Annotated in this window: 86 protein-coding genes and 1 pseudogene; 45 read left to right on the top strand and 42 right to left on the bottom strand. The window is 64.8% G+C overall.

All coding sequences use genetic code 11. The features are described from left to right. Window positions 1–409: 409 nt before the first annotated feature. The 3 genes from CAG31_RS23660 (at window position 410) to CAG31_RS23650 (ending at window position 3607) form a co-directional block, all read left to right on the top strand. On the top strand, window positions 410–1273 hold the full coding sequence (locus CAG31_RS23660; RefSeq protein ID WP_085585775.1) for a LysR family transcriptional regulator: 864 nt from the start codon (window positions 410–412) through the stop codon (window positions 1271–1273). Window positions 1274–1388: 115 nt separating this feature from the next. Beyond that, the gene (locus tag CAG31_RS23655) at window positions 1389–2534 is read left to right on the top strand and encodes an SRPBCC family protein (RefSeq protein WP_085585773.1); all 1146 of its coding nucleotides are present in this window, start codon (window positions 1389–1391) and stop codon (window positions 2532–2534) included. Beyond that, window positions 2531–3607 (top strand): SMP-30/gluconolactonase/LRE family protein, encoded by a 1077-nt coding sequence (locus CAG31_RS23650; protein WP_085585770.1) that lies wholly within the window; start codon window positions 2531–2533, stop codon window positions 3605–3607. Before CAG31_RS23655 ends, CAG31_RS23650 begins: the two co-directional genes overlap by 4 nt. Before the next feature lie 219 nt (window positions 3608–3826). On the opposite strand, the gene CAG31_RS28505 is transcribed toward CAG31_RS23650, so the two are convergent. Together CAG31_RS28505 and CAG31_RS23640 are read right to left on the bottom strand one after the other, a co-directional pair. After that, window positions 3827–4000, bottom strand: coding sequence for a hypothetical protein (locus CAG31_RS28505; RefSeq protein ID WP_170930010.1), 174 nt, complete (start codon window positions 3998–4000; stop codon window positions 3827–3829). Between the two features lie 108 nt (window positions 4001–4108). Beyond that, entirely contained in the window at window positions 4109–4351 is a 243-nt protein-coding gene (locus CAG31_RS23640; protein ID WP_085585766.1) for a DUF465 domain-containing protein, read from the bottom strand. A gap of 201 nt (window positions 4352–4552) precedes the next feature. Between CAG31_RS23640 and CAG31_RS23635 the strand changes: the two genes are divergently transcribed. Then, window positions 4553–5074, top strand: a complete 522-nt coding sequence (locus CAG31_RS23635) for a DUF4142 domain-containing protein (protein WP_085585764.1) — start codon at window positions 4553–4555, stop codon at window positions 5072–5074. A 15-nt stretch (window positions 5075–5089) separates the two neighbouring features. Here the strand turns inward: CAG31_RS23635 and CAG31_RS23630 are convergent, their stop codons facing one another. Then, window positions 5090–7201 (bottom strand): PAS domain-containing sensor histidine kinase, encoded by a 2112-nt coding sequence (locus CAG31_RS23630; RefSeq protein ID WP_085585762.1) that lies wholly within the window; start codon window positions 7199–7201, stop codon window positions 5090–5092. 131 nt (window positions 7202–7332) lie between these two features. Beyond that, window positions 7333–8022, bottom strand: a complete 690-nt coding sequence (locus CAG31_RS23625) for a GntR family transcriptional regulator (protein WP_085585760.1) — start codon at window positions 8020–8022, stop codon at window positions 7333–7335. A gap of 151 nt (window positions 8023–8173) precedes the next feature. On the opposite strand from CAG31_RS23625, the gene CAG31_RS23620 reads away from it, so the two are divergent. The 7 genes from CAG31_RS23620 (at window position 8174) to CAG31_RS23590 (ending at window position 15579) form a co-directional block, all read left to right on the top strand. Then, a complete protein-coding gene (locus CAG31_RS23620) occupies window positions 8174–9259 on the top strand; it encodes an ABC transporter ATP-binding protein (RefSeq protein ID WP_085585758.1) in 1086 nt (361 codons plus the stop codon). Between the two features lies 1 nt (window position 9260). Then, window positions 9261–10178: an ABC transporter permease gene (locus tag CAG31_RS23615; RefSeq protein WP_085585756.1), complete on the top strand. Its 918-nt coding sequence runs from the start codon at window positions 9261–9263 to the stop codon at window positions 10176–10178. Continuing rightward, on the top strand, window positions 10175–10963 hold the full coding sequence (locus CAG31_RS23610; RefSeq protein ID WP_085585754.1) for an ABC transporter permease: 789 nt from the start codon (window positions 10175–10177) through the stop codon (window positions 10961–10963). Before CAG31_RS23615 ends, CAG31_RS23610 begins: the two co-directional genes overlap by 4 nt. A gap of 20 nt (window positions 10964–10983) precedes the next feature. After that, window positions 10984–12036, top strand: a complete 1053-nt coding sequence (locus tag CAG31_RS23605; RefSeq protein WP_085585752.1) for an extracellular solute-binding protein — start codon at window positions 10984–10986, stop codon at window positions 12034–12036. Between the two features lie 188 nt (window positions 12037–12224). After that, on the top strand, window positions 12225–13421 hold the full coding sequence (locus CAG31_RS23600) for an amidohydrolase family protein (RefSeq protein WP_085585750.1): 1197 nt from the start codon (window positions 12225–12227) through the stop codon (window positions 13419–13421). Next, window positions 13418–14905, top strand: coding sequence for an amidohydrolase family protein (locus tag CAG31_RS23595; RefSeq protein WP_085585748.1), 1488 nt, complete (start codon window positions 13418–13420; stop codon window positions 14903–14905). Before CAG31_RS23600 ends, CAG31_RS23595 begins: the two co-directional genes overlap by 4 nt. A gap of 11 nt (window positions 14906–14916) precedes the next feature. Then, on the top strand, window positions 14917–15579 hold the full coding sequence (locus tag CAG31_RS23590; protein WP_085585746.1) for a flavin reductase family protein: 663 nt from the start codon (window positions 14917–14919) through the stop codon (window positions 15577–15579). A gap of 1016 nt (window positions 15580–16595) precedes the next feature. Here the strand turns inward: CAG31_RS23590 and CAG31_RS23585 are convergent. The 4 genes from CAG31_RS23585 to lexA are packed head-to-tail and all read right to left on the bottom strand — an operon-like array spanning window position 16596 to window position 22327. Next, window positions 16596–19673: an error-prone DNA polymerase gene (locus CAG31_RS23585; protein WP_085585744.1), complete on the bottom strand. Its 3078-nt coding sequence runs from the start codon at window positions 19671–19673 to the stop codon at window positions 16596–16598. Further along, window positions 19670–21085, bottom strand: coding sequence for a DNA polymerase Y family protein (locus tag CAG31_RS23580; protein WP_085585742.1), 1416 nt, complete (start codon window positions 21083–21085; stop codon window positions 19670–19672). Before CAG31_RS23580 ends, CAG31_RS23585 begins: the two co-directional genes overlap by 4 nt. A gap of 7 nt (window positions 21086–21092) precedes the next feature. Next, window positions 21093–21710 (bottom strand): translesion DNA synthesis-associated protein ImuA, encoded by a 618-nt coding sequence (gene imuA, locus CAG31_RS23575; protein WP_085585740.1) that lies wholly within the window; start codon window positions 21708–21710, stop codon window positions 21093–21095. Beyond that, window positions 21710–22327 (bottom strand): transcriptional repressor LexA, encoded by a 618-nt coding sequence (gene lexA, locus CAG31_RS23570; RefSeq protein WP_085585738.1) that lies wholly within the window; start codon window positions 22325–22327, stop codon window positions 21710–21712. Before lexA ends, imuA begins: the two co-directional genes overlap by 1 nt. 383 nt (window positions 22328–22710) lie before the next feature. On the opposite strand from lexA, the gene CAG31_RS23565 reads away from it, so the two are divergent. Then, on the top strand, window positions 22711–24369 hold the full coding sequence (locus CAG31_RS23565; RefSeq protein ID WP_085585736.1) for a phosphoethanolamine transferase: 1659 nt from the start codon (window positions 22711–22713) through the stop codon (window positions 24367–24369). Window positions 24370–24523: 154 nt separating this feature from the next. Here the strand turns inward: CAG31_RS23565 and CAG31_RS23560 are convergent, their stop codons facing one another. The 8 genes from CAG31_RS23560 to CAG31_RS23525 all read right to left on the bottom strand — a co-directional run bounded on the left by CAG31_RS23560 (window position 24524) and on the right by CAG31_RS23525 (window position 31982). Continuing rightward, window positions 24524–24802 (bottom strand): DUF971 domain-containing protein, encoded by a 279-nt coding sequence (locus CAG31_RS23560; RefSeq protein ID WP_085585734.1) that lies wholly within the window; start codon window positions 24800–24802, stop codon window positions 24524–24526. After that, on the bottom strand, window positions 24799–25761 hold the full coding sequence (locus CAG31_RS23555; RefSeq protein WP_085585732.1) for a HEAT repeat domain-containing protein: 963 nt from the start codon (window positions 25759–25761) through the stop codon (window positions 24799–24801). The genes CAG31_RS23560 and CAG31_RS23555 overlap by 4 nt, the downstream gene beginning before the upstream one ends. 228 nt (window positions 25762–25989) lie before the next feature. Then, on the bottom strand, window positions 25990–26235 hold the full coding sequence (locus tag CAG31_RS23550) for a ferredoxin family protein (protein ID WP_085585730.1): 246 nt from the start codon (window positions 26233–26235) through the stop codon (window positions 25990–25992). A 25-nt stretch (window positions 26236–26260) separates the two neighbouring features. Continuing rightward, a complete protein-coding gene (locus CAG31_RS23545; protein WP_085585728.1) occupies window positions 26261–28000 on the bottom strand; it encodes a fumarate reductase/succinate dehydrogenase flavoprotein subunit in 1740 nt (579 codons plus the stop codon). After that, window positions 27997–28749 carry a GntR family transcriptional regulator gene (locus CAG31_RS23540; RefSeq protein WP_085585726.1) on the bottom strand — a complete coding sequence of 251 codons (753 nt, stop codon included), beginning with the start codon at window positions 28747–28749 and terminating at the stop codon, window positions 27997–27999. Before CAG31_RS23540 ends, CAG31_RS23545 begins: the two co-directional genes overlap by 4 nt. A 257-nt stretch (window positions 28750–29006) precedes the next feature. Beyond that, entirely contained in the window at window positions 29007–29975 is a 969-nt protein-coding gene (locus tag CAG31_RS23535; RefSeq protein WP_085585724.1) for a Gfo/Idh/MocA family protein, read from the bottom strand. Between the two features lie 9 nt (window positions 29976–29984). Continuing rightward, complete coding sequence (locus CAG31_RS23530; protein WP_085585722.1) at window positions 29985–30872, bottom strand: Dyp-type peroxidase; 888 nt, start codon at window positions 30870–30872, stop codon at window positions 29985–29987. 69 nt (window positions 30873–30941) lie between these two features. Further along, complete coding sequence (locus tag CAG31_RS23525) at window positions 30942–31982, bottom strand: AraC family transcriptional regulator (protein WP_085585720.1); 1041 nt, start codon at window positions 31980–31982, stop codon at window positions 30942–30944. Window positions 31983–32192: 210 nt separating this feature from the next. Here CAG31_RS23525 and CAG31_RS23520 point away from each other — a divergent pair, with 210 nt between their 5' ends. The 6 genes from CAG31_RS23520 to CAG31_RS23495 all read left to right on the top strand — a co-directional run bounded on the left by CAG31_RS23520 (window position 32193) and on the right by CAG31_RS23495 (window position 38449). Further along, on the top strand, window positions 32193–33140 hold the full coding sequence (locus CAG31_RS23520; RefSeq protein WP_085585718.1) for a transporter: 948 nt from the start codon (window positions 32193–32195) through the stop codon (window positions 33138–33140). A gap of 198 nt (window positions 33141–33338) precedes the next feature. Beyond that, window positions 33339–34199, top strand: coding sequence for a putative selenate ABC transporter substrate-binding protein (locus CAG31_RS23515; RefSeq protein WP_085585716.1), 861 nt, complete (start codon window positions 33339–33341; stop codon window positions 34197–34199). Next, the gene (locus CAG31_RS23510; RefSeq protein WP_085585714.1) at window positions 34196–34993 is read left to right on the top strand and encodes a phosphonate ABC transporter ATP-binding protein; all 798 of its coding nucleotides are present in this window, start codon (window positions 34196–34198) and stop codon (window positions 34991–34993) included. The genes CAG31_RS23515 and CAG31_RS23510 overlap by 4 nt, the downstream gene beginning before the upstream one ends. Next, window positions 34987–35814: an ABC transporter permease gene (locus tag CAG31_RS23505; protein ID WP_085585712.1), complete on the top strand. Its 828-nt coding sequence runs from the start codon at window positions 34987–34989 to the stop codon at window positions 35812–35814. The genes CAG31_RS23510 and CAG31_RS23505 overlap by 7 nt, the downstream gene beginning before the upstream one ends. Further along, on the top strand, window positions 35811–36578 hold the full coding sequence (phnE, locus tag CAG31_RS23500) for a phosphonate ABC transporter, permease protein PhnE (RefSeq protein ID WP_085585710.1): 768 nt from the start codon (window positions 35811–35813) through the stop codon (window positions 36576–36578). The genes CAG31_RS23505 and phnE overlap by 4 nt, the downstream gene beginning before the upstream one ends. A 203-nt stretch (window positions 36579–36781) precedes the next feature. Then, window positions 36782–38449: an MFS transporter gene (locus tag CAG31_RS23495; RefSeq protein ID WP_085585708.1), complete on the top strand. Its 1668-nt coding sequence runs from the start codon at window positions 36782–36784 to the stop codon at window positions 38447–38449. A 45-nt stretch (window positions 38450–38494) separates the two neighbouring features. Here CAG31_RS23495 and CAG31_RS23490 read toward each other — a convergent pair whose 3' ends face one another. From CAG31_RS23490 to CAG31_RS23470, 5 genes are all read right to left on the bottom strand, one after another. Next, the gene (locus CAG31_RS23490; protein ID WP_085585706.1) at window positions 38495–38722 is read right to left on the bottom strand and encodes a hypothetical protein; all 228 of its coding nucleotides are present in this window, start codon (window positions 38720–38722) and stop codon (window positions 38495–38497) included. Continuing rightward, on the bottom strand, window positions 38719–39648 hold the full coding sequence (locus CAG31_RS23485) for a catalase family peroxidase (protein WP_256575571.1): 930 nt from the start codon (window positions 39646–39648) through the stop codon (window positions 38719–38721). Before CAG31_RS23485 ends, CAG31_RS23490 begins: the two co-directional genes overlap by 4 nt. Before the next feature lie 110 nt (window positions 39649–39758). Then, complete coding sequence (locus tag CAG31_RS23480; RefSeq protein WP_085585702.1) at window positions 39759–41216, bottom strand: aldehyde dehydrogenase family protein; 1458 nt, start codon at window positions 41214–41216, stop codon at window positions 39759–39761. Between the two features lie 70 nt (window positions 41217–41286). After that, window positions 41287–42915 (bottom strand): GMC family oxidoreductase, encoded by a 1629-nt coding sequence (locus tag CAG31_RS23475; protein ID WP_085585700.1) that lies wholly within the window; start codon window positions 42913–42915, stop codon window positions 41287–41289. Between the two features lie 116 nt (window positions 42916–43031). Next, window positions 43032–43961 (bottom strand): LysR family transcriptional regulator, encoded by a 930-nt coding sequence (locus tag CAG31_RS23470; RefSeq protein ID WP_085585698.1) that lies wholly within the window; start codon window positions 43959–43961, stop codon window positions 43032–43034. A gap of 127 nt (window positions 43962–44088) precedes the next feature. On the opposite strand from CAG31_RS23470, the gene CAG31_RS23465 reads away from it, so the two are divergent. From CAG31_RS23465 to CAG31_RS23440, 6 genes are all read left to right on the top strand, one after another. Then, complete coding sequence (locus tag CAG31_RS23465) at window positions 44089–45033, top strand: LysR substrate-binding domain-containing protein (protein WP_085585696.1); 945 nt, start codon at window positions 44089–44091, stop codon at window positions 45031–45033. A gap of 664 nt (window positions 45034–45697) precedes the next feature. Next, window positions 45698–45886 (top strand): DUF1843 domain-containing protein, encoded by a 189-nt coding sequence (locus CAG31_RS23460; RefSeq protein WP_085585694.1) that lies wholly within the window; start codon window positions 45698–45700, stop codon window positions 45884–45886. Between the two features lie 34 nt (window positions 45887–45920). Then, complete coding sequence (locus CAG31_RS23455) at window positions 45921–46553, top strand: DUF1842 domain-containing protein (RefSeq protein ID WP_085585692.1); 633 nt, start codon at window positions 45921–45923, stop codon at window positions 46551–46553. A 40-nt stretch (window positions 46554–46593) separates the two neighbouring features. Next, entirely contained in the window at window positions 46594–47175 is a 582-nt protein-coding gene (locus CAG31_RS23450; RefSeq protein ID WP_085585690.1) for a DUF1842 domain-containing protein, read from the top strand. Between the two features lie 90 nt (window positions 47176–47265). After that, a complete protein-coding gene (locus CAG31_RS23445) occupies window positions 47266–48729 on the top strand; it encodes a GDL motif peptide-associated radical SAM/SPASM maturase (protein ID WP_085585688.1) in 1464 nt (487 codons plus the stop codon). A gap of 120 nt (window positions 48730–48849) precedes the next feature. Then, entirely contained in the window at window positions 48850–49242 is a 393-nt protein-coding gene (locus CAG31_RS23440; RefSeq protein WP_371856127.1) for a helix-turn-helix transcriptional regulator, read from the top strand. A 135-nt stretch (window positions 49243–49377) separates the two neighbouring features. On the opposite strand, the pseudogene CAG31_RS23435 reads toward CAG31_RS23440, so the two are convergent. The 4 genes and pseudogenes from CAG31_RS23435 to CAG31_RS23420 form a co-directional block, all read right to left on the bottom strand. Beyond that, window positions 49378–49692, bottom strand: a pseudogene (locus CAG31_RS23435) (tyrosine-protein phosphatase); the annotation flags it as partial. A 128-nt stretch (window positions 49693–49820) separates the two neighbouring features. Next, window positions 49821–50210 carry a DUF1801 domain-containing protein gene (locus CAG31_RS23430; protein WP_085585686.1) on the bottom strand — a complete coding sequence of 130 codons (390 nt, stop codon included), beginning with the start codon at window positions 50208–50210 and terminating at the stop codon, window positions 49821–49823. Between the two features lie 143 nt (window positions 50211–50353). Beyond that, the gene (locus CAG31_RS23425) at window positions 50354–50695 is read right to left on the bottom strand and encodes a hypothetical protein (RefSeq protein WP_085585684.1); all 342 of its coding nucleotides are present in this window, start codon (window positions 50693–50695) and stop codon (window positions 50354–50356) included. Between the two features lie 91 nt (window positions 50696–50786). Further along, complete coding sequence (locus CAG31_RS23420) at window positions 50787–51431, bottom strand: ATPase (protein WP_085585682.1); 645 nt, start codon at window positions 51429–51431, stop codon at window positions 50787–50789. A 168-nt stretch (window positions 51432–51599) separates the two neighbouring features. On the opposite strand from CAG31_RS23420, the gene CAG31_RS23415 reads away from it, so the two are divergent. After that, the gene (locus CAG31_RS23415) at window positions 51600–51839 is read left to right on the top strand and encodes a hypothetical protein (protein ID WP_085585680.1); all 240 of its coding nucleotides are present in this window, start codon (window positions 51600–51602) and stop codon (window positions 51837–51839) included. Here the strand turns inward: CAG31_RS23415 and mug are convergent. Both mug and CAG31_RS23405 read right to left on the bottom strand, forming a co-directional pair. Further along, on the bottom strand, window positions 51827–52339 hold the full coding sequence (mug, locus tag CAG31_RS23410; RefSeq protein WP_085585678.1) for a G/U mismatch-specific DNA glycosylase: 513 nt from the start codon (window positions 52337–52339) through the stop codon (window positions 51827–51829). The two genes, CAG31_RS23415 and mug, sit on opposite strands and share 13 nt — an antisense overlap. 8 nt (window positions 52340–52347) lie before the next feature. Beyond that, window positions 52348–52971, bottom strand: coding sequence for a TetR/AcrR family transcriptional regulator (locus CAG31_RS23405; RefSeq protein WP_085585676.1), 624 nt, complete (start codon window positions 52969–52971; stop codon window positions 52348–52350). Window positions 52972–53226: 255 nt separating this feature from the next. Between CAG31_RS23405 and CAG31_RS23400 the strand changes: the two genes are divergently transcribed. From CAG31_RS23400 to CAG31_RS23380, 5 genes are all read left to right on the top strand, one after another. Continuing rightward, on the top strand, window positions 53227–54363 hold the full coding sequence (locus CAG31_RS23400; RefSeq protein WP_085585674.1) for an HlyD family secretion protein: 1137 nt from the start codon (window positions 53227–53229) through the stop codon (window positions 54361–54363). Beyond that, a complete protein-coding gene (locus CAG31_RS23395) occupies window positions 54363–55841 on the top strand; it encodes a DHA2 family efflux MFS transporter permease subunit (RefSeq protein ID WP_085585671.1) in 1479 nt (492 codons plus the stop codon). Before CAG31_RS23400 ends, CAG31_RS23395 begins: the two co-directional genes overlap by 1 nt. Before the next feature lie 19 nt (window positions 55842–55860). After that, entirely contained in the window at window positions 55861–57306 is a 1446-nt protein-coding gene (locus CAG31_RS23390; protein ID WP_085585669.1) for an efflux transporter outer membrane subunit, read from the top strand. Between the two features lie 22 nt (window positions 57307–57328). After that, window positions 57329–58285, top strand: coding sequence for an aldo/keto reductase (locus CAG31_RS23385; protein ID WP_085585667.1), 957 nt, complete (start codon window positions 57329–57331; stop codon window positions 58283–58285). Window positions 58286–58376: 91 nt separating this feature from the next. Then, window positions 58377–59312, top strand: coding sequence for a LysR family transcriptional regulator (locus CAG31_RS23380; protein WP_085585664.1), 936 nt, complete (start codon window positions 58377–58379; stop codon window positions 59310–59312). A 45-nt stretch (window positions 59313–59357) separates the two neighbouring features. Here CAG31_RS23380 and CAG31_RS23375 read toward each other — a convergent pair whose 3' ends face one another. Further along, entirely contained in the window at window positions 59358–59618 is a 261-nt protein-coding gene (locus tag CAG31_RS23375) for a DUF2790 domain-containing protein (protein WP_085585781.1), read from the bottom strand. A 250-nt stretch (window positions 59619–59868) separates the two neighbouring features. On the opposite strand from CAG31_RS23375, the gene CAG31_RS23370 reads away from it, so the two are divergent. Then, window positions 59869–60126 (top strand): hypothetical protein, encoded by a 258-nt coding sequence (locus CAG31_RS23370; protein WP_085585662.1) that lies wholly within the window; start codon window positions 59869–59871, stop codon window positions 60124–60126. 139 nt (window positions 60127–60265) lie between these two features. On the opposite strand, the gene CAG31_RS23365 is transcribed toward CAG31_RS23370, so the two are convergent. From CAG31_RS23365 to CAG31_RS23350, 4 genes are all read right to left on the bottom strand, one after another. Then, a complete protein-coding gene (locus CAG31_RS23365; RefSeq protein WP_085585660.1) occupies window positions 60266–60727 on the bottom strand; it encodes a hypothetical protein in 462 nt (153 codons plus the stop codon). Between the two features lie 123 nt (window positions 60728–60850). Continuing rightward, window positions 60851–61276 carry a hypothetical protein gene (locus CAG31_RS23360; protein ID WP_085585658.1) on the bottom strand — a complete coding sequence of 142 codons (426 nt, stop codon included), beginning with the start codon at window positions 61274–61276 and terminating at the stop codon, window positions 60851–60853. A gap of 129 nt (window positions 61277–61405) precedes the next feature. After that, on the bottom strand, window positions 61406–62074 hold the full coding sequence (locus CAG31_RS23355) for a DUF3313 domain-containing protein (RefSeq protein ID WP_085585656.1): 669 nt from the start codon (window positions 62072–62074) through the stop codon (window positions 61406–61408). A gap of 22 nt (window positions 62075–62096) precedes the next feature. Further along, entirely contained in the window at window positions 62097–62408 is a 312-nt protein-coding gene (locus tag CAG31_RS23350) for a hypothetical protein (protein ID WP_085585654.1), read from the bottom strand. 168 nt (window positions 62409–62576) lie between these two features. On the opposite strand from CAG31_RS23350, the gene CAG31_RS23345 reads away from it, so the two are divergent. Continuing rightward, on the top strand, window positions 62577–63287 hold the full coding sequence (locus CAG31_RS23345; RefSeq protein WP_085585779.1) for a response regulator: 711 nt from the start codon (window positions 62577–62579) through the stop codon (window positions 63285–63287). Next, the gene (locus tag CAG31_RS23340; RefSeq protein WP_085585652.1) at window positions 63284–64633 is read left to right on the top strand and encodes an ATP-binding protein; all 1350 of its coding nucleotides are present in this window, start codon (window positions 63284–63286) and stop codon (window positions 64631–64633) included. The genes CAG31_RS23345 and CAG31_RS23340 overlap by 4 nt, the downstream gene beginning before the upstream one ends. A gap of 31 nt (window positions 64634–64664) precedes the next feature. On the opposite strand, the gene msrA is transcribed toward CAG31_RS23340, so the two are convergent. After that, the gene (gene msrA / locus CAG31_RS23335; protein WP_085585650.1) at window positions 64665–65171 is read right to left on the bottom strand and encodes a peptide-methionine (S)-S-oxide reductase MsrA; all 507 of its coding nucleotides are present in this window, start codon (window positions 65169–65171) and stop codon (window positions 64665–64667) included. Window positions 65172–65392: 221 nt separating this feature from the next. Here msrA and CAG31_RS23330 point away from each other — a divergent pair, with 221 nt between their 5' ends. The 3 genes from CAG31_RS23330 to CAG31_RS23320 all read left to right on the top strand — a co-directional run bounded on the left by CAG31_RS23330 (window position 65393) and on the right by CAG31_RS23320 (window position 70332). Beyond that, the gene (locus CAG31_RS23330; RefSeq protein WP_085585648.1) at window positions 65393–65908 is read left to right on the top strand and encodes a hypothetical protein; all 516 of its coding nucleotides are present in this window, start codon (window positions 65393–65395) and stop codon (window positions 65906–65908) included. Window positions 65909–66314: 406 nt separating this feature from the next. Then, the gene (locus CAG31_RS23325; RefSeq protein ID WP_085585646.1) at window positions 66315–66674 is read left to right on the top strand and encodes a DUF6124 family protein; all 360 of its coding nucleotides are present in this window, start codon (window positions 66315–66317) and stop codon (window positions 66672–66674) included. A 595-nt stretch (window positions 66675–67269) separates the two neighbouring features. Then, window positions 67270–70332 (top strand): metallophosphoesterase, encoded by a 3063-nt coding sequence (locus tag CAG31_RS23320; RefSeq protein ID WP_176243884.1) that lies wholly within the window; start codon window positions 67270–67272, stop codon window positions 70330–70332. Window positions 70333–70441: 109 nt separating this feature from the next. Here the strand turns inward: CAG31_RS23320 and CAG31_RS28285 are convergent, their stop codons facing one another. Beyond that, window positions 70442–71260: a hypothetical protein gene (locus CAG31_RS28285; RefSeq protein WP_139831379.1), complete on the bottom strand. Its 819-nt coding sequence runs from the start codon at window positions 71258–71260 to the stop codon at window positions 70442–70444. Between the two features lie 271 nt (window positions 71261–71531). Then, entirely contained in the window at window positions 71532–73814 is a 2283-nt protein-coding gene (locus CAG31_RS23315; protein WP_085585642.1) for a P-loop NTPase fold protein, read from the bottom strand. Between the two features lie 421 nt (window positions 73815–74235). Here CAG31_RS23315 and CAG31_RS23310 point away from each other — a divergent pair, with 421 nt between their 5' ends. The 5 genes from CAG31_RS23310 (at window position 74236) to arsH (ending at window position 77035) form a co-directional block, all read left to right on the top strand. Beyond that, window positions 74236–74703: a metallophosphoesterase family protein gene (locus CAG31_RS23310; RefSeq protein WP_085585640.1), complete on the top strand. Its 468-nt coding sequence runs from the start codon at window positions 74236–74238 to the stop codon at window positions 74701–74703. A 43-nt stretch (window positions 74704–74746) separates the two neighbouring features. Beyond that, on the top strand, window positions 74747–75367 hold the full coding sequence (locus CAG31_RS23305) for a LysE family translocator (protein ID WP_085585638.1): 621 nt from the start codon (window positions 74747–74749) through the stop codon (window positions 75365–75367). A gap of 135 nt (window positions 75368–75502) precedes the next feature. Beyond that, window positions 75503–75850, top strand: a complete 348-nt coding sequence (locus CAG31_RS23300) for a metalloregulator ArsR/SmtB family transcription factor (protein ID WP_085585636.1) — start codon at window positions 75503–75505, stop codon at window positions 75848–75850. 9 nt (window positions 75851–75859) lie between these two features. Further along, entirely contained in the window at window positions 75860–76330 is a 471-nt protein-coding gene (locus tag CAG31_RS23295; protein WP_085585634.1) for an arsenate reductase ArsC, read from the top strand. Between the two features lie 12 nt (window positions 76331–76342). Beyond that, window positions 76343–77035 (top strand): arsenical resistance protein ArsH, encoded by a 693-nt coding sequence (gene arsH / locus CAG31_RS23290; RefSeq protein WP_085585632.1) that lies wholly within the window; start codon window positions 76343–76345, stop codon window positions 77033–77035. Window positions 77036–77093: 58 nt separating this feature from the next. Here the strand turns inward: arsH and CAG31_RS23285 are convergent, their stop codons facing one another. The 5 genes from CAG31_RS23285 to CAG31_RS23265 all read right to left on the bottom strand — a co-directional run bounded on the left by CAG31_RS23285 (window position 77094) and on the right by CAG31_RS23265 (window position 83556). Further along, the gene (locus CAG31_RS23285) at window positions 77094–77444 is read right to left on the bottom strand and encodes a copper-binding protein (RefSeq protein WP_085585630.1); all 351 of its coding nucleotides are present in this window, start codon (window positions 77442–77444) and stop codon (window positions 77094–77096) included. Further along, window positions 77441–80599, bottom strand: a complete 3159-nt coding sequence (locus CAG31_RS23280) for an efflux RND transporter permease subunit (RefSeq protein WP_085585628.1) — start codon at window positions 80597–80599, stop codon at window positions 77441–77443. Before CAG31_RS23280 ends, CAG31_RS23285 begins: the two co-directional genes overlap by 4 nt. After that, on the bottom strand, window positions 80596–81855 hold the full coding sequence (locus tag CAG31_RS23275; protein ID WP_085585626.1) for an efflux RND transporter periplasmic adaptor subunit: 1260 nt from the start codon (window positions 81853–81855) through the stop codon (window positions 80596–80598). The genes CAG31_RS23280 and CAG31_RS23275 overlap by 4 nt, the downstream gene beginning before the upstream one ends. Continuing rightward, window positions 81852–83108 carry a TolC family protein gene (locus CAG31_RS23270; RefSeq protein ID WP_085585624.1) on the bottom strand — a complete coding sequence of 419 codons (1257 nt, stop codon included), beginning with the start codon at window positions 83106–83108 and terminating at the stop codon, window positions 81852–81854. Before CAG31_RS23270 ends, CAG31_RS23275 begins: the two co-directional genes overlap by 4 nt. Before the next feature lie 100 nt (window positions 83109–83208). Then, the gene (locus tag CAG31_RS23265) at window positions 83209–83556 is read right to left on the bottom strand and encodes a hypothetical protein (protein WP_085585622.1); all 348 of its coding nucleotides are present in this window, start codon (window positions 83554–83556) and stop codon (window positions 83209–83211) included. A gap of 189 nt (window positions 83557–83745) precedes the next feature. Between CAG31_RS23265 and CAG31_RS23260 the strand changes: the two genes are divergently transcribed. The 4 genes from CAG31_RS23260 (at window position 83746) to CAG31_RS23245 (ending at window position 88946) form a co-directional block, all read left to right on the top strand. Next, the gene (locus tag CAG31_RS23260) at window positions 83746–86130 is read left to right on the top strand and encodes a DUF3772 domain-containing protein (protein ID WP_085585620.1); all 2385 of its coding nucleotides are present in this window, start codon (window positions 83746–83748) and stop codon (window positions 86128–86130) included. Window positions 86131–86533: 403 nt separating this feature from the next. Then, window positions 86534–87592, top strand: a complete 1059-nt coding sequence (locus CAG31_RS23255) for an alpha/beta fold hydrolase (protein WP_085585618.1) — start codon at window positions 86534–86536, stop codon at window positions 87590–87592. A 119-nt stretch (window positions 87593–87711) separates the two neighbouring features. Next, the gene (locus CAG31_RS23250) at window positions 87712–88305 is read left to right on the top strand and encodes a paraquat-inducible protein A (RefSeq protein WP_085585616.1); all 594 of its coding nucleotides are present in this window, start codon (window positions 87712–87714) and stop codon (window positions 88303–88305) included. Then, on the top strand, window positions 88302–88946 hold the full coding sequence (locus tag CAG31_RS23245; RefSeq protein ID WP_085585614.1) for a paraquat-inducible protein A: 645 nt from the start codon (window positions 88302–88304) through the stop codon (window positions 88944–88946). Before CAG31_RS23250 ends, CAG31_RS23245 begins: the two co-directional genes overlap by 4 nt. A gap of 10 nt (window positions 88947–88956) precedes the next feature. Here CAG31_RS23245 and CAG31_RS23240 read toward each other — a convergent pair whose 3' ends face one another. Together CAG31_RS23240 and CAG31_RS23235 are read right to left on the bottom strand one after the other, a co-directional pair. Beyond that, window positions 88957–90447: an aldehyde dehydrogenase gene (locus tag CAG31_RS23240; RefSeq protein WP_085585612.1), complete on the bottom strand. Its 1491-nt coding sequence runs from the start codon at window positions 90445–90447 to the stop codon at window positions 88957–88959. Window position 90448: 1 nt separating this feature from the next. Continuing rightward, window positions 90449–91351, bottom strand: a complete 903-nt coding sequence (locus tag CAG31_RS23235) for a dihydrodipicolinate synthase family protein (RefSeq protein ID WP_085585610.1) — start codon at window positions 91349–91351, stop codon at window positions 90449–90451. Between the last annotated feature and the right edge of the window lie 11 nt (window positions 91352–91362).

The following is a 91362-nucleotide window of genomic DNA, read 5'->3' as shown; positions in this document are numbered from 1 at the left end:
CAAACTGGCCCGGATCGTATTCGCCCTGCTCAAAGGACAAAGCGAATATGAACCGAAAGCAGGCTGAGGGCTTTGCCTCAACCATAGAATCTCCCACAGGGGATCCCGGCTGGACGCAGGATCCCTGCACACCACAAAACCTGTGGGAGCTAGCTTGCTAGCGATGAGGCCAGCACAGCCGGCATCTGTGGTGATTGACCCACCGCCATCGCCAGCAAGCTGGCTCCCACAGGTACTGCGGCTGCCCGCCGGACCGGCGAACACCCAAGAACCCTGTGGGAGCTTGCCTGCAAGCGATGAGGCCAGCACAGACAACATCCCTGTTGCCTGACCCACCGCCATCGCCAGCAAGCTGGCTCCCTCAGGCACCGCGGCTTATCATGCCGGCACCTCAGACGCCGGCCCGCCCATGGACATCGACCTCGCCCGTACCTTCCTGGAAATCGTCCGCCACGGCAGTCTCGCCGCGGCGGCGGAGAAACTGTTCGTCACGCAGACGGCCATCACCGCCCGCGTGCAGAAGCTCGAAAGCCAGTTGGGCAGCACCCTGTTCGTGCGCAATCGGGCCGGGGCGCGCCTGACGCCCAACGGCGAGGCGTTCGTGGTGTACGCCAACCAGCTGGTGCAGACCTGGGAAGCCGCCCGCCGCGACCTGCCGCTGCCCGAAGGCTACGACAACGTGCTGCACATCGGCGGCGAGGTCAGCCTGTGCAACCCGCTGATGCTCAGCTGGGCCGCCGAACTGCGCGAGCACATCCCCAGCCATGCCCTGCGCATGGAGATCCGCGACGGCGAAAACCTGCTGCGCCAGCTCGAACTCGGCGTGCTCGACGCCGCGCTCGTCTACCAGCCGGAATACTGGCCGGGCCTGCAGGTCGAGCAGGTGCTGGAGGAAAAACTCATCCTGGTGCACACCCCCGACCGCCCCGCCCCTTACGTCTACATCGACTGGGGCCCGGACTTCCGCCGCCAGCACGACGCCGCCCTGCCGGAAAAGGCCAAGGCCGCCCTGAGCTTCAACCTCGGCCCGCTGGCCTTGCAGTACATCCTGGAGAACGGCGGCAGCGGCTATTTCCGCACGCGGGTGGTGCGCACCTACCTGGAAAGCGGCGCCCTGGAGGCTGTGACCAAAGCCCCGGAATTCGGCTATCCGACCTACCTCGTCTACTCCCGCGACCGCGACTCGGCCACCTTGCAGCACGCCTTCGACCTGCTGCGCGCCGTGATCAAGGCCGACGACGACTGGTCGCAGCGCTGGAACCCGTTGAGCTGAAGCCCACGGCGCTGCGTACCGGAACCTGTCACTTGTGACCTCGCCCCCGAGCCTGCGCAGGCCGAGGGATCAGCTAATCTGCCGGATACAACAACAATATCCGCAGGTGACCGCAGTGAGGCAAACCACCGAAGCATTCCGCAGCCGCTACCGGGCGGCGATCCATCCGCTGTACAACCCGTGGCTGCACGGCGCCTTCGTGCTGCTGTTCGGCGTGCTGGCCATCGGCGCGTTCTGGAGCGGCGTGCGGCAGGTGCAGCCCCTGGAGTGGCTGACGGTGCCGCTGACCCTGCTGTTCTTCAACTTCGGCGTGTACGTGGTGCACCGGCACCTGGGGCACCACAAGAAAAGCTTCGCGAAAATGTTCTACGCCCGCCACGCCGGCGACCACCACAGTTTCTTCACCCCCGGCCACATGACCTGGGACAGCGCCCGGGACTGGCGGGTGATCCTGTTTCCCGCCTGGCTGATCGTGGTGCACACGCTGCTCGTGGCCCTGCCGCTGTGGTGGCTGTTCGCGCAGCTCAACGCCAACGTGGCCGGGCTGTTCGGCGGCTGCATGGTGCTGGGCTACCTGACCTACGAGGTGTTCCACGCCTGCGAACACCTGCCGCCGCGCCACCCGTTGGCCCGCCTGCCGTGGATCCGCCAGATGCACCGCCTGCATGAACTGCATCACCGCCGCGAACGCATGCAGGAGCGCAACTTCAACATCGTCCTGCCCCTGATGGATTACCTGTTCGGCACCCTGTACTGGGAGCCGGAACCCGCCCACACGAACGAACCGAGGACGCCCATGACCCGCCAGCAGCACGGGATCGACATCGACGGCGAGCCCTACGCCGTGCTCGCCTACGCCGCAGACGTCAGCCTTTGGCCGCAGTGGCACCCCTCGTCGCTGAAGATTCACGGCCCCGCCGGTCCCTTGCATGCCGGTGCACGGTTCGAGGAGGACATCCGCGCCGGCGGGCGCGACGGCCATCTGGTCTGGGAAGTGGACGAGTACCTGCCGGGGCGGCGCTGGTGCGCACGGGCGCGGGGCGACCACGGCCTGTCGTTGTCGCTGGTTTATGAGTGTGCTGATCTCGGGGGGCGCACGCGGTTCGTGCGCACATTGGACTATCGGTTCGACGGACTGGGCATGCGCCTGGCCAACCTTCTGCTGCTCAAGCGGCGCATCGAGCGCGAGTCTGCCGCCTCGATGCTGGCCCTGCGCGACCGGGCCGCTCAGCACGTGTCCCGCGCAGGAGCCGACGCGTGAAACTGCGCCATCTGATCGTGCTGCTGATCGTCATCGTGCTGGCGTTTCTGCTGCTGATGCCGACCCGCGTCGAACCGGTGGCCTGGACACCGCCGCCGGCACCGTCCATGACCGAAGGGCCCTACGCCGACAACCAGCGCCTGCGCGGCTTGCGCCAGGTCGGCCCGAGCGGCATCGAAGGGCCGGAGGCGCTGCTGCTTGAGGACGACAAGCTGATCACCGGCCTGCACGACGGCCGCGTGATCCGCACCAGCCTCGACGGCCACCAGCGCAAGGTGCTCACCGACACCGGCGGCCGTCCCTTGGGGCTGGCGCGGCATCCCAACGGCCTGCTGGTGATTGCCGATGCGGACAAGGGCCTGCTGTCCCTCGACGCCCAGGGCCGGCTGGTGGCGTTGACCACCGAAGCCAACGGCTTGCCCTTCGGCTTCACCGACGACGTGGCCATCGACAAATCCGGGCACTACGCCTACTTCAGCGATGCCTCCAGCCGCTGGGGCTACGGCCACGACGGCGAGGCGATCATCGAGCACGGCGGCGACGGGCGTCTGCTGCGCTACGACTTCCAGACCGGCAAGACCAGCGTCCTGCTGGATCGGCTGGAATTCGCCAACGGCGTCACCCTGGGGCCGGACGACGCCTATGTGCTGGTCAACGAAACCGGCGCCTACCGCATCAGCCGCTATTGGCTGACCGGCCCCAACGCCGGCACCCACGACCTGTTCATCGACAACCTGCCGGGGTTGCCGGACAACCTCGCCTTCAACGGCCGCGACCGCTTCTGGGTGGCGCTGTACGCGCCGCGCAATCCGCTGCTGGACCGCACCGCCGAACATCCGTTCGTGCGCAAGGTGATTGTCCGGGCGCTCACCGTGCTGCCCAAGCCCCTGGAAAAACGCGCGTTCGTGCTGGGGCTGGACCTGGACGGCAAGGTCATCGCCAATCTGCAGGACGCCAGCGCCGGCAACTACTCGCCGATCACCACGGCGCGGGAGTACGGGGATTGGCTGTATTTCGGTTCGCTGAAGGCTTCGCACATGACGCGGATGCCGTTGGGGGCGGCCCTCAAGTAAGCCTCCAGAGGCGTGCCGGGTTCACCGGCCTCATCGCTGGCAAGCCAGCTCCCACAGGGATCCCGGGTGTTTGCAGAATCTAAGCACACCACAAAAACTGTGGGAGCTGGCTTGCCAGCGATGGCGTTGGGTCTGCTACCACAGGTTTTGTGGTGTACCTGGATCCTGCAAACACCCGAAATCCCCTGTGGGAGCCAGCCTGCTGGCGATGGCGGCCGGTCAGGCACCGGGCGTCTGAGGCTTGTCCGGCTCGGTCTCATCCGCCGCCGGCTCCCGTTTCGGATGCCGGTAGGTGTGCGCCGGGCTGTTGGGTTCAGGGTGGGTCGGCACGGGGTCGTAGGTTCCCTGCTCTTCGCTGGGGAACTTGTCTTGGGAGGGGGTGGGACGGTTCATGGGGCACCTCGCCGGGAGCCGCTGCATGCGGGCTCTGAACATTCGAGGTGCCGGGCGGGTTCAACGTTCCGGCCGATCCGCCGCCGATGGTCGGCGGATCGGCCCGGCTCAGGCCTGTCGCTGCAGTTCCTGGACAATCTTGTCCTTGATCTGCAAGCGCTTTTCCTTGAGCTTCTTCAAGGCGTCATCGCTGGGGGCATCCGAGGTGGCGTTCTCAGCCTTGACCACGACGTCGTCCATGTCCTGATACTGGTTGGCCAATGAATCCAGATGCGGCCTTTGGGTGCGCAATTTCTGGAACGCATCCTTCGTAATCTTCAAATCCTCAAGCAGGTCATGCTTAACCGGCATGGAACACCTCCGTCAATTGATCGCGGCCAACGCGCCCTATGCGTTCGCCAGCTATCAGGATGGCCTCGGTTGCGGGTTCTGTCGACTGCCGGCCAGGCGGCAAACGACCGTTCGTCGCCCTGGCGCCAACCGGACCAAACCTTTGCCGGCCCATCTCCCTCCACTGGATAACGCTCACAACCAATGCGTGGAGAATGACCAATGGACGGATTCAACCTGCGTCACCTGACCCTGGCCGTCGCCCTGTGCACCGGCATGGGCAGCGCCTTCGCCGCCACCTCCAACACCTTCGTCGACAACGCCGCCGCCGGCGGCATCGCTGAGATCGAAGCGAGCCGCCTGGCCCTGGAGAAAAGCGCCTCGGCCGACATCAAGGCCTTCGCGACGATGATGATCACCGACCACGGCAACGCCAACGACGAACTGGCCACCATCGCCAAGGCCAACGGCATCGAAGTGCCCGACGACACCACCCTGGTCAAGCAGGCCAAGGAAAAGATCCTCGAACTGCGCGACGAATCCTTCGATGCGGCCTACGCCAACAATCAGGTGAAGGCCCACGAAGAAGCCATCGAGCTGTTCAAGAAAGAAGCCAATACCGTGACCGACGACAAGGTCAAGGGCGGCCCCGAGCTCAAGGCCTTTGCCCAGAAAATGTTGCCAGCGTTGGAGCAGCACTTGAAACACGCCAAGGAGCTGCAGGCCAAACACCCGAGCAAGTGACGTACGCCCCGGGCCTCAGGCGCTGAGCACCGTGCGGATCATCCGCAGCAGCGCCTGGGGGCTGTAGGGCTTGCCGAGCAGGTGGGTGTCGGGGCTGAGCTGGTGGTTGCGCGAGATGATGTCGCGGGTGTAGCCGGAGGTGAACAGCACTGCCACCGGCGGCGACTGCACCTTGGCCCAGGCGGCCAGCTCGGCGCTCTTGATCAGGCCGGGCATGACCACGTCGGTGAAGATCAGCTGCACCGAGGCGCCGTCGAGCAGCAACTGCATCGCCGCGTCGCCGTTGCCGGCGGTCAGCACCCGGTAGCCTTCCTCGCGCAGCAGCTCCACGGTGGAGCCGCGCACCGCGTCATTGTCCTCGACCACCAACAGGGTCTCGTGGCCGCCCTGCTGCTGGCGGCCGGCGCCCGGCGATTCGTCCCGCAGCGGCTGCAGGCTGCGCGGGAAAAACAATTGCACCCGCGTGCCCTCGCCCACTCGGCTGTCGATCTCCACATGGCCGCCGCTCTGCTTGACGAACCCGAACACCATGCTCAGCCCGAGCCCGGTGCCCTGGCCGTCGGCCTTGGTGGTGAAGAAAGGCTCGAACACCTGCTCCAGCAGGTTCGCAGCGATCCCGACGCCGCTGTCGCCCACCGACATCCGCACGAAATCCCCCGGCAGGATGCCCTTGCCGGCGCAGAACGACTGATCCAGGGTGAGGTTGTCCGCGCTGAGGGTGATCGTGCCCTCGCCCTTCATGGCGTCCCGGGCGTTGATCGCCAGGTTGAGCACGGCGTTTTCCAGTTGGTTGCGGTCGACGTTGATCCGCCAGGGCTTGTGCGGCAAGTGCACGTCGATCCGGATGGTCTCGCCCAGGGCCCGCTGCAGCAGTTCGCCGAGGCCGTCGAAGATGTCCGCCAGGTTGCACACCGCTGGCGTCAGCGGCTGGCGCCGGGCGAAGGCCAGCAATTGCGACGACAGCTTGGCGCCGCGGTCCACCGCCGCCAGCGAAGCGTTGACCCGACGCTGCACGTTGGGGTTGTCACGCTCGTGCCGGGCCAGCAGGTTGAGGTTGCCGGCGATCACTTGCAGCAGGTTGTTGAAGTCGTGGGCCACGCCGCCGGTCAGCCCGCCGATGGCCTCCAGCTTCTGCGACTGGCGCAACTGCTCCTCGGCCGCCAGCCGCGCCTCGACTTCGGCGGCCACCCGCTGCTCGAGGTTGCGGGTGAACTTGAGCAAGGATTCTTCGGCGGTCTTGCGCTCATGGATATCGATCAGCACGCCGGGGAAGCGGAACGCCTCGCCCCGTTCGTTGAATTCGCAGGCGCCGCTGGCCAACACCCACAGGAAGCTGCCGTCGGCGCGCAGCACCCGGTACTCGGCGTTGTAGGGTTCGCCGGTGAGCACTGCCTGCTCGACGCACTCGGCGACCCAGACGCGGTCGTCGGGATGGATGTGGGCTTCGGCGATGTGCTGCGGCAGGTTGGTCAGGTCCTGGCCCGACGGATAGGAGAAGGTGCGGGCGAAACGCTCGTCGGCCGACAGCACGTCGTTCTTCACGTCCCACACGAAGGAGCCCAGCAGCGCCCCGGCGTTGAGCGCCAGGCGCACCCGTTCGTTGTCGGCGCGGTAGGCGTCCTCGGCGGCCTGGCGCAGGCGCTCGGACAGCACCAGTTCGGTGGTCTCGACCACCATCGCCATCACCCCCGCCGGGGCGCCCCGGTCGTCGGCCACCGGGCTGTAGTAGAGGTCGAGCCAGACGTCTTCGGGCACGCCGTCGCGCAACAGCACCAGATCCTTGTTGCGGTATTCCAGGGTGCCGCCGGCCAGGCAGGTGTCGACCACGTGGCGGTTGAAGTCGGCGACTTCCGGCCAGCCCAGTTCCACGGGCGTACCCAGCAGGTACGGGTGGCGTCCGCCGGCGAACCGCGAATAGGCATCGTTGTAGATCATGTAGCCGTCACGGCCCCAGAGCATGACCATCGGCAACGGCGAGGCGAGCATCAGCCGCACCGTGCTGCACAGGCTGGCCGGCCAGGTCTCGAGGGAGCCCAGACCGGTTCGGCCCCAGTCAAAGGCACGGATGCGCCCGGCCATTTCACCTTTCCAGCCATCGCATCCATGGTTGTCGGATAGAAACTGCATCGCCCGATTCAACACTCTGTGGTGAGTCCGATCAATCGCAACGCCCGGTGACGCCACGCCCCTGTGTTTCGAACCTCCCGCGCCGCAAATGGTTGCATAAGAGGTATAGCCGATTTCCCCCGCCCCGGCCTTCAGACTTCGATCAAGTGCTTGAGCGGGTGATAGCCGGTCTTGATCCGGGCCGCCACGTCGAGGATGGCCTTCTGGATGCCGTTGAGGTGCATGCAGGTCAGTTCGACGGCGGCGCTCTGGTTGCCGGCCTCGATGTACTCGATCAGCCGCAGGTGCTCGTCGTCGCGGCAGGCTTCGTGGCTGTCGTCGTCCAGGGCGGCGGCGTACAGCGAAGCGCGGGAGATCAGTTTCTGGAACCAGTCCAGCAGCACCGGGTTGTTCAGGCTGCGGGCCAACTTGATGTGGAACTCGCCGAGCAGGTGGATCAACCGCTCGTGGTCGCCGGCCTGATGGGCTTCGTCCTCCAGCAGCAGGTGGTCGCGCAGGTCCTGCATCGCCGCCGTGTCCTTGCGCCGGCACAGCTCGGTGACGATGCCGATCTCCACCAGCCGCCGGGTTTCGAACAGGGAACGGATCTCTTCGTCGCTGGGCAGCGACACCGACGCACCTTTATTGGGCTCGGTGGTGACCAGGCCGTCGGCCTCCAGTTGCTTGAGCGCCGCACGAACCGACGTGCGGCTGACATTGAACAGTTCCGCCAGCGACGCCTCGCCCAGCTTCATGCCGGGGCGCAGCGAGCGCTTGCTGATCGCCTCGTAAACCCCTTGGTAGACGCGGTCGACCAAGGTTTCCGGTTTTTTCTCGGTCATTGCAAAGCTCCTTCAGTGCCGGCAACGGTCCGTCGGCGCTGCTTGCCAAAAAGCGCAGCCGCGGAAAAAGGGGGTTGCACAGCCAGATTAATCCGGGTATTTCTAAATTGCATTCAGATATTGCATACAATAATTAGAGGATTGCACCATTATGGGTCAACCAATAGCAATTGAAGTGCGCAACGTCTCCAAGCGGTACTCCGAAGACCCCGGCCTGGCGCCGGCTCTCGACAATGTGTCGGTGAACATCGCCGACAACGAATTCTTCACCCTCCTGGGCCCGTCCGGCTGCGGCAAGACCACCCTGCTGCGCACCATCGCCGGGTTCGAGCACGTCAGCGAAGGCCAGATCCGCCTGGCGGGCGAGCCGGTCAACGACTTGCCGCCGTTCAAGCGCCGGGTCAACACGGTGTTCCAGAGCTACGCGCTGTTTCCGCACATGAGTGTTGCGCAGAATATCGCCTTCGGCCTCGAGATGCAGGGCCTTGAGCGCAAGCTGATCCCCGACCGCGTCGAAGAGATGCTCGCGCTGGTGCAGATGCAGCACCTGGCCGGGCGCAAGCCGGCGCAGCTGTCCGGCGGCCAGCAGCAGCGCGTGGCCCTGGCCCGGGCCCTGGCGCCCAAGCCGAAAGTCCTGCTGCTGGACGAGCCGCTGTCGGCGCTGGACCTGAAGCTGCGCAAGGAAATGCAGGTCGAGCTCAAGCGCGTGCAGCAGGAAGCCGGCATCACCTTCATCTTCGTCACCCACGACCAGGAAGAGGCCCTGACCCTGTCCGACCGCATCGCGGTGATGTCGGCCGGCAAGATCCTGCAGATCGGCACGCCCACTGAGATCTACGAACGCCCGCAGCACCGTTTCGTCGCCCAGTTCATCGGCGACATCAACTTCCTCCCCGGCCGGCTCAAGCGCGGCGAGCGCAATGAGAACCTGTTCGTGCCCGACGGCATGCCGGTGGAGATTCCCTGCCCGCCCCAGGGCGTCGACGGCGCCAGCGTGCAGTTGGCGTTCCGCCCGGAGCGCTCGCGGCTGGTCGCACCCCACGAGCCCCATCACCTGGGCGGGGTGATCGAGGCGGTGCTGTACGTCGGCACCGCCACGCTGTACCAGTGCCGGCTGAACAACGACATCAAGGTCATGCTGCGCGAGAACAACGAAGGCCTGCACCAGGGCCGCGGCGTCGGCGAGCGCGTGGCGGTGCACCTGCCGCCCCAGGCCTGCCTGCTGATGGAGGCCTGAGATGAGCGTCACCGGCACGTCCCCGACCCTCAACCGCGCGCTGCTGCTCAGCCCGGTGGTGTTGACCCTGCTTGCCCTGATCGCCATTCCGCTGGGGATCATGGGCTACATCAGCCTGTTGCCGCGCAACCTCTACGGCGGCGTCGACTGGCAGGCCGACTGGCAACTGCAAAGCTACGTGCAGCTGTTTTTCCAGGAAGGCTTCGACGGCGGTCTCGAACTGAACTGGGTGTACGCCCAGGCCCTGCTGCGCTCAGTGTTCCAGGCCGGCGGCACCACGGTGCTGTGCTTCCTGTTCGGCTTTCCGGTGGCGCTGTGGATGTCGAGCCTGACCCCGCGCCGGCGCAACCTGATGGTGTTGCTCATCACCATTCCGTTCTGGACCAACCTGCTGATCCGCAACTACGCCTGGCTGATCATCCTGCGCGAGCAGGGCTGGGTCGCCCAGAGCCTCAACGCGCTGTTGCCCCAGGCCGGCGGCATCACCCTGCTCTACAACGACTTCGCGGTCAGCGTCGGGCTGGTCTACAGCTTCCTGCCGTTCATGATCCTGCCGATCTACTCGACCCTGGAGAAACTCGATTGGCGCCTGGTGGAGGCCGCCTACGACCTGGGCGCCAACCGCTGGCACGCGCTGCGCCGGATCATCCTGCCGCTGTCGATGCCCGGCGTGATCGCCGGCGCACTGCTGGTGTTCGTGCCGAGCCTGGGGGCGTTCATCACCCCGGCGATCCTGGGCGGCGGCAAGACGCTGATGATCGGCAACCTGATCCAGCAGCAGTTCGGCACCGCACGCAACTGGCCCCTGGGCAGTTCGCTGTCGTTCCTGCTGCTGGGGATCCTGTTGCTGTCGCTGGTGCTGTACGCCCTCTACAGCCGCAACGCGGCCAAGAACCTCCACCGGGGAGCCCGCCCATGATCGCCCTGCACCTGAAGAAACTGCCCGCCACCCGGGAGATCAGCCTGCTGATCCTGGCCTACCTGTATCTGCCGATCCTGGTGCTGATCGTCTACAGCTTCAACGCCAACCGTTCGGCGACGGTGTGGACCGAGTTCTCGTTCGCCTGGTACGGGCGGATCCTGGCCAACCCGTCGATCCAGACGGCGGCGCTGAACTCGGTGATCGTCGCGGCCATCGCCACGGTATGCGCCACGGCCATCGCGCTGCTGGCGGCGCTGGCCACCTGCCGGCCGTTCTACGGGCAGAAGATGGTCGAGGGCGGGATCAACCTGCCGCTGATCCTGCCGGAGATCGTCACTGCCGTGGCGACCTTGCTGCTGTTCATGTCGCTGGGGATCAAGCTCGGCCTGCTGACGGTGATCGTGGCGCACATCGGCTTCTGCATCCCGTTCGCCTACCTGCCGATCCGCGCGCGCCTCAACGATCTGGACCGGAGCCTGCTGGAGGCGGCCAATGACCTGTACGCCAACCCGTGGCAGGTGTTCCGCCGCGTGACCCTGCCGCTGCTGTGGCCGGCGGTGCTGTCCGGCGCCGTGCTGGCGTTCGTGGTCAGCCTCGACGATTTCATCATGACCTTCTTCGTCGCAGGCCCCGGTTCCACCACGCTGCCGGTGTACATCTTCTCGGCGATCAAGGCCGGCGTGACCCCGGAGATCAACGCGATCTCGACCCTGATGCTGGTGATTTCCATCGTGCTGGTGGTGCTGGCCTTCTGGCTGGGCCAGCGCGGCAAACAACAATGAAGAAAACCTGGAGCGCTCTCATGAAAACCAAAGGCATGCGTCTGGCGGTATCCGGTCTGGCCCTGAGTTGTCTCACCGCGTTCGGCGCCCACGCCGCCGAGCCCAAGGAGCTGTTCTTCTACAACTGGACCGACTACTACCCGGTGGATCTGCTGGCCAAGTTCGAGAAAGAGACCGGCATCAAGGTCACCATGGACGGCTACGACAGCAACGAGACCCTGCTGGCCAAACTGCAGGCCGGCGGCGCGGCGTACGACGTGATCGTGCCGTCGCAGTCGATCATGCAGACGCTGATCCAGCAGAACCTGCTGCTGGAGATCGACGCGCCGGGCCTGAGCAACTTCCAGTACGTCAAAGGGCCGTTCCGTGACCCGAGCTTCGACCCCGGCCGCAAATACTCGGCGCCGTACCTGTGGGGCACCACCGGGTTCTCCTACGACAGCGCGCGGGTGCCGGGCGGCAAGCTGGACGACTCGTGGAAGGAGTTCTTCGAACCGCGCAAGGAACTGCAAGGCCAGCTCGCCGCCCTCGACACCTCCAGCAGCGTGATCAACGCCGCCAGCCATTACCTGAACGTCGACGAGTGCACGGAAAACCCGCAGGACGCCAAACGCATCCTGGAGCTGCTGCAGAAGCAGAAGCCGTTCCTGAAGATGTACAGCTCCGACAACACCGTCGACCGCATGGCCTCCGGCGAAGTGATCATGATGCAGAACTGGAACGGCTCCACCGCCCGCGCCACCTTGCAGAAGAGCACCATCCGCTACGTGTACCCCCGCGAAGGCCTGGCGATGTTCCAGGACAACTTCGCCGTGCCCAGGAGCGCGCCGCACCCGGGCAACGCGAAGATCTTCATCGACTGGATGATGAAACCGGAAAACGCCGCCGCCGTGTCCAACGCCATCGCCTACGCCAACGGCATCCAGAGCGATCAGTTGCTCGACGCGAAATGGAAGGTCATGGACGCCATCAACATGCCCGACGAATACGCCTCGCGCCTGCGTCCGGAAAAGGAATGCAGCAACAAGGCGCGGGAGCTGCAGGACCGCATTTGGTCCAAGCTCAAGGGCTGAAGACCGCATCGCGGCCATCGCGGGCAGGCTCGCTCCCACAGGAGCCTGGGTTTGCGCACATTCCCCTGTGGGAGCCGGCTTGCTGGCGATGGCGTCAGTCCAGGCACCACAGGCCTGGAGCTGCGGTGCGACGACTCGACTTGCGAGCGATGAGGCCCGCCCCGACAACATCGAAATAGAGGTATGAAATGTCCCACCCCCGCTGGCTCAGAAACGTACGCCCCTACGGCGCCCCCGCCGAAGACCTGCTGATCGAGGACGGCCGCTTCACCCAGCGCCGCGCCGCGTCCCCGGCGCCCCTGGCCGCCACCGACATCGACGGCAAGCACCGCCTGCTGACCGCCAGCCTGGTGGAAAGCCACGTCCACCTGGACAAGACCCTCTACGGCCAGCCCTGGCGCCCGAACAGCGCAGGCCCGACCCTCAAGGACTACATCGCCAACGAACGCCGGGTGCTGCGCGAGGTTCGCGCGCCGATCGCCGTACGCGCCGGGGCCCTGCTGGAGAACTGCATCGCCCGCGGTTCGCTGACGATGCGCTGCCACGTCGACATCGACCCGGAATTCGGCCTGCGCCATGTCGAAGCCATGCTGCAACTGCGCGAACGCTACAACGACCTGATCGACCTGCAACTGGTGGTGTTCCCGCAGACCGGCCTGACCAGCCGCCCCGGCACCGCCGACCTGATGCGCGAAGCCATGGCCCTGGGCGTGGAGAACGTCGGCGGCCTCGACCCCTGCGGCATCGACAACGACCCCATCGCGCAACTGGACTTCGTGTTTTCGTTGGCCGCCGAATTCGGGCGCGGCGTCGACATTCACCTGCACGACAAGGGCGAGCTGGGCCTGTGGCAGATCGCCCGGATCGCCGACTTCACCGAACGCTTCGGCCTGCAGGGCGGTGTGATGATCAGCCACGCCTATTGCCTGGGCATGCTGCCGTGGAGCCAGGTCCGGCCGGTGGCCGAACGGCTGGCGGCGCTGGGGATTTCGCTGATGAGCTCGGCGCCGGCCGATTGCCCGGTGCCGCCGTTCCTGGCCCTGCGTGAGGTCGGGGTCAACGTGTGCCTGGGCTCGGACGGCATCCGCGACGCGTGGTCGCCGATGGGCAACGGCGACATGCTGGAACGGGCGATGCTGCTGGCGTTCCGGTTCGACCTGAACAAGGACGAGGAACTGGCCGCGGCGTTCGACGCAGCCACGGTCAACGGGGCCCGCGCCTTGGGCGTCGAGGGGCATGGCTTCGGCATCGGCCGGGCGGCCGACTTTCTGCTGATGCCGGTGGAGACCCTCGGCGAGGCGGTGGTGGCGCGGCCGGTGCGGCAAGTCTATCGGGGCGGCGAACTGATCGCCGACGGCGGCCGCCTGCTGGGCAGCCGCTTGTGAAGCGCTCGGGCCTGAAGGCCGCTTGCGTGGTCGGCTTCGACGGCACGCGGCATGTGCTGTGGCGCGACGGCGAGGTGGTGTTCGAAGGCTCTTGCATCGTGTTCGTCGGGCGCGGTTATCCGGGGCCGGTGGACAGCTGGACCGATTACGGCAATGCCCTGATCGGTCCCGGTTTCATCGACCTCGACGCCCTCGGCGACCTCGACTCCACGGTGCTGACCCTCGACAACGGCGACGAGCGCGCCATGGGCCGCATGTGGTCGGCGGACTACCTGGCGGCCGGTCCGCGGGAGTCGTTCAGCGCCGACGAAGAGGTCTTCAAGTACCGCTACGCCTTCACCCAACTGATCCGCAACGGCATCACCACGGCGATGCCGATCACCTCGATGTACTACCGCGAATGGGCGGAGCGCTACGACGAGTTTGCGGCGGTCGCCGATGTCGCCGCCGAGCTGGGCCTGCGCACCTACCTGGGCCCCTGCTACATGAGCGGCATGAGTTACTGGCGCGCCGACGGCACCCTCGCCCATCACTGGGACGAAGGCCGGGGCCTGGCTGGGCTCGATGACGCCGAGCGGTTCTTCAAGGATTTCGACGGCGCCCATGACGGGCTGATCCGCGGCGCCCTGCTGCCCGATCGCATCCAGACCTGCACCCCGGCACTGCTGCAACGCACCGCCGCACTGAGCCGCGAACTGAACGCGCCGGTGCGCCTGCACTGCTGTCAGGCGCCCGGGGAAGTGGCGATGGTCGAGCGCTTGCACGGCACCTCGCCGCTGGGCTGGCTGCAACGGCTCGACCTGCTGACCCCGCGCAGCCTGCTGCCCCACGGCATCTACACCCGTGGCGACGACGACCTGCAACGGCTGATCGACGGCGGCGCGAGCCTGGTGCATTGCCCGCTGGTGTTCGTCCGGGACGGCGAAGCGCTGGACTCGTTCGGGCGCCACCGGGCCCGAGGCGTCAACTTCGCCCTCGGCACCGACACCTGGCCGGCGGACTTGCTGTCGAACATGCGCCACGGCCTGAACATCGCCCGGCTGATGGAGGGCGGCCCCTCGCTGACCTGCGGCCTGGACCTGTACAACGCCGCCACCCTCGGCGGCGCCCAGGCGCTGGGCCGCGACGACCTCGGCCGGCTCGCGCCGGGCGCCAAGGCCGACATCACCGTGTTCAGCCTGCGCGGGATGCACCTGGGGCCACTGTTCGACCCGCTGAAGAACCTGCTGCTGGCCGGACGCGGCGACGACTGCATCGCCAGCTACATCGACGGCCGCTGCGTGATGCGCGACGGCCAGGTCATTGGCGTGGACTACCCGTCCCTGCAGCGCCAGGCCCAGCGCCAATACGAAAAACTGATGCGCAGCCACAGCGACCGGGCCTTCGGCCGACCGGACTGGAAAACCCTGTTCCGCCCGGCCATCCCGTTCGCCGACGACTACAGCGCCGACGCGCCCTTGAGCGCCATCGATCCCCTTCCTTAGAGATTTCTGCCATGCACAGCTTCGATTTCAGCCGACTCAGCCCGCGGGAAAAGTACAAGATCCTCATCGGCAGCGTGGTGCCCCGGCCGATTGCGCTGGTCACCACCGTGGACGGCGAAGGCCGGGTCAACGCCGCGCCGTTCAGCTTCTTCAATGCGCTGTCGGCGGACCCGCCGATCCTGGCCCTGGGCGTCGAGAACTATCAGGACCAGAGCCCCAAGGACACCACCCGCAACATCCAGCTGAATCAGGAGTTCACCGTGAACATCGTCAGCGATGCCCTGGTGGAGGCCATGAACGTCTGCGCCGTGCCCTTCGCGCCGGGCTTCGACGAACTGACCGCCGCCGGCCTGACCGCCATCGCCGGCACCACGGTCAAATGCCCGCGCATCGGCGAGGCGCCGGTGGCGCTGGAATGCCGGCGGATGATGGCGCTGTCCATCGGTCACTCCCGGGAAATCATCCTGGGCGAAGTGTTGATGGCCCATGTGCGCGACGAACTGATCGACCCCAAGACCCTGTACATCGACCAACTGGGCCTGGACGCCATCGGCCGCATGGGCGGCCACGGCTACGCCCGCACCCGCGACTACTTCGACCTGCCGACCCGCTCGCTGCAGGCCTGGACCGAAGCGCCGGGCGGCGGCGAACGGCTTTGGCCTTCGGCCGAATGACCGCCGCCGTGCCTTGTGGGAACGGGCTTGTCAGCTCCCACAAGGTTGGTGGTGTACATGGACTGATCCTTTGTGGGAGCCAGCCTGCTGGCGATAGCGATGGGTCAGGCAACAGAGATGTCGGCTGTGCCGGCCTCATCGCTGGCAAGCCAGCTCCCACAGGTTTTGTGGTGTGCCTGGATCTTGCAGACACCCGAGATCCCTTGTGGGAGCCAGCCTGCTGGCGATGGCGATGGGTCAGGCAACAGGGATGTCGGCTGTGCCGGCCTCATCGCTTGCAGGCAAGCTCCTACAGGTTTTGGGGTGAACATGAATCCTGCGGACACCCGAGATCCCTTGTGGGAGCCAGCCTGCTGGCGATGGCGGTGGGTCAGGCAACAGGGATGTCGGCTGTGCCGGCCTCATCGCTTGCAGGCAAGCTCCTACAGGTTTTGGGGTGAACATGAATCCTGCGGACACCGGTGATACCTGTGGGAGCCGGCTTGCCGGCGATGGCGGTGAGTCAGGCAACAGAGATGCTAGGAGTGCCGGCCTCATCGCTTGCAGGCAAGCTCCTACAGGTTTTGGGGTGAACATGAATCCTGCGGACACCGGTGATACCTGTGGGAGCCGGCTTGCCGGCGATGGCTGTGAGTCAGGCAACAGAGATGCTAGGAGTGCCGGCCTCATCGCTTGCAGGCAAGCTCCTACAGGTTTTGGGGTGAACATGAATCCTGCGGACACCGGTGATACCTGTGGGAGCCGGCTTGCCGGCGATGGCGGTGAGTCAGGCAACAGAGATGCTAGGAGTGCCGGCCTCATCGCTTGCAGGCAAGCTCCTACAGGTTTTGGGGTGAACATGAATCCTGCGGACACCGGTGATACCTGTGGGAGCCGGCTTGCCGGCGATGGCGGTGGGTCAGGCAACAGAGATGTCGGCAGGGCCGGCCCCATCGCTTGCAGGCAAGCTCCTACAGGTTTTGGGGTGAACCTGAATGTTGCGGGCACCGCAGCTCCCACAGTTTTTGGGGTGGGGGTCAGTGGAAGTCGCGGCTCTGCACGCGGATGCCGTTGAGCAGCGGGCTCAGGTCGCTCAGCCGTCCGGCGATCAGGTGCCGCACTTCACCTTCGCGCTCCCAGCGGCCATCGACCTTGAGCAGTTGCGAGCCCACCAGCACCCGGCGCTGGCGGTCGGCCAGGTCGCGCCAGACCACCACGTTGACGTTGCCGAACTCGTCCTCGAGGGTGACGAAGGTCACGCCGCTGGCGGTGCCCGGCCGTTGGCGTCCGGTCACCAGCCCGGCGATGCTGACCGGCCGGCCGTGCTCGACCTCCTGCAACTCCCGCGAACTGCGGCACCGCCGCGCCCTCAGCTCATCGCGCAGCAACGCCAGCGGATGCGGCCCCAAGGTGGTGCCGAGGGTGGCGTAATCGGCGTGCAGGTCTTCGCCGACGCTGGGCTTGGGCAGCACGACTTCCGGTTCATCCTGCCCTGGCAACCCGGCGAACAGCCCAAGCTGCGCCTGCACCCCGGCCACTTCCCAGCGCGCCCGGTGGCGGTGGCCCGCCAGCCCGCGCAACGCCCCGCAGTCCGCCAGCAACGCCAGGGCCCGGCTGTCGAGCCCTGCCCGTCCGCCCAGGTCGGTGAGGTCGGCGAAGGCGCCCCGCTCCCGCGCCGCCTCGATGCGCCGGGCGTCCTCTTCGCGAAAGCCCTTGACCAGGCGCAACCCCATGCGGATCGCCGGCTGCCCGCCGGCCATGGGTTCCAGGCCGCAATCCCAGTCGCTGGCGCGCACGTCCACCGGGCGGATCTGCAAATGATGCCGTCGGGCGTCCTGGAGGATCTGGTCCGGGCTGTAGAACCCCATCGGCCAACTGTTGATCAGCGCACAGGCGAACGCCGCCGGCTCGTGGCACTTGAGCCAGCAACTGGCATAGGTGAGCAAGGCGAAGCTGGCGGCATGGGACTCGGGAAACCCGTAGCTGCCGAAACCCTTGATCTGTTCGAAGATCTGCGCGGCGAACTCCGGCGAGTAGCCGTTCTTCTTCATGCCGGCGGCCAGCCGTTCCTTGTGCGGCTCCAGCCCGCCATGACGCTTCCACGCGGCCATGGAGCGGCGCAGCTGGTCGGCCTCGCCGGGGCTGTAGTCGGCCGCGACGATGGCGATCTGCATCACCTGCTCCTGGAACAGCGGCACGCCGAGGGTGCGCTTGAGCACCGTCTCCAGTTCCGGTGACGGATAGGTTTCCTTTTCCTCCTTGTTCCGGCGGCGCAGGTACGGATGCACCATCCCGCCCTGGATCGGCCCCGGGCGGACGATGGCCACCTCGATCACCAGGTCGTAGAAGTTCTGCGGCCGCAACCGGGGCAGCATCGACATCTGCGCCCGCGACTCGATCTGGAACACGCCGATGGTGTCGGCGCGGCTGATCATGTCGTAGGTCGGCCGGTCATCGGCCGGAATCGTCGCCAGGCTCAGATCCCTGTTGCGGTGGCGGCGCAGCAGGTCGAAGCAACGGCGGATCGCGCTGAGCATGCCGAGGGCGAGGATGTCGACCTTGAGCAGCCCGACCGCGTCGAGGTCGTCCTTGTCCCACTGGATGACCGTGCGGTCGGCCATGGCGGCGTTCTCCACCGGCACCAGGGTGTCCAGCGGCTCTTGGGAAATCACGAACCCGCCGGGGTGCTGCGACAGGTGCCGGGGGAAGCCGATCAGTTGCCCGGTCAGGCTCAGCACCCGGCGCAGGATCGGGCTGTCCGGGTCGAACCCGCCTTCGCGCAAACGCTCGAGCGGCGGCACGTCGTCGCTCCAGTGGCCGCAGCAGTCGGCCAGCGCGTTGACCTGATCCGGCGGCAGGCCCAGGGCCTTGGCCACGTCGCGCACGGCGCCGGCGGCGTGGTAGGTGCTGACCACCGCCGTCAATGCGGCGCGGCTGCGGCCGTAACGGCGGAACACATACTGCAGGACCTCTTCGCGGCGTTCGTGTTCGAAATCCACGTCGATGTCCGGCGGCTCGTTGCGCTCCTTGGACATGAAACGCTCGAACAGCAGCGTGGTGCGGTTCGGGTCGATCTCGGTGATGCCCAGGGCAAAGCACACCGCCGAGTTGGCCGCCGAGCCGCGTCCCTGGCAGAGGATGCGCTGATCACGGGCGAACCTCACGACGTCGTGGACGGTGAGGAAGTAGCTTTCGTAACCCAGCTCGGCGATCAGTTTCAGTTCCTTGTTGATCTGCCTCAGCACCTTGTAGGGCGCCCCTTTTTGCCAGCGCCAGGCGATGCCGTCCTTGGTCAGTCGCCGCAGCCAGGAACGGCCGGTGTGCCCGTCGGGCACCAGCTCTTGCGGGTATCGGTACTGCAACTGCCCCAGGTCGAAGGTGCAGCGCCGAGCCAGATCCACCGAGGCTTGCAGCAGGGCCGGCGGATAGAGCCCGCGCAGCGCGTCGAGGCTGCGCAGGTGCCGCTCGCCGTTGGGGTGCAAGCGCAGCCCGGCCTCGGCCACCGGGACGTGGTGGCGGATCGCGGTCATGGTGTCCTGCAACGCCCGGCGGCCACGGGCGTGCATGTGCACGTCGCCGCTGGCCAGCGCCGGGATGCCCAGCCCGTCGGCCAGTTCCAGCAACGCCGCCAGCCGTTGGCGGTCGTCCTGCCCGCAATGCAGCTGCACCGCCAGCCACAGGCGCTCGCCGAAGGCCTGCCGCAGCCAGCGGCCTTCTTCGATGTCATCGGTGGCGTCCGGTACCCACAGCGCCTGCAACCCCGGCAGCGGCTCGCTGAAGTCCTCGCGCAGCACCTGATAGCAGCCTTTCTGCGTGCGCCGCCGGGCACGGGTGATCAGGCCGCACAGAGCCTGATAGCCTTCGAGGGTCTCCACCAGCAGCACCAGTTTCGGGCCCTGGTCGATGCGCACCTCGCTGCCGATGACCAGCGGCAGTTCAACGGATTTCGCCGCCTGCCAGGCCCGGACGATCCCGGCCAAGGTGCATTCGTCAGTGATCGCCAGGGCCTGGTAGCCCTGCTGTTTCGCCCGCTGGAACAGTTCCAGCGCACTGGAGGCACCGCGCTGGAAACTGAAGTTCGACAGGCAGTGCAGTTCGGCGTAGCCGTCGTTCATGCGAACCAACCCTGCAGCCACAGCGGACCGCCCTCGCCCACCGTCCGGTAGGCCCAGCCCTGCTGCCCGGCGCGGTTCTGGATCAGGTAGTAGTCGCGGCGCACGTCGTCACCGTCCCACCAGCCGGATTCGATGCGCTCCGGGCCCATGAGGATCCGCGCCGCCCCCTCGGGCACCGCCTGCGGCTCGTCCAGCAACCAGCCCGGACGGTGCACGCCCGGCAGCGGCGCGCAAGGCAGTTTGTCGACACCGGTTTGCCATGCGCATTCGGGGCGGTGATCGGCCTGGAAACGCAGGCCCTGCACCGCGTCGTCCCCCAGCCGGGCGCGCAGGCGTTCGCGCAGCTGTTCCCAGGGCAAGGTCTGCTGGGGACGCTCGTCGAACAGCTCCTGATGCTGGGGCACGAAGTCGGGCAGGTCCTCGGCGCACAGACGAAACCCGCGAACCGGCGCCTCGACCTGCACCTGTTCCAGGCGCCCGCGGGCCAGTTCGAACAGCATCGCCGGATCGCGTTCGGCGCTGAGCAGGCCGACCTTGATCAGCGTGTCCGGCAGGCCGGCATGCTCAAGGTGCAGGTCGAACCGCTGCACACCGCTGTCGCGGCCGCAGAGGAACGCCGCCAGGTCGGCGGTCAGGCGGCGCAACGGGAACAGCAGCGCCTGATGGGACTGCACGTCGAAATTGAGCTCGATGCGTACGTCGAAGCGGTCCGGCGGCTGGTAGAACGCCAGCGCCAGCGGCCGTGCGCCGAACAGGGTGTCCAGGTGCTTGAGCACCTGCGCCTCGAAACGCCTTGCCAGGGCCTGACGCGGCAAGGCCTGCACCTGGCCGAGGTGGCGCAGGCCCATGCGCTCCAGCGCCGTGGCCACGTTCGGCGCCAGCCCGACCCGGTCGACGGGCAGCCGTCCCAGATGATGGCGCAAGGCTTCGCCGTCGGGCACCACCAGACCGTCGCCGACGTTGGCCAGCACCCGCGCCGCCGCCGGGTTGGGCGCGGCGACGATACGGTGGCGAAAGCCCAGCGCCGTCAGTTCCGAGCGCAGCAGCGCCTCGAACTGTGCCCAGGAACCGAACAGGCCGAGGCTGGACTCGATCTCGAACACCACGGTGCGCGGGTAATGCACGCTGACCTGCGCGCTGAAGCGGTAGGCCCAGGCGGCGAGAAAGCATTGCCAGTGTTCGACCTCGGCCATGTCGTACTCGGCGCTGGCGAAATCCCGGGTCAGGGCCTGGGCGGCGGTCATCGACTGGCCGGGGCGCAGGCCCTGGGCCCTGGCCGCGTCGTTCACGGCCTGCAGCACCCGGCGCTGGGCCGGGCCGCTGAGCAGCGCCAACGGTTGGTCGGGATCGGGGCGTTGACGCAGCACCGCGTCGAGCGCCAATTGCGGAAACAGGATGCAGACCCAGCGCATGGCGGCCTCAATGCCCCACGGCAAAGGCGATCGGCGCCGTGCGGGCCAGCCCGCCACGGCACTTGAGCACCCGCAGCTGCGCCGGCCGGGCGTCGACGGCGATCCGCAGCGCCGCCGGCGACGGGTTGGCCGCTTCGCTCAACGGGCGCCAGGCGAACGCCAGGGTCTGGCCCGTTTCCGCCGCCACCTGCAAGCGCCGCAGCGCCCGGTCATCGGCCTTGTGCGGCCAGCACAGCACCGCGCCGCAACTGCCCGAACGCAGGCATTGCTCCGCCGCCCACAGGGCCTCGCGCTCGCCGGCCCGGATCACCGACAACTGGCGCAGATCGACGCCGGCATTGGCCCAGGCCTGGGGGTACGGCACGAACGGCGGCGCCACCAGCACGATGCGCTCGCCCGCCGTCGACAGCCGCGCCAGGGTCGGCCACACCAGGTGCAGCTCGCCGACGCCGGGGCCTGCGAACAGGATTTCGCTCAACGCCGACTCCGGCCAGCCGCCGCCGGGCAACGCCGCGTCCAGCGCAGGGTGGCCGGTGGGCTGCGGGCTGGCGGCCGGGACTGCAGGCCGGCCCTTCCAGACCTGGCCGCCATTGAACAGCGTGTCCAACGCAACGACGGCGCCCATCAGCCTTGCCTCACCAGGCCGCAGAACACCCCTTCGATGGCCAGGTCCTGGTCGGCCCGCACCTCGATGGGCCGGTACGCGGGGTTGCGCGGCAGCAGGCGGATCTCATCGCCGACCCGCTCGAAACGCTTGATGGTGACCTCGCCGTCGAGGCGCGCCACCACGATCTGGCCGTTGAGCGCCTCGGGGTTGCGCCGCACGCCCACCAGGTCGCCGTCGAGGATGCCGTCCTCGATCATCGAGTCGCCCTGCACCCGCAGCAGGTAGTCCGGTGCGCGGGCGAACAGCGCCGGGTCGAGCATCAGGCGGTTGTGGACCTCGGCGTCGGCGCCGATAGGCGCACCCGCCGCCACCCGGCCCAGCACCGGCACGTCCAGCAGCTCCGGACGCGGCGGCTGGTTGAGTAGGCGGATGCCCCGGGCCTGATGCGGATTGACCTCGATGAACCCGGCTTCGGTGAGCGCCAGCACATGCTTGCGCGCCACGCTGCGGGAGGCGAAACCAAAAGCCTCGCTGATTTCAGCGAGGCTCGGGGGCTGACCGTGTTCGGCGATGCGTTCGCGGATGAAGGTCAGGATGGCGGTACGGCGGGGAGTCAGGGTCGTCATGGAGTACATTTGTACTCTACCGGGGTTTTTCTGGCAACGACCGTCAGTCAGGCCAAAACCTGTAGGAGCTTGCCTGCAAGCGATGAGGCCGGCACTGCCGACATCTGCGGTGACTGGCCCCCCGCCATCGCCGGTAAGCCGGCTCCCACAGGTATCACCGGTGTCCGCAGGATCCATGCACACCGCCATCGCCAGCAGGCTGGCTTCCACAGAATTCAGCAGCGGCCGCAGTTCTGTGCCCACAAGGATCCTGGTCATCCATCGTCCTGGCGCATGAACCCTGACCCTCCCCGAAGGTTTGTTACAGGATGTTTACGAAATTTTGACCAACGATCTTCTACAGTTGCACGCGAACCGCGTGTGTTTTCTATTCGAGTAGAGGAAAAAACCCAATGGCTGCAGGCAAAGGACTGCGTTTACCGTCCATCACCCCCACCCGTCTGGTACTGCTGTTTTCCCTGGCGCTGGTGGCGCTGTACAACCTGGCGACATGGAAGGCGCTGGGCACGCTGATCACCTTGCAGGGCGCACACAAGCTGGCGTTCTTCGCCTCATTCGGCCTGTTCCTGTGGGCCGCCATCACCCTGCTGCTGACCCTGGTGTCGTTCCGCTGGACGCTGAAGCCGGCGCTGACCCTGGTCGCCCTGCTCTCGGCCTGCGCCGCCTATTTCATGAACGAGTACGGCATCACCATCGACACGGTGATGATCCAGAACGTCTTCGAAACCAACCCGGAGGAAGCCTCCGCGCTGTTCAGCGGCAAGCTGCTGGCCTATGTGCTGGTGCTCGGCGTGGTGCCGGCGGCGCTGATCTGGCGCTGGCCGGTGGCGTACCGGCCGTTCTTTCGCGGGCTGCTGAACAAGGTGCTGGTGATGGTGGCCTGCGTGCTGGTGATCGGCGCGTCGGTGGGTGCGTTCTACTCGACCTACGCGCCGATCTTCCGCGAGGAAGACAAGCTCACCCACTTCATCAACCCGACCAACTACATCTACGCGATCAGCAAGTACGCCAAGCAGCGGCTGGGGATCAAAAAGCACTTCGTGGTGCAGGCCGTCGGCGAAGACGCGGTGATGAGCGCCAAGGCCACCGCCCGCGGGAAGAAGTCGCTGATGGTGTTCGTGGTCGGCGAAACCGCCCGGGCCGACCACTTCTCGCTCAACGGCTATGAGCGCGAGACCAACCCCGAGCTGAGCAAGCTGGACATCCTCAACTTCACCCAGGTGCACTCCTGCGGCACGTCCACGGCGGTGTCGGTGCCGTGCATGTTCTCGATGTTCCCCCGCGAGGACTACAGCGACAAGAAAGGCAAGACCTACGAAGGCCTGCTCGACATCCTCCAGCGCGCCGGCGTGCAGGTGCTGTGGCTGGACAACAACAGCGACTGCAAGGGCACCTGCCTGCGGGTGCCGCACCGCGATATCGCCAAGAACCAGCCGGGGCCGTTCTGCGACGGCAACAACTGCCTGGACGAGGCGCTGCTGGCGGACCTGCAGGGCTACATCGACAGCCTCAAGGGTCACGCGATCATCGTCCTGCACGCCGACGGCAGCCACGGCCCGGAATACTACGAGCGCTATCCGAAGGAGCAGGAACGCTTCAAGCCGATCTGCCACACCAACCAGTTGGGCAGTTGCAGCCGCGAGGAACTGGTTAACGTGTACGACAACACGATCCTGTACACCGACCACTTCCTGGCCAAGGTGATCGAGCTGCTCAAGCGCAACCAGGACACCCTCGACACGTCGATGCTGTACGTTTCCGACCACGGCGAATCCCTGGGCGAGAACGGCCTGTACCTGCACGCCGCGCCTTACGCCCTGGCTCCCGAGGCGCAGACCCATGTGCCGATGGTGATGTGGTTCGGCAACAATACCTTGGCGCAAATGGGCATCGACCGTGGCTGCCTGCAAGGCAAAAGCGGCCAGCCGGACCTGAGCCACGACAACCTGTTCCACTCGGTGCTGGGGCTGTTCGAAGTCAAGACCTCGCTGTACCAGCCGGGGCTGGACATCTTCCGCGGCTGCCGGCCGGCGATGACGGCTGCGCAGTGAGCCATGCGGGGGCGGATGAATGCAGGATTTGCTGCCCCCGCAAAACCTGTAGGCGCTTGCCTGCAAGCGATGACGCCGGCACATCCCGCACCTGTCGAGGCTGATCCACCGCCATCGCCAGCAGGCTGGCTCCCACAGTTGGAATTGCGGCAGGTCAGCAGGTGAGTTGCGCCAGGTACTGCCACGGGTAGATCCCGCGCTGATGGCCGTCGCTGAACACCAGTTGCAGGCCATAGCCCTGGGGGTTGAGTTCGATGATCCGGACTCGCTCATCGACCTGCGGTGTCATGCCCCGCAGGCGCAAGGCCCGGCACTGCGAGCACGGGCAGCGGCGGCGCAACTCCGCGTGCCCCAGGCGCTGTTCGCGCCCGTCCGGCCAGTTCAAGCGCAATGTCTGCCCGGCCGAGGCATTGCCGATGGCCAACGGGCTCATTGCAACTGACTCAAGGCAATGCGCACGGCCTTGCGCACTTCCGGGTCGCCGTCGTCCTGGGCGGCCTGCAACGCGGCCACCGCGCCGCGGTCGTTGAGTTCGCCCAGGGCCAACGCCGCCTCCTTGCGCAGGTTGCTGATGCGGTGGCCCAGGGTCTCGATCAACGCATCCAACGCGGCGACATGGCGCAGGCGACCGAGGCTGCGGGCGGCGCGCAGGCGCACTTGCCAGTAGTCGTCGCTCAGGGCCTGGATCAGGGCCGGGCCGGCGTCGGGGTGGCCGACCTTGCCCAGGGTCGTGGCGGCTTCTTCGCGCACGGGCCAGGCCGCGTCCTGCAACGCCCGTTGCAGGGCGGGCAGCACATCGGCGCCGGACGCCAGCCCAAGGGCGCCGGTGGCGGCGCGGCGCACTTCGCTGTCCGGGTCGGTGCTGGCCAGCCGTGCCAGCGCCGGTAGCGCATCGAGCTGTTTGAGCCAGCCGAGCACCCCCACCGCTTCGCGGCGCACGCCCGCCTCGGCGTCGTCGAGCGCCGCCACCGCTGCCGGTGCCGCTTCGGCCAGGCGCAGTTCTCGCAGGGCCCGCCAGGCCGCCGTGCGCACACAGGTTGCGGCGTGCGCCGTCCACGGCAGGATCACCCGGCCTGCGGCTTCGCTCTTGAGCAGGCTCAGGCTTTGCGCCGCGGCGGCCTGCACCGCCGGCGACGGATCGGTCAGGGCCCGGCACAAGGCCTCGACCACCGGCGCGTCTTCCCAGGCCTCCAGCAGGCGCGCCGCTTCAGCGCGCACGTCTTCGGCGGGATCGTCCGTCAGCCGGCCCACCAGCCACAGCAGGCCGTCGGGCTCTTCGAGGTCGGCCAGGTCGATCAGGGCGATGCGGCGCACGCCCGGATCCTCGGCGGTCAGGCGCGGTTGCAGGGCGAGGATGTCGGCGTTGTCGGTCACAGCAAAAAAAGAGGTCATGGGCTCACCACGGCTTAGGTTCGGACGGTGCGTTTGCGCCGCTGTCGGTGGGCGGTGGGAAACGCGGGATGTTCTTGTCTTGGCGTCCGGGGTGGCCGGATGGCGTCTTGCGTTGTCGGTGGCGGCCTCATCGCCAGCAGGCTGGCTCCCGCACGGTGGCTTGTGGGGCAGATAGAAAACGGTGGGAGCCAGCCCTGCTGGCGATGGCGTCAGTGAGCGCGCCACGGATCAGCGCAGCAGGTACGGGATCTCCACTTTCACCGCCCCGGTCGGGCAGTCCTTTTCGCAGGGCATGCAGTACCAACATTCGTCGAAGGCCATGTAGGCCTTCTGCGTGGCCGGGTTGATCGCCAGCAGATCCATCGGGCAGACGTCGACGCATACGGTGCAGCCCTTGTCGGCGATGCATTTGTCCTCGTCCACGGTGACGGGGGCGTTGGAGCGGAAAAAGATATCCTGGGCTTGATGGGCCATGGTCGGGGCTCTCTCTGGGTGCGGTTCAGGCGGCGCCGACCCGCAGGCGGTCGTAGGCCTGCATTTCAACGGCGTCCAGGGGAATGATGTAAGGCTCGACGGGCTTCTTGAAGCTGGTCATGCGCCCGTCCTCGCCTTTCTTCAGGTGGCAATGGCAGAACCATTCGCGGTCGTTGCGCTCGGGGTGGTCGACCCGGTAGTGGTACAGGCCCCAGCGGCTTTCGGTGCGGAACAGCGAGGCGCGGGCGGCCATTTCGGCGCAGTCGCGGATCACGCTGACTTCCATGGCGCGCATCAGTTCATGGGCGTTGTGGGCCTTGAGCTGTTCGAGGTCGCGTTCGATGTCGCTGAAGCGTTGCAGGCCGATCTCCATCTTCTTGGTCACCTTCGGCGGTTGCAGGTAGTCGTTGACGAAGCGCCGCAGCTTGTACTCGACCTGGGCCGGCGGCAGGCCGTGCTCGCGCGCAAGCGGCGCGAACACCCGCGCCCGCTCCCGCTCGATCTGTTCGGCATCCAGTGCGGTGAACCCGCGCCCTTCCACGAACTGCGCCGCGTTCTGCCCGGCGAACCCGCCATAGGTGAACGCGCCGAGCATGTAGTTGTGCGGCACCGCCGCCATGTCACCGGCCGAATACAGGCCCTTGACCGAGGTCTCGGCCCGCTCGTTGACCCACACCCCGGACGCCGAGTGGCCGCTGCAGAAGCCGATCTCCGAGATGTGCATCTCGACCATCTGCGTGCGGTAGTCGGTGCCGCGGTTGGCGTGGAACTGGCCGCGGCTCGGGCGTTCGTTGCTGTGCAGGATCTGTTCGATGTCCTGGATGGTTTCTTCGGCCAGGTGATCGAGCTTGAGGAACACCGGCCCGTTGCCGCTTTCCAGTTCCTGGTGGAACTCGCGCATCATCTGCCCGCTCCAGTAGTCGCATTCGATGAAGCGCTCGCCCTTGTTGTTGGCGGTGTAGCCGCCCAGGGGGCCGGTGACGTAGGCGCAGGCCGGGCCGTTGTAGTCCTTGATCAGCGGGTTGATCTGGAAGCATTCCAGGTTCGCCAGTTCGGCCCCGGCGTGGTAGGCCATGGCATAGCCGTCGCCGGCGTTGGTCGGGTTCTCGTAGGTGCCCATCAGGTAGCCGGAGGACGGCAGGCCCAGGCGCCCGGCGGCGCCGCAGGCCAGGATCACCGCCTTGGCCTTGATCACATGGAAGTCGGCGGTGCGGCAGTCGAAACCCATCACGCCGTTGACCGTGCCCTCTTCGTCCGTCAGCAGGCGGGTGCAGACCAGACGGTTGGTGATGCTCACCCGCGCCCGCTTCAGTTGGCGGTAGAGGACTTTCTTGATGTCGTGCCCTTCCGGCATCGGCAGCACGTAGGCGCCCATGTGGTGGACTTTCTTCACGGCGTAGTCGCCGGTTTCGTCCTTCTCGAACTTCACGCCCCAGCGGTCGAGCTGCTCGATGGTCTGGAAGCTGTGGGTGGCGTAGGCGTACACCGCCGCCTGGTTGACGATGCCGTCGTTGGCGACGGTGATTTCCTTGGTGTACTGCTCAGGCGTCGAATGGCCGGGAATGACCGCGTTGTTCAGGCCGTCCATGCCCATGCTGATCGCGCCGCTGCGCTTGACGTTGGCCTTGTCCACCAGCAGCACGCGCAGGTCGCGGTTGTGCTCCTTGGCCTTGATCGCCGCCATGGGGCCGGCGGTGCCGCCGCCGATCACGACGATGTCGTATTCCTGTTCGATGGTGGTGCCTGCCGTCGAATCCTGCGTCATGTGCGCTCCCCTTTTTGCCGGTCGATCCGCAGGCGGTACTGAAACGCATCGCCGCGGTAGTAAAGGTGTTCGAAATCCAGGGGCTGGCCGTCGGCATCGTGGGTCAGGCGCTCGATGCGCATGATCGGCGAACCGGCCTCGACGCCCAGCGCCTGGGTCAGGTCGTCGTCGGCCAGCACCGCGTCGATGGCCAGGTCCGCATGCCCCAGCGCCAGGCCGCAGTCGTTCTCCAGGATCAGGAAGATGTCGCGGGTCACCAGGTCGGCCTTCTCCAGGCGCTCGCCCAGGTGCTTGGGCAGGTAGGTGATCTCCAGCGAGACCGGCTCGCGGTTGATCAGCCGCACGCGCTTGATCTGCGCCACGGTGTCGCCTTCGGCCACTTGCAGGCGTTCGGCGATGCGCGCGTCGGCGGCGATGAACCTGAAGCTGCGCAGGCGGTTGATCACCTCGTAGCCGCGGCCGGCCAGGGATTCGGCCAGGCCTTGCAGGGTGCTGACGTTCTGGAAGGTCTTAGGCTTGGCGACGAACGTGCCCTTGCCGTGGATCTTGAAGATCAGCCCTTCCTTCTGCAGATCGCCCAGCGCCTGGCGCACGGTGATGCGGCTGACCTTGAACATCGCGCCCAACTCGCTTTCGGAGGGCATCTGGCTGTCTTGCGGGTATTGGCCGTCGAGGATGCGCGTGCGCAGCACATCGCGCAGTTGGGTGTGCAACGGGACGCCGCCCAGGGAAAGGAGGTTGTCGGTCATCGGCGATCACTTGTCATAACGAGTTATGACGTGATCTTAGGGAAGCGGTGTCAGGCTTGAGAAATATTGTTTGGGCATAACCTTAGATGCGGTGGCTGCGGGAGCGGCTGTCTTGCCCTGCGGTGCGCTCACTGGCGTCATCGCCAGCAGGCTGGCTCCCACATTGTTCTGCAGTGATCGCCAACCTTGCAGCCGACCGAGATCCCTTGTGGGAGCCAGCCTGCTGGCGATGGCGTCAGTCCGGACGCCGCAGGGCGTCACCCGCGCTTGAGGATCCGGTCCATCACCCAATCGGTCTTCAGGGCCTCGGCGGCCACCGCCGGGTGCTGCGCCTGGCCGCGGATGTGGGCGTTCATGCCCAGGACGTGATGCCACTGGATGTGTTCGTGATGGGGGATGTGCAGGCTGACGTATTCATCGGCGTGCAGTTCGACGGGTTGTTCGTCGAACACGGAAAAACCGATCCGCCCGCGGCTGCCGACGATCTCGACCCTGTCCTCGCGCCGATCCGCGGCAAAGCTCCAGCAGCCCATGCCCAGGGCGCCGCCGGCGAACCGCCAACTGGCGCCGACGGCATCTTCGGCCGCGTACAGCCCGGCCTGGCGTGCGGTGAAGCCGGCCACGTCGACGATGTCGCCGAGCAGGTACTGGAACAGGTCCAGGCCATGGCTGGCCAGGTCGGCGAAATAGCCGCCGCCGGCCACCGCCGGGTCGGTGCGCCAGTTGTCGCCGCCCTCAAGGTCGGTCGTCGACGGCGCCTTGGTCAGCGTCCAGCTCAGCAGCCGGACCTCGCCGATCCGCCCTTCGTCCAGCCATTGCCGCACCTGCCGGAAGCGCGGCAGGGAACGGCGGTAATAGGACACGAACAGGTGCAGGCCGGCATCGGCGAACGCCTGGTGCATCTCGCGGCTTTGCCCGGCGTTGAGCGCCATGGGCTTTTCCACGCAGCAATGCTTGCCGGCGGCGGCGACCTTGAGGCTGTAGGCGTGATGGCTGTCGGGAGGCGTGGCGATGTACACCGCGTCCACCTCGGGGTCGTTGATCAGGGCGTCGGCGTCGGTGTAGAACCGCCCGACGCCGTGGCGGGCGGCGTAGTCGCTGACGGCGTCGAGCCGTCGCCCCATCACCGCCACCAACGCCGAACCTGGCGCCTTGCGCAGCGCCGGGCCGCTCTTGCGTTCAGTGACGCTGCCGCAGCCGATCATGCCCCACCGCACCACGTCCATGCCCAGCCCTCAGCCGATGCGCAGTGCGCGCAGGTCGAGGCGACCGTCCTGGAGCGGCGGGCACCAGTAATAGCCGCCGGTGATCGGCCGGCTGATGCGGTACAGGCCGTCGGTGATGCCGTCCTCCAGGCCGCTCATGCGCCGCAGCTGCGCTTCGAAGGCGTCGAGGGAGAAGCCGAACGCGAGGAACATCAGGCCGGCGCGGTCGCCTTCGATCCACGGCATCGAACGGCGCACCACGAACGCTTCGGGCGCGAAGCTTTCCTGGGCGGTGCGTTTGACGTGGGCGGAGACCGGCGCGTCGTCGATCTCTTCGTTGTCGCTCAGGCGACGGCCCATGATGTTGTCCTTGTCTTCGGCGGACAGCGCGTGGAACCCCTTGAGGTCATGCTGCCATTGCTGGATCGCGGCGAAGCTGCCGCCGACCAGGCCCTGCGCGCCCTCGCTGACCAGCGCGGCGGCCACGGCGGCTTCGTCGTGGGGGTTTTCGGTGCCGTCCTCGTAACCGGTGAGGTCGTGGCCGCCCATGTGGCGGAAGGCTTCCTGCTTCTGCACCAGGCGCAGGGCCGGGGCCAGCGCCGCCTCGAACGCGTGGCTGCGGTTGAGCAGTTCGCCACGGTCGGTGCCGTGCAGCCAGACCCACAGCGCATGCTGGGTCGACGGGTTCTCCACGCCCACGCCGGTCAGCGCCGGGAAGCTGCGCAGGCCGTCGATGTCCACCTTGAGCGCCTTGGCCAGGGACTCGCCGAAACCGACCACCGCCGATTTGCCGTCCACCAGGTTCAGCAGGTTGTCGATCGCCTGCGGCAGCGCCTCAAGCGATTCAAGGGCGAAAAACAGGTGACGTGCCTGCGGCGGAACGGGGGTGGCGAGGATGCCCGGCTGGTAGTGACTCATGTGAACTCCTTGGGAAAGAGCGCGGAGTTTAACTGTAGCCGGAGGGTTTGTGTGGGTTCAGAACAGAGGTTATTCGTGAGCGCCGCCGTCATGGCGCCACGCGCTGGGGCTCATCCCCGTCCAGCGCTTGAACGCCCGGCGGAAGCTGCGCACGTCGCTGTAGCCGACTTCCTCGGTGATGCGTTCGATGGGCATCTGCGGGTTGGCCAACAGGCTCATGGTGCGGGCCTGGCGCACTTGCTCCAGCAATGCTTCGAAGGTCAGCGCGTGCTCGGTCAGGCGTCGGCGCAGGGTGCGGCTGCTCATGTTCAGGTCGCCGGCGATCTTCTCGATGTGGCTGCCCCGGCTCAGGTCCCGCGCGATCGCCCGCTCCACGGCCTGGATCAGGTCCAGTTTCTGGTGCACCTGCGCCGCCTCCAGTTCCAGCAGCTTGACCGCCTGACGCAAGGCCAGCGAATGGTGGTTGGGCAGGTTCACGTCCAGCCAGCGCACGTCGAGCAGCATGCGGTTGTGCAGGCAGCCGAAGCGCACGTCCGGCCCCAGCAGGCGCCGGTATTCGTCGAGGTAGTCCGGCGCGGCGTGGACGAACTCCACCGCGATGGCCTTGAAGTCCTCCCCCACCAAAGCCCGCCCGTAGACCAGCAGGCTGGCGAAGAACTCCTCCACCGCGAACATCTGCACTTCGGCGAACGGTAGGCGGCATTCGGCGTTGACGAACACCTGCTCCCCCACCACGTCCACGCTGGACACCACGATCCCGCCGGAGGTGTGCTGATGGCGGATGCCCAGGGCGAAGGCGTCGCGCAGGGTCTTGCACAGCGACAGCACGTGGCCCAGCAGGCCCAGCGTGCCCAGCACGTTCTGCGCCCCGACCCACAGGCCCAGCCCCTGGTTGGGCAAGGCCTTGAGCGCGCGCTGGATCATGGCCACGGCCTGGCGGTAGGAGATGCGCTGCGCCGGGTCCTGCAGGTCGTCGAGGGTGAAACCCAGGCCACGGCACAGGGTTTGCGGCTGGATGCCCTTGAGTTGCGCGACTTCGGCCAGGGTCTGCAGCAGGAACGGCGACACCAGCGCCAGTTCGTAGGTGGGGTCTTGGACTTTGACGTTCATGGGGCTGGACATTCCGGATCGTGCTGAGTTGTTATTTTTGTAACCGGTTATGTCACAAGAAGTTAGCACAGGGCCGGCGGCCTGTCCGCAGATGCCCCCCTGCGTGTCCGCCAATACCCTGCCCCGGCGTGCGCCAAAGGCTTGATCCTAGGCTGCCGGCGCCCCGTGCGGCCGCGCCGCGTCCCCATCACAATAATAACGAGGACAACCATGAGCCCGAACCGCGCGACACGTCCCTTCCCGTTGGCCCTGATGCTGACGGTCGGCGCACTCCCCTTGCCCGCCTTGGCCACCGAATCCGGCGTCGACAACATCGGCCCCGGCACCGACGGTTTCTTCGTCCTGCCGCTGGACGTCGACAACCTTCCGGAAAACATGGTCGCGTTCAACCTCTACTACAACCACTACAAGGCGACCAAGCTCAACATCAGTTCCCTGGGCGGCAAGGTGCCGAACGTCGAGATCGAGTCCACCGCCGTGGTGCCGCGCCTCGATTACCTGAGCCCGGTGCGGGTGCTCGGCGGGCGGCTCGCCGGTTACGTCGCCCAGCCGTGGATGAAGCAGGAAGTGGCGGCGTTCGGCCTCAGCGACACCCGCGAGAGCATGGGCGACACCACGTTCGCCCCGATCATCCTGTGGGACATGGGCAAGAACCTCACCCTCGGCGCCGCCGTGGAGATCACCGCGCCCACCGGCGAGTACGACGCCGAACGCCTGGCCAACACCAGCAACAACTTCTGGACGTACAAGCCACTGTTCTCGTTCACCTGGCTGCCGACCGAGCGCACCGAGCTGTCGATGAAGACCACCTACAGCTTCAACGAAAAGAACAAGGACACCGACTACAAGTCCGGGCAGATCTTCCATTTCGATTATTCGGCCAGCTACCGCGTCACCGACAACCTGCGCCTGGGCGTCAACGGCTACTTCCTCAAGCAGACCACCGACGACAAGCAGTTCGGCCACACCGTGCAGTTCGCCGGCGAAGACGTGAACGACGGCGTGCGCGGCAAGGTGTTCGCCATAGGTCCTGCCCTGTATTTCACCTTTCTCAAGTACGCCAGCGCGGAGATCCGATGGGCCAAGGAGTTCGACGTGGAAAACCGCCCCGAGGGCGAAATGCTCTGGGCCAAGATCAGCATTCCCTACGCGTTCTGAGGCACGCGGCCCGGCTTACGGACAAGGTGTCGGCAGCAGGCGCAACAAATCGCCACACATGCCGGCCACCGACACCTTCGGCAGACTCGCCAACGCCGGCATGAGTGCGTATAACACCGCCCGTTTCGTCTAACCTGACGTTGCGCCTGGCTTCTTCGCGGGCGCTTCGATTGCGACGCTCATGAAACGGAGAATTCCATGCTCAAACGTACCCTGGCACTGACCGCTGGCCTGGCCCTGACCTTTTCCTCGCTGCTGGCGAACGCCGCCGAGGTGCTGCGGGTCAGCGCGATCCCCGATGAAGCCCCCACCGAACTGCTGCGCAAGTTCGAGCCGCTGGGCAAGTACCTGGAACAGCAATTGGGCATGAAAGTGAAGTTCGTCCCCGTGGCGGACTACCCGGCGGTGGTCGAAGCGCTGGCCACCGACCGCCTCGACATGGCCTGGCTCGGCGGTTTCACCTTCGTCCAGGCCCGCCTGAAGACCGACGCCACCACCCCGGTGATCCCGCTGGTGCAGCGCGAGCAGGATGCGCAGTTCACCAGCAAGTTCATCACCGCCGACCCCAACGTCAAGAGCCTGACTGACCTCAAGGGCAAGACCTTCGCCTTCGGTTCGGTGTCGTCCACCTCCGGCAGCCTGATGCCGCGCTATTTCATGCTCAAGGACGGCATCAAGCCTGAAACCTACTTCAGCCGCGTCGGCTACTCCGGCGCCCATGACGCCACCGTCGCCTGGGTGCAGGCCGGCAAGGTCGATGCCGGCGTGCTGAACGCCAGCGTCTGGCAGAAGCTGGTGGACGCCGGCAAGGTCGACACCGCCAAGGTGAAGGTCTTCGCCACCACCCCGGCCTACTTCGACTACAACTGGACCGTGCGCGGCACCCTCGACCCGGCCCTGGCGGCGAAGATCAAGAAGGCCTTCCTCGCCCTCGACCCGGCCAACCCCGAGCAGAAGAAGATCCTCGACCTGCAGGCCGCCAGCCGTTTCATCGAGACCAGCCCGGACAACTACAAAGGCATCGAAGAAGCCGCCCGCGCCGCCGAACTGCTGAAATGACCCTGCGCCTGACCCAGGGACGCCTGCACCACGACAACGGCGTCCACGCCCTGCAAGGCGTGGACCTGCACATCGGCGCCGGCGAGCAGGTGGCGATCATCGGCCCGTCCGGGGCCGGCAAGTCGAGCCTGCTCAACGTGCTGGCCACCGCCGTGCAGCCCAGCGGCGGCGAACTCGACGTGCTCGGCCAGCGCGCCTGGCAGCTGTCCGCCGGTCAGCGCCAGCGCCTGCGCGCCCGCATCGGCCTGGTGCACCAGGCGCCGCCCCTGCCGCCCCGGCAACGGGTGGTGACGGCGGTGCTGGCCGGCAAGCTCGGCCAGTGGAGCCTGTTACGCAGCCTGGTCAGCCTGCTGCATCCGCTGGACGTGGCCGGCGCCCGGGCGGCGCTGGCGAAACTGGATCTGAGCGACAAACTGTTCAGCCAGTGCCAGCAACTGTCCGGCGGCCAACTGCAACGGGTCGGCATCGCCCGGGTGCTGTACCAGGCGCCGGAAGTGCTGCTGGCCGACGAGCCGGTGTCGGCGATGGATCCGGTGCTGGCCGGGCATACCCTGTCGGTGCTCTCGCGCCATGCCCGCGAGCACCGGGTCACGCTGGTGGCGAGCCTGCACGCGGTGGAGCTGGCGCTGGCGCACTTCCCGCGGATCATTGGCCTGCGCGAAGGCCGGATCCTGTTCGACTGCCCCGCCGCCGAGGTGGACCGCGAGCGGCTCGACGCGCTCTACGCCAATGAACAGCTGCAATCCCCGCCGACGGTCGTGCCGCCCCTGACCGTGCAGATCCCCCGATGCTGAGCGCCGATTCCCGCGACCCCGCCGCCTGGCCGCGCCTGCTGCTGACGCTGCTGGCCGTCGCCCTGCTGTGGCCGGGCGTGCAGCTCAGCGAACTGGATCCCGGTGTGCTGCTGCGCGCCGACAGCCAAAGCGAGATGGGCCGTTTCGTGGCCGGCTTCTGGCCGCCGGCCCACGACGACGCGTTCATGCAACTGCTGCTCAAGGCCACCCTGCAGACCCTGGCCATCGCCACCGCCGGGATGACGCTCGCGCTGCTGTTGGCGGCGCCCGCCAGCCTGCTGGCCAGCCGTGCCCTGTCGCTGTCCGCCGCTTCGCGCGGCGGGCGTCCCGGGCGTTGCGGGCGCCTGTTGCGCTGGCCGGTGCGCGGCCTGCTGATCTTCCTGCGCAGCGTGCCGGAGATCGTCTGGGCCCTGCTGTTCGTCCGGGCCGTCGGGCTCGGGCCGGCGGCGGGCGTACTGGCCATCGCGATCACCTACGCCGGGATGCTCGGCAAGGTCTACGCGGAAATCTTCGAGTCCACCGACCAGCGCCCGGCCCACGCCCTCATGCAGGCCGGCAGCGGTCGCCTGGGCGCGTTCGCCTACGGCATCCTGCCCAACGTGGCGTCGGAGCTGCTGTCGTACACGGTCTACCGCTGGGAATGCGCGATCCGCGCCTCGGTGGTGATGGGCTTCGTCGGCGCCGGCGGGCTCGGCCAGCAGATCGACCTGTCGATCCGCATGTTCGCCGGCGGCGAAGTCGCCAGCATGCTGCTGACCTTCCTGCTGCTGGTGCTGGGCGCCGACCAGCTGAGCCGCCTGCTGCGCGGGAGGCTGGCATGAGGCGCCTGGTCAACGCATTGCTGATCCTTGCCATCGGCTGGGCGGTGGTCGCCTCGTTCGCCTATCTGGAACTGGACCTGGCGGAACTGGGCAGCGCCGCCAGCCTGAAGCAGATGGGCGCCTATGTGCAGCGTTTCCTCAGCCCCGACCTGAGCGCCGGTTACCTGTCCGCGATTTTCCACGGCGCGCTGGAGACCCTGGCCATGTCGGCCCTGGGCACCCTGCTCGCCACCGGCCTGGGGCTGGTGCTGGCGCTGCCCGCCGCCGGACGTTTCGGCTGGCCGGGGCAGAGCGCCGCGCGCCTGCTGCTCAATGCCCTGCGGGCGATTCCCGAGCTGGTCTGGGCGGCGCTGATGGTGCTGGCCGCCGGCCTCGGCCCCAACGCCGGCACCCTCGCCCTCGCCCTGCACACCACCGGCGTGCTCGGCCGGCTGTTCGCCGAAGCGCTGGAGAACACCCCGCCGGAACCGGCCGAAGCCCTGCGCCGGCAAGGCGCCAACCCGGTGCTCGCCTTCTGCTACGGCACCTTGCCGAACCTGGCGCCGCAGTTGATCGCCTACTGCCTGTACCGCTGGGAAAACAACATCCGCATGGCCAGCGTGCTGGGCTTCGTCGGCGCCGGCGGCCTGGGGCAGATGCTGTACGTGAGCCTCAGCCTGTTCCAGGAAGCCCAGGCCAGCACGGTGATCCTGGCGATGCTGGCGCTGGTGTTCGCCGTGGACTCGCTGAGCGCCTGGAGCCGCCAGCGCTGGGTCAAGGCGTAGCGCCCGGGCCGCGCCTTCCCGTGATGGCGAGTGGATATCTGCGCGAAGCTGATTATGCTCAAGGAAACCTCGCCGCGACGCGAGGCTTTCCACCTGTCCACGCAGCATGCAAGCGCTTATCCGATTCAAGCCCCAGGGCCCGGGTACGAAAACGTTGAAGAGGTGCTCCGGCCTGACAACAAAAAGCACGACGGAGAAGACCCATGGCGGCAATCGACGACAGCAGCACAACGCGGCAGGGCATCACCAAGGAGGAGCGCAAGGTCATCTTCGCCTCGTCCCTGGGCACGGTGTTCGAGTGGTACGACTTTTACCTCTACGGCTCATTGGCCGCGATCATCGCCAAGCACTTCTTCGCCGGCGTCAACGAGACCACCGCGTTCATCTTTGCCCTCCTCGCGTTCGCCGCCGGCTTCGCCGTGCGCCCCTTCGGCGCCATCGTGTTCGGCCGGTTGGGCGACATGATCGGCCGCAAGCACACGTTCCTGATCACCATCGTGATCATGGGCGTCTCCACGGCGGTGGTGGGCCTGCTGCCGGGCTACGCCTCCATCGGGGTCGCGGCACCGATCATCCTGATCAGCCTGCGCCTGCTGCAAGGCCTGGCGCTGGGCGGCGAGTACGGCGGCGCGGCCACCTACGTGGCCGAACATGCGCCGAAGGGCAAGCGCGGCTTCTTCACCTCGTGGATCCAGACCACCGCGACCCTGGGCCTGTTCCTCTCGCTGCTGGTGATCCTCGCCTGCCGCACCGCGCTGGGCACCGAAGCCTTCGAGGCGTGGGGCTGGCGGATCCCGTTCCTGCTGTCGATCCTGCTGCTGATCATCTCGGTGTACATCCGCCTGCAACTGAGCGAGTCGCCGGTGTTCCAGAAGATGAAGGCCGAAGGCAAGGCGTCGAAGGCGCCGCTGACCGAATCCTTCGCCCGCTGGGAAAACCTCAAGGTGGTGATCATGTCCCTGCTCGGCGGCACCGCCGGGCAAGCGGTGGTCTGGTACACCGGGCAGTTCTACGCGCTGTTCTTCCTGTTGCAGACGCTCAAGATCGACCCGCAGACCGCCAACCTGCTGATCGCCGGTTCGCTGCTGATCGGCACGCCGTTCTTCGTGATCTTCGGCAGCCTGTCCGACCGCATCGGCCGCAAGGGCATCATCATGGCCGGCTGCATCCTGGCGGCGCTGACCTATTTCCCGATCTTCCACGCGCTGACCCAGTACGGTAACCCGGACGTCTTCGCAGCCCAGGCGAAGAACCCGGTGACGGTGGTCGCCGACCCCGGCCAGTGCTCGTTCCAGTTCGACCCGGTGGGCAAGGCGCGCTTCACCAGCTCCTGCGACCTGGCCAAGACCGTGCTGGCCAAACGGGCGATTCCGTACAACAACGAGAAGGCCGAACCGGGCACCGTGGCCCAGGTGAAGATCGGCGACAAGGTCATCCAGAGCTTCGAAGGGGGCAACCTGCCCGCCGCCGACTTCAAGACCCAGAACGACGCCTTCACCGCCAGCCTCGGCGCCGCGCTCAAGGACGCCGGCTACCCGGAGAAAGCCGACCCGGCCAAGACCAACTACCCGATGGTGCTGCTCCTGCTGACGGTCCTGGTGATCTACGTGACCATGGTCTACGGCCCCATCGCCGCGTGGCTGGTGGAGCTGTTCCCGGCGCGGATCCGCTACACCTCGATGTCGCTGCCCTACCACATCGGCAACGGCTGGTTCGGCGGTTTCCTGCCGACGGTGGCGTTCGCCATGGTCGCGGCCACGGGCGACATCTACTACGGCCTGTGGTACCCGATCGTGATCGCGGTGATGACCGCCGTCCTCGGCATCTTCTTCATGCCGGAAACCAAGGACCGCGAGATCCATCACAGCTGAGCCCGACGCCTGCCCGCTCCCGCCGGGAACGGGCAGGCGCCGCGCCTAGCGCAGTAGCCAGCGGGCCATCAACCGGTGGCTGCGGGGCACCAGCCAATAGACCATGTTGAAGGAAATCAGCCCGGCGACGAGGGCCTTGAACAGCCACTCCGGCACCCGCAGATCCCCCATCTCCAAGACCGCCGCCAGCGCCCAGGGCATGGACACCGACAGCGGCCACACGATCAGCCACGACAGCAGCCATTGCTTCCAGCGCACCGCCTCCACGCTCATGGCTGCTGCCGGCGCAGCACGGCGCGCCGGTAGATCCGGTCGCGCGCCACGATCATCGGATCGGCGCTGGCCGCAATGCCGTCCGTCAAGCGCCCGGGGCTGAAGTCCAGACGCTGCTGGGCCGCTTGCTGCTCGCCGGCGGGCAGCAGCGCATCGAGGGTGAAACGGCCCAGCTCGACCTCACGGCGGTTCCTGGGCCAGGGCAGCGAACCGTCGGCCACGGCATCCCCCGGCGCCGCCAATTGCGCGATCAGGCGCAGCGTCACCGGCCCCTTGGCCAGCCGCGCCGCCAGTTCCTCCTGCAAGTAGTCCGCCGGTCTTGCGGCGGCTTCGGCCTCGCTCAAGGTCGGTTCCGGCGCCAGCGGTTCGATGCGGTAACGAACGGCCTGCTCCTTGCCCTGACGGTCGCTGAACACCAGCGCGTTGACGCCGAAGTAGTCGATGCCGACGAAACTGGACGGTGCAGGCTTGGGCGCCTCCAGAAACTGCCGGGCCCTCGGGCGGCCCGCCAGAAAGGCTTGCAGCGGTGCCGGATCCGCCGGGGTGGCGACATTGGCGGCGATGCCCTGCAAGAACCCCAGGAAGTCTTCGGGCGTGGCCACCGGGAAGCCGTCGAACGAGTGGGTCACGATGTCCGTGAACGTCCCGTCTGAAAGGCTGAAGCGCACCGCCAACCCGCGCGGGCTAGCCAGTGGATCGCCGTCCGCCGTCGCCGGCACGCCGCTGAAGTTGGAGAACCGCAGCACCACCGGCACTGCCTGGCCCTGCCAATGTTCAGCGCGGCTCAGGCCCGCCGCAGCCGCCGAGGCGACGAAAGTGCCGGTCACCAGCACACCTTTGGCGTGGGTCGCGCGAAAGCCGGGATGGTGGCCGAAGGTCGCCTGCAGCGCATCGAGCAAGGCGTCATAGAGTGTGTCCTCAGGCACGGAAGCGCTCCTTGTGGGGGACGGGGACAGGTCGGCGGCGAAGGCCGGGGACGCGGCCAGCGCCCCCGCCAGCAGCGCGACAACAACGGGTCGGGTCGCTCGCATCGGGCTCACGCCTCACGCCGGCCAGGGTTGAGGGCGATGTGCTTGTACTCGACGAAATCGTCCAGCGCCGCCACACCGTTCAGCCGCCCCTGCCCCGACTGCTTGAAGCCGCCCTCCTCGAACTCGTCGTAGACCACCGCCCAGTCGTTGACCCACACGGTGCCGGCCTCCAGTTCACGGGCCACCCGCAGGGAGCGGTCGCCATCCCGCGTCCAGACACTGGCCGCCAGGCCGAACTCGCTGCGGTTGGCCAGTTCGACGGCCTCGGCCTCGCTGTCGAACACCTGCAAGGTCAGCACCGGGCCGAAGGTCTCCTGCCGGACGATGGCCAGGTCCGGGTCGCTGACCCGCAGCAGCGTCGGGCGATAGAACGCGCCCCGGGCCAGCGGTCCGTCGGTGACCGGGCCACCGCGCACGATCACCTGCGCCCCGGCGGCGATGGCTTCCTCCACCGCCCGGTCGACCCGCTGCACGTTGGCCTTGTCGATCAACGGCCCCATGTCGCTGGCCGGATCCGCCGACGGCCCGACCCGCACCGCGCTCAGGCGTTCGGCCAGGCGCTCGGTCAGCGCCGTGGCGATGTCCCGCTGCACCAGCAGGCGCGAGCCGGTCATGCAGAACTGCCCGGCGAACACGGTCAGGGCCTTGACCAGCACCGGCACGACGGTCTCAAGGTCGGCATCGTCGAACACCAGCATCGGCGTCTTGCCGCCCAGTTCCAGGCCGAAGCGCTTGAGGTGCTGCGCCCCGGCGGCGGAGATGGCCCGGCCGGTACCGGTGCTGCCGGTGAAGCTGATCACCGGCACGTCGGGCGACTCCACCAGGTGGATCGAACCGGCCGCGCCCTGCTCGCTGAACAGGTTCACCGCGCCACGGGGCAACGACGGCGCTTCGCTGAGGATCTTCGCCACCAGCGCGTTGGTCTGCGCGGTCTGCCCCGGCATCTTGACCACGGCAGTGCAACCGGCGGCCAGCGCCGGGGCGAGCGAGCGGATCATCAGCACCACCGGCGAGTTCCACGGCACGATGATCCCCGCCACGCCCACCGCCTGGCGCAGCACCAGCGAGATCCGCCCTGGCTTCGGCTCGGCGGCGCGGCCGTATTCGGTGCGGGCCAGGCCCGCGTAGTAGCGCAGCTTGGACGGCACCATGGCGACCTCGAAGCCGGCCTCGGGACGGATCTTGCCGTTCTCCAGCGCCAACGTGTCGATGAGCGCTTCGGCGTGGCGCTCGAAGGCGTCCGCCAGTTCCAGCAAGGCACGGGCGCGCCAGGCGCGGTCGTCCTTCCACGGGGTGTCACGGAACGTCCGGCGAGCCGCCGCGATGCCCAATTGCGCTTCGGCCAGGCCGCCTTCGGCGTAGCGGCCGATGCGTTCGCCGGTGGCCGGGTCGAAGGAGTCGTGGTGTACGCCGGAGTCCAGCCAAAGGCCGTCGATCCAGTTCAAGACCGGGGTGTTGTTCATGGGTAAAGTTCCTTGGGATAGCTTCTTGGGATAGCTTCTTGGGATAGCTTCTTGGGATAGCTTCTTGGGGTCAGGCGTAGAGGCCCGCGATGTGTTCGGCGGTGGCGATCACGGTCACGTTGGTGGCGACCGAAGGCACGTCAGGGAAGATCGACGCATCGACCACCCGCAGCCCTTGCGTGCCGATCACCCGCGCTTGCAGGTCGACCACGGCATGGGCGTCCCCCGGCCGGCCCATGGGCGCGGTGGAGGTCGGGTGGTGATAGGTGTCGAGGGTGGCGCGGGCGCTGGTCAGCAGGGCCTCGTCGGAATCGTTGCCCGGTCCCGGGTTCAGCTCGGCATGGATCATCCCGGCCAGCGGCGCGGTGGCGCCGATCCGCCGCGCCAGGCGGATGCCGTCCAGCAGGCGCCGGCGGTCGGCGGGCTCGGCGAGGAAGTTCAGATCGATGTCCGGCGCGGCGAACGGATCGCGGCTGGCCAGCTTCAGCCGGCCCCGCGACAGCGGCCGGGTCAGGGCCACCGCGAGCACGAAGCCGACCTGGGTCGGGCTCTGCTCATGGGGAAACAGGTGGGTGGCGGTGATGTGCAGATCCAACTCGCCGGGTGCGGCGCTGCGGCTGTGGGTCCACAGCTTGGCGCCGATGGCCGGCGACTGGCGGCCGATCAGGTCCGGTTTGGCGGCGTAGGCGTTGTAGTAGAACGGATGATCCACCAGCCGCTGCCCCACCGGCAGCTCGGCCACCTGGGGGATCTGCAGGGCGCGCAGGTCGTCGCCGGGGCCGATGCCGGAGCGCAGCAGGATCGCCGCGCTGCCGTAGGTGCCCGCCGACAGGATCACTTCACCCGCCGGCAGGTGCTCGCCGTTGGCCAGTTGCACGCCGGTCGCCCGCGTCCCCTCGAACAGCACTTTGTCCACCAGGCTGTCGGCGCGGATCTGCAGGTTTTTGCGGGCCCGCACCTCGTCGGTGAGGTAAGCCATGCCGGTGTTGACCCGCACGCCGTCGACAATGTTCATCGGGTACGGGCCGACGCCGTTGGCCTGGGCGCCGTCGAAGTCGTCGACCATCCGGTAGCCGTTGGCGACCGTGGCGTAGATGAACGCCTTCTGCATCGGCGTGACGTCCGCGGTGGACAGTTGGCGCACCGGCAACGGCCCGTCATGGCCGTGGATCGCGCTGGCGCCGCCGCTGTGGCGCTCCAGTTTCTTGAACGCCGGCAGCAGCTCTTCAAAGCTCCAGCCCGGCAGGTTCCAGCGCCGGAAATCCTCGCGGCGGGCGCGGATCGCCACCGCGCCGTTGATCGCCGAGCTGCCGCCCAGCACCTTGCCGCGCAGGGCGCCGATGGGGTGCCCGACATAACCCGGCCGGGCCGTGTAGCCCCATTCGAACTCACGGTTACCGTTGGCGCCGACGATGTCGCTGCTGGCCACGGTCGCGGGATAACGGTCCGGCGCATAGCTGTGCCCCGCCTCCAGCAACAGCACCCGCCGCTGGCCGTTTTCGCTCAGGCGCCGGGCCAGCACCGCGCCGGCCGAACCGGCGCCGACGATGATCACATCGACCGGCGCCCGCGCACCGGCCTTGGGGTTGTCGGCGGACTCCAGCGCCTGGGCCAGACCGCCCGCCGCCAGCGTGGCCGCCGCCACGACGCCACCGGCCAGCACGGTGCGGCGGGCAGGATTATCAAGGGTATCGTTCATTGCGTTTCTTCCCTGTCAGGCGTCGAAGCGCGCCTGTCGCCCGCCAGCTTAGGGAAGGCCCGACAGGCCCATAAGCCGCAGAAAAACGAATCGCGGTTTCGCTTTTTCCGAACGGTTCAGCGGCGGGCGGCGGCGTGGTCCGCCAGCATCCGCTCCCACGGCGGCGGGTTGCCGAGCCGCTCGCCGAGGAAGTCGGCCAGGGCTTGCAGCTTGGGCGACGCCCGTTGGGACCTTCGGTACACCATCGAGATGTTGCCCCCGCGCGGCGCGTGGGGCGCCAGCACTTCCACCAGTTCGCCGGAGACGATGTCGGGCGCGGCGAGAAAGGTCGGCAGGATGGTCAGGCCCAGCCCCGCCCTGGCCGCCGCCATCAGTTGATGGCCGCTGTTGGTGCGCATCCGGCCGCGCACCCGGAACGACTCCAGCCCAGCGTTCACCGGCAGCGTCCACGTGCCGTGGGGCTCGCGGTTCACGTAGTGGATCGCGAAATGCCGGGCCAATTCCTGCGGGGTCTGCGGCGTGCCATGGGCGGCCAGGTACGCGGGGCTGGCGCAGATGATGTGGCGGTTGGCGGTGATGGTCTTGGCCACCAGCGAGGAGTCCGGCAGTTCGCCGATGCGGATCGCCGCGTCGTAGCGTTCTTCGTGCAGGTTGACCCGACGGTCGTCGACCTCGACGTCCAGCCGCAACTGCGGATAGCGCGCCGCGAAGTCCGCCAGCACCGGGGCCAGGTAGCGCACGCTGAAGGCCATCGGTGCCGCCAGCCGCAAGGTGCCGCTGACGCTGGCGCCGAACGCCTGCACCGCCTCTTCGGCCTCATCGACTTCGGCCAGGATCCGTTGGCAATAGCGGTAGAACACCTCGCCGGACTCGGTCAGCCGGGCCTGGCGCCCGCGTTCAAGCAGCGTGCTGCCCAGGCGCTTCTCCAACTGCGCCATGCGTTGGCTGACCATGGACTTGGCGGCCCCCAGTTGCCGGGCGGCTTCGGACATGCTGCCGGTGTCCGCCACGGTGACGAACGCTTGCATCTCGTTGAGTTTGTTCAAGGCCGGCCTCCAAAAGCCGCCCATCCTGCGGTTCGGCCGGCACGCCCGCCAGAGGCGAAAAACGGTCCGCTGCGTCCCACACGGCGGACCTTTGCGCTTGTATAGTGGGCGTCCCTCGGCCAAGCGAATGCCCCCCGTGCTGGACCTCAATGACCTGCAGTATTTCGTAATGGTGGTGGACCACGGCGGCTTTGCCCCGACGGCGCGGGCCCTGGGCATTCCCAAGTCCAACCTGAGCCGGCGCATCGCGCTGCTGGAAGAACGCCTGGGCGTGCGCCTGATCACCCGCAACAGCCGCCACTTCACCGTGACGGAACTGGGCCAGACCTACTACGCCCGTTGCCGCGCCATGCTCAAGGAAGCCGAAGCCGCCGAGGCCGCCGTGGCCCTGACCCACGCCGAACCCGGCGGTGTGCTGCGCGTCACCTGCCCGACCACGCTGCTGGAAGAATGCGTCGGCGCCCTCATCACCCGTTTCATGGCCGAGCACCCGCGGGTGGAGGTGCACCTGGACGCCTGCGACCGTCAGGTGGACGTGGTCGCCGAGGGCGTCGACCTGGCCCTGCGGGTGCGCCCGCCGCCCCTTCAGGATTCGGACCTGGTCAGCCGGGTGCTGTCGCAGCGCCCGCAGTGCCTGGTGGCCAGCCCGGCGCTGCTCTCGCGCCTGGGCGAGCCTCAGGCGCCGCAGGACCTGGCGCGTTTCCCCAGCGTCCACCACGGCAGCCCGCAGCGCGACTACAGCTGGACGCTGTTCCACCAGGACGGCGCGGAGTTCACCCTTGCGCACCGCCCGCAACTGATCACCAAAGGCCTGCCGATGCTGCGCTGCGCGGCCATCGACAGCATCGGCGTGGCGCAGATGCCGATGTCGCTGGTGCACGACTTCATCGAACGCGGGCAACTGGCCGTGGTGCTGCCAGACTGGACGCCGCGCACCGAAATGATCTACGCGGTGTTCGCGACCCGTCAGGGCATGCTGCCGTCGCTGCGCAAGCTGATCGATTTCCTGGTCGAGCAGTTCAGCCTGCTGGACGACCCGATGCGGGGGATGCGCGCCCTGCCGCCGGTGTGAGCGCAACGCAAAACGCCTGAATCGGGGCGGCGTTATTTCGATTGGTTCCACGGGGTCGGGCCGCCAGCGCCAGCGAGGCTTTTTTCTTGGGAATCAACCGGTTGAGTCACCTTCCCAGGCGCTGATGGCTCCGTCGGCCAGACAGCGTGACCCGCCGGTCACTACCGTTCGGCGCTTTTTCTGGCAGGCCCGCCGAATCGGATCTAGGGTTGCGTTGCCAGCGATATGCCAGCACGTCGGCCACCGTCCTCCGGACGCACGCCAGGAGCAGCACTGGAAAGGAAAACAGGGATGTCTCTTTTGCCTGCGCAAGCACGCGCAGGCTCGCGGACCGTTCGAGCGATCCCTGTGGTTCGTGGCTTTCTATCAAGGACAGAAAGATGACCGACGCACAGGCGCGTTCCACCCCCTTGTCGCTGCGACACCCCCTCGCGACCGCCCCGCAGGCCAGCCCCGACGGCTTCGGCTGACGCCGCCTGCCCCTGAGGCGACGGCCGTGCCCCGCACGCCCGCGCCCTGCCCTTTGATCGGATCCGGACGGACCGGCCCGCGCCGCCAGGAAAGCTCACTGAAGCCTTTCTTGCGCAGGCGTTCGGCCTGACCGCCAGGAAAGGCCCCCTGCACGACAGGGGACAGTGTGCACACCCATAAGGAAACCTTCGGCATGAGCGACTCGAAGTCTCACAACATTCCCCCTTACGGGGTCGCCATCCAGAGCGCGATCACGGACGGCGACCTGCAGAAAATGAAGAGTTTGTTGAAGCAGCGCGATTCAACGAAGCCTGAAGCCAAGGAGCTTACAACCGCGTACGAAAAACTGGCCCAGGAAGTGTCCCGTCTGGAAAGACCCTAAGGCCATCACCCGCATTGCAATGGAGGCAATCACCATGTCTGGTTCTGTTTCGCAACACAACGTCGGCCTGTTCCCGGTGTGCTACCGGATCGGCACGGGCCAGCCCGGCGCGCAAAGCCTGGCGCTCAACCTGCTGATCTCCACGCCGCAGCAGGAAGTCACCGGCACCGCCGCCGTCACCCAGGCGACCAACCCGCCGCTCGACGTGCACTCCGATGTCTGGGGCGAGTACACCTACCTGACCGTCATGAAGCCTGGGGTCAGCAAAATCCTCATCACCGCCCAGGGCAACCACGGCGGACCGGGCTCCAACAGCATCGTCAATTTCAGGGTGCACCTGGTGGTCGGCACCGACTGGAAGGAAGGCGTCGCCAACTACCAATACCTCAACGGCACCCAGTGGGTTGAGGTCAACAACGTGCCGGCGCACCTGCAACCGGTGCCGTCCCATGTGCTGCCGCCGTTCGAGCCGGGCCCTGTGATCGAGCCGTACCGCCCGATCATGCCGCTGTACGCCGCGCCGATCCAAAGCGCCATCGCCGCCGGCGACCTGGCGCAGATGAAAAACCTCGCCAAGCTCGGCAAGCAGCAACTGGAGCAGTTGCCGCAACTGCGCATCGCGCTGGAATCCGCCAAGAAAGAACTCAGCCAACTGCTGAGCCGCTGATCGGCCACCGGAACCGTCATTCACTTTAGGGAGCAGCATCATGTCGATCGGACTTTTCCATACCCGCCTCATCGTCAGAAACGATTTGCTGGGCGCACCGGTCCTGACCCTGGACCTTGTCGTCAACACCGTCTCCAAGAAAGTCAGCGGCGTGGCCAGCGTCTTTCAGAGCACCTGGCCGCCGGTCAACTTCCACGCCCGGGTCTGGGGCAACTACAGTCAGCTCAAGCTGGCGCCTTCGGCCGAGCACCACATCATCCTCGACCTCGCCGGCAGCCCCAGCGGCCCGCTCAGCCAGATCGCCCAGACGTTCCACCTCAAGGGCCTGTTGGGCGACGACTGGGCCAGCGGCTTTGCCGATTACCGCTACGAGTACGAGGGCCAGTGGAATGTGGTGAGGCACGTTGCGGTGCATCAGGCGCCCAGCGTCGAGGTCAAGCCGGTGCCGCATCCGCACATCCCGCTGTATGCCGTGGCCGTGCAGCATGCCCAGGCCGGCGGCGACGTGGCGCAACTCAAGACCGTGGTGCAGCAGGGTGAACAGCAAGTGGCCCACGAGGCCTCGCTGCGCAGTGCCCTGGAGCAACTGAACGCGGAGATCGCCCGACTGGAAGCGCGCTGACCGTCGCTCCCCGGCGGGGCCACGACGGCCCCGCCGGGTTCTGTCGCCCTCCCTCCGTGTCGCGCACGCGACCGTGCGCAAGGACCTGCCATGACAGACACCCTCCCTGCCCGCTACCTGAGCGAGTCCGACCTCAAACGCTACGTGCCGGTCCACGTGGTCTGGGAAATCACCCTGGCCTGCGACCTCAAGTGCCTGCATTGCGGCTCCCGCGCCGGCCACCGGCGCACCGGCGAGCTGAGCACCCGCGAATGCCTGGACGTGATCGACGCCCTGGCCGCCCTCGGCACCCGCGAGGTCACCCTGATCGGCGGCGAAGCCTACCTGCGCAAGGACTGGACGCAACTGATCCAGGCCATCCGCGACCACGGCATGTACTGCGCCATCCAGACCGGCGGCCGCAACCTGACGCCGGCCAAGATGCAGGCGGCGGTGGACGCCGGCCTCAACGGCGTCGGCGTGTCCCTCGACGGCCTCGCGCCGCTGCACGACGCGGTGCGCAACGTGCCCGGCTCGTTCGACAAGGCCGTGGACACCCTGCGCCGGGCGAAAGCGTCGGGGCTGGCGGTGAGCGTCAACACCCAGATCGGCGCCGCCACCCTGCCCGACCTGCCCGAGCTGATGGACACCATCATCAGCCTGGGCGCCACCCACTGGCAGATCCAGCTGACCGTGGCCATGGGCAACGCGGTCGATCATCCGGAGCTGCTGCTCCAACCCTACCAACTGCTGGAGGTGATGCCGCTGCTCGCCCGGCTCTACCGCGAAGGCCTGGACCGCGGCCTTTTGATGAACGTCGGCAACAACATCGGCTACTACGGCCCTTACGAACACCTGTGGCGCGGCTTCGGCGACGAGCGCGTGCACTGGAGCGGCTGCGCCGCCGGCCAGACCGTGCTCGCGCTGGAAGCCGACGGCACGGTCAAGGGCTGCCCATCCCTGGCGACGGTGGGCTTCTCCGGGGGTAACGTGCGCGACATGAGCCTGCACGACATCTGGCACTACAGCGAAGGCATCCACTTCGGCCGCCTGCGCTCGGTCGACGACCTGTGGGGCCATTGCCGCACCTGCTACTACAACGACGTCTGCCGGGGCGGCTGCACCTGGACGTCGCACTCGCTGCTGGGCAAGCCCGGCAACAACCCCTACTGCCATTACCGCACCCTGGAGCTGCAAAAGCGCGGGCTGCGCGAGCGCATCGTCAAACTGCAGGACGCCGCGCCGCAGTCGTTCGCCGTCGGGCGCTTCGACCTGATCACCGAACGCATCGACACCGGCGAGCGGGTCAGCAGCGTCAGCGACAGCGGCCAAGTGGTCAAACTGGCCTGGCTCAACCAAGGGCAGAAATCCCCGGAGGAAGGCCGCATCCCCGAGCAACTGGCGCTGTGCAGGCACTGCCTGCAATACATCCACGCCCACGAGACCCTGTGCCCGCACTGCGACGCCGACGTGGCCGCCGCCGAAGCGCAGCACCAGGCCGACCGGGCCCGCCAGCAGGCCATCGTCAACACCTTGTCCGGGTTGCTGGGGATTGCGCCGGGGACGTTGAGCTGACGATCGCCCGACGCCGTCGCGGCAGGCATTGGGCCCGTCGCGACGGCGCCGCCGTTCACGGGGCTGTTTCCGGCGCATATTACCGGGGCGATTGTTCGGTGGCGTTTGCGGAGCCGTTCGATGAGATCACTTTCGTCCTGCCCACGGCGGGCAAGATCCTCTTCAGCCACCGCACCGAATCGGTGGGGGTCGCCCGCACCGGGCTGGCCCATCGACTACCTTCAGGCCCATCCCGACGATCCGGTCAGCGGCACGGAATTGGCGCGGCTGAGCAACGTCAGCCTGCGCGCCTTGCAGGACGGGTTCCGACGGTTCGCGGGGATGTCCATCGTCGCCTATCAGCGCCGGGTACGGCTTGAGCATGCGCACGACATCCTGGCCCGGAGCGGCGCGCCGTCGGTGACCGACGTGGCGCTGCGGTTGGGCTTCAGCAATGTGGGCAGGTTTTGCCAGTACTTTCAGCAAGCCTATGGCGTGAGCCCGGCAGCGTTGCGCAAAGGCTTGCGCCTGTAGGAGACGGGCTGCTGGCGATAGCGGTGGGCCAGGCACCGAAGATGTCGGCTGTGATGGCCTCATCGCTTGCAGGCAAGCTCCTACAGGTTCTGTGGTGTGCTGGATCCTGCAAACACCCGGGATACCTGTGGCATAGGCTTCAGTCTTCGCCACCCGGGCGGCGGTGTAGTCGTTGGTCGCCAGGTGCTTGCTCATGATCGTGGCGCTGTCGACCCCGGCGATGCTCCGCAGCACCGCCGCGGTCCAGCCGGTGCGGTCCTTGCCGGCGGTGCAGTGGAACACCCCGGCCCGCATCGTGCCGTCGTGGGCCGTGGCATACGCGTCGGTGGTGCCGGCGATGTCGCGGAAGTTGTCGATGCCTTGCAGGCGAGGCGTATCGAGGGCGGCGGCCTGGGCGGTGGCGATGGACACGCTCAAAACGGACAGCGAACACAGAAGACGTCGGAACACAGTGCAGCCTCATGGAAAACCGTTGGGCTGGCCACTGTCGGGAATCAAATGTTGCTCAATATGACAAAACACCGCCCGCCGCAAATCCCTGCGCGATCTGTCCGGTTCCTGCGCGATCCGTCCGTTCTTCAGGCCTTTTTCTTCGAACCGTTCAGGGCCGCGGCCGACCGGATCAGCGCCTTGAACGCCGCTTCGTCCAAGCGTTCGCCCTCATGTACATCGATGGCCCGCCGGGTGTTGCCCTCAAGGCTGGCGTTGAACAGCCCCGCGGGATCGTCCAGCGCGGCGCCCTTGGCGAAGGTCAGCTTGACCGCAGACTTGTAGGTTTCCCCGGTGCAGAGGATGCCGCCGCAGGACCACACCGGCACGCCCCGCCACTTCCATTCCTCCACCACCTCGGGCACGGCCTGATGGATGAGTGCGCGGACATGCGCCAGCGTTTCACCGCGCCAGTCGGCCAGTTCGGCGATCCGTTGGTCGATGAGTGCGGAGGCTGATTGGGTGTTTTCCGTGTTCATGGCTGCCCTCTCCGGTTGACGTCCGGGAACTGTAGACGCCGGCCCGGCCGCGCGCGCAAAAAAAAGCCCCGCAGAGCGGGGCAAGGGAATTTGGTTGGTTGCGGCCAACCAAAGGAGCGTTCAGAGCAAGCGGGTATTGCGTGTTACAGGCAGTCCTGGGCGGCGCGTTCGAAACTCGACGGCGTGAAGTTGGAGGCCAGCAAGTGGCGCTCGTAGACGAACACCTTGCCGCCGCTGCCGGACTTGTAGGCCTCCAGCACGTTGTCGGCGGCGACCTTGCTCGGCACCACGATGCGGTAGCTGCGCTGGGTCTGCGACACGCTCGGGTTCAGCGCACGGCCCTGCAGTTTCGGCACGACGCAATCGGCGTACTCGGCGGGTGTCTTGCTGGTCTGCAAGGTCAGGCTCGGGTCGTTCGGTGCGCTGGCGCAGCCGGCGAGCGTCGCGACGGCCAAGGCGAAAGCGGAGAAGAAAAAAGCACGCATGGATCACATCCTGAAAACAAAGGTTCAGTTCGTCGGCAACGTTTGGCGTCACGGGCGCCGTCGTTGCCGTTGTGTTTTTCGGGGCCCCGGATCAGCCGGCGGCCACCAGGGCCTTGAGCGAGTCGTCAAACTGCCGCAAGGCGTTCAGTTGCAGGTCGCGCTGCCGGGCGATCTGCGCGGCGATCTCCGGCGCCGCCTTGTTGTGCACCCACACCGACGGCATCTGTTTTTCCACGGCGCCTTCGGCCTTGCCGATGTATTGCAGGTCGGCGTCGTAGAACCGTGCGGCGAAACGCGCCTCGACCTGGCTGTTGCGTTGGGTCAGCAGACGGTTGTGGGTGTCGAGCATCACCACCACGTCCGGGTGGGCCTGCACCAGCGCATCGAGGCTGTCGTAGACCGTCACCGAGAGAAACTGCTGTTGCAGCGAGCTCATCAGCCAGTCGATGGCCAGTTCCGGGTCGGAGCTGCTGACGAAGGCGTCGCGGATCCGCGCATCCAGCGCACCTTTGGCGCCGTTCACCGCCACATCGTGGTAGCGCTCAAGGTATTGCAGGTTCTCCAGGGTGTTTTCGCTGTACAGCACGCCAACGGTCTGGGAGTGCTGCAAGCCTGCCGAACTGGCGGCGACGGGCAGAAAATGGCACGACCGGGCGTCGTCTGCGTTGGCCGGTGCGGTCGCGGCCACCCCGCCCATCATCAGGGCGACCATAGCCAGTCGGGTCAGAGTCTTCATCGCGCAAATTCCTTGAGCTGCGTTTCGATGGAGGCGATTTTCCGCCCATCGGCCGCAAAGCAGAACTTGCGTTTCTTGATGGTCACTATTACTTGAAGCAATAGTTGCCCGCCGTGCAGACTGGCAGCCGTGCGACCACAATCAGAACAACCCGTGAGGAAACCCCGAGTGCGAACCTTTGACCTGATCCGCGACACCGTCCTGCCCGAATTCCGCGACCGCGTGGCCGACTACCTGGTGGAGTACGAGACTGCCCTGGGCGAGGCGACCGAGCCGGAGCGCGTCACGGCGGTGGCCAATCAGCTGCGCGGCTACCTGCGCGGGCTGAACACCACGCGGGTGCTGGGCATGGCGGACTGGGAAGAGCTGGACCGGCGAGTGGTGAACACCTGGCTTCAGGGCCGCTGAACCACCGCCTCGCGCAGCGGGCGATAAGCCGCCACCAGTTCATCCTGTGAAAACGCCCGGTTGCGTCCGCTGGGATTGGGCAGGATCCACACCGCCGCGTTGCCGAACGCCTGCGCCTGAAGCCCCCACGCCACCGTCTTCTGGCCGGTCAGCCCGGCGTAGGCCGCCTTGCCCAGGAACGCCACGACACGCGGCGCGTAGCGCAGGATCTTGCCCTCGAACGCCGCTGCCGCCGCGCTGAACTCATGGGCGGCCAACTGATCCGCCCTCGCCGTCGGCCGCTCCACCACCGCCGTCAACCCGCAGCCGTGCAACAAGATCGAGCGATCCTGTTCCGGGCGCAGCTCGTCGGGCGTGAACCCGGCCAGGTGCAGGGTGCGCCAGAAACGGTTGCCCCGTCCCGCAAAATGGTGCCCCTGGGCCGCAGCGAGCAAACCGGGATTGATCCCGCAGAACACCACGGACAGCCCCGGCGCCAGAATGTCCTCAAGCCCGTCCATGGCCACCCTCACCCACAGATTACCCGCACGGCGCTTTTGGCCTGTTCGGTCAGTTCCTGACGGGACTTGCCCGCCCGCGCCCGGATCGAAATGCTGTGCAGCAGCGACGACGCGAGCAGGGCCAACGCCGCCGCATCCACGCCAGCCTTCAGCTCGCCGGACTCGACGGCCCGGCGCAGGCGCTGCTCCAGGTCCGCATCCAGCTGGCTGAGGCGCCGCGACAGCACCTCGCGGATCTCCGGATCCTCCACCGCCTCGGTGGTCGCCGTCCCGATGGCGAAGCAGCCTCGCGGCGCGCCGTCGCCGGAAAAGTAGATCGACAACTGCCCTTCGTAGAACCGCGTCAGCGCCTGTTCCAGGGTCAGGCTGGCGTCGTTCAGCGCCGCCTGCATGGCGGCGTGCGCCGTGTCCCAATACTGGTCGAGCGCCTTGATGTACAGCGCGTGCTTGTCGCCGAACGCAGCGTACAGGCTCGGCCGGTTCATGCCGGCGGCGCTGGCGATGCTGTCCAGCGAGGCGGCGGAATAGCCGGTGTTCCAGAACACGCCCAGGGCCTGTTGCAACGCCGTTTGCGGATCGTAGGCACGCGGACGGCCGCGGCCTTTTCCTGTTGTCGGTTTATTTTGTGCCATCTCGTATAAATTCCTTGCGGGAAAGATTTCTCGTTCATATTCTTACACCATCGCACAAAACCAAGGAACCAGAAATTCCTTGGTTGGCAGGGTTTGTTGTAACAGCGCTCGGACCGGGTGCAGCGACGACGAAACAGCGGTGGAGCGATCCTCCCGCCGCCCATGGACTTGATGACTCACAGCAACCAATCACGTCAGGGCCGCGGGCGAATGCGCACCGGTCGGCCCGATGTCCCGGACAAGGGTGTATCGATCATGACACAGCAACTGGACCTCACCGCCGCACCGGCCCACGAACACCCAGGCCCGCGCCTGAACGACGCGCCGCCGAGAAAGCCCCTCAAGCAGAAGCTGCGACCGTGGCTGATGGCCGGCCTGCCCGCCCTCTTCGCCGTGGTCGGCTACAGCCACTACCGGGCTGGCGAACCGTTCGTGTCCACCGACAACGCCTACGCCCGCGTGGCCAAGGCATCGATCAATGCACGGGTGTCCGGGCAGGTCATCGAGATCGCCGTCGACGACAACCAGTCCGTGCGCAAGGGCCAGGTACTGTTTCGCATCGACCCCAAACCCTTGCAGATCGCCGTCGACCGGGCCGAAGCCCAACTCAGCAATGCCCGCCTGCGCATCGACGGCCTCAAGGCCAGCTACCGCGAACAGCAGGCGCAACTGCAATCGGCCAAGGAGTCGGCGGACTTCGACCAAAAGGAGTTCGCCCGCAAGAAGGCCCTGATCGCCACCGAGTTCGTCTCCCGGGCCCTGTACGAGCGCGCCGAGACTGACTTGAAGGTGTCGCGCCAGCGCATCGCCTCCATCGAGCAACAGATCGCCAGCACCGTCATCGCCCTCAACGGCAATCCGGACATCGCCCCCGACAGCCACCCGACCGTGCGCGAGGCCCGGGCCCAGCTCGACGAAGCGCAGCTGTACCTGTCCTACGCGACGGTCACCGCGCCCGAGGACGGCATCGTCGCCAAGGTCGACGACTTGCAGGTGGGCAACTACGTCAATAACGGTGCAGCGGCGTTTGCGCTGATCTCCGACCGGGAGGTCTGGGTCGAAGCCAACTTCCGCGAGACGCAGCTGACCCACATGCGGCCCGGTCAGCGCGCCACCATCACCCTCGATACCTACCCGGACCGCGAATTCCAGGCCCATGTCATCAGCATGAGCCCCGGCGCCGGCGCCGACTTCGCCCTGCTGCCGCCGGAGAACGCCACCGGCAACTGGGTGAAGGTGGTGCAGCGGATTCCGGTGCGCCTGGAACTGGACGACGTCGACCCGGCCCTGCCGCTGTTCTCCGGCACCAGCGCCACGGTCACCGTCGACACCGGGCACCGCACGCCGTGGTGGTATCCGTTCAAATCGCTGCTCAGCGCAGGTAACGCGTGATGAACGCCGCCACCGCGTCCACGACGGCCGATGCGCGGTCGCTGCGGTACGTCGCCCTGCTCGCGACCTACCTGCAATCGGCCAACCTGCCGTTGCCCAACGCCGCGCTGCGCCTGATCCAGGGCAGCGTATCGATGACCGACGACCAGGCCGGCTGGATCTTCACCGCTTACCTGGCCGCCAGCGCCGTCACCACGCCGGTGGCGCAGTGGCTGGCCGGGCGCTTCGGGCTCAAGCGCGTCTATCAAACGGCGCTGGTCGCGTTCGCCCTCGGCCTGTGGCTCGCCACCCTGGCCGAAACGCCGCTGGCGTTCATTGCCGCGCGCATCCTGCAAGGCCTCGCCGCCGGGGTGCTGGCGCCGTTGTCGATGGGTATCGCCCTGGAGACGCTGCCCGCCGAACGCCGCCCCGCCTTCGGGCCGAAATGGACGGCGCTGGTGCTGCTCGGCATCGTCAGCGGGCCGAGCCTGGGCGGCTGGATCTGCGAGCACTTCGACTGGCGGCCGATGTTCTACCTCAGCCTGCCGCTGGTGGCGTACATCTTCCTGGCGGTCACTCTGTTGCTGGCGCAGAAGAAAGCCGAACAGCGCCCCTCGTTCGACTTCTTCGGCTACGGCGCCTTCACCCTCGGCATGATCGGCCTGCAGATGCTCCTGGACCGCGGCGAACGGCTGGACTGGTTCGATTCGCCGGAAATCTGGACCGAGGCGCTGGCCTGCGCCCTTGGGTTCTACCTGTTCGCCGTGCACGTGCTGACCGCCAAGGCGCATTTCTTCAACAAGGCCCTGTTCGCCGACCGCAACTTCCTGCTGTCGACGGCGATCTTCTTCGCCTTCGGCTTCGTGCTGCTGTCGACCATGGCCCTGACCTCGCCGATGCTCGACGAGATCCTCGGCTACCCGCCGGACACCACGGGCCTGCTGACCGTGCCGCGCGGCATCGGCCTGGTCGGTGCGTTCCTGCTGGCGATCCGTGCGCCGGCCTGGGTCGACGCCCGCTGGCTGATCGCCGCAGGCATTGCCCTGGTGAGCTACGCCAACTGGCTGATGCTCGGCTATTCGCCGCTGATGGACTGGACGCCCGTGGCGGTGAGCGGGTTCATCCAGGGCGTCGGCCTGGGGATCCTGATGCCGACCCTGAGCAAGGTCGCCTTCAGCACGCTCGAACCGAAGCTGCGCCCCGAGGCCACCGGCCTGTTCAACCTGATCCGCGTCTACGGCAGCACCCTGGGCGTGGCGGTGGTGCAGATCTTTTTCTTCAACAACACCCAGGCGGTGCATTCGGCGCTGGTCAGCCAACTGACGCCCTACCGCACGGCCCTGCCGACCTCGCTGCCGGCGCTCGAAGGCCTCAATCACCTGGTCACCCACCAGGCGGCGTTCATCGCCGTGATGGGCCAATTCAAGATCCTGCTGGTGGCGATGCTGGTGGTGAGCCCGCTGGTGCTGTTCCTGCGCAAGCCCGTTTCGGCCAACTGATTTTCGTGGAGTCTGGACAATGAACACTTCTGCACGCTTCACCCCGTCTGCGATCCCGACCGCCTTCAGCGCACTGGCCCTGCTGGTGTCGCTGTCGGCCTGCACCGTCGGGCCCGACTTCCAGCGGCCCGCCGCCAACGCCTCGCAGCATTACGATCCGCAGGCCGAGCAGCGCTTCGACATGGGCAAGCGCCTCGACGGCGACTGGTGGGCGGCGCTGCGCTCGCCCAAGCTCGATCAAGTGATGCGCCGCGCCATCGACGGCAACCTCGAACTGGCGGCCGCCGACGCCACCCTGCGCCAGGCCGCCTCGTCGGTGGCCGCCGCCGAGGGCGCGCTGTACCCGCAGGTGGACTTCGCCGCCACCGCCGGACGCCAGCGCACCCACAACGGCCCGCAGCCCAGCGTGTCGAACTTTTACGCCATCGGTCCGCGGGTCGCGTTCGACCTGGACGTGTTCGGCGGCAACAAGCGTCAGGTCGAGGTGCAGCAAGCCGCGACCGACCTGCAAAGGCACCGCTACGAAGCCGCGTACCTCACCCTGACCGGCGACGTCGCCAGCCAGGCCTTGCTGCTGGCCTCGGCCAACGCGCAGATCGGCGCGGTGCAGACCCTGCTGGCCAACGACGCGAAGAACCTCGACCTGGTGCGCAAGGCGCAGCAGAGCGGCGTCAGCACCCGGATCGACGTGTCGCTGGCCGAAACCCGCCTGGCCCAGGACCGCACCCTGCTGCCGCCCCTGGCCCAGCAACGGGACGCGGCGCGGCATGCGCTGTCGGTGCTGGCCGGCAAAGGCCCGGCGGACTGGATCGCGCCGGACTTCACCCTCGACGAGTTCGCCCTGCCGTCGAACATCCCGGTCAGCCTGCCGTCGGAAACGGCCCGCACCCGCCCGGACATCCTGCAAGCCGAATCCGAGCTGCACATCGCCAGCGCGGCGGTGGGCGTGGCGACGGCCAACCTCTATCCGCACATCGAACTGTCGGCCTCGCTGGCCCAGGCCGCGTCGGGCAACGGCGGCGCCGCGCTGTGGGGCTTCGCCGCCGGGCTGACCGCGCCGATCTTCACCGGCGGCAACCTGGAGGCGGAACGCCAAGGCGCCGTCGAGGGCTACAACGCCGCCCTCGCCCGCTACCGGCAGACGGTGATCCAGTCCTTCGGCCAAGTGGCGGACACCCTGCAATCGATCAACCACAGCGCCGAACAGGACCAGGCCCAAAGCGACGCCCTGCGCGCCGCCGACACCAGCCTGCGCCTCAACCGGCAGGCCTACGCCCAAGGCGAAAACAGCCTGCTGCAAGTGCTGGAGGCGGAACGCGCCTATCAGCAGGCGTTGCTGGGGCAGATCCAGGTGAAAACCTCGCAGTACCTCGACGCCGTGCGCCTGTACGTGGCCCTCGGCGGCAACGCCGTCGGCGCCCACGACCAACGCCTCGCCAGCCGCCCGGCCCCGACCACCCTTTAACGCCCGCTCCCGGAGAACCGCCATGACCTACGAAGCCTTCCACGACACCCTGCGCGACACCCGCCTGCCGCTCAACAACGGCGCAGGCGCGATGCCCGCCGTGGGGTTCGGCACCCTGTTCCGCGACCTGAGCACCACCACCGACGCGGTCAAATGCGCGCTGGAAATTGGCTTTCGCCACTTCGACTGCGCCGAGCGCTACCGCAACGAAGCTCAGATCGGCGAGGCCTTCCGGCAGACCTTCGCCGCCGGCACCGTGCGCCGCGAAGACGTGTTCATCACCACCAAGCTGTGGAACACCAACCACCGCCCCGAGCGGGTCAAACCGGCCTTCGAGGCCAGTTGCCAGCGGTTAGGCACCGACTACATCGACTGCTACCTGATCCACACACCGTTCGCCTTCAAGGCCGGCGACGACCAGGACCCGCGCGATGTGTTCGGCCACGTTATCTACGATGGCGAGGTGCGCCTGATCGACACCTGGCGGGCACTGGAAAGCCTGGTGGATGAAGGCCGGTGCAAGTCCATCGGGCTGTCGGACATCACCCTGGAGGCGCTGAAGGAGATCGTCGCCGCCGCCCGGATCAAACCCGCCGTGGTGCAGATCGAATCCCACCCGTACCTGCCGGAATGGGAGATGCTCGACTTCTGCAAGGCCCACGGCATCATCCTCCTGGCTTTCGCCCCGCTGGGCCACGGCATGACGCCCAACGTGCTGGACGACGCGGTCCTCACCGGCATCGCCCGGCGCGTCGGCAAAACCCCGGCGCAAGTGGCGCTGGCCTGGGCGGTGCAGCGCGGCACCGCGTTCCTCACCACGTCGGCGACGCCGGGGCACATTCAGGAGAACATCGACATCGACACTCTGCCGATGCGGGCGATGCAGGAGATCAAGGACGACATCGCCACGCGGATCCGCTTCAACTCCGTGGTCGAGACCGGCGTCCCGGGCTTCATCCCCCAAACCCACAAACGCTGACTTGCCCCTGTGGTGAGGGCGCTGGCTCCCTCACCACAAAAAGCGCCTGAGCCGCCCCTATAATGCCCGCACCCCACCCGAGACGACCCCGATGGACGTATTCCAAAGCATGCGCTGCTTCATCGCCGTGGCCCAAAGCGGCAGCTTCACCGCCGCCGCCGAACTGCTGGACACCACCACGACCAATGTCTCCAAGGCCGTCTCCGCCCTCGAAGCTCGCCTGCACACGCGCCTGATCAACCGCACCACCCGGCGCCTGGCGCTCACCGAAGCCGGCGCGCGCTACCTGCAACGCTGCGAAAAGATCGTCGACGACGTGCGCGAAGCCGACGAAGAGGCCGGCACCGCCCAGACCCTGCCCGTCGGCCGCCTGAAGATCCACGCCATGTCCGCCATCGGCAACCACTACGTGATCGACGCCATCGCCCGCTACCGCGAGATCCACCCCACGGTGATGTTCGACCTGACCCTGACCAACCGCGTCCCGGACCTGCTCGAAGAAGGCTACGACATGTCCATCGTCCTGGCCCGCGACCTGCCCGACTCCGGCTTCGTCGCCCAACGCCTGGGCATCACCTACAGCATCCTCTGCGCCGCCCCCGGCTATGTGGCCAAGCACGGCAAACCCGCCACCCCCGGCGAACTCAGCGCGCACGAGTGCCTGCGCATCGTCAACACGGTGATGCCGGTGGAGAACTGGACATTCGAAGGGCCCGAAGGCACGCAAACCATCACCATTCCCCTGTCGCCCTTCCACATCAACACCGCCGACGGCATGAGCATCGCGATCAGAAAAGGCATGGGCATCGGCATACAGCCGATCGCATCGGCCGTGGACGGCCTGCGGGCGGGGACATTGGTGCGGGTGCTGCCGGATTACCGGCTGGAGGAGTTGAACCTGTTCGCGATCTACCCGTCGCGCAAGTTCGTCGATGCGAAGATCAAGACCTGGGTGGAATTTCTCAAGACCGCGATACCGCAACTGCTGGCATCGGATGAAGACATCGTCGGCGCTAAGGCCGTTTGAACGCAGCGGACATGGAGTGTCGACCCTCCATCCCGTGCACCGGGCTCAACCGTTGGAGCAGCCCGAACCCATCACTTGATACTGCAGGACATGCCGCTCGCCGTGGGAGTCCTCATACGTCATCCGCACCGGCACCGGGGCGCACTCGTTGGCGGGTTCGGTGATGGAAATCACGTGTTCGATGTCCAGTTGCGTCGCGGAACTGTAGGTCTCCACCGGGAGGTTTTCGGCGTCCGCCGTGGCCGCAAACGCCTGCGCGCCGAAACCGCCGAGGAGCACAACCCACGCCATTTTCTTGAGGTTCATGATGTTCACCGTCTCTGGGGGAACCGTGTTCATTCACGGATTGGGGACGATGCTAAGGGGTGGCGGGCGGGGCAAAAATCGGGGGATTGGACAAACACTGTTGCTGGAATCGGGGTGAATCAGGATGGGTCGTTCAGCGACTGAATAATTGACCACATCAATAACAACCATTAATTCAATGAAATTCTCTTATCTGCCCCGGAGCGTAGGATCGGCGCCATACCCAACCACTACACCGGAGCAGATCACCATGAAACGCCAAACCCTCCTCGGCATCGCCTTCTCGCTCTTCGCCCTGAACGCCTTTGCCGCGACTGAAACCGACCCGCTGTTCAGCGATGCCGTTGCCGCCACCGAAACCGATCCACTGTTCAGTGATGCCGTTGCCGCCACCGAGACCGATCCGCTGTTCAGCGACGCCGTTGCCGCCACCGAGACCGACCCGCTGTTCAGTGACGCCATCGCCGAAGGGGGCGCAGACCGTCTGGCCGAACGTCGGGCAGTCTGAATCCATGGGTTTGATCAACGCGCACAACAAAAAGCCCGGCTTCAACAGCCGGGCTTTTTGTTGTCTGTGTGCCTGTCACGTATGTACCGAAACTTGATGCACCGAACCGACGCCTTCAACTCGGGCTCAAGAACGCCGGTCAGTGCATCCCCTTGCTCACCACTTCACCCGTCGCGACATCCTCCAGCCAGATCTGCAGCCGGTCCAGCCCCACGTATTTGGAGCGGGCAATGATCTTCTGGCCAGGCTTGCCCTCGAACTCAAGGTTCGTGAACAAGAACTTCCTGGGCAAGTGGTACTCCAGTTGGACCGTGTACTTGCCGGGCTTCAACACCGCACGCTGGGGGGAGTCATTCTTGTAGTAGTAGGTGGAGAACGGGATGTTCCCCACTTTCTCGTCGTTGACCCTGATGATGTTCAGGTCCGGCTGAAGATCCAGAAAGTGGCGCTGGGGCCTTACTGCGTAGGTTTCGGTTTCCAGCACGGTGTAGCGCGCTTCATCGACCGTTTCACCGGCGTTTGCGTTCGAGTAGTCCGGCATCTCTGCACAGCCCTGCAAGGCCAGAAACGATGCAAGCAGCGGTACGGCAATTTTTTTCACGTGGTAAATCCCTGTATTGAAGAAACGCCGGCAACGTCATCGTTGACGGCCGGCTCGCATGGGGCGGAAGGAAGAAGGCACTGCGCGACCGCATTGCCCTGCAAGAAAAGTGTGGCTCGCGGCTCAGGCCGGAATCGATGGATCCGCGCGCAGATAAGCGACAAAACCGTCCCAGTTATGGGTCTGGTACTTATCGAGCATGCGCTGAGGAAGCTTGATTTGAGATAGGCGCCAATCGATGGACTGCGCCCATTCTTCCTCACTCAGGATCTGCTGACCGGTGAAGTAGCGGACTTGGCGTGCTGTCGTGTTGTAGATGAGGAAGATCCGGTCAGGGTTCGCGCTGACCGCGGCGCGACTCAGCCCGCGCTGATTGTTCCAGTTGAGGCCGCTCTTGATCTGGACTTCGAAGTAACGGCCATTGTGCCCGGCGATGCCGTCGATGCCTTTGTCATCGACCAAAGAGGGAAAGACGTCGAACCCCTCCTTCAGCAAATCACCCCAAATGGCGAACTCGTGACGTTTGCCGATGGCCAGTTTGTTCTTCATATCGCGTGTCCCTGCACTGTGACCGAGGCGGCCGATAGCCAGGCCTCACCTCCATGAAGGCCACATGCTATCACTCGTTTGGGATCTGAAGAAACCGGCAGCGTCACACACCGCCGACGCCGGCGACGTTCACCGATACCCCCTCACATAAGACTCCCGCAAATCACTGGCCCACCCATCCAGCACCGACTTGACGTTGGCCGCGGTCATCACTTGCTTGTCGTCGTCCAGCGGTATGCCGGTGCCTTTGCGCATCACCTGGGCGACGACCTCGCCGGTCGCGCCGTCCTCGAAGGACACTTCCGTGGTGATTTCGCTGTCCTGGTCTCGGATGCCGGTGGCAGTGCTGACGCCCGCGGCCACCAGCGTCACCGGCAGCCATTCGTAATAACGCAGGCTCTGGGTGCTGGCGGCGACGCGGGTGATGGCGGGCCGGACCGTCAAGGTGTCCGGGCCGGGTTTCGACGACAGTTGCACGACTTTGCCCAGTTCATAGCGCAGCGCGGCATCGTAGTAGGCGGTCACGGTGTACAGCGTGCCCTGGGGGATGCGTTCGGTCGGCGCGACGTCGGGGTAGAACCGGCTCGGCGCGATGTAGACCTGCTTGTACCGGCCCCGCTTCAAGGCCGGGCTGACCCAGCTCAGGGCGGTCTGTCCGGAAGGCGTGCGGTGTTCCTTCAAAACGCTGTAGTCGCGCAGAAAGCCCGCATTCGTGGCCGGTTCGACCTTCTTGCTGCTGCACGCAGACAGGCTCAAGGTGGCGACGAACAGCAGCGATACCGAATATCTGTTTTTCATCCGTGCAATTCCTGGGTGTCCGTCAGGCGGAGGCTTGGGCGGGCGGGATGGTTTCCGAGCCTTCGACGCGCAACTGGCCATGGATCATGATCCAGTGGATGAGGTCGGCCGTCGGAAGGGTGTGCACGTACTCCACCCATTCGGTGCCGGACGGGCTGTACCGCTCGAAATAGCGGCGCAGCACGATCTGGCTCTGGTCGTCGCTCAAGCCCAGGCAGGACTCCTGGAACAGGATCGGCTTGTCGTGCTTGGGCACCGTGGTGCGCTGGCGCAGCACCAACGGGCGCTGCGTGGCGTGGCGGACGGCAATGCATGTGCTTTTCTGAATCGTCATAAAGCCCCCTCGTTTGGAATGGCGAGCAGAGTGCACGAGGGGTTTTGCGGCAGGATGTCCGCTTGATGTCCGGGCCGCAGAAATGTTGCTCGATTGAAATATATGACCCGCACACCCGAATGGTTTTAGAGTCGCACCTCTTTTGGGCCGCCAGGGAACCCCGTGAACGTGAGCAGACTGCTGATCGTCGACGACGATGTGGAAATCCTGTCCTTGCTGAAGAAGTTCTTCGTCCAGCACGGCTACGAGGTGGACGTGGCCGCCGACGGCCAGGCCATGTGGGCGGCGATTGCCCGGCAGCGGCCGGACACGATCATCCTCGACCTGATGCTGCCCGGCGAAGGCGGCCTGAGCCTGTGCCAGAAGGTGCACACGCAACTGGGCATCCCGATCATCATGCTCACGGCCATGGGCGAGCTCAGCGACCGGGTCGTCGGCCTGGAGCTGGGCGCTGACGACTACGTGACCAAACCCTTCGCCCCGCGGGAGCTGCTCGCCCGGCTGCGGTCGGTGCAGCGACGCACCGGCGAACGGCCCGACCCGGCCAGCGAACCCTCGCGGCCGGTGATCGGCTTCGCCGGTTGGCGCCTGGACATCACCTGCCGCGAACTGCGCTCCCCGGACAACGTGATGATCCCGCTGTCCGGCGGCGAATTCGACCTGCTGGTACTGTTCCTCGAACACCCGCAACGCATCCTCACCCGCGAACAACTGATCGACATGACCCACGGCCAGGGCCACGACGTCTACGACCGCAGCATCGACGTGCAGGTCAGCCGGCTGCGGCGCAAGATCGAGCCCGACAGCAAACGCCCGGACCTGATCCGCACCGTGCGCAACGGCGGCTACATGTTCTCCGCCAAGGTCACCCGCCCATGATCCGCCGACTGCTGCGGCGCGACACCCTGAGCCGGCGCATCGCGCTGACCATCGTCGCGGCCATGGTCGCCTCGCTGGCCCTCAACGCCCTGTTCGTCCAGGTGGCGGGCATCTGGGCGCGCCCGCCCATCGAGCGCACCGGCCTGCTGGAACAGATCGCCATGACCGTGCGCGTGATCGACGCCGCGCCCGCCCCGCTGCGGCCGCAACTGGCCAGCGCCGCCAGCAGCCCGCTGCTCAATGTGGTCTGGAAGCCCCAACGCGCCGACTTCGGCCTGCCGGGGGAAGGCAGCCAAATCAACGTGGACGACGACGCCTCGGCAGGCCGAGAGACCGTGCTGCAGACCTTACTGGGCACCGGACGCACGATCGAGGTCTACAACCCCAATGACTGGCCGGCGGGCAGCACCGAGGGCCGCTACGTCGCCCTCCTGCGGCTGGCCGACGGCAGCTGGCTGTCGTTCACGCCGCCGGCGCGCAGCTGGGGCCTGGAGATCCACACCCGCATCGCCATCGTCATCCTGCTCGGCCTGATCGCCACCGTGCTGGTCGCCTGGGTCGCCACCCGCCAACTGGCGCGGCCGCTGCAACGCTTCGCCAGCGCCGCCCGGCACTTCGGCCGCAACCTGCACGCGCCGCCGATCAAGGCCGAAGGCCCGGAAGAGATCCGCCAGGCGATCATCGCCTTCAACACCATGCAGGCGCAGATCCAGCACTTCATCGGCGAGCGCACCCACATGCTCGCGGCGATCTCCCACGACCTGCGCGCCCCGCTCACCCGCATGCGCCTGCGCAGCGAATTCATGGACGACCTCAGCCAACAGGACAAACTGGTGCGCGACATCGAAGAAATGCAGTCGATGATCAACGCCGCGCTCACGTTCTTCCGCGAAGACACCCGCCCGGAAGCGCCGACCGCGTTCGACCTGTCGGAGCTGCTGCAAACCATCGTCGACGACTACCGCGACCAGGGCATCGACGTCGACTTCAGCGGCCCCGCCCGCCTGGTCTACGACGGCCGCCCGCTGGGCATCAAACGGGTGATCGTCAACCTGCTGGAGAACGCCGAGAAATACGCCCGCCGCCCGCGCATCGCCCTGAGCGTCGGCCCCCACGCGATCTGCATCGAGGTCAGCGACGAAGGCCCGGGCATCCCCGAAGACGCGTTGGAGCGGGTGTTCGACCCGTTCGTGCGCCTGGAGACCTCGCGCAACCGCGACACCGGCGGCGTCGGGCTGGGGCTCTCGTCGGCGCGGGCGATTGTGCGCGAGCAAGGTGGGGACCTGACGCTGCACAACCGGCCGGGGACGGGGTTGGTGGCGCGGGTTGAGTTGCCGGCGCCTTGACGGCTGCCGGCACCACTCACCCCCTGCGGACTCAACCCCGCTTCGGCAACTTCCAGTTCGGCCGAATGAAGTGGCAGGTGTAACCGTTCGGAATGCGCTCCAGGTAATCCTGATGCTCCGGCTCCGCCTCCCAGAACGGCCCCGCCGGTTCGATCTCGGTGACCACCCGCCCCGGCCACAGGCCCGACGCATCGACGTCGGCGGCGGTGTCCTCGGCGATGTCCCGTTGCTGTTCGTTCAGGTAATAGATCGCCGAACGGTAGCTCGGCCCCCGGTCGTTGCCCTGACGGTTGGGCGTGGTGGGGTCGTGGATCTGGAAGAAGAATTCGAGGATCTGGCGATAGCTGATCACGGCAGGATCGAAGACGATCTCGATGCCTTCGGCGTGGTTGCCGTGATTGCGGTACGTGGCGTTCGGCACCTCGCCGCCGGTGTAGCCGACGCGGGTGTGCAGCACGCCGGGATAGCGCCGCAGCAGATCCTGCATGCCCCAGAAGCAGCCGCCGGCGAGAATGGCGGTTTCGGTTTGACGGGTCATGGTCTGTCCTCTCGGGGTGTGGGTGTAGGCGATGTTATGAGGGCGGGTTTGGGGATTCCAAGGTGAGCCTGTACCGCAAAGGTGAATGAGCGCAATGGGCGCGCTACCGCCGACGACAGAATGGCCCTATTTGATTGCCGCACCACCGATTCTGCATCGGTTGAAGGCGACCGCGACTTGCGGCACCCTTCGCGGCGAAATTCCAAGGACGGTAAAACTCAGTGAGTCAGCTCCACAGCGTTATTGGCTTCGCGATACTTCTCTGCGCCGGATGCACGAAAACGGCGAACATCCCACCGGCCGACCTCACGTTAACGTCTTTTGAACGTGGCGCCAGCCATCTGCTCACGGCGCGCTTTACCTCCACGGTGGATCTGCAGCACGCTTTCAATGACTACGAAAAGTCCAACCAACTCTCCCCTACTCTGATTTGCTCCCTCAATCGAGACCTGGACTTTTCCTCGGAACACACCATCGACATCCGAGCCGAAGGACGGGTGACCGCGATCAGCGAGACCCGACCCCATCACACGTTTTCTTCCGAGCTCGTCTTCTACTACACCCAGCCGAACGGAACCCAACGCGACCTGAATGACTATGAGGCCATCAGGCCCCTGCTGGCGTCGCAAGCTGCAATCCCCTGCAAAGTGCGCATCACCGCCTACGGGTACGAAGCGTATTACACCAATACGCTGCTCATCCCTTCCAGGTTGATGACCGGGCAAATGCCTAGGTAGACACGGCCCGCTCAACCCAAGGTGCTCGCACGGAAAAGGCATGCCGTTGTTTAAGCTTTTTGGATGGCGTTTAAAGACACCCGCCGTTACTTCCCCAAGGCTACAACGCCTTGCGCCGTTGCCTACGCCTGCGCCAGAATCCGCCGGCTTGTGCGTCTAGGGTGCGGGTTTTACTGTTTCCGGGTCATCGAAAAACGGTGATCGGGTTTGGTAGACCCGCAGCACTGACGCATCGCGTCACCTTCTCAGTTGCCTTCCGGCGGCTCGATTTATGGTGGCCATGCTCAGGGCTTCTTCGGAAGCGCCGGTTCCAGTGCTCCGGTCTACCAACCTGCGTATGGCCACCACCCCTCGTTTGGTAGCGAGAGTGGACGGCTCCAATTCAACAAGCGCTGGAGTACCACTTATGTTCAAACCGACACCAAATCCCCCTGCCACTGATCCGGCATCTCCATACGAATCCCCTGAGTCCCGAAAACTCAACGAAGCCGCCGAACGCGCCCTCGACCACTACCTCAATCCCCCACCCAACATCATGGGCACCCGCCCAGAACCCGAACCCATGTACCTGGCCAACCCGGTCTACGACACCGAATCCCTGCTGGCCAACGCCAGCGAATCCCTCGGCTCCGCGAGCGCGATGCTCAACAACTTTGCGGCGGTGTTGGAGCCGATGCATCGCAAGACGGCCATTGGCATTGCGCAGTTGGTGATGCTGGGGGAAGTGGCGGTGAATCAGGCGTTGGATAATGTTGAGCCGAAGTAGGTGTGGGGGGCTGCGGCTGACCTGCGTGTGTTAGCCGCAGATAAATGTGATGTCTTACAGAGAGCCGCCATGAATGGCGGCTCTCTGCTGTGAACTCAACCGGTCGACGCAACAGATTTGGCGCGTTTTGCGAGCCACACTCCGAGGCTGACGGCGATTCGGACATACCCACAATCAGAGAAAAAATACGAAGAGCTGCTATACCTTCACCTGCCGCGTACCAGCATAAGGGGAGTGAGTTAGCGTGGGCTTCTGTGGAGACTCCTATCAGCAGATCATCACTTGGCGCCGACTGAGCGACACTTCTGCCGTGAGGTATGTCTGCTTCCTAGATCTCCGAACCTCTCTTTATGCTGTGCAAAGCACCGACGTCTTTAATCTACTCTGCTCAACATTTCCTTGATCATTGAGGTTTCTCCCCGTGATCGAAGCGAATGGTACACGTGTGTAATAGTAGTAGCCATGGATGCTCAAAATGCTGCCGTATGAATACGCTTGTGGCAGAAATCCAGGGTCGACCAAGGGCTTATAGAGCTTTTAAACTACAAAAATTGCGATGTTAGAAACAACACTTTTTCACAAGGAGATGATGGTGATGAAGTTAGGCATTTTACACATTAGCGACATTCACATCAAAAATAGTGCAGACAAAGTCCTTGAGACAAGCACCTCCATAGCTAAAGCATGTTACGCAACAGCTCATAAGTGCGATTCCTTTGCTATTATTGTCACAGGTGACATTTCTTATAGCTGCAAAGAAGAAGAATATTCGCTTGCCAAAGTATTTTTCGATCACATAAAGGAAGAGCTTGAAAAAGAAATTGGGAGAGATGTAGAGTTTTTTGTATCTCCTGGCAACCATGACTGCATGCTTAAGCCAGAGAACGATATTCGCACACTAGTCATTGAGCAAATTGTACAGGAACCAACCAGAGCCAAAAATCAAAGCCTGGTTGATGTCTGCACGAGCGTGCAGGATGAATTCTTCAAGTTTCAGGAAAGCGTATCTTCAATAAAGCCTATATTCTCAGATAAACTTTGGAAGGAATATGAATTAAACATTAAAGGCTCCGTGATCAGAATCTCATCATTGAACGCGGCGTGGATGTCAAGATTACCTGAACCTCAGGGAACGTTGGTTTTTCCTATAGAAAATTATTATGACTTATTAGAATCACCATCAAACCTAAGACTGTCACTTTTACATCATCCGCTAAACTGGTATTGCCAATCTAGCTATCATCCCCTTAAAAAAGCGCTGAGAACCCATTCAAATGCAATATTGTCAGGTCACGAGCACTCGCCAGCATCTGAAGAGGTTGTCGACTCTTCGATTGGAAGTGTATTGCTTTTTGAAGGGGCTGCTCTACAACCGCATGGTGCTACATTTGACCCTAGGTTTAGCTGTTTGTTATTTGACACTAATGAGAATAGCGTAATCGAGAAAAGGTTTAGAGCAACTAATTTTTTGCCGATTGTGCTTGAAGAGATAACTCACACCCTGAGAGCATCGGGTGGATGCGCGAGAAGCAACAATAAGATATCAAGTGGATTTGTTCAGTTCTTAAGCGATGCTGGTGGAAATTTTACTCATGCGCACAAGCAAAACATAACTGCCGAGGATATCTTCCTGTATCCCGAGTTAGAAGACGCAACCGCAGAACAGGACAAAAAATTCATATTTGCAGACCAACTAATCAATGATTGGGAGGCACTAGAAAACTCGCTATTATTAGGTGACGACGAGTCAGGGAAGTCATTTTGCTTAAAAAGAGCATTCTTTGACATCCATACACAAGGAGGGCTGCCTTTGTACATAAAGGCAGCCGAACTCAGCTCCGTCGCGGACAACCAGCTTGATAGAAAGATAATACAGCTCGCAGAGCAGCAATACCTGAAAAGCGAAGATTTTATCTATGCAGATCGAATTAAAAAAGTTGCTCTGGTTGACGACCTAGATCGCATAAGTGGCGGTTCAAAAAACCAAGCAAAATTAATTAATTATCTAAGCGAGCATTTCGGAGTCGCTATTGTTACCGCCAGCTCTAGGTATCAGCTAAACGAATACATAGACTCTTCTGCCTCTGTAGCTTTGTCAAACTTCAAAACATACAAAATACGGCCATTCGGTCACTTAATGCGACACAAGCTGATAAGAAAATGGTGTTTACTTGGCGGATTGAATACAAAATCGGTACTAGACAAAAAAGTACATAACATTGAACGACTACTATCTGTAATTCTAGGAAAAAACCTAGTTCCCTCCAAGCCAATTTATCTATTGATATTGCTACAGAGTTGCGATCAAGAGCAGCAGACAGAACTTCAAAATAGCGGATTCTCCCAGTACTACGAGTACCTAATAACAAAGAGTCTAAAAGAGGTAGGTTTCAGGGTAGAACACTTAAACGAAATGTTTAACTACCTATCAAATCTGGCTTGGTTTTATAAAGAAAAAGACGTTAGAGAGCTTGACATCACAACACTACGGCAGTTTAACTCGAAATTCTGCGAGGAGTTTGCGACTGTAGATTTCGACTCGAGATTAGTTGTACTCCGGCACGCAAAGATACTTACCCAAGACGGCACCTACTTTAGCTTTAGTTATTCATACATCTATTTCTTATTCGTAGGAAAGTATCTTGCCACCAACCTTCACAAACCACAGACAAAAACCCTTATTAGTGGTTACTGCAAAGAGCTATACCGTAAAGAAAATGCAAATTCTATCATGTTTCTTACTCATCACGGCAACGACCCTTGGGTAATCGAGCAAGTCTCGGAAGTACTCAACGAATGTTTTCCCAATTATTCTCCAATTGAATTCAATGGTGATGTTGCCGCCATTAACTCGTTAGTCAATGCTACTGCCCAGATAGTGATTAATGAGATTAACGAACAAGACGTTGAAAAAAATCAATTAAGGTCTAGACGCTATGCAGACGAGTCAGACTCAAGAGATCTGCCTGAACCACCAAAATCGACAGCCATGTCAGAAGGCGAAAAAGACTCCATACTAAGCTTGAGTTCAAACATCAACCTAATGATAAAAACATCAGAAATTCTAGGGCACATTACAAAAAACTACTATGGTTCTTTGGAGCGATCACGCAAAGCTAAGTATCTTGAGCAAATATTTGACGGCACACTACGTACGTTGAAGGCAGTGTTCGAGGAAATCGTCGATCAACCAGATGCGTTCGTTACAGAGTTGGAGAAAATGCTCCGAGAGAGAAAACCTGATTTAACCGAGTCAGAAAGTACGGATGTCGCAAAAAAACTAGCCTTTCAAGTATTAGGCATGATATGCACAGGATTCATTGCTCGTGTTGGACAGGTGGTCAGTTCCGAGCGAATTCGCGAAGACATTAATACCCTAGTTGACACGAAATCTAATAATGCCTATCGATTGATCGGTGTAGCATCATGCTTAGTCAACCCAGGTCACATCCCGTTCGATGCTATCGAAAAACTTGCTCGCGACACTTCAACTAACAATCTCGCCTTTACTTTACTGCAAAGCTTAGTGTTTTATCATTTACACATGTTCCACACCACTGACAAAGATAAGCAGCGCTTAGCAGCCTCTGTAAAAATCGGGATGACCCAATCTAGAGCAATTGACATAGCCACAAACAAAGGAAAAATGATCAGGTAAATTTATAAAAAAGGGGACTGATCTATTTTTTGAAAATAGATCAGTCCCCTTTTTTCGGTCCCCTTTTTCGCTTTTTTAGTGTTCCGCAGAAATCATGAGGCACACGCAACTATTTGACGTTATTTGAACGAGCAAAGCTTAATGCCTTCATTGACGAGGGCGTGCAAAATAATTCTTCAATACCAACAAACTCCCCCCCCACTCCATCATCAGTCCATTCGAATACCGTATGTGGATAGGTTACCGCCCAGATGGATGCAATATTAGCAATTGTTACATCCAAAGCTTTCGCAATTCTAACAAATTCTACCTTATTAAACTCGCCAGCTCGATTCAACATATTCATTGAATTAGTGCCTTCACCGTCCTCTGGCGAGATGGCCCGACTGTGCGTAAAACTGCAAAGATACTTAAAGTGATCATACGCCTCATCAATAATACAAAATCCGTTTTCACTCATGAATTTCTTGATCAGAGGGTGATTCTTTAAAAGAGGTTTGGTCGTACCCCAGTTAGGGGTCGATGTTAAACCCCCATCCCATTCCGAAAATGCTTTATTATACTCACCTGCTACGGGCTTTTCATTTTCAAGCCTTTGGAAGTATAGGGCCACTGAAGCCATTTCTAATGCACCCCGCAGACACGAAGCAGAGGTCTTATAAAAACCGGTCCCCAGATTCCATATTGATGCAGATAAATCATCAACAACATCAATAATTGTCCAATTCAGTATATCATCACCTGTGTCAAAAATTAGGCTTTCCGTTAGTTGATAGCCATATACAAAAGAGATAATTGAATTTGCTTTTTTCCCAAAAACATCGAGCTGCTCATTTATACCAACCCTTTCGACATTTTTAGCGCTTTGAAGTGCTAAACTCATTATATCCAAGGCTCGACGTCCTGCGCTTGAGCTAATTCTCGGCATTTTTACCTCCTACTATTAAGTGGTTTCTAGGTGAGTGAATACTTCATGGCTAAGATGTCGATTCTGAATTCTAACCCACCCTGGCTTTACCGGCACTATGCCTAGTCGTTTTGGATCGAGACCTGCCGAAAGGATAGCCTAAGACCATCCCTCAGACCTGAAAAAAAAGGACTGATTTATTTTCTACATCAGCATTCCAGAAATAATTCAGCCCCCTCTTCGGGGTAGGTGGGCTATTTTAGCACTATGGTAATCAACTCATAATATATGGCTATAAGTCCCTAATGTCCGCTCCCGATGGAGGTCCTAATTCTGCGCCACCCTCTGGCTGCATTTGCTGTTCAGCTAGAGCATGTTTGTGAATGTATACAAACTGGTGGGCGATTATTTGCGCTGGTGTACCTTCCTGATAGTAATCTGGATCATCAAGATCAACTCCATAGCGCGAGCGAAGATTAGCCGCGATGTAGTCAGGGGAGATTAATGAGGCTATTGAATCATATGTCTCACGCCGAAGATCCGATCGTACAGGTAGGCCGCTTTCTATTTCCCACCCCTCCCCAATATAAGTTTCTAAAAAATCATCTACTCGATCAGGCTCATCATCAAACTGCTCACGCAAACAAATTTCTACCTCTTCCTTGCCACGGCCTTTTTGCCAATACCAATATAGCTGAGGTGCGTCGTCTCCAGCCTGTTCAAATATGGGTGCAGTAGCGTTTGCCACATAAATGCGATCGGCAAACCTCTTATAGATAGTCTCATTCGCCTCACTTGGAAGCACTTGATACTGATCATTTCTATCAGGCCAGTTAATGAGCCACCGAACACATTCACTCCCCATTTTTAAAGGTGAAGCCGCATCCACAATCATCTCAACGGCAGCTTGCCTATTCTGTACTGGAATACATCTCATAAGTTGAGATATCAGTATGCCTGCTTGCATCATCGTGCCACCGATTACATATGGCCCTCGCTCACGGGGAAGGAGATCGCCATTTTCAGCGAAAGCGATTGCGACCGGCAAAGCAAATCTCTCGCCCATAGAATCCACACGATCTCGCAATGCCTGTATTAGCTGTGGCATAGCCCTGTTAGAGTACGCACTCAGAAGACTACGTCGCCCATGCGCATCAGCTGGTACGAGCGCCTCTATCAAAACATTAAGGTGACTATCCGCTATATCCCCTTCAGGTACTCCATAAACGAAATAGCGTCTAAAGTACCGAGCAGAGCAGATGCGTTTCTCTCTGGCCCATTTCTCCTCCCAATCCCCTCCATACATTGAGTTACCCGTTCGAGGAAACAAGGGCTTCAGCAACCGATCTCTTATCTGCTCGCGCTCTGCAGGTAGCGACTCGGGCATCGCGACTTCAATAATTCTGTCGATAGGTGAAGGTGGCCGCTCTAATCCTATTAAGGCTCCACGAGGCTCACCTTTTAGGAATATTTCGGAACTATCGCGAATACTCGTATAAAGCTTTGGATAAAGTACTCGAATTCCTTCAATTAGCATAAATTCGGCAGTATTCACTTCACCTTTCACAAGAGGCAATGCAAACATCAACGCATTTGTGTACAACTTGGCAACTCTTGGCGTCTTTAATTTTGATTCAAGCCCATCCACGAAGTGACGCGAGAATACGTCGGCTTGCCGTTGGTCGAGAACTATTCCTGCTTGATTCAAAGCGTGTTCGACACCTTCAAAAGTAATCTGACGCAGACTAATTCTATCAACTGGAGGAAGGTGCAAAGGAACTTGTATGATCTTTTCTAGAAACGCGCGACCGGCTTCATGCCCGCCCGCACCGTATCGTTCTCCGATAGCAGCAGCGACTACATCATCGTCGAAGGCCAACACGTAGCTGGTATATTTGAAGCTTGCCGATAATTTCACCAGCTTTAAGATAGCATTGGTTTCGTCTTTATCTAACCGATCGATGTCATCGATGAGAATTACCAGCCTTTTTCTGCTCTGACCTAAGAAAGCATCTATCTGGCTTTTGATTTGATCAAGACTGACCTTGGATAATGACTCCCCGATATTCTTTGCAGCATCACCGGCATTGATTTCTACGCCTGGTAGAGTGACTGAAACGACAGATAAAATGGCGCCATAAGACTCAAGTAGTTTTGCAGCTTTTTCTTTAAAGGCCGGTTCCTTTCCTAGAGCCTCTGCCAAAGTGGCGAAAAATCCTCGTAGAAGTGCATCCTCTGAAGGGAAGTGCCATGGATTAAACCGTATGGTGATGACCTGTTCATATAGAGCAAGTGACTCCTCCATCATCTTGAGCACGGAAGTCTTGCCGTCTCCCCATGGACCGAATAGACCAATAACTATGCTAGATGGATCTCTACGCTTGGCGATTGTCTCAGCAATTCTCGCGGCAAAAAGCGCCCGCCCAAACCGATCGTCAACTTTAGATGCAATTGGCTCATCGGAAAAGTATTGATTATTATCTTCAATGTATTCGCACTCTGGAGTCACAGACTCATCATTTGATGATTTCGTAGTTTTAGAGTTACGACCAAAGAACTTGCGCATCCATTTCATCAGTTTCCCCTTAACGCATTGAAGATACACAAACTATCTCTGACAGTACGGGCACAAACCAAAAATAATAGATAACTCAGAGTTTATCGACTGTCTATGATAGTACCTTTGAGGATAGCCGCTACGGTACTGTTCAGATCGTGCCTACCGATTATGGGTGGAGTTCCGCGATGCGCAATAGAGAACTTAAAAAGGACCGCCATCTCCTGTGCCTCTTGCCTAGTAGGTTCTCATCCCGACTGACGAGTTTTCTAGCAGCAGGCGACTTGCGTCGAGCAGTTACGGACATTGAACGTGTTCACCTGCAATGCCGGCTATTGGCCGGTAGCGGTCGCGTGTGAACGTCCGCTATTGGCCGACAGCGGTCGCTGGCCGATATCCGCTTCTGGCCGAAAGCAGCCCCTTACCCGCGGATCCCCCCATGCCCACCGCCATCCTCTCTGACACCCACAACCTCCTCCGCCCCGAAGCCCTGGCCGCGATCCAAGGCTGTTCCCTCATCATCCACGCCGGTGACATCGGCAACCCGGACATCCTCACCCAACTCGCCGCCATCGCCCCCGTCCACGCCGTGCGCGGCAACAACGACGTGAACAGTCCCTGGGCGCAGGATCTGCCCGACCTGCTCACCTTCGACCTGCACGGCCACCCCACCCTCCTCGTGCACAACATCGCCGACGTCCCCGCCGATCTCGACCCGGCCATTTCACTCGTCATCACCGGCCATTCCCATAAACCCTTGATCGAGCGGCGTGACGGGCGGTTGTTCATCAACCCCGGCAGTGCCGGGCCTCGGCGGTTCAGGTTGCCGGTGACGCTGGTGTTGCTGGAGGCGGACGGCGGTTCGCTGGAGGCGCGGTTGGTGTCGTTGCTGGATCCGCCGGCCTGAACAGGCTAACGTGCCCGCACCTTCACCCGGAGCCTGTGCCGTCATGTCCATCGCCGACAACCTTCTCGCCTTCACGTTTGCCGCCACGCTGTTGACCCTCACGCCCGGGCTCGACACGGCGTTGGTGTTGCGCACCGCTACGGTGGAGGGCAAGCGGCAGGCGTTTCGGGCGGCGTTGGGGATCAATGCCGGGTGCCTGGTGTGGGGCGCGGCGGTGGCGTTCGGGTTGGGGGCGCTGATTGCGGTGTCGGAGCTGGGCTACAACCTGCTGAAGTATTGCGGCGCCGCGTACCTGGCGTGGCTCGGGGTGAACATGCTGGTGCGCCCGCGCCGTTCGCTGGCACCCGCCGAGGCCAGCGGCAAGGCCGGGGGCAACTGGTTCCTCAAGGGCATGCTGGGCAATGTGCTCAACCCCAAAGTCGGGATTTTCTATGTGTCGTTTCTGCCGCAGTTCATTCCCCAGGGGCAGCCGCTGGTGGCGTGGACGTTCGGGCTGGTGAGCATTCATGTGGTGCTGGGGCTGGTGTGGTCGATAGTGCTGATCGGCGCGACGCAGCCGTTGTCGGGGTTTCTGCGCCGTGAAAGCGTGATCCGCTGGATGGATCGCACCACCGGGATGATCTTTGTGCTGTTTGCGGCGCGGTTGGCGTTCAGCAAGCGTTGAGGCCGATGCAGCCTCGTCCCTCTCTACAAGCGGGTTATCTCGTCCGATAACCCGCGTTCGTTTCAAAACAGCTCTTGCTCGATATATATGGATATCCGTATATTCGTACCCTCACATATCCCTGAGCCCTCCCCCATGCTCAACCCCGCCTCCGTTTTCAAATGCCTGGCCGACGAGACCCGTGCCCGCGCAACGTTGCTGATCGCCCGTGAAGGCGAGTTGTGCGTGTGCGAGTTGGTGTGTGCGCTGGACGACAGCCAGCCGAAGATTTCCCGGCATCTGGCTCAGCTGCGCACCTGCGGGCTGTTGCTCGACCGGCGTCAGGGCCAGTGGGTGTATTACCGGCTCAATCCGCAGTTGCCGGCCTGGGTGCGCGAGATGCTGGACCTTACGCTGGCGGCCAATGCGGCGTGGCTTGCGGACAACACCGCGCGGCTCGCGGCCATGGGGGATCGCCCGCTCAATTCAACCGCCTGCTGCTGAGGATTCACCATGCGAGTTCTGTTCATGTGCACCGCCAACAGTTGCCGCAGCATTCTGTCCGAGGCGCTGTTCAATCACCTGGCGCCCGCGGGTTTCGCGGCGGTCAGCGCCGGCAGTTTCCCCAAGGGCCAGGTGCTGCCGCGCAGCCTGACCACGCTGCGCGAGGCCGGTATTTCCGTCGAGGGATTGAGCAGCAAAGGCAACGATGCCTTTGCGGCGAACCCGCCGGACATCGTCATCACCGTGTGTGACAAGGCCGCCGGGGAAGCCTGCCCGGTGTACTTCGGCCCGGCGCTGAAGGCCCATTGGGGGCTGGAGGATCCGTCGGACGTGGTGGGCGACGAGGCCGCTGTGCGCGCAGCCTTCCACGCCACCCTGGCGTGCATCGACGCCCGCTGCCGCGCCTTCTTCGCCCTGCCCTTTGCCCAACTGGACCGGGACGCGCTCAAGCGTGAGCTCGACCGCATCGGCACCCTGTAACCGGAGCCTTTTATGACTGCCCAGCTGCCTAACCTCGACCCTTCATTGATTCCAACCGGCGACCGGGAAGCGACCGCGCACAAGCCGCGCATCCTATTGCTTTACGGCTCCAACCGCCCGCGCTCGTTCAGCCGTTTGCTGGTGGAGGAAGCCGCGCGGCTGCTGGAGCATTTCGGGGCCGAGACGCGGATCTTCAATCCGTCGGGCCTGCCGCTGCCGGACGACGCGCCGAGCGACCATCCCAAGGTGCAGGAGCTGCTGACGCTGATGCAGTGGTCGGAAGGCCAGGTCTGGTGTTCGCCGGAACGCCATGGCGCGATGTCGGCGGTGTTCAAGGCGCAGATCGACTGGGTGCCGCTGGCCCTCGGCGCGATCCGCCCGACCCAGGGCAAGACCCTGGCGGTGATGCAGGTGTGCGGCGGTTCGCAGTCGTTCAACGTGGTCAACCAGTTGCGTGTACTGGGCCGCTGGATGCGGATGTTCACCATCCCCAACCAGTCGTCGGTGCCCAAGGCGTTTTTGGAGTTCGATGAACACAACCGCATGAAACCCTCCGCGCTGTACGACCGCGTGGTGGACGTCATGGAGGAACTGGTGAAGTTCACGCTGCTGCTGCGCGAGCGGCCGGACCTGGTGGACCGTTATTCGGAACGCAAGGAGTCGGCGCAGGCGCTGACGGAGCGGGTGAATCAGCGGTCGATCTGAACACCGCACAAATAAAAACCGGCGCGAACCCTCGCGCCGGTTTTTTTACGTCTGCACCTTACTGCTTGATCGAAACGATCACTGCCTTACTCCCCTCCATCCGAAACGAAAACCTCACCCGATCCCCCACCGCCAACCCGGCCAACTGCGCCGGGGTGGCGGCAAAGCCCATGGTCATCGGCGGCCATTGCAGGGTGGGGACTTCGCCGTGGGCGATGGTCACGGTGTGTTTTTCGGGGTCGATGGCCTTGATCGTGCCTTGGGCCTCGGCCGCCCGGGTTTGCTGGGTGGCGGGGGTCGTTTGCATGTTGGGCATGCCGTCCATGTTCATGCCGGGCATGTCGTCTGCCCCGGCGGCGAACGCGAAGGCGACCAGGGTGCCGGCGACGGTGATGGGGATGAGTTTCATGGGGTGACTCCTTCAGGTTGAGTGTGTGCAACGGGCAGGCGGCGACGGCGCATCAGGCGATAAGCCGCCGGGATGACGAACAGGGACAGCAGCGGCGCGGTGACCATGCCGCCGACCATGGGCGCGGCGATGCGGCTCATGACTTCGCTGCCGGTGCCGCTGCCCAGCAGGATCGGCAGCAGGCCGGCGATGATCACGGCCACGGTCATGGCCTTGGGGCGCACGCGTTGCACGGCGCCTTCGCGGATGGCGGCGACAAGATCGGCTTCGCCGTTTTCGCCTTGGTCCTGGCGTTCGGCCCAGGCGTTTTTCAGGTACAGCAGCATGATCACGCCGAACTCGGCGGACACCCCGGCCAACGCGATGAAGCCGACCCCGGTGGCGACCGACAGGTTGTAGCCCAGCAGGTACAGGAACCACGCCCCGCCCGTCAGCGCGAAGGGCAGCGTGGCCATGATCAGCAGGGCTTCGTCGAAGCGGGCGAAGGTCAGGTACAGCAGCACGAAGATGATCAGCAGCGTGGCCGGCACCACCAGTTTCAGGCGGGCGTTGGCCCGTTCCAGAAACTCGAACTGGCCCGAGTAGCTCAGGCTCATGCCGGGCTGCAGCTTGACCTGCTCGCCGACCGCCCGGCGCAGGTCGCCGACCACCGAGGCGATGTCGCGGCCGCGCACGTCGATGTACACCCAGCCGGACGGCCGGGCGTTTTCGCTCTTGAGCATCGGCGGGCCGTCGGTGACCTTGACCTTCGCCAGCATCCCCAAGGTGACCTGGCTGCCGGACGGCGTGTACACCGGCAGTTGCTCCAGGGCCGTGGGGGTATCGCGCCATTCGCGCGGGTAGCGCACGTTGATCGGGAAACGCGCCAGGCCCTCGATGGTTTCGCCGACGTTTTCGCCACCGACGGCGCCGGCCACGATGGCTTGCACGTCGGTGATGTTCAGGCCGTAGCGCGCGGCGGCGCTGCGGTCGATGTCCACATCGATGTAGCGCCCGCCGGTCAGGCGTTCGGCCAGGGCCGAGCTGACGCCGGGCACGCCTTTGGCGGCGCGCTCCACGGCCTGGGTCGCGGCGTCGATCTGGGCCAGGTCGTTGCCGGCGACCTTCACGCCGATGGGGCTCTTGATCCCGGTGGCGAGCATGTCGATGCGGTTGCGGATCGGCGGGATCCAGATGTTGGTCAGGCCCGGCACCCGCACCACGCGGTCGAGTTCTTCCACCAGTTTTTCCGGGGTCATGCCGGGGCGCCATTGGGCGTGGGGCTTGAACTGGATGGTGGTCTCGAACATCTCCAGCGGCGCCGGGTCGGTGGCCGATTCGGCGCGCCCGGCCTTGCCGAACACGTGCTCGACCTCGGGCACGGTCTTGATCAGGCGGTCGGTCTGCTGCAGCAGTTGCGCGGCTTTCTGCGCCGACAGCCCCGGCAGCGCCGACGGCATGTACAACAGATCACCTTCATCCAGCGGCGGCAGGAACTCACCACCCAGCCGCGACATCGGCCACGCCGCGCTGACGAACACCAGCAGCGCCACCGCCAAGGTCAGCTTCGGCCGACGCAGCACGGCGTCCAGCGCCGGTTGGTAGAGCCGGATCAGCCAGCGGTTGAGCGGGTTGCGGCGTTCGTCGGGGATCTTGCCGCGGATCCAGTAACCCATCAGCACCGGCACCAGTGTCACCGACAGCCCCGCCGCCGCGGCCATGGCGTAGGTCTTGGTGAACGCCAGCGGGCCGAACAGCCGCCCTTCCTGCGCTTGCAGGGTGAACACCGGAATGAACGACAAGGTGATGATCAGCAGGCAGAAGAACAGCGCCGGCCCCACCTCCGCCGCCGCTTCGGTCATCACCTGCCAATGGCGTTCGCCTTTGAGCTCTTGCCCCGGATTGGCCGCGTGCCAGGCTTCGATCTTCTTGTGGGCGTTCTCGATCATCACCACGGCGGCGTCGACCATGGCGCCGATGGCGATGGCGATCCCGCCCAGCGACATGATGTTGGCGTTGAGCCCCTGGTGGCGCATGACGATGAACGCGATCAGCACGCCCACCGGCAGCGAGATGATCGCCACCAGCGACGAGCGCAGGTGCCACAGGAAGATCCCGCACACCAGCGCCACCACGATGAACTCCTCCAGCAGTTTGTGGCTGAGGTTGTCCACGGCGCGGTCGATGAGCTTGCTGCGATCGTAGGTGGTGACGATCTCCACGCCGGCCGGCAGGCTGCTTTTCATGTCGTCGAGCTTGGCCTTGACCGCCGCGATGGTCTCGCGGGCGTTCTTGCCGCTGCGCAGGATCACCACGCCGCCGACGGTTTCGCCCTGACCGTCGAGCTCGGTGATGCCCCGGCGCGTTTCCGGGCCGGTCTGCACCGTGGCGACGTCGCCGAGGGTCACCGGCACCCCGCCCGCGCCGAGCTTGAGCGGGATCGCCCGGAAGTCGTCGAGGGTCTTGAGGTAGCCGGAGGCACGGACGATGAACTCGGTCTCGGCCATTTCCAGCACGGCGCCGCCGGTTTCCTGGTTGGCCTGGGCGATGGCCTCGCGCACTTCGGCCAGGGTGATGCCGAGGCTGGCCAGCCTGACCGGATCCGGCTGCACCTGATACTGCTTGACCATGCCGCCCACCGTGGCGACTTCGGCGACGTTGGGCAGGGTCTTGAGCTCGAACTTGAGGAACCAGTCCTGCAGGGCGCGCAACTGCGCCAAGTCATGCCCGCCGCTGCGGTCCACCAGCGCGTACTGGTAGATCCAGCCGACTCCGGTGGCGTCCGGGCCCAGCGCCGGTTTGGCGTTGGCCGGCAGGCGGCCCTGGATCTGGCTCAGGTACTCCAGCACCCGCGAGCGCGCCCAGTACAGGTCGGTGCCGTCCTCGAACAGCACATACACGAAGCTGTCGCCGAAGAACGAATAGCCGCGCACGGTCTTCGCGCCGGGCACCGACAGCATCGTCGTGGACAGCGGATAGGTGACCTGATTCTCGACGATCTGCGGCGCCTGGCCAGGGTACGGCGTGCGGATGATCACCTGCACGTCGGACAGGTCCGGCAGCGCGTCGATGGGCGTGCTCTGCACCGACCACACGCCCCACGCGGTGACGAACAACGTGGCCAACAGCACCAGGAAGCGGTTGGCGACGGACCAGCGGATCAGTGCGGCAATCATGGCTGGTTCCCCGCTGCGTTGCCGTCGGTGTCCAGCGGCGCGGTGACGATGCCCTTGAGGCTGGCTTCGGAGTCGAGCAGGAACTGGCCGGAGGCGACCACCTGCTGCCCGTCCTCCAGGCCGCCGAGGATCGCGGTCTTGCCGTCGCTTTCCTGGCCCAGGCGCACCTCCACTGGGCGGTAGCGACCGCCGTCTTCGGCGAGCATCACCAGCGCACGCCGGCCGGTGCGGATCACCGCTTCGCTCGGCACCCACAGCACGCTTTGCGCGGTGGTACGGGTCAGGCGTACCTGGGCCGTCATGCCGGGCCGCAGGCGGCCGTCCGGGTTGGGCAGTTCGACCCGCACGCGCAGGGTGCGGCTGTCGGGGTTGGTCTGCGGCAGGATCGCGCTGACCGTGCCGCGCAGCACCGTGCCGGGAAACGCCGGCAACCGCGCTTCGACGGTTTGCCCGGCGCTGATCGAGCCGGTTTCCGATTCCGGCACCGCCACCGCCAGCCAGACGTTGCCCAGCCCGTTGATCCGGGCCAGGGTCTCGCCGGTGGTCACGGTCATGCCGGTGCGCAGGTTGAGTTCCTGCAACACACCGCCCAGCGGGCTGGTGACGGTCAGGTTGGCTTGCACCTTGCCGCTGCGCTCCACTTGGGCGATCAGGCCGGCGGGCATGCCGCTCAGTTGCAGCCGTTGCCGGGCCGCCGCCAGCAGCGCCGCATCGCCGCTGCGGCGCAGGGCCAGGAACTCGGTCTGCGCAGCGGCCCAGTCGGGCACCAGGAGATCCGCCAGGGCGGCCCCGGCGGGCAGCACGTCGCCGGGGGCCCGGGCGTAGACCCGCTCGACGAACCCGGCGGTGCGCGCCTGCACCACCGCCACATCGCGCTCGTCGAAGGCCAGCACGCCGGTCACGTCAAGGCTTGAGGCGAACGTCCCACGGCTGACCGGCGCCAGGCGCAGGCCCAGGTTCTGGGTCAGGCCGGGGTCGATGCTGACAGCGGCGCTCTCCCCCGCGCCGCTGGCGTACCGGGGCACCAGTTGCATGTCCATGAACGGCGATTTGCCGGGCTTATCGAATTTCTGCGCAGGGAACATCGGGTCGTACCAGTACAGCGCCTTGCGCTCGTCCGGCGCCGGCGCGCCTGGCGCCGAAGCGGCGGCGGGCTCGACGCCCTGCCCTTGCCGGGCGATCCCGTAGCCGCCGGCCGCGCCTATCGCCAGCGCCAGGCCGGCCAGCAGTGCCCCGTTCCAGTGTTTGAGGTTCATGGGCGTGTGTCTCCATAGGCAAAGTGCAGGCGCGCGCCGGTCAGGGCCCGCTGTTCTTCCACGTCGATCTGCTTGAGGCGGGTTTCGATCAGCTCACGGCGGGCGTTGACCACAGCGTTGAGGTCGCCCTTGCCGGCGCGGTAGCTGGCCAGGCTCAGGTCGGCCTTCTCCTTCGCCAGCGGCACCAGGCTGTCGCGGTTGCGCGCCACCGCACGGTCCAGCCGCTGGTATTCGGCCAGGTCGGTTTCCAGTTGCTCGGTGTGCTCGCGGAACAGCGCCTCGCGCTCGGCCTCCAACTGGCTCAGTTCGGCCTGGCGGGCGGCGATCTTCGGGTTCTGCCGGGTCTCGGGGAACAGCGGCAAATCCCACGACAGCTGCACACTGACCATGTCGCCGAACTCGCGGCCCCGGTGCTGGTAGTCCACTTCCCAGCTCCAGTCCGAGCGTTTTTCCGACACGGCCTCCCGCACCTTGGCCTCGGCTTCACGGGTCATGGGCGCGAACGCGGCGAGTTCCGGGTGATGCTGCAGTTGGTGGTTGAAGGTCTGGGCGTCCACCGGCCAGTCCGGCAGGCTGCCGGCCGGCGTGTCGCTGGCGGCCGGGCCGATCCAGCGCTTGAGCGCCGCTTGGGCCTGGGCGCGCTCGCGGATCAGGTCGTCCTGGCGCTCGGCCAGTTGCGCCGCTTCCTGCTTGGGCGTCACGGCGTCCGCCGGTTCCGCCCGGCCGCCGGCAATGCGGGCGCGGACGGTGTCGGCCAGCAGGCGGTTTTCCCGGTTGAGGGCGTCCAGCAGCGCGGCTTTGCGTTCGACCGAATAGGCGCCGATCCAGGCCAGCGCCGTGGCCTGACGCACCTTGAGCCGTTCGATCCGGCGCTCGGCGGTGGCGCGTTCCACCGCCGCGTCGGCGACCTCGATGCGAGCGTTGCGTTTGTCGCGGTTGGGCACCTCTTGGCGCAGGCCGACCGTCTGCATGGTCATGAAGTCCTGGTCGAGGCTCCAACGGTCGGGCCCGCCGATGGGGTAGTTCTGCACGCCCAGCAGCAGTTTGGGGTCCGGCAGTTCGCCCGCCGGAATGGCCGCGCTGCCGGCGGCCTGGATCTTGGCGTCCTGCGCGGTCAACGACGGCGCGCCGGTTTCGGCCAGGCGCAGCGCTTCGTCGAGGGTCAGGCTGCCGGCCAGGCTCGGTCCGGCGAGCACGCTGGCGACCAGGCCGACCGCGAGCGGCCACCCGGTGCCATAGCACTTGAGTTTCATGGTGTCGATTCCTGTGCACATCCGCTGTGCGCGGGCCAAACGGCGCGCACAGCCCATTCATTCCGCGTCGGGCGGAATGGGTTTCAATGGATTGCAGGAATCAGGCGCGGGGCGGTCGCCACACCCCGGACGGGGTCGAGGCCGGCAGGGAATCGCTGAAGAAGGATTGCGTGACGGGGCTGAACACGGTGACGGGCGGCTTGAACACGGCGACCTGCAACAGGCCGCCGGTCTTGCATTCCTGGCCCGGTTTGCAGGGCGTGCCGTGAGAGGCTTTGGTGTCCTTGCCCATGTCCTGGCAGCAGTCCATCCCCATGCCGTCCATCATCGCCATGCCCATGGTTTTCATCGGGCAAGGCTCGGTCGGCGCCGGAACGCCCGCCATCCCGCTGAGGGGAAGCGCCAGGCTGATCAGGAAGATGAGACAAAGCCGCAGGTAGCGTTTCATGGCCAGGAGTCTAGTGGCGCCTTCGGGTGCGTGCAAACGCGGGTGGGTGGACACGTGCCGGCGATCTCACCGGACAGGCATTAAGCCAGGATTACGGACAGGCCCCGGGCGTGGTGAAACTTTTCATCGGCGCCGGGTTCGATCACCTAACCTCATAGACTGTGTGATCAACCGGAATCGAGCCTTCCCATGCGCAACGCCTTGAAGTCATTGCTGTTCGTCGCCCTGGTGCTGTTCGGCCCGATGGCCGTCGGCGTGTCGGCCGAGGATGTGGCGCAAGCCGCCGATGCCGGCGCCGCGCCGCTGCCGGGGGTGTCGACGGATGACCTGCAGGCCTTGCAACAACGGCTCGACGGCCTCAAGCAGGAGATTTCCTCGGCCAGCAACTACAACCAGCTCGAAGCGCCCCAGGACCGGGTGCAGGATTACATCCTGGACATCGACCGGCTCTCCGCCGCGCTGCTGCCGCAACAGGCGCAACTGACGGTGCAACTGGGCGTGCTCGGCGCCGCGCCGGCCGAAGGCGTGGCCCCGGAACAGGCCGACATCGCGGCGCAGCGGGCCTCGCTCACGGCGCAGAAGGCCAGGGTCGACACCGCCCTGAAGAACCTGGCCACCCTCAAGGAAAGCGCCGCCGACCTGATCAACCAGATCGCCGGCATCCGTCGCAACCTGCTGGAAAGCGAACTGACCCTGGGCACGCTGAGCATCCTCAACCCGGATTTCTGGCGGCCGATGCTCGAACCGTCGGCGGACGACCGTCAGCGCCTGGGCGAATTCATCGCTCAGGTGAAGGCGACCGGCGCCGAGGTGTGGAAGCCCGGCCAGCGTTTCTACACCACGGTGCTGGTGCTGCTGGCCTTGCTGATCTGGACGCTGGGCCGGCGCTTCGCCGACCGCCAGATGGCGCAGTTCTGCATCCACCGCATGCCGGAGGGCCGCCTGCGCCGCAGCGCGCTGGCCAGTGCCTCGGCGATCGCCACCATCCTCACCACCGGCGTGGCCCTGCAATTGCTGTACTACGCCTGCACCCGCAACGAGCCGTTGACGCCGATGCTGGCGAGCTTTTCCGCCGAGTTCGAGAAGACCGTGTACGCCTGCGTGATGATCACCGGCCTGAGCCGGGCATTGCTGTCCACCGAGCACCCGTCGTGGCGCCTGCCAGACATCGCCGACCCGGTGGCGAAAGCGCTCAAGCCGTTTGCGCGGCTGCTGGCCGGGACGCTGCTGGTGCTGGTGACGCTGTCGCAGATGTGCGCCGCCGCCGGCATGAGCAGCCAACTGGTGATGGGCATCCGCGGGCTGGTGGCCCTGTTCGTGCTGGCGATCATCGTGACGATGCTGGTGCGCACCGGCAACGTGCGCAAGGCGCTGGTGATGGCCAACGGCGCGTCGGCGGAGGTCAGCACCCTGGCCGGGGCGATCTACGCCATCACCAGCGTGTCGATGGTGGTCTCGCTGATCGCCCTGCTCACCGGGTACGTGTCCCTGGCCCGCTTCGTGATCTACGAGCTGATCTGGAGCTACATCGTCCTGACCGGTTTCTACCTGCTGATGCAGCTGTTCAAGGACGGCTGCGAATTCCTGTTCTCACCCCGCCACGCCAGCGGCAAGGCGCTCAAGCACCTGCTGGGCATGAGCGACCGGCGCCTGGATCAGTTGTCGATTTTGCTGGCCGGCTTCGGCCGCGCCGCGCTGTTGCTGCTGACGGTGATCACCCTGTTCGTCGGCGGCATCGGCACCACGCTCGGGCAACTGGTCAGCAACATCGTGGCGATCCTCGGCGGCGCCGGCCTGCGCAAGCTCAACATCGTGCCGGGGCATCTGCTCAACGCGGTGCTGGCGCTGATGATCGGCATCTACCTGATCCGCGCCCTGCGCCGCTGGCTGGACAATGAGTTCCTGCCCAAGACCGACATGGACCCGGGCATGTGCGCGTCCCTCAGCACGTTGTTCTCCAACATCGGCTATGCGTTCGTGATCCTGCTGACGCTGTCATCGTTGGGGGTGCAGTGGACGAACCTGGCGTGGATCGTCAGCGCCCTGTCGGTGGGTATCGGCTTCGGCTTGCAGGAGATCGTCAAGAATTTCGTCTCCGGCCTGATCCTGCTCACCGAACGGCCGGTGAAGGTCGGCGACCTGATCAGCATCAGCGGCGTGGAGGGCGACATCCGCCGCATCAACGTGCGCGCCACGGAGATCCAGTTGAGCGACCGCTCGATCGTGATCGTGCCCAATTCGCAGCTGATCTCGCAGAACCTGCGCAACGTCACCCTCGGCGGCAGCGCCCAGGGCGTGGCGACCCTGGAGCTGATGTTCCCGCTGGACATCGACCCGGAGCAGGTGAAGAACCTGCTGCTGGACACCTACCGCGAACACGAGACCCTCCTGGAAAAACCGGCGCCGTTCGTGCGCTTCAGCAAACTCTCGCCCGACGGCATCACCTTGACCGTCACCGGCTACGTCGCCAGCCCCCGGATCGTCGGCATCACCAAGAGCGACCTGCTGTTCGAGATCCTCAAACGCCTGGGCGCCGAGGGCATCGAGTTGGCGAAACCACCGCCTGCGGCTTGAACCACAGCTGTTGCCTGAGCCACCGCTATCGCCAGCAGGCTGGCTCCCACAAGGATTCCCGGCTGCCCGCAGCATCCCTGTACACCTCAGAAACCTGTGGGAGCTGGCTTGCCAGCGATGAGGCCACCACTGCCAACATCTCAGTTGCCTGACCCACCGCCATCGCCAGCAGGCTGGCTCCCACAGGTATCCCAGGTGTTCACAAGATTCATGCACACCACAGGTCTGGTTCCCACTGCAGCAGGTTTGTATCTCAGTGTGTACAGACGCCTTCGGGATACATCCCCCGGCATCTGGCATCGCAACCGGAAACAGCCCGGATACGTCCCTGGGCTTTAATGGATCCCAAGCCTGAAGGGTTCAGCCGGAACCCCTCGCCCATCCCATGCCAAGGAGAGTTCCCATGAAGCCAGCCCTGCACGCCACCTCTTGCGCCACCAGCCGCCGTCTGCTGGGCCTGTCGGTGCTTGCCGCCGCGCTGATGCAGTTCGGCGCGTTCGGCGTGGCCCAGGCCGCCACTTCGCAAGCGCCCCAGCCTGCCGCCGCCAGCGTGAAAGCCGACCTGCCGTTCGGCCCGCTCAAGCACGTCAAGGCCGGTCTGCTGGACGTGGCCTACGCCGAAACCGGCCCGGCCGACGGCCCGGTGGTGATCCTGCTGCACGGCTGGCCCTACGACATCCACAGCTACGACGACGTCGCACCGCAGCTGGCGGCCAAGGGCTACCGCGTGCTGATGCCGTATGCCCGCGGCTACGGCGACACCCGTTTCCTGTCCGAGCAGACCCCGCGCAACGGTCAGCCCGCCGCCCTGGCCAGCGACGTCATCGACTTCATGGACGCCCTGAAGATCAAGCAAGCCGTGCTCGGCGGCTACGACTGGGGGGCGCGTTCGGCGGACATCGTCTCGGCGCTGTGGCCCGAGCGTGTGAAGGCCCTGGTGTCGGTCAGCGGCTACCTGATCGGCAATCAGGCCGCCGGCAAGAACCCGCTGCCGCCCAAGGCCGAGCTGCAATGGTGGTATCAGTTCTACTTCGCCACCGACCGCGGCGCCGCCGGCTACGCGAAGAACACCCACGACTTCGCCAAGCTGATCTGGCAGACCGCCTCGCCGAAATGGGCCTTCGACGACGCCACCTTCGACCGCAGCGCCAAGGCCCTGGAGAACCCCGACCACGTCGCCATCACCGTGTTCAACTACCGCTGGCGCCTGGGCCTGGTGCAGGGCGAGAGCCGCTACGAGGCGCTGGAGCAGAAGCTCGCCACCGCGCCGTCCATCGGCGTGCCGACCATCACCCTGGAGGGCGACGCCAACGGCGCGCCGCACCCGGCCCCGGAGGACTACGCCAAACGCTTCACCGGCAAATACCAGTTCCGCCTGATCGACGGCGGCATCGGCCACAACCTGCCCCAGGAGAACCCGAAGGCGTTCGCCCAGGCCATCATCGACGCCGATCACCTTTAACCGCTCGCCACCCAGCGGCCCGGAATCCCCTCCGGGCCGTTTTTTTTGCGCTTGCCGATTGCCCCCGCCCTTCTATATTCAATGAGTCCCCGCCCTTTCGTTTTCCGTCGAGCGCGCCCATGGCCAGCACCGACCTGATCATCTGCGAGCACTGCGATGGCGTGTACCGCAAGGCCACGCTCGCCAAGCACCAGAAGACCCTCTGCGTGCGCTGCGGCGGCGTGCTCCAGCGCTACAGCGGCATGACCGTGCAGCAGCGCCTGGCCCTGAGCTTCACCGCCGCCATGCTGTGGCTGTTCGCCAATTTCTACCCGGTGATGAGCATCAGCATGAAGGGCCTGAAGAACAGCGCGACGCTGTGGGACTCGGTGCTCGCCCTGAGCCAGGGGCCGATCACCTTCATGGCCATGGTCGCGGCGATCGCGATCATCATCGCCCCGGCGTTCCAATTGGTGCTGCTGATCTGGGTGCTGTGCTTCGCCCTCGGTGCGCACCGGGCGCCGGGCTTCAAGCTGTGCATGCGCTGGCTGGAGACCCTGCGCCCCTGGAGCATGCTGGAGGTGTGCCTGCTCGGCGCCATGGTCGCGGTGTTCAAGCTGGCGGGCATGCTGGATGTGCTGCCGGGCATCGGCCTGTTCGCCCTCGCCGTATTGAGCCTGTTGCTGATCCGCATCGCCGGGCGCGACGTGCGCGACCTCTGGGAGCTGCCATGAACCGACCGCCGACCGCCGCCGAACTCAACCTGTGCCTGTGCCACAGCTGCGGGCTGGCCTGCGACATGACCGGCGAACCGCACACCTGCCCGCGCTGCGACGCCCCGCTGCACCGGCGCAAGACCAACTCGCTGGCGCGCACCTGGGCCTACATGTTCGCGGCCCTGGCCTTCTACGTGCCGGCCAACCTGCTGCCGGTGATGAACACCACCCTGCTGGGCAACGGCGCCGACAGCACGATCATGAGCGGGGTCATCGAGTTCTGGGAGCACGGCGCCTGGGACATCGCCCTGATCATCTTCATCGCCAGCATCGCGGTGCCGGGGATCAAGTTCGTCGCCCTGTCGCTGCTGCTGGTCAGCGTGCAGCGCAACAGCGCCTGGGCCCGGCGCGAGCGTTCGAAGCTGTACCGCTTCGTCGAGCTGATCGGGTATTGGTCGATGCTGGATGTACTGGTGGTGGCGCTGGTGGCGGCACTGGTGAAGTTCCAGGCCCTGGGCGACATCGAGCCACGGCCGGGCATTCTGTTCTTCGGGCTGGTGGTGGTGTTCACCATGCTCTCGGCGATGAGCTTCGACCCGCGGCTGATCTGGGACGAGCCGGCGGCCGACGGCGCCGTGGAAGACGCCGCCGGCCCTTAACGCCTGCGCGTCAAGAGGCGTCGATCCAGATCGTCTTCAGCTCCGTGTACTGGTCGTGGGCCCAGATCGACTTGTCGCGCCCGCCGAAGCCGGACTCCTTGTAGCCGCCGAACGGCGTGGAGGCGTCGCCCTCGCCGAAGCAGTTCACCGTGACGATGCCGGCACGAATGCCCCGCGACAGTTTCAGCGCATGGCGCAGGCTGCCGGTGTAGGCCGACGCCGCCAGGCCGTAGGCGGTGTCGTTGGCCAGGTCGATGGCCTCGTCCACCGTGGTGAAGGTGGTCACGCCCAGCACCGGGCCGAAGATTTCCTCCTGGAACAGACGGCTGTCACGGGTGACGCCATCGATGATCGTCGGCTCGACGAAGATGCCCTTGGCCGTGTCGCCGCCGACCCGCAGCGAGAGCTGTCGGTCCCTGGCTTCGTCGAGGTAGCCGCGGACCTTGTCGAAATGCGCCTTGCTGATCATCGACCCCAGGCGGTTGTCCGGATCCAGCGGGTCGCCCATCTTCCAGTCCGCCAGTTGCGCCAGCATGCGTTCGAGCAAGGCTTCCTTGACGTCGGCGTGCACGATCAGCCGCGACGACGCCGAGCAGTTCTCGCCCATGTTCCAGAACGCGCCGTTGACCACATGCCGGGCGACGTGGTCGAGGTCTTCGACGTCGTTCATCACCACTGCCGGGTTCTTGCCGCCGCACTCCAGCACGATGCGCTTGAGGTTGGATTCGCTGGAGTACTTGAGGAACAGCCGGCCGGTGTCGGTGGAGCCGGTGAAGCTGACCATGGCCACGTCCGGGTGGCGGCCCAGCGGCTCGCCCGCCTCTTTGCCGCCGCCGGGCACCACGTTGAACACACCCGCCGGGATCCCGGCCTGGTGCGCCAGCTCGGCCACGCGCAGGGTGCTCAGGGTGGTTTCCTTGGCGGGTTTGACCACCACCGAACAGCCGGCGGCCAAGGACGGGCCGATTTTCCAGGCCAGCATCAGCAGCGGGAAGTTCCACGGCAGCACCAGGCCGACCACGCCGATGGGCTCGCGCACGACCATCGTCACCGCGCCGGAGCCGGTGGGCGCCGTCGCGTCGTAGACCTTGTCGATCAGTTCGGCGTGCCAGCGCAGCGTATGGATCGTCTCGGGCACGTCGATGGTCTGGCATTCGCGGATCGGCTTGCCGCTGTCCAGGCTTTCGAGCAGCGCCAGTTCGTGGGCGTTGTCCTCCAGCAGTTGGGCGAAGCGCAGCAGCACCGACTTGCGCGCCGACGGCGCCAGCGATTGCCAGCGGCCGTCGTCGAACGCCCGCTTGGCGGCGGCGACGGCGGCGTCCACGTCCTGGGCGCCGCACGCCGCGATCTCGGTCAGCACCTCGTCGGTGGCCGGGTTGGTGGTGGTGAAGGTCTTGCCGGACAACGCCGCGCAGAACGCGCCGTCGATGAAGGCGCGGTTGCGCAGTTCCAGCCCGGCGGCCAGGTCCCGGTATTGCTGACGGCTCAGAAGATCGCTCATGTCAGGCCTCCCCGACGATGCGGGCGACGTTGTCCTTGAGCGTCGTGACGACGCGCTCCAGCGCCTGCCGCTCGGCGGCGTCCAGCGCCAGCATCGGCTTGCGCACGCCGCCGGCGCGCAGGCCCGCCAGCTCGCAGCCGTACTTGATGGACTGGACGAACTTGCCGCTTTCCAGCGCATCCATCAGCGGCAGCATCGCCGACATGATCCGCCGGCCCTTGTCGAAGTTCTTTTCCAGGACGCACGCTTCATACAGCGCGACGTGCTCGCGGGGCAGGAAGTTGGAGCCGGCGCACACCCAGCTGCGGGCGCCCCAGGCGAAGAATTCCAGGGCCAGGTCGTCCCAGCCGCAGGACAGCTGGATCGACGGATGGGCGTGGGCCAGACGGTGCAGGCGCGCGGTGTCGCCGGAGCTTTCCTTGATCGCGACGATGTTCTTGCAGCCGGCGATGGCGTCGAAGAATTCGTTGCCCATCCCCACGCCCATCCGCGCCGGGTAGTTGTAGAGCATGATCGGCAGGCCCGCGGCCTCGTCCACGGCCAGTACGTGGGCGGCGATTTCCTGCTGGGTCGGCAGCGCATAGGGCGGCGAGCCCACCAGGATGGCGTCGGCCTCCAGGGACTTGGCGTGTTCGGCGAAGTACACCGCGTCTTCGGTGCGGATGCCGCCGGTGCCGATCACCAGCGGCACGCGGCCCTTGATGAACGCCTTCGCCTGCTCGGCCACCTTCAGCCGCTCGGCGGCGGTGTGGGCGTAGTACTCGCCGGTGGAACCGCCGATGACGATGCCGTGCACGCCGGATTCGATCAGGTGCTCGATCACCTCGGCGAACGCGGCGTAATCGATCTGGCCATCGGCGGACAGCGGCGTTATGGCGGGGGTAAAGATGCCGTCAAAGTTCATGGGTCTTCTCC

It is taken from the genome of Pseudomonas sp. R25(2017), assembly GCF_002112565.1.
In the GTDB taxonomy this organism is placed as follows: Bacteria; Pseudomonadota; Gammaproteobacteria; order Pseudomonadales; family Pseudomonadaceae; genus Aquipseudomonas; species Aquipseudomonas ekonensis.
The sequence above is the reverse complement of the archived record's forward strand: the minus strand, read 5'-3'. Positions and strand labels throughout refer to the sequence as shown.

Excerpts from the sequence above, each read along its gene's own strand:
- CAG31_RS28505 (WP_170930010.1), bottom strand. The coding sequence starts at position 4,000 with ATGAACCGTCCCACCCCCTCCCAAGACAAGTTCCCCAGCGAAGAGCAG.
- CAG31_RS23495 (WP_085585708.1), top strand. The coding sequence starts at position 36,782 with ATGGCGGCAATCGACGACAGCAGCACAACGCGGCAGGGCATCACCAAG.
- CAG31_RS23420 (WP_085585682.1), bottom strand. The coding sequence starts at position 51,431 with ATGAAGACTCTGACCCGACTGGCTATGGTCGCCCTGATGATGGGCGGG.
- CAG31_RS23310 (WP_085585640.1), top strand. The coding sequence starts at position 74,236 with ATGCCCACCGCCATCCTCTCTGACACCCACAACCTCCTCCGCCCCGAA.
- CAG31_RS23605 (WP_085585752.1), top strand. The coding sequence starts at position 10,984 with ATGAAAACCAAAGGCATGCGTCTGGCGGTATCCGGTCTGGCCCTGAGT.
- CAG31_RS23260 (WP_085585620.1), top strand. The coding sequence starts at position 83,746 with ATGCGCAACGCCTTGAAGTCATTGCTGTTCGTCGCCCTGGTGCTGTTC.
- CAG31_RS23375 (WP_085585781.1), bottom strand. The coding sequence starts at position 59,618 with ATGAACCTCAAGAAAATGGCGTGGGTTGTGCTCCTCGGCGGTTTCGGC.
- CAG31_RS23520 (WP_085585718.1), top strand. The coding sequence starts at position 32,193 with ATGAGCCCGAACCGCGCGACACGTCCCTTCCCGTTGGCCCTGATGCTG.
- CAG31_RS23265 (WP_085585622.1), bottom strand. The coding sequence starts at position 83,556 with ATGAAACGCTACCTGCGGCTTTGTCTCATCTTCCTGATCAGCCTGGCG.
- CAG31_RS23510 (WP_085585714.1), top strand. The coding sequence starts at position 34,196 with ATGACCCTGCGCCTGACCCAGGGACGCCTGCACCACGACAACGGCGTC.
- CAG31_RS23515 (WP_085585716.1), top strand. The coding sequence starts at position 33,339 with ATGCTCAAACGTACCCTGGCACTGACCGCTGGCCTGGCCCTGACCTTT.
- CAG31_RS23285 (WP_085585630.1), bottom strand. The coding sequence starts at position 77,444 with ATGAAACTCATCCCCATCACCGTCGCCGGCACCCTGGTCGCCTTCGCG.
- CAG31_RS23280 (WP_085585628.1), bottom strand. The coding sequence starts at position 80,599 with ATGATTGCCGCACTGATCCGCTGGTCCGTCGCCAACCGCTTCCTGGTG.
- CAG31_RS23380 (WP_085585664.1), top strand. The coding sequence starts at position 58,377 with ATGGACGTATTCCAAAGCATGCGCTGCTTCATCGCCGTGGCCCAAAGC.
- CAG31_RS23535 (WP_085585724.1), bottom strand. The coding sequence starts at position 29,975 with ATGGACGTGGTGCGGTGGGGCATGATCGGCTGCGGCAGCGTCACTGAA.
- CAG31_RS23480 (WP_085585702.1), bottom strand. The coding sequence starts at position 41,216 with ATGAACAACACCCCGGTCTTGAACTGGATCGACGGCCTTTGGCTGGAC.
- CAG31_RS23505 (WP_085585712.1), top strand. The coding sequence starts at position 34,987 with ATGCTGAGCGCCGATTCCCGCGACCCCGCCGCCTGGCCGCGCCTGCTG.
- CAG31_RS23305 (WP_085585638.1), top strand. The coding sequence starts at position 74,747 with ATGTCCATCGCCGACAACCTTCTCGCCTTCACGTTTGCCGCCACGCTG.
- CAG31_RS23580 (WP_085585742.1), bottom strand. The coding sequence starts at position 21,085 with ATGCGCTGGGTCTGCATCCTGTTTCCGCAATTGGCGCTCGACGCGGTG.
- CAG31_RS23465 (WP_085585696.1), top strand. The coding sequence starts at position 44,089 with ATGCCCCCCGTGCTGGACCTCAATGACCTGCAGTATTTCGTAATGGTG.
- CAG31_RS23620 (WP_085585758.1), top strand. The coding sequence starts at position 8,174 with ATGGGTCAACCAATAGCAATTGAAGTGCGCAACGTCTCCAAGCGGTAC.
- CAG31_RS28285 (WP_139831379.1), bottom strand. The coding sequence starts at position 71,260 with ATGCCGAGAATTAGCTCAAGCGCAGGACGTCGAGCCTTGGATATAATG.
- CAG31_RS23240 (WP_085585612.1), bottom strand. The coding sequence starts at position 90,447 with ATGAGCGATCTTCTGAGCCGTCAGCAATACCGGGACCTGGCCGCCGGG.
- CAG31_RS23300 (WP_085585636.1), top strand. The coding sequence starts at position 75,503 with ATGCTCAACCCCGCCTCCGTTTTCAAATGCCTGGCCGACGAGACCCGT.
- CAG31_RS23235 (WP_085585610.1), bottom strand. The coding sequence starts at position 91,351 with ATGAACTTTGACGGCATCTTTACCCCCGCCATAACGCCGCTGTCCGCC.
- CAG31_RS23250 (WP_085585616.1), top strand. The coding sequence starts at position 87,712 with ATGGCCAGCACCGACCTGATCATCTGCGAGCACTGCGATGGCGTGTAC.
- CAG31_RS23270 (WP_085585624.1), bottom strand. The coding sequence starts at position 83,108 with ATGAAACTCAAGTGCTATGGCACCGGGTGGCCGCTCGCGGTCGGCCTG.
- CAG31_RS23460 (WP_085585694.1), top strand. The coding sequence starts at position 45,698 with ATGAGCGACTCGAAGTCTCACAACATTCCCCCTTACGGGGTCGCCATC.
- CAG31_RS23560 (WP_085585734.1), bottom strand. The coding sequence starts at position 24,802 with ATGAGCCCGTTGGCCATCGGCAATGCCTCGGCCGGGCAGACATTGCGC.
- CAG31_RS23400 (WP_085585674.1), top strand. The coding sequence starts at position 53,227 with ATGACACAGCAACTGGACCTCACCGCCGCACCGGCCCACGAACACCCA.
- CAG31_RS23475 (WP_085585700.1), bottom strand. The coding sequence starts at position 42,915 with ATGAACGATACCCTTGATAATCCTGCCCGCCGCACCGTGCTGGCCGGT.
- mug (WP_085585678.1), bottom strand. The coding sequence starts at position 52,339 with ATGGACGGGCTTGAGGACATTCTGGCGCCGGGGCTGTCCGTGGTGTTC.
- CAG31_RS23390 (WP_085585669.1), top strand. The coding sequence starts at position 55,861 with ATGAACACTTCTGCACGCTTCACCCCGTCTGCGATCCCGACCGCCTTC.
- CAG31_RS23525 (WP_085585720.1), bottom strand. The coding sequence starts at position 31,982 with ATGAACGTCAAAGTCCAAGACCCCACCTACGAACTGGCGCTGGTGTCG.
- CAG31_RS23455 (WP_085585692.1), top strand. The coding sequence starts at position 45,921 with ATGTCTGGTTCTGTTTCGCAACACAACGTCGGCCTGTTCCCGGTGTGC.
- CAG31_RS23275 (WP_085585626.1), bottom strand. The coding sequence starts at position 81,855 with ATGAACCTCAAACACTGGAACGGGGCACTGCTGGCCGGCCTGGCGCTG.
- CAG31_RS23610 (WP_085585754.1), top strand. The coding sequence starts at position 10,175 with ATGATCGCCCTGCACCTGAAGAAACTGCCCGCCACCCGGGAGATCAGC.
- CAG31_RS23615 (WP_085585756.1), top strand. The coding sequence starts at position 9,261 with ATGAGCGTCACCGGCACGTCCCCGACCCTCAACCGCGCGCTGCTGCTC.
- CAG31_RS23625 (WP_085585760.1), bottom strand. The coding sequence starts at position 8,022 with ATGACCGAGAAAAAACCGGAAACCTTGGTCGACCGCGTCTACCAAGGG.
- CAG31_RS23440 (WP_371856127.1), top strand. The coding sequence starts at position 48,850 with ATGAGATCACTTTCGTCCTGCCCACGGCGGGCAAGATCCTCTTCAGCC.
- CAG31_RS23360 (WP_085585658.1), bottom strand. The coding sequence starts at position 61,276 with ATGAAGAACAAACTGGCCATCGGCAAACGTCACGAGTTCGCCATTTGG.
- imuA (WP_085585740.1), bottom strand. The coding sequence starts at position 21,710 with ATGGGCGCCGTCGTTGCGTTGGACACGCTGTTCAATGGCGGCCAGGTC.
- CAG31_RS23430 (WP_085585686.1), bottom strand. The coding sequence starts at position 50,210 with ATGAACACGGAAAACACCCAATCAGCCTCCGCACTCATCGACCAACGG.
- CAG31_RS23660 (WP_085585775.1), top strand. The coding sequence starts at position 410 with ATGGACATCGACCTCGCCCGTACCTTCCTGGAAATCGTCCGCCACGGC.
- CAG31_RS23590 (WP_085585746.1), top strand. The coding sequence starts at position 14,917 with ATGCACAGCTTCGATTTCAGCCGACTCAGCCCGCGGGAAAAGTACAAG.
- CAG31_RS23600 (WP_085585750.1), top strand. The coding sequence starts at position 12,225 with ATGTCCCACCCCCGCTGGCTCAGAAACGTACGCCCCTACGGCGCCCCC.
- CAG31_RS23530 (WP_085585722.1), bottom strand. The coding sequence starts at position 30,872 with ATGAGTCACTACCAGCCGGGCATCCTCGCCACCCCCGTTCCGCCGCAG.
- CAG31_RS23565 (WP_085585736.1), top strand. The coding sequence starts at position 22,711 with ATGGCTGCAGGCAAAGGACTGCGTTTACCGTCCATCACCCCCACCCGT.
- CAG31_RS23320 (WP_176243884.1), top strand. The coding sequence starts at position 67,270 with ATGAAGTTAGGCATTTTACACATTAGCGACATTCACATCAAAAATAGT.
- CAG31_RS23340 (WP_085585652.1), top strand. The coding sequence starts at position 63,284 with ATGATCCGCCGACTGCTGCGGCGCGACACCCTGAGCCGGCGCATCGCG.
- CAG31_RS23395 (WP_085585671.1), top strand. The coding sequence starts at position 54,363 with ATGAACGCCGCCACCGCGTCCACGACGGCCGATGCGCGGTCGCTGCGG.
- CAG31_RS23245 (WP_085585614.1), top strand. The coding sequence starts at position 88,302 with ATGAACCGACCGCCGACCGCCGCCGAACTCAACCTGTGCCTGTGCCAC.
- CAG31_RS23295 (WP_085585634.1), top strand. The coding sequence starts at position 75,860 with ATGCGAGTTCTGTTCATGTGCACCGCCAACAGTTGCCGCAGCATTCTG.
- CAG31_RS23385 (WP_085585667.1), top strand. The coding sequence starts at position 57,329 with ATGACCTACGAAGCCTTCCACGACACCCTGCGCGACACCCGCCTGCCG.
- CAG31_RS23540 (WP_085585726.1), bottom strand. The coding sequence starts at position 28,749 with ATGACCGACAACCTCCTTTCCCTGGGCGGCGTCCCGTTGCACACCCAA.
- CAG31_RS23545 (WP_085585728.1), bottom strand. The coding sequence starts at position 28,000 with ATGACGCAGGATTCGACGGCAGGCACCACCATCGAACAGGAATACGAC.
- msrA (WP_085585650.1), bottom strand. The coding sequence starts at position 65,171 with ATGACCCGTCAAACCGAAACCGCCATTCTCGCCGGCGGCTGCTTCTGG.
- CAG31_RS23355 (WP_085585656.1), bottom strand. The coding sequence starts at position 62,074 with ATGAAAAACAGATATTCGGTATCGCTGCTGTTCGTCGCCACCTTGAGC.
- CAG31_RS23405 (WP_085585676.1), bottom strand. The coding sequence starts at position 52,971 with ATGGCACAAAATAAACCGACAACAGGAAAAGGCCGCGGCCGTCCGCGT.
- phnE (WP_085585710.1), top strand. The coding sequence starts at position 35,811 with ATGAGGCGCCTGGTCAACGCATTGCTGATCCTTGCCATCGGCTGGGCG.
- CAG31_RS23490 (WP_085585706.1), bottom strand. The coding sequence starts at position 38,722 with ATGAGCGTGGAGGCGGTGCGCTGGAAGCAATGGCTGCTGTCGTGGCTG.
- CAG31_RS23585 (WP_085585744.1), bottom strand. The coding sequence starts at position 19,673 with ATGAACGACGGCTACGCCGAACTGCACTGCCTGTCGAACTTCAGTTTC.
- CAG31_RS23630 (WP_085585762.1), bottom strand. The coding sequence starts at position 7,201 with ATGCAGTTTCTATCCGACAACCATGGATGCGATGGCTGGAAAGGTGAA.
- CAG31_RS23550 (WP_085585730.1), bottom strand. The coding sequence starts at position 26,235 with ATGGCCCATCAAGCCCAGGATATCTTTTTCCGCTCCAACGCCCCCGTC.
- CAG31_RS23255 (WP_085585618.1), top strand. The coding sequence starts at position 86,534 with ATGAAGCCAGCCCTGCACGCCACCTCTTGCGCCACCAGCCGCCGTCTG.
- CAG31_RS23315 (WP_085585642.1), bottom strand. The coding sequence starts at position 73,814 with ATGAAATGGATGCGCAAGTTCTTTGGTCGTAACTCTAAAACTACGAAA.
- CAG31_RS23350 (WP_085585654.1), bottom strand. The coding sequence starts at position 62,408 with ATGACGATTCAGAAAAGCACATGCATTGCCGTCCGCCACGCCACGCAG.
- CAG31_RS23640 (WP_085585766.1), bottom strand. The coding sequence starts at position 4,351 with ATGCCGGTTAAGCATGACCTGCTTGAGGATTTGAAGATTACGAAGGAT.
- CAG31_RS23555 (WP_085585732.1), bottom strand. The coding sequence starts at position 25,761 with ATGACCTCTTTTTTTGCTGTGACCGACAACGCCGACATCCTCGCCCTG.
- CAG31_RS23370 (WP_085585662.1), top strand. The coding sequence starts at position 59,869 with ATGAAACGCCAAACCCTCCTCGGCATCGCCTTCTCGCTCTTCGCCCTG.
- CAG31_RS23450 (WP_085585690.1), top strand. The coding sequence starts at position 46,594 with ATGTCGATCGGACTTTTCCATACCCGCCTCATCGTCAGAAACGATTTG.
- lexA (WP_085585738.1), bottom strand. The coding sequence starts at position 22,327 with ATGTACTCCATGACGACCCTGACTCCCCGCCGTACCGCCATCCTGACC.
- CAG31_RS23425 (WP_085585684.1), bottom strand. The coding sequence starts at position 50,695 with ATGCGTGCTTTTTTCTTCTCCGCTTTCGCCTTGGCCGTCGCGACGCTC.
- arsH (WP_085585632.1), top strand. The coding sequence starts at position 76,343 with ATGACTGCCCAGCTGCCTAACCTCGACCCTTCATTGATTCCAACCGGC.
- CAG31_RS23635 (WP_085585764.1), top strand. The coding sequence starts at position 4,553 with ATGGACGGATTCAACCTGCGTCACCTGACCCTGGCCGTCGCCCTGTGC.
- CAG31_RS23325 (WP_085585646.1), top strand. The coding sequence starts at position 66,315 with ATGTTCAAACCGACACCAAATCCCCCTGCCACTGATCCGGCATCTCCA.
- CAG31_RS23445 (WP_085585688.1), top strand. The coding sequence starts at position 47,266 with ATGACAGACACCCTCCCTGCCCGCTACCTGAGCGAGTCCGACCTCAAA.